100 protein-coding genes (1 of these 100 only partly in view) are annotated in these 115343 nt (G+C 65.5%); 46 read left to right on the top strand and 54 right to left on the bottom strand.

Annotated elements, in window-relative coordinates:
- Positions 1-365 precede the first annotated feature (365 nt).
- Positions 366-1796: a CCA tRNA nucleotidyltransferase gene (locus tag ACQP1T_RS38535; RefSeq protein ID WP_433757872.1), complete on the top strand. Its 1431-nt coding sequence runs from the start codon at positions 366-368 to the stop codon at positions 1794-1796.
- 21 nt (positions 1797-1817) lie between these two features.
- Here the strand turns inward: ACQP1T_RS38535 and ACQP1T_RS38530 are convergent, their stop codons facing one another.
- Positions 1818-2633, bottom strand: a complete 816-nt coding sequence (locus ACQP1T_RS38530; protein ID WP_433757871.1) for a hypothetical protein — start codon at positions 2631-2633, stop codon at positions 1818-1820.
- Positions 2634-2804: 171 nt separating this feature from the next.
- On the opposite strand from ACQP1T_RS38530, the gene ACQP1T_RS38525 reads away from it, so the two are divergent.
- The 5 genes from ACQP1T_RS38525 to ACQP1T_RS38505 all read left to right on the top strand — a co-directional run bounded on the left by ACQP1T_RS38525 (position 2805) and on the right by ACQP1T_RS38505 (position 6566).
- Complete coding sequence (locus tag ACQP1T_RS38525) at positions 2805-3203, top strand: TOBE domain-containing protein (RefSeq protein WP_433757870.1); 399 nt, start codon at positions 2805-2807, stop codon at positions 3201-3203.
- 20 nt (positions 3204-3223) lie between these two features.
- Positions 3224-3961: a molybdate ABC transporter substrate-binding protein gene (gene modA / locus ACQP1T_RS38520; protein ID WP_433757869.1), complete on the top strand. Its 738-nt coding sequence runs from the start codon at positions 3224-3226 to the stop codon at positions 3959-3961.
- Between the two features lie 13 nt (positions 3962-3974).
- Positions 3975-4820, top strand: coding sequence for an ABC transporter permease (locus ACQP1T_RS38515; protein WP_433757868.1), 846 nt, complete (start codon positions 3975-3977; stop codon positions 4818-4820).
- Between the two features lie 154 nt (positions 4821-4974).
- The gene (locus ACQP1T_RS38510; RefSeq protein WP_433757867.1) at positions 4975-6114 is read left to right on the top strand and encodes a sulfate/molybdate ABC transporter ATP-binding protein; all 1140 of its coding nucleotides are present in this window, start codon (positions 4975-4977) and stop codon (positions 6112-6114) included.
- Positions 6115-6386: 272 nt separating this feature from the next.
- The gene (locus ACQP1T_RS38505; protein WP_433757866.1) at positions 6387-6566 is read left to right on the top strand and encodes a hypothetical protein; all 180 of its coding nucleotides are present in this window, start codon (positions 6387-6389) and stop codon (positions 6564-6566) included.
- Here ACQP1T_RS38505 and ACQP1T_RS38500 read toward each other — a convergent pair.
- The 3 genes from ACQP1T_RS38500 to ACQP1T_RS38490 form a co-directional block, all read right to left on the bottom strand.
- A complete protein-coding gene (locus tag ACQP1T_RS38500; RefSeq protein ID WP_433757865.1) occupies positions 6563-7483 on the bottom strand; it encodes an NAD-dependent epimerase/dehydratase family protein in 921 nt (306 codons plus the stop codon). The genes ACQP1T_RS38505 and ACQP1T_RS38500 overlap by 4 nt on opposite strands.
- An 88-nt stretch (positions 7484-7571) precedes the next feature.
- Positions 7572-11231, bottom strand: coding sequence for a hydantoinase B/oxoprolinase family protein (locus ACQP1T_RS38495; RefSeq protein ID WP_433757864.1), 3660 nt, complete (start codon positions 11229-11231; stop codon positions 7572-7574).
- Between the two features lie 85 nt (positions 11232-11316).
- Positions 11317-12924: a DUF4185 domain-containing protein gene (locus tag ACQP1T_RS38490; protein WP_433757863.1), complete on the bottom strand. Its 1608-nt coding sequence runs from the start codon at positions 12922-12924 to the stop codon at positions 11317-11319.
- A 105-nt stretch (positions 12925-13029) separates the two neighbouring features.
- Here ACQP1T_RS38490 and ACQP1T_RS38485 point away from each other — a divergent pair, with 105 nt between their 5' ends.
- Entirely contained in the window at positions 13030-13533 is a 504-nt protein-coding gene (locus ACQP1T_RS38485) for a hypothetical protein (RefSeq protein ID WP_433757862.1), read from the top strand.
- Here the strand turns inward: ACQP1T_RS38485 and ACQP1T_RS38480 are convergent.
- A complete protein-coding gene (locus ACQP1T_RS38480; protein WP_433757861.1) occupies positions 13523-14875 on the bottom strand; it encodes an MFS transporter in 1353 nt (450 codons plus the stop codon). The genes ACQP1T_RS38485 and ACQP1T_RS38480 overlap by 11 nt on opposite strands.
- Before the next feature lie 296 nt (positions 14876-15171).
- On the bottom strand, positions 15172-15633 hold the full coding sequence (locus tag ACQP1T_RS38475) for an NUDIX domain-containing protein (RefSeq protein WP_433757860.1): 462 nt from the start codon (positions 15631-15633) through the stop codon (positions 15172-15174).
- Positions 15634-15928: 295 nt separating this feature from the next.
- Between ACQP1T_RS38475 and ACQP1T_RS38470 the strand changes: the two genes are divergently transcribed.
- The gene (locus tag ACQP1T_RS38470) at positions 15929-16711 is read left to right on the top strand and encodes a pirin family protein (RefSeq protein WP_433762540.1); all 783 of its coding nucleotides are present in this window, start codon (positions 15929-15931) and stop codon (positions 16709-16711) included.
- Between the two features lie 78 nt (positions 16712-16789).
- Positions 16790-17269 (top strand): DUF4190 domain-containing protein, encoded by a 480-nt coding sequence (locus ACQP1T_RS38465; RefSeq protein WP_433757859.1) that lies wholly within the window; start codon positions 16790-16792, stop codon positions 17267-17269.
- Here ACQP1T_RS38465 and ACQP1T_RS38460 read toward each other — a convergent pair.
- Positions 17247-17795 carry a hypothetical protein gene (locus tag ACQP1T_RS38460; RefSeq protein WP_433757858.1) on the bottom strand — a complete coding sequence of 183 codons (549 nt, stop codon included), beginning with the start codon at positions 17793-17795 and terminating at the stop codon, positions 17247-17249. The two genes, ACQP1T_RS38465 and ACQP1T_RS38460, sit on opposite strands and share 23 nt — an antisense overlap.
- A gap of 132 nt (positions 17796-17927) precedes the next feature.
- On the opposite strand from ACQP1T_RS38460, the gene ACQP1T_RS38455 reads away from it, so the two are divergent.
- The 3 genes from ACQP1T_RS38455 (at position 17928) to ACQP1T_RS38445 (ending at position 21266) form a co-directional block, all read left to right on the top strand.
- Positions 17928-18779 (top strand): Scr1 family TA system antitoxin-like transcriptional regulator, encoded by an 852-nt coding sequence (locus ACQP1T_RS38455; protein WP_433757857.1) that lies wholly within the window; start codon positions 17928-17930, stop codon positions 18777-18779.
- Between the two features lie 10 nt (positions 18780-18789).
- Positions 18790-19167 (top strand): DUF397 domain-containing protein, encoded by a 378-nt coding sequence (locus ACQP1T_RS38450; protein ID WP_433757856.1) that lies wholly within the window; start codon positions 18790-18792, stop codon positions 19165-19167.
- An 80-nt stretch (positions 19168-19247) separates the two neighbouring features.
- Complete coding sequence (locus ACQP1T_RS38445) at positions 19248-21266, top strand: M13 family metallopeptidase (RefSeq protein ID WP_433757855.1); 2019 nt, start codon at positions 19248-19250, stop codon at positions 21264-21266.
- Positions 21267-21296: 30 nt separating this feature from the next.
- Here the strand turns inward: ACQP1T_RS38445 and ACQP1T_RS38440 are convergent, their stop codons facing one another.
- The 8 genes from ACQP1T_RS38440 to ACQP1T_RS38405 all read right to left on the bottom strand — a co-directional run bounded on the left by ACQP1T_RS38440 (position 21297) and on the right by ACQP1T_RS38405 (position 30454).
- On the bottom strand, positions 21297-22376 hold the full coding sequence (locus tag ACQP1T_RS38440; RefSeq protein ID WP_433757854.1) for an ABC transporter ATP-binding protein: 1080 nt from the start codon (positions 22374-22376) through the stop codon (positions 21297-21299).
- A 26-nt stretch (positions 22377-22402) separates the two neighbouring features.
- Positions 22403-23731 (bottom strand): ABC transporter substrate-binding protein, encoded by a 1329-nt coding sequence (locus ACQP1T_RS38435; protein ID WP_433757853.1) that lies wholly within the window; start codon positions 23729-23731, stop codon positions 22403-22405.
- Positions 23732-23744: 13 nt separating this feature from the next.
- Positions 23745-24536 carry a carbohydrate ABC transporter permease gene (locus tag ACQP1T_RS38430; protein ID WP_433762539.1) on the bottom strand — a complete coding sequence of 264 codons (792 nt, stop codon included), beginning with the start codon at positions 24534-24536 and terminating at the stop codon, positions 23745-23747.
- Positions 24537-24607: 71 nt separating this feature from the next.
- Positions 24608-25537, bottom strand: coding sequence for a carbohydrate ABC transporter permease (locus ACQP1T_RS38425; RefSeq protein ID WP_433757852.1), 930 nt, complete (start codon positions 25535-25537; stop codon positions 24608-24610).
- Between the two features lie 247 nt (positions 25538-25784).
- Positions 25785-26684 carry a L,D-transpeptidase gene (locus ACQP1T_RS38420; protein ID WP_433757851.1) on the bottom strand — a complete coding sequence of 300 codons (900 nt, stop codon included), beginning with the start codon at positions 26682-26684 and terminating at the stop codon, positions 25785-25787.
- Between the two features lie 388 nt (positions 26685-27072).
- Positions 27073-28464 (bottom strand): cytochrome P450, encoded by a 1392-nt coding sequence (locus tag ACQP1T_RS38415; protein ID WP_433757850.1) that lies wholly within the window; start codon positions 28462-28464, stop codon positions 27073-27075.
- A 16-nt stretch (positions 28465-28480) separates the two neighbouring features.
- Complete coding sequence (locus ACQP1T_RS38410) at positions 28481-29704, bottom strand: serine hydrolase domain-containing protein (protein ID WP_433762538.1); 1224 nt, start codon at positions 29702-29704, stop codon at positions 28481-28483.
- Between the two features lie 195 nt (positions 29705-29899).
- On the bottom strand, positions 29900-30454 hold the full coding sequence (locus tag ACQP1T_RS38405; protein ID WP_433757849.1) for a DUF6764 family protein: 555 nt from the start codon (positions 30452-30454) through the stop codon (positions 29900-29902).
- A 259-nt stretch (positions 30455-30713) separates the two neighbouring features.
- Here ACQP1T_RS38405 and lppU point away from each other — a divergent pair, with 259 nt between their 5' ends.
- Positions 30714-31382 (top strand): LppU family putative lipoprotein, encoded by a 669-nt coding sequence (gene lppU / locus ACQP1T_RS38400; RefSeq protein ID WP_433757848.1) that lies wholly within the window; start codon positions 30714-30716, stop codon positions 31380-31382.
- Between the two features lie 39 nt (positions 31383-31421).
- A complete protein-coding gene (locus tag ACQP1T_RS38395) occupies positions 31422-32942 on the top strand; it encodes an MFS transporter (protein WP_433757846.1) in 1521 nt (506 codons plus the stop codon).
- A gap of 44 nt (positions 32943-32986) precedes the next feature.
- On the opposite strand, the gene ACQP1T_RS38390 is transcribed toward ACQP1T_RS38395, so the two are convergent.
- Positions 32987-33661, bottom strand: coding sequence for a serine protease (locus ACQP1T_RS38390; protein ID WP_433757845.1), 675 nt, complete (start codon positions 33659-33661; stop codon positions 32987-32989).
- Positions 33662-34219: 558 nt separating this feature from the next.
- Here ACQP1T_RS38390 and ACQP1T_RS38385 point away from each other — a divergent pair.
- The 9 genes from ACQP1T_RS38385 to ACQP1T_RS38345 all read left to right on the top strand — a co-directional run bounded on the left by ACQP1T_RS38385 (position 34220) and on the right by ACQP1T_RS38345 (position 43746).
- Entirely contained in the window at positions 34220-35038 is an 819-nt protein-coding gene (locus ACQP1T_RS38385; protein WP_433757844.1) for an MlaE family ABC transporter permease, read from the top strand.
- Positions 35039-35042: 4 nt separating this feature from the next.
- Positions 35043-35906, top strand: a complete 864-nt coding sequence (locus ACQP1T_RS38380) for an ABC transporter permease (RefSeq protein WP_433757843.1) — start codon at positions 35043-35045, stop codon at positions 35904-35906.
- Positions 35907-35912: 6 nt separating this feature from the next.
- Entirely contained in the window at positions 35913-37415 is a 1503-nt protein-coding gene (locus tag ACQP1T_RS38375; RefSeq protein WP_433757842.1) for an MCE family protein, read from the top strand.
- Positions 37412-38455, top strand: coding sequence for an MCE family protein (locus ACQP1T_RS38370; RefSeq protein WP_433757841.1), 1044 nt, complete (start codon positions 37412-37414; stop codon positions 38453-38455). Before ACQP1T_RS38375 ends, ACQP1T_RS38370 begins: the two co-directional genes overlap by 4 nt.
- Complete coding sequence (locus ACQP1T_RS38365) at positions 38455-39450, top strand: MCE family protein (protein WP_433762537.1); 996 nt, start codon at positions 38455-38457, stop codon at positions 39448-39450. The genes ACQP1T_RS38370 and ACQP1T_RS38365 overlap by 1 nt, the downstream gene beginning before the upstream one ends.
- A complete protein-coding gene (locus ACQP1T_RS38360; RefSeq protein ID WP_433757840.1) occupies positions 39447-40553 on the top strand; it encodes an MlaD family protein in 1107 nt (368 codons plus the stop codon). Before ACQP1T_RS38365 ends, ACQP1T_RS38360 begins: the two co-directional genes overlap by 4 nt.
- The gene (locus ACQP1T_RS38355; protein WP_433757839.1) at positions 40550-41656 is read left to right on the top strand and encodes an MCE family protein; all 1107 of its coding nucleotides are present in this window, start codon (positions 40550-40552) and stop codon (positions 41654-41656) included. Before ACQP1T_RS38360 ends, ACQP1T_RS38355 begins: the two co-directional genes overlap by 4 nt.
- The gene (locus ACQP1T_RS38350) at positions 41653-42831 is read left to right on the top strand and encodes an MlaD family protein (protein ID WP_433757838.1); all 1179 of its coding nucleotides are present in this window, start codon (positions 41653-41655) and stop codon (positions 42829-42831) included. The genes ACQP1T_RS38355 and ACQP1T_RS38350 overlap by 4 nt, the downstream gene beginning before the upstream one ends.
- Before the next feature lie 183 nt (positions 42832-43014).
- Positions 43015-43746: a hypothetical protein gene (locus ACQP1T_RS38345; RefSeq protein ID WP_433757837.1), complete on the top strand. Its 732-nt coding sequence runs from the start codon at positions 43015-43017 to the stop codon at positions 43744-43746.
- A gap of 100 nt (positions 43747-43846) precedes the next feature.
- Here ACQP1T_RS38345 and ACQP1T_RS38340 read toward each other — a convergent pair whose 3' ends face one another.
- The 6 genes from ACQP1T_RS38340 to ACQP1T_RS38315 form a co-directional block, all read right to left on the bottom strand.
- Positions 43847-44425: a ribonuclease H family protein gene (locus tag ACQP1T_RS38340; RefSeq protein ID WP_433757836.1), complete on the bottom strand. Its 579-nt coding sequence runs from the start codon at positions 44423-44425 to the stop codon at positions 43847-43849.
- Between the two features lie 10 nt (positions 44426-44435).
- Complete coding sequence (locus ACQP1T_RS38335; RefSeq protein ID WP_433757835.1) at positions 44436-44906, bottom strand: SRPBCC family protein; 471 nt, start codon at positions 44904-44906, stop codon at positions 44436-44438.
- 137 nt (positions 44907-45043) lie between these two features.
- Complete coding sequence (gene lhgO, locus ACQP1T_RS38330) at positions 45044-46237, bottom strand: L-2-hydroxyglutarate oxidase (protein ID WP_433757834.1); 1194 nt, start codon at positions 46235-46237, stop codon at positions 45044-45046.
- Positions 46238-46256: 19 nt separating this feature from the next.
- Positions 46257-46970 carry a hypothetical protein gene (locus ACQP1T_RS38325; protein WP_433757833.1) on the bottom strand — a complete coding sequence of 238 codons (714 nt, stop codon included), beginning with the start codon at positions 46968-46970 and terminating at the stop codon, positions 46257-46259.
- Between the two features lie 336 nt (positions 46971-47306).
- Positions 47307-48092, bottom strand: a complete 786-nt coding sequence (locus ACQP1T_RS38320) for a TIGR03084 family metal-binding protein (RefSeq protein WP_433757832.1) — start codon at positions 48090-48092, stop codon at positions 47307-47309.
- Between the two features lie 130 nt (positions 48093-48222).
- A complete protein-coding gene (locus tag ACQP1T_RS38315; protein ID WP_433757831.1) occupies positions 48223-49578 on the bottom strand; it encodes a hypothetical protein in 1356 nt (451 codons plus the stop codon).
- 285 nt (positions 49579-49863) lie between these two features.
- Here ACQP1T_RS38315 and lon point away from each other — a divergent pair, with 285 nt between their 5' ends.
- Entirely contained in the window at positions 49864-52266 is a 2403-nt protein-coding gene (gene lon, locus ACQP1T_RS38310) for an endopeptidase La (protein ID WP_433757830.1), read from the top strand.
- 107 nt (positions 52267-52373) lie between these two features.
- A complete protein-coding gene (locus tag ACQP1T_RS38305) occupies positions 52374-53993 on the top strand; it encodes an FAD-dependent monooxygenase (protein WP_433757829.1) in 1620 nt (539 codons plus the stop codon).
- A 45-nt stretch (positions 53994-54038) separates the two neighbouring features.
- Here the strand turns inward: ACQP1T_RS38305 and ACQP1T_RS38300 are convergent, their stop codons facing one another.
- The gene (locus ACQP1T_RS38300; RefSeq protein WP_433757828.1) at positions 54039-54482 is read right to left on the bottom strand and encodes a PaaI family thioesterase; all 444 of its coding nucleotides are present in this window, start codon (positions 54480-54482) and stop codon (positions 54039-54041) included.
- A 12-nt stretch (positions 54483-54494) separates the two neighbouring features.
- On the bottom strand, positions 54495-55055 hold the full coding sequence (locus tag ACQP1T_RS38295) for a TetR/AcrR family transcriptional regulator (RefSeq protein WP_433757827.1): 561 nt from the start codon (positions 55053-55055) through the stop codon (positions 54495-54497).
- Positions 55056-55149: 94 nt separating this feature from the next.
- Here ACQP1T_RS38295 and ACQP1T_RS38290 point away from each other — a divergent pair, with 94 nt between their 5' ends.
- Positions 55150-56220 (top strand): DNA polymerase IV, encoded by a 1071-nt coding sequence (locus tag ACQP1T_RS38290; RefSeq protein ID WP_433757826.1) that lies wholly within the window; start codon positions 55150-55152, stop codon positions 56218-56220.
- 57 nt (positions 56221-56277) lie between these two features.
- A complete protein-coding gene (locus tag ACQP1T_RS38285) occupies positions 56278-57273 on the top strand; it encodes an oxidoreductase (RefSeq protein ID WP_433757825.1) in 996 nt (331 codons plus the stop codon).
- A 49-nt stretch (positions 57274-57322) separates the two neighbouring features.
- On the opposite strand, the gene ACQP1T_RS38280 is transcribed toward ACQP1T_RS38285, so the two are convergent.
- Complete coding sequence (locus ACQP1T_RS38280; protein ID WP_433757824.1) at positions 57323-59203, bottom strand: ABC transporter ATP-binding protein; 1881 nt, start codon at positions 59201-59203, stop codon at positions 57323-57325.
- Between the two features lie 282 nt (positions 59204-59485).
- Here ACQP1T_RS38280 and ACQP1T_RS38275 point away from each other — a divergent pair, with 282 nt between their 5' ends.
- The gene (locus ACQP1T_RS38275) at positions 59486-62251 is read left to right on the top strand and encodes an FAD-binding and (Fe-S)-binding domain-containing protein (RefSeq protein ID WP_433762536.1); all 2766 of its coding nucleotides are present in this window, start codon (positions 59486-59488) and stop codon (positions 62249-62251) included.
- Positions 62252-62564: 313 nt separating this feature from the next.
- A complete protein-coding gene (locus tag ACQP1T_RS38270; protein WP_433757823.1) occupies positions 62565-63512 on the top strand; it encodes a DNA-3-methyladenine glycosylase family protein in 948 nt (315 codons plus the stop codon).
- A 152-nt stretch (positions 63513-63664) separates the two neighbouring features.
- Here the strand turns inward: ACQP1T_RS38270 and ACQP1T_RS38265 are convergent, their stop codons facing one another.
- Positions 63665-63871 carry a hypothetical protein gene (locus ACQP1T_RS38265; protein WP_433757822.1) on the bottom strand — a complete coding sequence of 69 codons (207 nt, stop codon included), beginning with the start codon at positions 63869-63871 and terminating at the stop codon, positions 63665-63667.
- The gene (locus ACQP1T_RS38260; RefSeq protein WP_433757821.1) at positions 63871-64161 is read right to left on the bottom strand and encodes a hypothetical protein; all 291 of its coding nucleotides are present in this window, start codon (positions 64159-64161) and stop codon (positions 63871-63873) included. Before ACQP1T_RS38260 ends, ACQP1T_RS38265 begins: the two co-directional genes overlap by 1 nt.
- A gap of 484 nt (positions 64162-64645) precedes the next feature.
- Here ACQP1T_RS38260 and ACQP1T_RS38255 point away from each other — a divergent pair, with 484 nt between their 5' ends.
- The 4 genes from ACQP1T_RS38255 (at position 64646) to ACQP1T_RS38240 (ending at position 66367) form a co-directional block, all read left to right on the top strand.
- On the top strand, positions 64646-65575 hold the full coding sequence (locus tag ACQP1T_RS38255; RefSeq protein WP_433757820.1) for a helix-turn-helix domain-containing protein: 930 nt from the start codon (positions 64646-64648) through the stop codon (positions 65573-65575).
- A complete protein-coding gene (locus ACQP1T_RS38250; RefSeq protein WP_433757819.1) occupies positions 65572-65769 on the top strand; it encodes a DUF397 domain-containing protein in 198 nt (65 codons plus the stop codon). Before ACQP1T_RS38255 ends, ACQP1T_RS38250 begins: the two co-directional genes overlap by 4 nt.
- Before the next feature lie 12 nt (positions 65770-65781).
- The gene (locus tag ACQP1T_RS38245; RefSeq protein WP_433757818.1) at positions 65782-66009 is read left to right on the top strand and encodes a DUF397 domain-containing protein; all 228 of its coding nucleotides are present in this window, start codon (positions 65782-65784) and stop codon (positions 66007-66009) included.
- Positions 66010-66244: 235 nt separating this feature from the next.
- Positions 66245-66367, top strand: coding sequence for a hypothetical protein (locus tag ACQP1T_RS38240; protein ID WP_433757817.1), 123 nt, complete (start codon positions 66245-66247; stop codon positions 66365-66367).
- A gap of 56 nt (positions 66368-66423) precedes the next feature.
- On the opposite strand, the gene ACQP1T_RS38235 is transcribed toward ACQP1T_RS38240, so the two are convergent.
- The 6 genes from ACQP1T_RS38235 to ACQP1T_RS38210 all read right to left on the bottom strand — a co-directional run bounded on the left by ACQP1T_RS38235 (position 66424) and on the right by ACQP1T_RS38210 (position 74183).
- Positions 66424-67170: a succinate dehydrogenase/fumarate reductase iron-sulfur subunit gene (locus ACQP1T_RS38235; protein ID WP_433757816.1), complete on the bottom strand. Its 747-nt coding sequence runs from the start codon at positions 67168-67170 to the stop codon at positions 66424-66426.
- A gap of 2 nt (positions 67171-67172) precedes the next feature.
- A complete protein-coding gene (locus ACQP1T_RS38230; RefSeq protein WP_433757815.1) occupies positions 67173-69113 on the bottom strand; it encodes a fumarate reductase/succinate dehydrogenase flavoprotein subunit in 1941 nt (646 codons plus the stop codon).
- Positions 69114-69143: 30 nt separating this feature from the next.
- Positions 69144-69974 carry a hypothetical protein gene (locus tag ACQP1T_RS38225; RefSeq protein WP_433757814.1) on the bottom strand — a complete coding sequence of 277 codons (831 nt, stop codon included), beginning with the start codon at positions 69972-69974 and terminating at the stop codon, positions 69144-69146.
- A 355-nt stretch (positions 69975-70329) separates the two neighbouring features.
- The gene (locus ACQP1T_RS38220) at positions 70330-70617 is read right to left on the bottom strand and encodes a hypothetical protein (RefSeq protein WP_433757813.1); all 288 of its coding nucleotides are present in this window, start codon (positions 70615-70617) and stop codon (positions 70330-70332) included.
- A 231-nt stretch (positions 70618-70848) separates the two neighbouring features.
- The gene (locus ACQP1T_RS38215; RefSeq protein ID WP_433757812.1) at positions 70849-71817 is read right to left on the bottom strand and encodes an alpha/beta fold hydrolase; all 969 of its coding nucleotides are present in this window, start codon (positions 71815-71817) and stop codon (positions 70849-70851) included.
- Between the two features lie 410 nt (positions 71818-72227).
- Entirely contained in the window at positions 72228-74183 is a 1956-nt protein-coding gene (locus tag ACQP1T_RS38210) for an acyl-CoA dehydrogenase family protein (RefSeq protein WP_433757811.1), read from the bottom strand.
- 308 nt (positions 74184-74491) lie between these two features.
- Between ACQP1T_RS38210 and ACQP1T_RS38205 the strand changes: the two genes are divergently transcribed.
- A complete protein-coding gene (locus ACQP1T_RS38205; RefSeq protein WP_433757810.1) occupies positions 74492-74908 on the top strand; it encodes a peptidoglycan-binding domain-containing protein in 417 nt (138 codons plus the stop codon).
- A gap of 8 nt (positions 74909-74916) precedes the next feature.
- Here the strand turns inward: ACQP1T_RS38205 and ACQP1T_RS38200 are convergent, their stop codons facing one another.
- Positions 74917-76098 carry an AAA family ATPase gene (locus ACQP1T_RS38200; RefSeq protein WP_433757809.1) on the bottom strand — a complete coding sequence of 394 codons (1182 nt, stop codon included), beginning with the start codon at positions 76096-76098 and terminating at the stop codon, positions 74917-74919.
- Positions 76099-76191: 93 nt separating this feature from the next.
- Between ACQP1T_RS38200 and ACQP1T_RS38195 the strand changes: the two genes are divergently transcribed.
- The 3 genes from ACQP1T_RS38195 to ACQP1T_RS38185 all read left to right on the top strand — a co-directional run bounded on the left by ACQP1T_RS38195 (position 76192) and on the right by ACQP1T_RS38185 (position 78082).
- Positions 76192-76458 carry a hypothetical protein gene (locus ACQP1T_RS38195; RefSeq protein ID WP_433757808.1) on the top strand — a complete coding sequence of 89 codons (267 nt, stop codon included), beginning with the start codon at positions 76192-76194 and terminating at the stop codon, positions 76456-76458.
- Positions 76459-77006: 548 nt separating this feature from the next.
- Entirely contained in the window at positions 77007-77672 is a 666-nt protein-coding gene (locus ACQP1T_RS38190; RefSeq protein ID WP_433757807.1) for a C40 family peptidase, read from the top strand.
- Between the two features lie 2 nt (positions 77673-77674).
- Positions 77675-78082, top strand: a complete 408-nt coding sequence (locus ACQP1T_RS38185; protein WP_433757806.1) for an RNA-binding S4 domain-containing protein — start codon at positions 77675-77677, stop codon at positions 78080-78082.
- 180 nt (positions 78083-78262) lie between these two features.
- On the opposite strand, the gene ACQP1T_RS38180 is transcribed toward ACQP1T_RS38185, so the two are convergent.
- Genes ACQP1T_RS38180 through ACQP1T_RS38170 form a run of 3 tightly spaced genes read right to left on the bottom strand, consistent with a single transcriptional unit; the run spans position 78263 to position 86741 of the window.
- A complete protein-coding gene (locus ACQP1T_RS38180) occupies positions 78263-79945 on the bottom strand; it encodes a fatty acyl-AMP ligase (RefSeq protein ID WP_433757805.1) in 1683 nt (560 codons plus the stop codon).
- Positions 79942-86427, bottom strand: a complete 6486-nt coding sequence (locus ACQP1T_RS38175) for an SDR family NAD(P)-dependent oxidoreductase (protein WP_433757804.1) — start codon at positions 86425-86427, stop codon at positions 79942-79944. Before ACQP1T_RS38175 ends, ACQP1T_RS38180 begins: the two co-directional genes overlap by 4 nt.
- On the bottom strand, positions 86424-86741 hold the full coding sequence (locus ACQP1T_RS38170; protein ID WP_433757803.1) for an acyl carrier protein: 318 nt from the start codon (positions 86739-86741) through the stop codon (positions 86424-86426). The genes ACQP1T_RS38175 and ACQP1T_RS38170 overlap by 4 nt, the downstream gene beginning before the upstream one ends.
- 167 nt (positions 86742-86908) lie before the next feature.
- Between ACQP1T_RS38170 and ACQP1T_RS38165 the strand changes: the two genes are divergently transcribed.
- The gene (locus ACQP1T_RS38165; RefSeq protein WP_433757802.1) at positions 86909-87862 is read left to right on the top strand and encodes an MBL fold metallo-hydrolase; all 954 of its coding nucleotides are present in this window, start codon (positions 86909-86911) and stop codon (positions 87860-87862) included.
- A 114-nt stretch (positions 87863-87976) separates the two neighbouring features.
- Here ACQP1T_RS38165 and ACQP1T_RS38160 read toward each other — a convergent pair whose 3' ends face one another.
- Positions 87977-88651 (bottom strand): Uma2 family endonuclease, encoded by a 675-nt coding sequence (locus tag ACQP1T_RS38160; RefSeq protein WP_433757801.1) that lies wholly within the window; start codon positions 88649-88651, stop codon positions 87977-87979.
- A 137-nt stretch (positions 88652-88788) separates the two neighbouring features.
- The gene (locus tag ACQP1T_RS38155) at positions 88789-89763 is read right to left on the bottom strand and encodes an NAD(P)H-dependent flavin oxidoreductase (RefSeq protein ID WP_433757800.1); all 975 of its coding nucleotides are present in this window, start codon (positions 89761-89763) and stop codon (positions 88789-88791) included.
- Between the two features lie 335 nt (positions 89764-90098).
- Between ACQP1T_RS38155 and fadD5 the strand changes: the two genes are divergently transcribed.
- Together fadD5 and ACQP1T_RS38145 are read left to right on the top strand one after the other, a co-directional pair.
- Positions 90099-91670, top strand: a complete 1572-nt coding sequence (gene fadD5, locus ACQP1T_RS38150) for a fatty-acid--CoA ligase FadD5 (protein WP_433757799.1) — start codon at positions 90099-90101, stop codon at positions 91668-91670.
- A 50-nt stretch (positions 91671-91720) separates the two neighbouring features.
- The gene (locus ACQP1T_RS38145) at positions 91721-92329 is read left to right on the top strand and encodes a cysteine hydrolase (RefSeq protein WP_433757798.1); all 609 of its coding nucleotides are present in this window, start codon (positions 91721-91723) and stop codon (positions 92327-92329) included.
- 38 nt (positions 92330-92367) lie between these two features.
- Here the strand turns inward: ACQP1T_RS38145 and ACQP1T_RS38140 are convergent, their stop codons facing one another.
- On the bottom strand, positions 92368-92976 hold the full coding sequence (locus ACQP1T_RS38140; RefSeq protein WP_433757797.1) for a TetR/AcrR family transcriptional regulator: 609 nt from the start codon (positions 92974-92976) through the stop codon (positions 92368-92370).
- Positions 92977-93096: 120 nt separating this feature from the next.
- Here ACQP1T_RS38140 and ACQP1T_RS38135 point away from each other — a divergent pair, with 120 nt between their 5' ends.
- A complete protein-coding gene (locus ACQP1T_RS38135; RefSeq protein ID WP_433757796.1) occupies positions 93097-93801 on the top strand; it encodes a methyltransferase domain-containing protein in 705 nt (234 codons plus the stop codon).
- A gap of 1 nt (position 93802) precedes the next feature.
- Here the strand turns inward: ACQP1T_RS38135 and ACQP1T_RS38130 are convergent, their stop codons facing one another.
- Positions 93803-96175: a lysylphosphatidylglycerol synthase transmembrane domain-containing protein gene (locus ACQP1T_RS38130; RefSeq protein ID WP_433757795.1), complete on the bottom strand. Its 2373-nt coding sequence runs from the start codon at positions 96173-96175 to the stop codon at positions 93803-93805.
- A gap of 151 nt (positions 96176-96326) precedes the next feature.
- Between ACQP1T_RS38130 and ACQP1T_RS38125 the strand changes: the two genes are divergently transcribed.
- Positions 96327-97271, top strand: a complete 945-nt coding sequence (locus tag ACQP1T_RS38125; protein ID WP_433757794.1) for an SDR family NAD(P)-dependent oxidoreductase — start codon at positions 96327-96329, stop codon at positions 97269-97271.
- Here the strand turns inward: ACQP1T_RS38125 and ACQP1T_RS38120 are convergent.
- Both ACQP1T_RS38120 and ACQP1T_RS38115 read right to left on the bottom strand, forming a co-directional pair.
- Complete coding sequence (locus ACQP1T_RS38120) at positions 97252-98040, bottom strand: SDR family NAD(P)-dependent oxidoreductase (RefSeq protein WP_433757793.1); 789 nt, start codon at positions 98038-98040, stop codon at positions 97252-97254. The genes ACQP1T_RS38125 and ACQP1T_RS38120 overlap by 20 nt on opposite strands.
- On the bottom strand, positions 98024-98308 hold the full coding sequence (locus ACQP1T_RS38115) for a 2OG-Fe(II) oxygenase family protein (RefSeq protein WP_433757792.1): 285 nt from the start codon (positions 98306-98308) through the stop codon (positions 98024-98026). Before ACQP1T_RS38115 ends, ACQP1T_RS38120 begins: the two co-directional genes overlap by 17 nt.
- Positions 98309-98861: 553 nt before the next feature.
- Here ACQP1T_RS38115 and ACQP1T_RS38110 point away from each other — a divergent pair.
- Positions 98862-99455: a GDSL-type esterase/lipase family protein gene (locus tag ACQP1T_RS38110; protein WP_433757791.1), complete on the top strand. Its 594-nt coding sequence runs from the start codon at positions 98862-98864 to the stop codon at positions 99453-99455.
- Between the two features lie 152 nt (positions 99456-99607).
- Here ACQP1T_RS38110 and ACQP1T_RS38105 read toward each other — a convergent pair whose 3' ends face one another.
- Positions 99608-100972: an ABC1 kinase family protein gene (locus ACQP1T_RS38105; RefSeq protein ID WP_433757790.1), complete on the bottom strand. Its 1365-nt coding sequence runs from the start codon at positions 100970-100972 to the stop codon at positions 99608-99610.
- Between the two features lie 229 nt (positions 100973-101201).
- Here ACQP1T_RS38105 and ACQP1T_RS38100 point away from each other — a divergent pair, with 229 nt between their 5' ends.
- Both ACQP1T_RS38100 and ACQP1T_RS38095 read left to right on the top strand, forming a co-directional pair.
- Positions 101202-101981, top strand: coding sequence for a GntR family transcriptional regulator (locus ACQP1T_RS38100; RefSeq protein ID WP_433757789.1), 780 nt, complete (start codon positions 101202-101204; stop codon positions 101979-101981).
- Positions 101982-102170: 189 nt separating this feature from the next.
- Positions 102171-103121, top strand: coding sequence for an oxidoreductase (locus ACQP1T_RS38095; protein WP_433757788.1), 951 nt, complete (start codon positions 102171-102173; stop codon positions 103119-103121).
- A gap of 327 nt (positions 103122-103448) precedes the next feature.
- On the opposite strand, the gene ACQP1T_RS38090 is transcribed toward ACQP1T_RS38095, so the two are convergent.
- The 5 genes from ACQP1T_RS38090 to ACQP1T_RS38070 form a co-directional block, all read right to left on the bottom strand.
- Positions 103449-104573 carry an NAD(P)H-dependent flavin oxidoreductase gene (locus ACQP1T_RS38090; protein WP_062981654.1) on the bottom strand — a complete coding sequence of 375 codons (1125 nt, stop codon included), beginning with the start codon at positions 104571-104573 and terminating at the stop codon, positions 103449-103451.
- A 217-nt stretch (positions 104574-104790) separates the two neighbouring features.
- On the bottom strand, positions 104791-105531 hold the full coding sequence (locus ACQP1T_RS38085; RefSeq protein WP_433757786.1) for a class I SAM-dependent methyltransferase: 741 nt from the start codon (positions 105529-105531) through the stop codon (positions 104791-104793).
- 49 nt (positions 105532-105580) lie between these two features.
- Positions 105581-106930, bottom strand: coding sequence for a WS/DGAT/MGAT family O-acyltransferase (locus ACQP1T_RS38080; RefSeq protein ID WP_433757785.1), 1350 nt, complete (start codon positions 106928-106930; stop codon positions 105581-105583).
- 142 nt (positions 106931-107072) lie between these two features.
- Positions 107073-107723 (bottom strand): class I SAM-dependent methyltransferase, encoded by a 651-nt coding sequence (locus tag ACQP1T_RS38075; protein WP_433757784.1) that lies wholly within the window; start codon positions 107721-107723, stop codon positions 107073-107075.
- A gap of 27 nt (positions 107724-107750) precedes the next feature.
- A complete protein-coding gene (locus ACQP1T_RS38070; RefSeq protein WP_433757783.1) occupies positions 107751-108359 on the bottom strand; it encodes a hypothetical protein in 609 nt (202 codons plus the stop codon).
- Between the two features lie 55 nt (positions 108360-108414).
- On the opposite strand from ACQP1T_RS38070, the gene ACQP1T_RS38065 reads away from it, so the two are divergent.
- Positions 108415-108888 carry a MarR family winged helix-turn-helix transcriptional regulator gene (locus tag ACQP1T_RS38065; RefSeq protein ID WP_433757782.1) on the top strand — a complete coding sequence of 158 codons (474 nt, stop codon included), beginning with the start codon at positions 108415-108417 and terminating at the stop codon, positions 108886-108888.
- Positions 108889-108894: 6 nt separating this feature from the next.
- On the opposite strand, the gene ACQP1T_RS38060 is transcribed toward ACQP1T_RS38065, so the two are convergent.
- From ACQP1T_RS38060 to ACQP1T_RS38040, 5 genes are all read right to left on the bottom strand, one after another.
- Entirely contained in the window at positions 108895-109824 is a 930-nt protein-coding gene (locus ACQP1T_RS38060) for a DMT family transporter (RefSeq protein WP_433757781.1), read from the bottom strand.
- Positions 109825-110148: 324 nt separating this feature from the next.
- A complete protein-coding gene (locus ACQP1T_RS38055; protein WP_433757780.1) occupies positions 110149-111789 on the bottom strand; it encodes a cutinase family protein in 1641 nt (546 codons plus the stop codon).
- A gap of 188 nt (positions 111790-111977) precedes the next feature.
- Complete coding sequence (locus ACQP1T_RS38050; protein WP_433757779.1) at positions 111978-113789, bottom strand: alpha/beta fold hydrolase; 1812 nt, start codon at positions 113787-113789, stop codon at positions 111978-111980.
- On the bottom strand, positions 113789-114379 hold the full coding sequence (locus ACQP1T_RS38045; RefSeq protein ID WP_433757778.1) for a TetR/AcrR family transcriptional regulator: 591 nt from the start codon (positions 114377-114379) through the stop codon (positions 113789-113791). The genes ACQP1T_RS38050 and ACQP1T_RS38045 overlap by 1 nt, the downstream gene beginning before the upstream one ends.
- 95 nt (positions 114380-114474) lie before the next feature.
- Positions 114475-115343: the 3' portion of an MFS transporter gene (locus ACQP1T_RS38040; RefSeq protein ID WP_433757777.1), read on the bottom strand. Its footprint extends 394 nt past the window's final position; only the last 869 of its 1263 coding nucleotides appear in the window; the start codon falls outside the window, past its right edge; the stop codon is at positions 114475-114477.

Here is a 115343-nt window from a genome sequence, read left to right as displayed (position 1 = left end):
GCTGAATTGCCGCGCCTCCGGCGCGGCGTGTTGGCGGCACCCGGATGTCTCGCGTCCGAGCCGTCGAGACTCGCGACTTCGTCGCATGCGCTTCGACGACTCGGACGCGAGACGGGCCGCGAACGGTCGCTCGTAAGACTCGCTCCGTCGGGGTTGCGTTGGGAGCCGAGGTCGCGACCTGAGTGTTTGTATCCGAGAGTGGTGCTGGATGTTCGAATTCGGACTGGATTGCGGCACCTCCACCCCCACCGCATGCGCTTGGCCTTATATATCTGCGTGCGCTGCGCGGGTTGCGCTGGAATATCGGTTGTGCGGGCTCGGTAAGCTGCTGCTTCGTGGTTTCGCCCAAGTCCGAGGATGCAGCGTTGGATCGACGTACCCGATTGCTGGCCGCGGCCGCGGTCACGCTGGGACGGTTGTCCGATGTGTTGACGCCGCTGGGCGAGTTGTTCGCCGCCCGGGGATATGAGCTGTACCTGGTCGGGGGCAGTGTGCGCGATGCGGTGCTCGGACGGTTGGGGACGGATCTGGATTTCACCACCGATGCCAGGCCCGAGCAGGTGCAGGAGTTGTTGCGCGGGTGGGCCGATCACCTGTGGGATACCGGCGGGCTGGCATTCGGCACGGTGAGTGCGTCGAAGGGCGATCAGCAGCTGGAGATCACCACCTTCCGCAGCGACACCTACGACCGGGTCTCGCGCAATCCCGAGGTCACCTTCGGTGATTCGCTCGAGGGTGATCTGGTGCGACGCGATTTCACGGTCAATGCGATGGCGGTGAAGATCGGTGCCGATGGGTCGCTGGAATTCGTCGATCCGCTCGGCGGGATGGACGCGCTGCTCGCCGGAATGCTGGATACGCCTGCGGCGCCGGAGGATTCGTTCAACGACGATCCGCTGCGCATGCTGCGGGCCGCGCGGTTCGTCGCGCAGCTCGGCTTCGAACTACAGCCGCGGGTGCGCGCCGCCATCGTCGCGATGGCGGGTGAGATCGAGCGGATCACCGCCGAGCGGGTGCGCACCGAACTGGATAAGCTCATCGCCGCCGCGCACCCGATCGACGGCATCAATGTCATGTGCGAGACCGGCTTGGCGCAGCTGGTGCTGCCCGAGGTGCCCGCGATGAAGCTGGAGATCGACGAGCACCACCAGCACAAGGATGTCTACTGGCATTCGCTGACCGTGTTGCAGCAGGCCATCGACCTGGAGGACGGCGATCCGGATCTGGTGCTGCGCTGGGCGGCGCTGCTGCACGACATCGGCAAGCCCGATACCAAGCGCAATGAACCGGGCGGCGGGGTCAGCTTCCATCACCATGAGGTGGTCGGCGCGAAGATGGTGCGCAAGCGGATGCGTGCGCTCAAATACCCCAAGCAGTTCACCGAGGATGTGGCGCGACTGGTGTTCCTGCACTTGCGTTTTCACGGCTACGGCAAGGGGCAGTGGACCGATTCGGCGGTGCGCCGCTACGTCACCGATGCCGCTGACCTGCTGCCTCGGCTGCACAAACTGGTCCGTGCCGACTGCACCACGCGCAATAAGCGTCGCGCCGCCGCACTGCGCGCCACCTATGACGAGCTGGAGACGCGCATCGCCAGACTGCAGGAGCAGGAGGATCTGGCTCGGGTGCGTCCGGACCTGGACGGCAACGCGATCATGGAACTGCTCGGCATTCCTGCCGGTCCCGAGGTCGGCAAGGCCTGGCGATACCTGAAGGAATTGCGCCTGGATCGCGGACCGCTCACCAGGGATGAGGCCGAGGCCGCACTGCTGGAATGGTGGAAAGCCCAGGTCTGAACGCCGAATTCGCCGCTTCGATCAGAAGATGATCAGGGTGCTGCCCGCCACGATGGCCGAGCGGATCTGTGCCAGATCGAACGATCCGGTGATTCCCGGCAGCTCCACACGGAACCGGACCAGATCGCCCTCGCGGGTGGCGTGCACGATGCGCGCGTCATTCGGTAGCTGATCCAGCAGGATCGCCGGTGCGGTCAGCAGCTTCCGCGGGATCCGGATGCCCAGCCAGTTCGCCCGGTGGATCTCGACGGTCAGCAGGTTGTCGCGCACCTGCGCCTCTACAAGCGCGCTGATCGGGCGCCTTCGATGCTTCGCCCGGATCAGTCCGCTCGCGTCGACGTCGAGTTTCCAATCGAGCTGCTGGGTATCGAGCCAGCGCACCAGCGCCGCGATGGTGACGGTCCCGTTCAGATCCAGCTGTTGCACCCGCGCCTTCGTCGGCACGCCGGGCACCAGCCGGACGCCGTGCGCGATCACGGTGACCTGTTCGATCGGGTGATCGTCCCAGCGCAGCCGGGACAGCACGGTCTTGGTCTGGAAATGCGCGCCACGCCTGCGCACCTTGAGCACCTGCAGGGTCGCGTGCATATCGTGGCCGAGCAGGGTGGCACTGACCTCTTGGCCGCCGAAACGGCTGAGAATACCCTCGCTGAGCACGGTCATCAGCACGTCCGGCATGAGTGCGGTGACGGTGCCCGCGCCGAAGTCGGCCAATGGGTCCACCCAGGCGGTGGTGTAGGCGAGCCATTGTTCGAGCAGCGATTGATCGAAGAGGCGCTTACCCATGTCGACGGCCCGCATCGGTGACCATGACGTCGGATCGAAGTACGTGGCCATGATTGATCCGAGCGTACTTGGCGTCGGCGGGCACGACCATGGACGCGGCTGTGACGAAGGCGGTAATTGTGCGTATCCACGGAATGACACGGCTCGGATGGCGGTGATTTCATCCGTATATACGGATCGATCTTCTTGGTTTGTCCGTATTTGCGGAACTATGCTGACCCGGTGGCGACTCTCCGGATACGTGATGCGGCCGAACTGCTCGGTGTCAGCGATGACACCGTGCGCCGCTGGATCGATTCCGGCGTGCTCGCGGCGGATAAAGATGCCTCCGGTCGTCTGGTGATCGAGGGCAGGGACCTCGCGGCCCTGGCCGTCGAGCAGGCCCGGACGCCGCGGACTCGCCTCGGAAGTGCCAGTTCGGCGCGCAATCGGTTTCCCGGATTGGTCACCCGTGTGGTGGCCGATACGGTCATGGCTCAGGTGGAGATGCAATGCGGACCGTTCACAGTGGTGTCGTTGATGAGCAGCGAGGCGGTGCGCGAACTCGGTTTGGAGCCGGGCAGTGTGGCGATGGCTACTGTCAAGGCGACCACGGTCGTGGTCGAAACGGCCGCCGACTGAGGCTGGTCGCATTCGCATCGATGTCGGCGGTACTGCTCGTCGCGGGTTGTGGATCCGAGGAAAGCGATAGTGCGAGTGCGGATTCTGCGACCGTTACGGTCTTCGCGGCGGCATCGTTGAAACAGGTCTTCACCGGGCTCGGCCGACAGTTCGAGGCAGCGCATCCGGGCTCGAAGGTGGAATTCGCGTTCGCGGGGTCCTCGGATCTCGCCGCGCAGATCGCGCAGGGTGCGCCCGCCGATGTCTTCGCCGCAGCTGATCCGATCACCATGGCGAAGGCGGTCGACGCGGGCCGGATCACCGAGCCGACGCAGAACTTCGCCACCAATGTGCTGACCATTGTGACCGCACCCGGAAATCCGAAACACCTTGCCGGACTGCGTGATCTGTCTCGGCCCGGACTGCAGCTCGTGGTCTGTGCGCCGCAGGTGCCGTGCGGACGAGCCACCAAGAAGGTCACCGATTCCGCCGGGGTATCGCTCGCGCCGGTGAGCGAGGAATCGTCGGTGACCGATGTGTTGGCGAAGGTCACCTCCGGTCAGGCCGATTCCGGAGTGGTGTACGTGACCGATGCGGCGGCCGCGGGTGCGAAGGTCGCCACGGTGGCGATGCCGGAGGCCACCGCGGCGGTGAACACCTATCCGATCGCGGTGCTCGCGGATTCGAAGCGTGCGCAGTTGGCGCATGATTTCGAGAGCCTGGTTACCGGGCCGAAGGGCCGGGAAGCCTTGGCGGGAGCCGGATTCGGCGCACCGTGAGTCGGGACGAGCGGTGAACACCGGACTGCCGCGCTGGCTGCTGTTGCCAGCCACGGTCGGGTTCGCACTGGTAGTCGTGCCGTTGTTCGCACTGGCCTATGGCGTCGAATGGTCGCGCTTCGTCGATTCGGTGAGTATGAAGGCATCCCAGGACGCGCTGTGGCTGAGCCTGCGCACCGCGGCCGCGAGCACGGTGCTGTGCCTAGTGCTCGGGGTGCCGATGGCGGCGGTGCTGGCCAGGGGTGTGTGGCGCGGGCTGCCGCTGCTGCGGGCAATGGTGTTGCTGCCCTTGGTGTTACCGCCGGTGGTCGGTGGCATCGCGTTGCTGTACACCTTCGGCCGGAAGGGGCTGATCGGTAAACACCTGGAAGTGGCTGGAATCCACATCGCGTTCAGCACGACCGCAGTGGTGCTTGCGCAGACCTTTGTGGCCTTGCCGTTCCTGGTGCTGACGCTGGAGGCGGCGATGCGGACCGCGGGTTCGCGCTATGAACAGATCGCCGCCACGCTCGGCGCGCGTCCGACAACGGTCTATCTGCGCGTCACCCTTCCCCTGTTGCGCCCCGCGCTGATCTCCGGCGCGGTATTGGCCTTTGCCCGTGCGCTCGGCGAATTCGGTGCGACGATCACTTTCGCGGGCAGTCTGCAGGGGCGTACTCGCACATTGCCGCTGGAGATCTATCTCGAACGTGAGGCGGATCCGGCTGCGGCAGTGGCGCTTTCGTTCGTTCTGGTCGTTGTCGCGGTGTTGATTGTGCTGATCGCTTACCGCAGGTCGGGGGTCATGCCAGGGCCTGGGACGGTGCTGCGGAGCGGTCGTGCGTCAAGGCCTGAGCCGGTTGCGGGGGCCGAGCAGTGATGCGAGCTCGCCCACCTCGACAATGCGCTGATCTTCGATGCGCTGTTCGATCTCTTGTTACCGATGATGCGCGCATGGGGCTGGTCGGGCGCGGCGGGTTACTGGGTTCGTTGATCGGCTCGACGGGGTGCGGTCGTCGCTGGACGGTCGACCGATGATGCGGCGTGCGAAGGCATTTCGGGCGCTGGCCGATGGTGTCGAGCTCGCGGTATCGGCGCGGCTGGCCGACCGCGATTTCGACGTCGATTTCGAAGTGGCCGATGGTGAGGTGCTCGCGGTACTCGGGCCCAACGGTGCGGGCAAGTCGACATTGTTGGAGGTCGTGGCCGGACTGGTGCGGCCGGACGAGGGACGGGTGCGGCTCGGTACTCGGGTGCTGACCGATACCGCGAAAGATATTGCGGTGCCGCCACATCGGCGAGGTGTGGCATTGCTCGCGCAGGAGGCAATGCTATTTCCGCATCTGACCGTCGCGCAGAATGTGGCATTCGGGCCGCGCAGTGCCAGGCTGTCGGCGCGGGCCGCGCGTGCGGTCGCGATGGAGTGGTTGGCGGCTGTGGACGCGGAGGAGTTGGCGACGCGTAGGCCGGGGGAACTGTCTGGTGGGCAGGCACAGCGGGTTGCCTTGGCGCGCGCCCTCGCGGTCGATCCGCGGCTATTGCTGCTGGACGAACCGATGGCGGCGCTGGACGTCGCGGTGGCACCGGCGATGCGCGCGCTGTTGCGTCGAGTGCTTCGTGAACCGGACGATGGTGCCCGTCGCGGCGCGGTGCTGGTCACCCACGACATCATCGACGCCCTGACGCTGGCCGATCGGCTGCTGGTGATCGAAGCGGGCCGTGTCGTCGAATCTGGTCCGGTGGCATCGGTTTTGGCGCGGCCGCGCAGCGCCTTCGCGGCGCGCATCGCCGGGGTCAATCTGATCGTCGGTAAGGCCGGTGTGGGCAGTGCCCAGCGCGAGGGCGTGGTGGTCGCCGAGGACGTGGAGGTACACGGCCGGGCGGACGACGCCTGGCCACCGAGCGGCCGCGCCGCGGCGGTCTTCTCCCCCACCGCGGTATCGGTACATCGCGAGGTACCGGAAGGCAGCGTGCGCAATACCTTCGGCGTCCAGATCGCGGAACTCACCGATCGCGGCGGGATCATCCGCGTGCAGTCGACGGATCGACCGGACGGCTCTGCCGGTCTGGTCGCCGACATAACCCCCGCGGCCGTCGCGGAACTGGACCTGGCACCCGGCCGCTCGGTGTACTTCGCGGTCAAGGCGGCGGAAGTGCAGGTGTATCCGTGCTGATCGGTTGGCCGCCCGACGTGGGCCGACCAGCTGCCGGGCTATCTGAGCACTGCTTTGGTGCGCGGCTGGCTGTCGAGCTCTGCTGATCCGGCTTCTCGCTGCCTGATCTGGGCGAACGCGCCGTGCGGTCGGCTCTCTGCTGGCCGCCCGACATGGGCCGACCAGCTGCTGGGCCGGGCTATCCGAGCACTGCTTCGGCGCGCGCCCAGCTGTCTAGTGCCATGCCCAGCTACCTTCTGCCTCGAGCCCACGGCTCTGTCGAACGTAGTCGAATGGTCGTCGCCCACGGCGAATTCGATCGCCATATCACTACGCTCGGCGAGCCGCTGGAGGCGGATGGCGCAGCAAATAATCCAGACGCGGCGCCAGCTCTGCTGATCCCGCTGCCTGATCTTGGCGAAGGCGCTATGCGGTCGGCTCTCTGCTGGCCGCTGGGTTCGGTGAATGGCTAGCTGTGCTCAGCGGCGGCCAAGGCGCGCAGGCCGTCGGCGCAGGATGGGTAGCGCGGTGTCCAACCGAGCTCCGCCTTCGCCTTGGCGTTGGATACTCGCATGTTCGCCTGCGTCATGCGGTAGGCGTACGACATGGGCCGCATCATCCAGGCGGGTACCGTGAATGGCTTCGGTGTGCCGAAGGTTTCGGCGACCAGCCGGACGTGGCCGCTGAAGCTGAGCGGGGTGTCGTCCACGATGTTGTATGCGGCGCCGGGCTTTCCGCCTTCGACGGCCAGGGCCATCGCCGCGCCCGCATCGGCCAGGTCGACCCAGGGCAGCACCCGCCCGTGATCTTTCACCACCGGCAGTTGACGCTTGCGCAGCATCTCGACAATGGCCTCCGTGCCGCCCGCACCGTAGAACAGGCCGTAGCGCAGTGAAATGCCTTCGATGCCATCGGCATTCAGCATCAGCTCTTCCTTGACCCGCATGCCTTCGAGGTGTGGTTCCAACGCCTTGTCACCGGTGGGCGCGAAGGCGTCGTCCTCGGTGACCACGTGATCGCCGAAATCGCCGTAGCCGTAACCGAAGACCATGGATTCGGCGATGACTCGCCGTGCGCCGACGGCGCGTGCCGCCTCCAACAGGTTGGCGGTGCCGGTGATCCGCAGCGCATTGGTCGCGTACATATCCTTGTGCCGCATGGGCGCCTTGCGCAGTGCCGTCGCCGCGTGCACAACGGTGTCGATAGTGCGGCCATCGACCGCACGCAACAACTGATCGCGATTCATCAGATCGGCCTGGATATCGGCCCCGGTGCCGCGGGACAGCGAAATCACGGTGTAGCCGGACTGCCGCAGCGCGGTGGTGATGTGGCCGCCCAGTACTCCGCTCGCCCCGGCCAGCAATACGTTCTTGGTGTCGTTCATGTCCATCAGACAGCTGACCTCCTTCCGACGTGACACAGTCGAATGTGAGCTACCTCACTCTGAAGAGCATGCCAGGACCCCACCCGGAACGTGATCAGTTCCCGTACCCTCCACCGCCAGGCGTCTCGATGACCAGCACGTCTCCGGGTTCGAGCTGCGCCGAATCGGACCCGCGCAGGTCATGTACCGTGCCATCGGCCCGCTCGATCCGGTTTCGGCCGAGGCCACCGGGCGCGCCTCCCGCCATGCCGTAGGGCGGCACCCGACGGTGACTCGACAGCGTCGAGACCGTCACCGCTTCGGTGAACCGCAGTCGGCGCACCGCACCGTCACCGCCGCGCCATCGCCCGGCACCGCCGCTGCCCGCCCGCACCGAGAACTCCTCCAGCAGCACCGGCAGCCGCCACTCCAGCACCTCCGGATCGGTGAGCCGGGAATTGGTCATATGGGTCTGCACCACCGGCGCGCCGTCGAAGCCGTCGCCCGCCCCGGATCCGGATCCGATCGTCTCGTAGTACTGGCTGCGATCATTGCCGAAGGTGATGTTGTTCATCGTGCCCGACCCCTCGGCCTGCACCCCGAGCGCCGCGTACAGCGCGCCGGTGATCGCCTGTGAGGTCTCGACATTGCCCGCGACGACCGCGGCGGGCGGTTCGGGCGCGAGCATCGAACCGGGCGGCACGATGATCCGCAGCGGGCGCAGGCAGCCGTCATTGAGCGGAATATCGTCGGCGACCAGCGTGCGGAAGACATAGAGGACCGCCGCGTTCGCGACGGCATATGGCGCGTTGAAATTACCATCGAGCTGCGCCGACGTGCCGCTGAAATCGATGGTGGCACTGCGGTTTTCCCGATCCACCGTGACCCGAACGCGAATGGTCGCCCCGAGGTCGGTCGGATAGGCGTACTCGCCGTCGTCGAGCGCATCGATGACGCGCCGCACCGACTCCTCCGCATTGTCCTGCACATGCCGCATATACGCCTCGACGACATCGAGTCCGAAATGCTCGATCATCTTGCGGACTTCTTCGACGCCCTTGGCATTGGCGGCGATCTGGGCGCGCAGATCGGCGAGGTTGGTGGCCGGATTGCGGGACGGGTACGGCGCTTCGGTGAGCAGTCGCAGCGTCTCGTCCTCCCGGAACCTGCCGTCCTCGACGAGCAGCCAGTTGTCGAAGATGACGCCCTCCTCCTCGATGCGGCGGCTGTCGGCAGGCATCGAACCGGGCGCGATACCGCCGATTTCGGCGTGATGACCGCGTGACGCGACATAGAAGAGAATCTCGGTGCCTTCGCTATCGAATACCGGCGTGATCACCGTGACATCGGGCAGATGGGTGCCGCCGTGGTACGGATCGTTGACCGCATAGGTGTCGCCGGGACGTATACCCCCGTCCTGCCTGCGCCGGATGACCTCCTTGACGCTGGTACCCATCGACCCGAGATGCACCGGAATATGCGGCGCATTGGCGACGAGATTGCCGTCGGGATCGAAGAGCGCGCACGAAAAGTCCAGGCGCTCTTTGATATTGACCGACTGCGCGGTGGACTCCAAGCGCGCGCCCATCTGCTCGGCAATGGACATGAACAGATTGTTGAAAACCTCCAGCAGCACCGGATCCGCCTCGGTGGCGGGAGCGACGGGCCCGGAGGAGGTAGCTTGCGTAACCATGGAGGGCCCCGCGGACGCCCCCATCGACACAGCACCCGCCTCTGGTCCGGCCACCACCGCGACCCGTTCCATGATCAGATGTCCGAGGTCGTTCAGCACGGCCTGCCAGCCGTCGTCGACGACCGTGGTGGAGTTGGCCTCGGTAATGATCGCGGGTCCGCGCACCGCCCGCCCCGGCACCAGTTCCGCCCGCCGATGCAGGAATACCTCGCGCCGAGCGCCACCGGTGTGCAGTTGCACCGGCTCCGGCTCGCCGGTGGCCGCGCGTGGCCCGGCCAGGTCGGCGAGATCGGGTGCTTCGGTGAGTCCGGTCGCCTCGACCGAAAGCGCCTCGATCACGATCGGGCGGTCCAGTACGAACGAGTAGGTGGCGCGATGGCGTTCGACGAAATCCGTTGCCATCTGGGCCGGTTCGGTGAGTTCGACGGTGAGCGTGGTGTCGGTGCCGTCGTAGCGCAGCTGGGCGCGCCGCACGATGCGCACCCGGTGCGCCGGTACGTCCTCACCGAGTAGTTCGGCGCGAGCGATGGCCTCCAGATCATCGGCGATCTCGACGACACGGTCCATCGACTCATCGCGCAGCGGCAACTCCACCGAACGCTCGCGCATGGCGGTGGTATCGGCGAGACCGATGCCGAGGGCGGAGAGCACACCGGCCATGGGCGGCACCACAACGGTGCGAATACCGAGGGAATCGGCCACCTTACAGGCGAGTTGGCCGCCCGCTCCGCCGAAGGTGGTCAGCGCGTATCGGGTCACATCGTGGCCCTTCTGTACCGAGATCCGCTTGATGGCGGCGGCGATATTGGCGACCGCGATGTCGAGATAGCCCTCGGCCACCTGCTCCGGAGTGCGATCATCACCGGTGCTCTTCGCGATCTCGGCGGCCAGTTCCGCGAATCGATCGCGCACCAGCGCATCGTCGAGCGGCGCATTGCCGTCCGGACCGAAAACCCTTGGAAAGTGCGCGGATTGGATGCGACCGAGCATCACGTTGGCATCGGTGACGGTCAGCGGTCCGCCGCCTCGATAACACGCGGGTCCGGGTGCCGCGCCCGCGGAATCGGGTCCGACGCGGTAGCGGCTGCCGTCGAAATGCAGGATCGAACCGCCACCGGCCGCGACGGTATGGATATCGAGCATCGGCGCGCGCAACCGGACACCGGCGATCTGCGTGATGAACACCCGCTCGTACTCGCCCGCGAAATGCGATACGTCCGTGGAGGTTCCACCCATATCGAAGCCGATGACCCGGTCGAATCCGGCGAGTTCGGACATCCGCACCATGCCGACGATGCCGCCCGCCGGACCGGACAGGATGGCGTCCTTGCCGCGGAACTGTCCGGCCTCGGTGAGTCCGCCATTGGACTGCATGAACATCAGGCGGACACCGGTGAGCTGGTCGGCGACCTGCTGGACATAGCGCCGCAGCACCGGTGAGAGATAGGCGTCCACCACCGTGGTATCCCCGCGCGGCACCAGCTTCATCAGCGGGCTCACCTCGCTGGACAGCGAGACCTGCGGAAATCCGATATCCCGGACGACCCGCCCGATCGCCCGTTCGTGCTCGGGATACAGATGCGAATGCATGCAGACCACGGCGACGGCACGAATACCGCTGTCGTACAACGGCTTAAGTTCGGCGGCGAGCGCATCCAGGTTCGGTGCTGTCAGCACCGTGCCGTCGGCCGTGACGCGCTCGTCCACCTCGATCACGTGCTCGTGCAACAACTCGGGCAATACGATCTCGCGCGCGAAGATCTGCGGCCGATTCTGATAGGCGATGCGCAGTGCGTCGCGGAAGCCACGCGTGATGACCAGTACGGTGCGTTCGCCCTTGCGCTCGAGCAGCGCGTTGGTCGCGACCGTCGTGCCCATCCGGACGGCATCGATATCGGCGGCGCCCCCCGCGTCGGCGAGGATTTCCCGAATGCCCGCCACCGCGGAGTCGGCATAGCGCGCCGGATTCTCCGAGAGCAGCTTGTGCGTGACGAGCTTGCCGTCGGGTCGACGGGCCACCACATCGGTGAATGTGCCGCCCCGATCGATCCAGAACTGCCAGCCCGGTGTCTCGCTGGTCACCGGAGCCGCCCGGGCGAAATGCGTATGCGCTGGTCGATCACATGCGCACCATACCGAATCACCGGGGGCGCGGATCCGTGCGCGATCAGTGCGGCGGATCGAGTTTCGCGTGCATGAGATACACGTTGTAGGTGTCCCACGCCGAAATGGTGAAATACAGATCCGCACTCGTCGACCACGGATGGATGAAGCCGCCGTAGGCCTTCGGATAGTCGTCGGTGGAGACCAGCTGGACACCATCGGTCCAGACACCCTGCGGACTCGCCGCGGTGCGCATGACGATCGCACCGCGCGCCGAATCCAGATAGACCATCTGCCACTGTTCGGTGCCCTTGTCGAAGCGCACCGACAGTTCGCTCGCCATACCGAGAACCAATGGCGTTGCCTGGTTTTCGGCCGCGGGTGCCCAGGTTCCATGTACCCAGTACTGGTAGGCCGATTTGTTCAGTACCTCGGTCTTCGGCACCCTGGCCAGGCCGATGACGCCGACCCGGCCGTTGGGCGTGCCGAACATATAGACGTAATCGCCCTGCGGCACCATGGCCGTCACCTGGAACCGGCCGAGCCCGAAGAAGTTGTCCCACCTGGCGTGCTGGTCCTTGACCCAGGTGCGGCCGTTGTCGTCGGAGTACGCGAGCCCGCCGTAATTGGTCGACCACAGGCCGGGGATGCGGCTCCAGTGGTTCACCGACATATAGCTCATGAACTGGCGCTGCCCGATCGCGAACCCGGAGGTCGGGATGGTGGTCGTCTCCCAATTCTTGATCTTGCGGCTGGGCAGCAGTTCGGTGGCGTGACAACGACTGTCCTGCACCATGGTGTCGATGCCGAGGCCGTCGGTGAGGTCGTGGTCGGTGCTGTAGCCGAGCACATTGCTGCGCCAGTCCGGACCGCCGACACCGCCACTTTCCCAGCCATCGCCGAAGGTGTCGCCGAAGGCCACGGCGACCTCGCCCGGTTTCGTCTCCCACATGATGCCGAGGTCGGTGCCGTCGACCTGCCAGCGCATATCGGTGCGATTCGCCGAACCGTGCCCGGTCACCTGACCGACCAGCTGCACCGACTCCACCGGCGGCGGGGCGATGGCGGCGGTCAGTGGTCCGGGTTCGGCCGGGTGCACGATCGGCGGCGGCGCGGGTTGCGGTTCGATTCCGTCGGGGCCGGGCACCGGGATCGGAATCGGCTCGATCTCCGGACGGAACTCTATGCGCGGCACGCGGATCGAGCCGGACCCCGAACTCGAACCGGAACCTGATCCCGAGCTCGAACCGGATCCGGAACCGGAGCTGGATCCGGTGTCGGGTGCGCCTTCCGGTGCCGGATCGTCGGCGGGGTCCTGCGGTTTCGGTGTATCCCGGATGTCCGGGCACGGATTGCGGCACGGGTCGGTGGGCAGCGGCTCGGGATCGATCCGGGTGTTGTCCGGCGCCGGATCAGGGACCGGAACCGGCGTGATCTCGGGAACCGGTACCGGGATATCGATCTGTGGGGGCAGTGGGGGCAGCGGTGGAGGCGGCGGTGCGTTCGGGTCCGGCGCCCGGTTCAACGGGTCGAATCCGATCTCGCCGCAATTGTTCACCGGCGGCGGCGCCCACGGGTGCTGCGCGGCCCGCGCGGCGGGAGTCGGTACGGTCAGCGCACCGGCGAGCAGCACACCGAGGATTACGGGCGCACAGGTCGGCCGAAATCCCATCCGTTGTTGACTCCCCTGTCGGTTCGGGTCGATGGGAGATCAACTTACCCGACCGAATCGCTCGGAGGGTGGAACCGGATGGGGCGCAGTCGCGTCCAATCAGATATGAACGAGATCGAGTACGTATTCGGGACCGGTGACGGCACGGTCCACGTCTGGACCAGTCAGACGGATCTGGATCTGTCCGGTTCGGGCCTCGACGATGCGGTGGCACTCGATTTCGACGGCGACGGCCTGATCGATGACGTGCTCTGGGATTCGCACGGCACCGGCATCGCCGATGTGGCCGGGCTGGATCTGGACGACGACGGTGTACTCGACCATTTCTTCACCGATCCGACCGGCAACGGCACCTGGAATCACCAGATCACCGGCAGCCCGGCCGATGCGGGCAGTGAACAACTGGCCTGGATCGAGCGCACCGAGTCGGAGCCGGATCACCTCGCCGCCGATGAATTCAGCGCGGCCTTGTCGAATCGCGATGAGCCGACGCAGGATTCGCGCTGGTCGGATCCGCCTGCCCCGATCGAACCGGTGGCCGCGCTACGGGATCACCGCACCTGGTCCTGCGATGAATTCGGCTACCCGACAACGCCATTCAGCCAGTGACCGGCGAGCGCCGATTGTTCACCGCAATGGCCGCCATTCCCACGCAATAGATTCCGGCGCCGACGAGGACCACCGCGATCGAGCGGCCATCCGTCGGGATCACCAATGCGGCGAGCGCGATCGCCAGTACGAAAGCGATATTGAATACGGTGTCCTGCAATGCGAATACCTGACCACGTCTGGTGTCATCGATATCGATCTGCATGGTCGCATCGCCGGTCAATTTGATGGTCTGCCCCGCGAGCCCGAACAGGAAGGCCGCGACCAGCAGCAATTGATGCGCCCGATGCGCCGCTGCCCCCGAGCTCGCGATCGCGGTCGGGGTGACCAACGCCAACTGCACCACCGTCGCGGTCAACAGCCCGAGCACCACGGTGCGCGACCGGCCGAGCCGCGGAATCAATACCGGTGCGACTACCGCCGCCACCAACATCCCCGCCGCGGTGCAGCCGATGGCGAGCCCGAACCGGGTCAGCCCGGTATTCGCACCGCCGCCGTCGACGGGCGCCTGCCGCAGCACCAACACCATGATCAGCGAATTGGCCCCGAATACGATCCGATGCGTGCCGATACCGATCATCGCGGTGGTGACCTGAACCGCTCCCCAGACCGCGGCCGCACCGTGCCGCAGACCGGTCGCGATCGCGCGCACCGCACTGTCGCGCACCGCGGTCCCCGGCTCCGGACCGAGCATCCCGGCCCCGAATCCGGCCGCGAATACCGCACCGCAGACCGACCACACGGCACTGATCGCCACCGCGACGGCCGACGCGAAATCACCCGCGCCGATCAACCCGATGATCGCGACCGCCGCGGCCGCGCCGACACCGGCACATCCGGACGCCACCGTGGCAAGCACCGAATTCGCGGGCACCAGCCAGTGCTGATCGAGCACCCTCGGCAGCGCCGCGGACACGCCAGAGAGTACGAACCTGCTGACCCCGACCACCGCCAGCGCGAGCAATAACAACGGCGTCGCACTACCGCCCGCCAATAGTCCGACACTCACCGCACCGATCAGCACTGCCCGCAGCACATTGGCGACCAGCAGCACCGCCCGCCGATCCCAGCGGTCCAGCAGCGCACCGGCATACGGCCCGATCAGCGAATACGGCAGCAGCAATACCGCGAACGCGGCCGCGATGGCGAGCGGATCGGTCTCCCGTTCCGGGTTGAACAGAATGGCGCCGGACAGCGCCGCCTGGAACATGCCGTCGCCGAACTGGCCGGTAAAGCGGATCAGCGCCAAACGCAGTACGCCGGGACTCTCGCGCAGCGCCGTCTGTAGCGAAACCGGCCGCTCATCCGCGGGAGTGGAGCCGTTGGGGCGACCAGTAGACACGCCCAGAGGCTACTGTGTTTGATTTGCCGCGCCTGCGGCGCGGCGGGTTCGCGGGCTCTGTCTGATTGCGCGCCTTCGGCGCCGCGTGTTCGCGGCCCCTGGTGTCTCGCGTCCGAGCCGTCGAGACTCGCGACTACGTCGCATGCGCTTCGACGACTCGGACGCGAGACGGGCCGCGAACGGGTCGCTCGTAAGACTCGCTCCGTGGTGGTTGGTGATGGCGGAGGCGTTCGGCTCCCACTGCACCGGTGCCAGATAGTCGAGACTCGCGCCTGCGGCGCATGCGCTTCGACGGATCACACGCAGTCGACCAGTGTGGAGATTGTTGCGCGCATATCCGGTGCCATCGGCAGGTCAGCGAGCGCGGCGGCATCGATCCAGGCGTAGGCGTCGTGTTCGCCCGGGGCCAGCGCGACCTCGCCCGGTTCCACCTCGACCATGAAGCTGTACTTGCGCACTCGGGGCTTGGTTCTGGTGGCGTAGTCGAAGTCGCCGAGGAATTCGGTGATGGCCCGCACCCGCAGCCCGGTCTCCTCGAACAGTTCCCGCACCACGCATTCGGCCAGGGTTTCCCCGGATTCGACTCCGCCACCGGGTAGTTCGTACATGCCGCCGCGGTAATCGTCCGGTACCCGGCGCACCACCAGGAGTTTGCGATCACGGAATACCGCGACACCGACGACGAAATCGCTGATCCCATCGCGCTCTGCCGCATCGCGGAGCTGCCGCTCGATGCGTGCGAGCACTTCGGTTCGCATCCGTTCGTCACCTCCGATTCCGTTGTGGCACATGAAGTTACGAATTCGCCGTGGGCGCGTACCGACCCCCGTCGTTCAGTGGCGGGTGGTGCCGACCGCTGATACGACTAACCGGTCGGTACCGCTCGCCTGCCGTTCACCCGCACCTCGAGTGACTCCCTCGCACGTCACTCGCGAAGATCAGCTCGCGTAAAATGCCGAGTGCAGGACAATTTACTAGGAATTCGGAGTACCGCGTCGTAAGTGCTCCTACCCTGAAAGGTGATCGGTGCACGGTCCCGAGAGGAGGACCATGATGTCCACACTCACGACACCACACATCGATGTCCATCGCGGCGGCGATCGCATGAAAACGCGCGTGTCCTGGCTGGATTCGAAGCACTCGTTCTCCTTCGGGGAGCACTACGATCCCGACAACACCCATCACGGGCTGCTGCTCGTCAATAACGAAGATATCGTTTCCCCTGGTCAGGGCTTCGAGACCCATCCGCACCGGGATATGGAGATCGTCACCTGGGTGCTCGGCGGCTCGCTGGTACACCAGGATTCACTCGGGCACAGCGGCGTCATCTATCCGGGTCTGGCACAGCGGATGAGCGCGGGCACCGGAATTCTGCATTCGGAGAAGAACGACTCCTGGCGCCTGGACCATGGCACCGAACACGACCAGCCGGTCCATTTCGTGCAGATGTGGGTGGTGCCGGACGAACCGGGCCGGGAGCCCGGTTATCAGCAGCTGGAGATCGACGACGAATTGGCGCGCGGCGGCCTGGTGACCGTGGCCTCCGGCCTGCCGCGGTATCGCGATCGGACCGCGATCGCCATCGGCAGCAGCCATTCGGCGATGCATGTGGCGCGGCTGGCGGGCAGCGGGGAAACCGAGCAGGCGATCGACCTACCCGACGCGCCGTACCTGCATCTTTTCGTGGCAAGGGGCGAGGTCGAGATGGAGGGCGTCGGTCCGCTGTACTCGGGTGACGCGGTGCGTCTCACCAGATCGGGCGGGCAGCGGGTGACCGCTCACGGCCCCGCGGAAATCTTGGTCTGGGAGATGCACGCACGGCTCGGCTCGACATAGCGCGCTCGGCCTCGACATCCCGGGGAGTGCGACCAGAAGGCGACCGCAACGCAGGCGTATCGGCTGAGAGGAAGTCCCATGGCGCAATATCCACCGCCCGGTCAATATCCGCCACCGGGTCAGTACCCGCCGCCACCGGGTCAGGGGCAGCAGAACTATTGGCAGGAATCCCCTAAGCGCAAGGGCTTGGCGATCACCGCACTGGTGCTGGGCATCCTCGGGTTCGTGAGTTGCTGGACGCTGATCGGCGGCTATCTGTTCGGCTTCTTCGCGCTGATCTTCGGCGTCATCGCGCTGGTCAAGATCCGTTCCGGTAGCGCGGGCGGCTCCGGCATGGCGGTCACCGGACTGATCCTGGGTGTGCTCGCGCTGGTCGCCGCGGTGGTGCTCAGCATTGTCGGCTGGAGGTTCTTCGTCGACTCCGGCGGCAAGGACTTTGTGGACTGCATGCAGAAGGCGGGCAACGATCAGACCAAGCAAAACGAGTGCCAGGACAAGTGGCAGCAGAATATCGAGCAGAGCCGCGGCGTGACGCTCACTCCACGCCCGACCCGTTGACAACACCCTTGATGCCCTCGACGACCGACCGGCCGCTGTTCGCGCAAGTCCGGGTGGCGGCGATGACATCGCCCAGTTCCGGGCGGTAGTCGCCTTCGGGTGGTGCGATCCAGATCCGGTAGCCGCTGAGCTCATCGGTCGGCGATGGCAACACGATCCGGGTGCCCGGCAGCGCCACCGAGGCGCAGACCCGGAACAACTCCGGGAACAGCGTCATATCCAGGTACGAGCTATCGGTCGGGCCGGTCAGGAAGGACCATCGGCTGGAGCGCGGATGCGCGATGATCGGTCCGGTTCGCCCGTAGGTGGCCAGGAGGTGGGCGCGCACCCGCTTGCCGAGGGCGGCGGGCATGACTACCGCGCCGACCGCGCCGACTTCCAACAGAATTCGCCCGAGCGCCGGATCGACGACCCCGTACAGACCGTTGTCCTTGCGATAGCGGCGACAGCGCGCCAATGCGTCCTGGACCGCCGCGAAGTCCTGGGCTGCCAGGTAGCTACCCGATTCCACTCGCGACGTACTCATGAGGAACCTCGCCTCGGCTCTGAGTTGATCGACGTAAAACCAAAGTTTGCCGCTGGAATCGACACTAGACCCGCACAAGTTCCTTGACAATAGTCACGCGCCGAGTAAATTTCCGGCGTACGATCTCGGGCCATGGCACCCGTTTCCCCGACTGTTGCTCGCTGGGAGCTGGTGCTGCGCCTGCGCGAATTGCGCGAACAACGTGGCTTCGATTCGGCCACCTTCGCCAAACGAGTCGGTTTCACTCCCGCCAACTGGTCGCACGTGGAGAAGGGGCGACGGGTGCTCACCACGAACACCATCGGCCCGGTGCTCGAACTGCTCGAGGTGGATGCCGAGGAACGCGAGGAGTTGCTGACGCTGCTCGAGGCGAGTAAACAGCGCGGCTGGTGGGCCAAATCGTCGGCCCTGATCGGTCCGGAACTGCAGCGGCTGTACGGCATGGAGTACGGCGCGCAGAGCATTCGCAGCTATGACAGTTTGCTTTTCCCTGGTCTGCTGCAGTCCGAGGATTACGCGCGAGCGCTCATCAGTGCCGATGTGATGATCCGGCCGGTTCAGGTCGAGCAACTGGTAGCCATTCGGATGCGGCGGCAGGAGCGGTTGCGCGGCAAGGCGCCGGTCGAGCTGACCGCGGTCATCGGCGAGGGCACGCTGCTGCAGCAGACCGGTGGGCCGGAGGTGCTGCGCGGTCAGCTGGAGTATCTGGCGAAGTCGATCGAGCAGCTCGACAATATCGAGGTGCGCGTCATCCCGTTCGCGGCGCGGGCGGGCGCGGTGCTCGGCGGGTCCAGTTTCCACCTGATCGACTTCGCCGGTGAACAGCTGCCGACCTTCGCGTGGGCCGAGAGCGCGGTCTTCGGCGGCGCGGTCGACGACCCGGAACAGGTGCGCGATCTGAGCTTCGCTTACGTTCGCGCGCTGGAGCAATCGTTGAATCGTGCAGCATCATTGGCCCTGATCAGCAGGTATGCACGAGTGTAAAATCCTGCCCATGGCCACCACCGCTACCCTCCGGTCGGTTTTTACTGACTGGTTCACGTCGAGTCGATCGAACAACGGCAATCAATGCGTCGAGGTCCGGTTCGATGGTGACGCGGTGCTCATCCGTGACAGCAAATACCGCCGCAACCCGGCCAACCGCCCCGCTGAAGAGCCCGTCATCACCGTCACCGCGAGCCTTTGGACCTCGTTCATCAACCTTCTCAACAGCGGCCGATCGCATAACGAGCTGATCGCACAGACCCGCGCCGATGGCAGCGCCACCCTGCGCCACGGTGATATCACCCTCTACTACACCCCCGAAGAGTGGGATGCGTTCATCGCCGGCGCGCGCGACGGCGAATTCGATCGCATCATCCTGCCCGCCTGACCGTGCCACCCCGGCCGCGCCGCGGCCGGGGTCAACCTCGGCGACGGCAGCCTTCGCCCCACCTCTGCATACTGGAGATCGTGACTTCCGATCTGAGCAGTCCCTCCGGTATCGACCTCTCCCACCTCGACCACGCCGTACGCGCGCAGGACGACCTGTTCGCCCATGTCAACGGCGGGTGGCTGGATACCTATGAGATACCGGCGGATCGTGCGGTCGACGGCGCCTTCCGGGCGCTGTACGACCAGGCGGAGCTGGATGTGCAGACGATCATTCGGCAGGCCGCGGATTCGGCGGCGGAGCACGGCAGCGACGCGCGCAAGATCGGCGATCTGTACTCGAGCTTCATGGACACCGAGACCGTGGCCTCGCTCGGGCTCGCGCCCATCGCGGGTGAACTCACCGAGATCTACGAGGTCGCCGATCGCAGTGCCTTGGCCGGGCTACTGGGTCGCCTGCAGCGCACCGGTGTCGGCGGCGCGCTCGCCTTCTATGTCGACACCGACGACAAGGACTCCAACCGGTATCTGGTGCACGCCACCCAGTCCGGGATCGGGCTGCCCGACGAGTCCTACTACCGTCAGGACGAATTCGCCGAGATTCGGGACCGATATGTCGAGCACATCGGCAGGATGTTCGCACTGGCCGCCGCCGAACCGCAGATCGCCGCGCTGCTGCCCGCCGACCTTGCGACGGTCGGCCAGCGGATCTTCGAATTGGAGCGCAAGCTCGCGGCCGGGCACTGGGATGTGGTGCGTCGCCGCGATGCCGAGTTGAGCTACAACCTCACCACCTATGACGCCCTGGTCGCCGAGCATCCGGAATTCGATTGGCACGCATGGACTTCCGCGCTCGCCGAGGGTATCTCGAAGTCGGGACCCGAACTGTTCGCCGAAGTGGTTGTGCGCCAGCCGGATTACCTGCGCACCTTCGCCCAGACCTGGGCGGCCGAACCGCTCGCCGATTGGCAGGCGTGGGCGATCTGGCGGCTGTTGCGTTCGCGGGCGGCCTATCTCACCGATCCGATCGTCGAGGAGAATTTCGACTTCTACGGCCGCACCCTCACCGGGGCGCAGGAGAATCGGGAGCGCTGGAAGCGCGGTGTTTCGCTGGTGCAGGATCTGCTCGGTGAGGCGGTCGGCAAATTGTATGTCGCCGAGCACTTTCCGCCGGAGGCCAAGGCGCGGATGGTCGAGCTGGTCGCCAATCTGCAGGAGGCCTACCGCCGCAATATCGCCGAGCTGGACTGGATGGGGCCGGATACCAGGGCGGCCGCGTTGGCCAAACTGGAGAAGTTCAACCCCAAGATCGGCTACCCGGACAAGTGGCGCGACTACTCCGCCATTGTCATCGTCCCGTCCGATCTGGTCGGCAACTACCGTCGCGGCTATGCCGCCGAACACGATCGCGATCTGAACAAGCTCGGTGGCCCGGTCGATCGCGGCGAATGGTTCATGACACCGCAGACGGTGAACGCCTACTACAACCCGGGCATGAACGAAATCGTCTTCCCCGCGGCCATTCTGCAACCGCCGTTCTTCGATATGCACGCCGACGACGCCGCCAACTACGGCGGCATCGGTGCGGTGATCGGCCACGAGATCGGCCACGGTTTCGACGATCAGGGCGCCAAATATGATGGCGACGGCAATATGGTCGACTGGTGGACCGATGCCGATCGCGCCGAATTCGGTAAACGCACAAAGGCTTTGATCGATCAGTACAACGTGCTCTCGCCCAAGGCGCTGTCCGACGACCACACCGTCAACGGCGAATTCACCATCGGCGAGAACATCGGTGACCTGGGCGGGCTGTCCATCGCCTTGGCCGCCTATCGGATTTCGCTCAAAGGTGAGGAGCCACCGGTCATCGACGGTCTGACCGGTCTCCAGCGCGTCTTCTACGGTTGGGCACAGGTGTGGCGGGCCAAGGCCCGCAATGAAGAGGCCATCCGCCGCCTGGCCACCGACCCGCACTCGCCGCCGGAGTTCCGCTGCAATGCGGTGGTGCGCAATATCGACAGCTTCCACGAGGCCTTCGATGTGAAGCCGGGTGATGAGCTGTATCTGGAACCCGAGCAGCGCGTCAAGATCTGGTGAGTCCGCGGCCGAACCGAGGACGCCGGGCGATCAGCGCAGGCGTTCCTCGGTTTCGCCGTCGAAGAAGAAGATCTCGTCGAGCTTCGGGCGCAGGCGCAGGCGATCGCCGAGTGCCACTTGGAAGCGGCGGTCCACCCGGGCCACCACCTTGCCGGAGCGGCTGTTCCATTCGTCGGTGACGCCGTGGCTGTAGATGAAGGATTCGGCGCCGAGTTCCTCGAGCAGTTCGGCGGCCACAGCGAGGCTGTTATCGGTCTCGGTGGTGGTTTCCCAGGACTCCGGACGGATACCGACGATGACGCGCTCACTGGTCGCGGTGCGGGGCAAGGGGATTCGCAGATCGCCGAGGACCGCGGCGCCGTCGCGGACCGGGGCGTCGAGCAGGTTCATACCGGGTGAGCCGATGAAGCCCGCGACGAAGGTATTGACCGGATCGTCGTAGAGTTCACGGGGTTTGGCGATCTGCTGAAGCTTCCCTTCGCGCAGCACCGCGACCCGATCGCCCATGGTCATGGCCTCGACCTGGTCGTGGGTGACATAGACGGTGGTGGTGCCGAGCCGCTGCTGCAGCGCGGCGATCTGGGAGCGGGTGCTCACCCGCAGTTTCGCATCCAGGTTGGACAGCGGTTCGTCCATGCAGAAGACCTGGGGTCGGCGCACGATGGCGCGACCCATTGCCACGCGCTGGCGTTGTCCGCCGGAAAGTTTCGCCGGTTTGCGGTCGAGCAGGTGCTCCAACTCGAGCATCTTGGCCGCCTCCTTGACCCGAACCGCGGTGTCCGCCTTGTTCATTCCGGCATTGCGCAGCGCGAATCCCATATTCTGCGCGACGGTCATATTCGGATAGAGCGCGTAGCTCTGGAATACCATCGCCACATCGCGGGCGCGCGGCGGTAGTCCGGTGACGTCTTTATCGCCGATCAGGATGCGCCCCGTCGCAACGGATTCCAATCCGGCCAGCATCCGCAGACTGGTCGATTTGCCGCAACCCGATGGGCCGACGAGGACGATGAATTCCCCGTCGGCGATATCGAGCTCCAGGTTGTCGACGGCGGGTGTCGGCGCACCGGGATACAGATGCGTCACCCCGTCGAAGTGCACTGTCGCCACGGCGTCGATCTCCCTCTTCGTCGGTACTACTTGGGCAGTTTCGGCGTGATCTGCCGGTCGATAATGGCCTGCAGCTGGTTTGCCACATTGGCGAAAGCCGTTGCCGGATCGGCGTTCTGCAGACCGATCTGTTCCAGACCGGTGCCGATGATCTGGTCCCCGCCGGGGACGAACACCCGTGCGTAGTCCTGCGATTTGGTCACCGCGAGCTGTTCGATGGCGACCTTCGAATTCGGATTCTTCGCCAGGAAGTCGACCTCGCTCGGATCGGTCACCGCCGACTTGCGCACCGGCATATATCCGGTGCCCTGCGAGAAGTACGCGGTATTCGCGGCATTGGTGATGAACTCGATGAATTTCAGCGCGTTCACCTTCCGCTGATCGGAGATCCGGGACGGAATCGCCAGCCCGGCGCCGCCGGTGGTGACGCCGGGACCATTGGGGTGCGGTAGGAATGCGGTGCCGAATTCCAGTTTGCCGTCGGCATTCTTCTGGATCCCCTTCAGATCGCCGGTGGAGGCGATGGTGGAGGCGATGACACCGGTGCCGAAGTCGACCGCGATCTGCGGTTTGATGCCCGCGTACTTCTTGGTGTGGATCATATCGCGCAGGAATTGGCCCGCCGCAATGGTTTTGGGGTCGGTGAACTTCAGCGTCCACTGATCGGAGTAGGCGCCGCCGAAGGTCCAGTTCGGGCCCTGGAAGGTCCAGGCCAGGTAGTTCTTGGCGTCACCCCAGCCGTGCGCGAGCTTGCCGTCGCCGACAACGGATTGGATCTTCGGACCCCATTCGTCGAACTCCTGCCAGCTCTGCGGCCCGCGGTCGGGCAGACCGGCCTTCGACCACACGTCCTTGTTGTAGTAGAACAGCGGAGTCGAGCGCGAGTACGGCAGTGCGTAGTGCTTACCGTTGAAGATGTAGTCGGCGGCCAGCGAATCGACGTAGTCGTCGAGCTGCACTCCGGCGTCGGCGAAGTGCGAATCGAGCGGTTCGATGGTGCCGTTGAGCGCGTAGTTGAACCACCAGACATCCGACAGCACAACGACGTCGGGCAGCTCACCGCCGGATAGCGCCGCATTGAACTTCTGCGACACCTCCTCGTAGTTCTTACCCGCGTCGACCAGATTGACCTTCAGCTCCGGATGCTTCGCCTGGAACCGGTTGATCAGCTCGGCCTCGAGTTCCTTCGAGGTGCCAGGGTGATTCGACCAGAAGGTGATGGTGTTCGCGTCACCGGACTGCTTGCCGCCGCCGCCGCTGCCCGCACATGCGGTCAGTGCGGTACCCGCCGCAAGCGCACCGGCCAGGCCGATGAATCCGCGTCGCGACAGTGCCGGGAATTGTGCAGTGGACACTGATTTCTCCTTCTCAACCCTTGACCGCACCGGAGGTGAGGCCCTTGATCATGTGGCGCTGTAGCAGCAGGAAGACGATGAGGATCGGCAGCATGGTCAGCAGCGTCCCCGCCATCACCGGTCCCCAGTTGGTTACGCTCGGATTCTCGGTGTTCTGCAGCAGCGTCAGACCGACCGGCAGCGTGGCGACCCTGGTGTCGTCGGCCATCAGGAACGGCCAGAGGTATTCGTTCCACTCGTTGACCAGCGTCACCACCGCGAAGGCCACCATCGTCGGTCCGGACATCGGCAGCACCACCCTGGTGAGCAGTCGCCACCAGTTGGCGCCGTCCATCCGGGCCGCCTCGATCACCTCCGATGGCAGCGAGAGGAAGTGATTGCGCATCAGGAAGGTGCCGAAGGCCACCCCGCAGAGCGGAACGATGATGCCCTGGAAGGTATTTCGCCAGCCCAACTGGGCGATCAGCGCGTAGTTGGAGATCACCGTGATCTGGTTCGGCACCATCAGCGCCGCGATGATCACCAGGAAGACCAGGGTCTTGCCCGGAAACCGCAGAAACACCAGGCCGTACGCGCTGAACACCCCGAGCACGAATTTCACCAGCGCGACGATCCCGGTGATGATCAGCGAATTGCGCAGGAAGGTCCAGAACGGCAGCGTGGTGGTGGCGTCGGCGTAGTTCGCCGGATGCCAGCTGTGCGGCCAGTACACCGCGGGCTGGGTGTAGATATCCGGGCGTGCCTTGAACGAGGTGATGAAGATCCAGAACAGCGGAACACCGACGATGATCAGCACGCACACCATCGCGCCGTAGCCGAGCACCGTCACCGCGCGCTGTCTGCGGCGATATGAAAGATTCTCTACACCGGCATGTTTCACTGCTCGCCCCGATCCATGACGCGCACCTGGACCAGCGTGACGACCAGCAGCACCAGGAACATGATGGTGGCGACCGTCGCGCCGTAACCGGCCCGGAAGTTGCGGAAGGACTCCTGGTAGACCTGGTAGACCATGGTCGTGGTGCCGGTGCCGAGCGGTCCGCCGCGGGTCATCACATTGATGATGTCGAAGACCTGCAGCGAGTTCAGCAGCACCGTGATGGACAGGAAGAACGTGGTCGGGCGCAATTGCGGCAGTAGCACTTTGGTGAAGGTGGTCCAGCGGCCGGCGCCATCCATCTCGGCCGCCTCCATGAGATCGGCCCGGGTGCCCTGCAGTGCCGCCAGGTAGATGACGAAGGTGTAGCCGAGGTTCTTCCAGATATAGGTGACCGTCACCATGAACAGCGCCCAGTGCGGGTCCTGATAGAAATCCGGGACCTTGTCGACCCCGATGCGGTGCAGCACATCCTGGATCAGCCCGAAGCTGGGATCGAAGATGAACTGGAAGGCCACGCCGATGGCCGCGCCGGAGATCACGAACGGCGCGAAGATGGCCGATCGAACCACATTGCGGCCGAACAGCTTACGGTCCAGCAGCAGGGCCAGCGCCAAGCCGAGCACCATGCTCCCGACCACCGCGGCCACGGTGAAAACCACCGTATTGCCGACGATCTGCCAGGAGTCGTCGCGGCCCCACCACTCCCGGTAGTTCGCGAACCCGATGTAGGTCACGAAGTTGTCGGAGATGTTGAAGTCGGTGAACGAGAGCCGGATATTGTCGGCCAGCGGGCGGTAGACGAACAGCGTCAGCAGCGCCAGATTCGGCCCGAGCAACACCAGGAACAGCGCATAGTCCTGCCACGGCCGATTGCGCACGCCCCGCCCGCGCGGTTGGGGTAGCACTCGTTCCGGCCTGGTTCGCACGGCCGAAACTTTACGGCGCGCAGCAAACAATCGGTTAAGGCCGAACGCCGATACGCTGAACTTCTTGCTGGGCGTACCCGATGAGTTACCCATGTGCTCCCGCAATCAGTTGTAGCGTTGCGCCACTCGGGAGATTAACCGGCAACTGGTCTGTCGTCCGGGAAATTCCGGAACACCATCAGCTGAACAAAAAGAACTCGGCCCAGGCGATCGCGCCTGGGCCGAGCTCGGATGTCGGGTTGCTACCTCATTCGTTCCAGTCGCCGTAGCCGTCGCGGGCGTTGAGGGTGCCGCCCTTGGTGTTCTGGACGATGACCGGGTCGCCCTTCTTGGCGTTCTCGAAGAACCACCTGGCGTTCTCGGTGCTGACGTTCAGGCAGCCGTGGCTGGCATTCGAAACGCCTTGCTGCGCAACCGACCACGGGGCCGCGTGCACGAAGATGCCGCTGTTGGAAATCCGGGTGGCGTACTCGACCTCGAGCTTGTAGCCCTCGGGATCGGTGGTCGGCACACCGTAGGTGGACGAATCCATGGTCATCTTGCGCAGCTGCTCGCCGACGAAATAGGTGCCGTTCGGGGTCTCGTGCTTGGTCTTACCCATCGAGGTCGGCATCGTCATGATCTCCTCGCCGTTGCGAGTGATCGTGATGGTGTGGGTGTCGTCGTCGGCGGTGGCGATGAAGGCGTCGCCGATCCGGTATGCGGTGCGGGTGCCGCCCGCCTCCACGGTCACATCGGTATCAGCCGGCCAGAACTCGTTCGGCCGCCAGCGCACCTGCTTGTCGCCGAACCAGTAGAAGTGGCCAGGCGCCGGATTCGAGGAGGTGATCTTGATGGCCTTCTCGGCGGTGGCGTGATCGGTCACCGGATCCTTGAAGTTGATGATGATCGGCTGCGCGACGCCGACGGTCTCGCCGTCACCGGGGTTGATGCTCGGCGGCGCGAAGTTCGCCGTCACGCCCTGCTCGGTGGCGGGGGAGGAAGATGAGCCGGTGCCGGGCAGTATCGGGTCGGCCTGAGCCGGTGCGACGGCGGTGATGCCGACCGCGGCGATCGCCGCCGACAATAGGACGCCCTGCCGGAGTCGGCGGGCTAGCGCTCCCCGACGAGGAGCAGTCGACGTCCTGGTGTGCAAAGCGGCATGCATAGGTTTCTCGTCCAATCCATCTCTCGCCTACGCCGGTGGCGCCGCGAGATCTCTCATCGGTGTGGAGCTGCAGGGCGGTTCCACGAAGACCCTTCGTGGATTCCGTGCGAACGCCCACGGAAAAACGGCGCGGGGAAACATGAGGCAACCCCACGGGTATTTATGACGCACCCGACCCTGGCGTCCTTCCTACCGTCCGGTGCCATCCGAAGCCAGTGGCGTTTCGGATTGATGCGCGCTGACCACGCAGTGTGGCGAGCACCACATATGCCGTTGGGGGTCATGATCTTTCGTGAAATCGGCCGGTCAGGTCGGTGTGACTCGGCGACTTCGGACCGTCGTCAAGTCGGTCGACCCCGCTACCGGCCAAACTCCTTCGTGAGATAAATCACGACACGACATCGAATGGGATCGACCGACGCGGCCCCGTCGCGATGTTGTGTGGCACCGACAGCGGGGCCCGCCCGCGCGCATATCGCGGCGGCAATCGCAGCCGCAGGCGGGTGAGGATGGTCGCGAGCACGATCCGCAGTTCGAAATCGGCCAGCGACGCCCCGATACACCGTCGATGTCCGCCGCCGAACGGTGCGAATTCGTGCGGTCGGTATTTGCGCTCGATGAACCGCTCCGGCCGGAACAGCTCGGGATCGGTCCACACCGCGGGGTCGGAATGCAGCAGCGGCAGCGCGATGCCCACGGTGTCGCCCGCCGCGAGCTCGACACCGCGCAGTGTGAACGGCGCGGTCATCCTGCGCAGCACGATCGGCACCGTGGGATGCAGTCGCAGTGTTTCCTGGCAGACCGCGTCCAGGTACGGCAGCCCCGCCAGCTCGAGCGGGGCGGCGTCGGGCCCGGTCGCCCGCAGTTCGGCGCGCAGGCGCCGCAGCGTCTCGGGTTCCCGATGCAGATGGAACAGCGCCCACACCAGACTGGTCGCGGTCGTCTCGTGCCCGGCGACGAGCAGGGTGCGCAATTGATCGCACAGCTCGTCATCGGTGATCGAGGTGCCGTCGTCATAGCCCGTCGTGAGCAGTAGACCGAGAATGTCCGCGCCGACCGAGCCGACGGCCCGACGCCGCGCGATATCGGTCAGGATCAGCTCGTCGAGCCGCTCGCGCGCGGCCACGAACCGGTCCCAGGGCGCCCGGCCGAACAGCCCGTGGCGCAATGCCGGCACCAGCATCAGCGGTCCGGAGTATGCGGTGAGGAATTCCGCGATCGCGGCGGTGTATTCGGCGCGGCGCTCGTGGCTGTCCACTCCGAATACCGCCTCCAGAATCACCCGCAGCGTGATCGCCCTGGCCGCCGCGCGCGAGTCGATGCGCGTGCCCGGTGTCCAGGCGGGTCGGGATTCGCCTGTGCTGCCGGATATTTCGGCGATGGTGGACTCGCGGATGAGCTCGCCGTAGGCGCGAATCCGCGCACCGTGGAAGGCGGGCGCGAGCAATGCCCGATCGCGCCGGTGACGTTCGCCCGCGGTCAGGATGAGCGAGGCGGAACCGACCAGCGGTTCGATCGGATTCGGTCGCGGCGGTTCGAGCAGATCCATCGGTGCGCGCAAGAGCTCGCGAGCGCCGTCGGCCGTGCCGGTGAACAGCACCGCGCCGAAACCGGGAAACCGCACGTAGAACGGATCGCCCTCGCGTTCGCGACGCCAACGGAAGTACCGCTCGAAATCGATGCCCGCCGCCAACGCGTGCGCCAGCACCATTCTCGGCGCGCGCGGCATCGCGCGCGCGGTGTCCAGCGCCGTTTCGTCGGGTGCGCCCGCCTGCTCCATATCTATAGCTACGAACTCACGATGGTCCGGGTTCGACCGACCGCGCCGGACGGACCCTGCGCACCGTATTGCTGGTGAGGGCGGCCAAGCGAGCGAGCCGGGCGTCCCCGAGCGCGGTCACCGCATTGCCGAGTCGGTTGGTGACGAATGCGATCGACATGCCGAGCTCGGGATCGGCATACGCGCCCGAGCCGCCGAGTCCGTAGTGGCCGAAGGCATTTCGCGGCTGTTGCTTGGACATCACCACCGGTCGGTGATAGCCGAGGGTGAATTTCAGCGGCACACCGAGCACATAGTCGCGGCTGTCGGCCCGCTGCGTCTCATTGATGATCGCGATCGTCTCCGGCCGCAGGAACTGCGCCGCCTCGATGCGGTGCCCACCGCGTTCGGCATCCAGCGCCTCGACCCGACCCGAATTCGCAAGGGCCCCATACATTCTGGCCAATGCGCGCGCCGAGAAGACACCATTCCAGCCCGGCATCACCGCATCGTGCACGCGCGGATCGCGGACCAGTTCGTCGAAACTCTCCGGCATACCCGCCTCGGCGAGTCCGCGGATCGGGCGCACCCAGGACAGCACCGATGACGCGGTATTCCACCGGATTCCGGGCGGATTCAGATGCGGAAAGATCTTGGCGATCCGGTAGCGCTCGGATTCCGGTACCCGGAACCAGAATTCGTCATAGCCGAGTGGTTCGGCGATCTCGCGCCGCACCACATCGGTGAACGGATCACCGGTGGCGCGCTGCACGATCTCGGCCACCAGCCAGCCGAAGGTGATCGCGTGATAACCCGAGGTACGGATGCGCCGCGGGTCGGCTGGACTCTCGGCCAGCGCCGCCACCACCGCGTCATAGTCGAGGATGCCCTCGCGGCCGGGGACCAGTCCGCGCACCCGATGCAGTCCGGCGCGGTGCGAGAGCACATCGCGCACCGTTATGTCGTCCTTGCCGTGTGCGCCGAATTCGGGCCAGTAGGTCGCGACGGGGGCTTCGTATTCGATAAGCCCACGCTCGGCCAGCCGGTGCACCACGGTCGCGGCGACACCCTTGCCGGTGGAGAAGGTGAGCGCCACGTTGTCGCCGTTCCAGCGCCGATCCTTGGCCGCCCAGCCCGCCCAGATATCGACGACGGGTCGGCCGTCGAGATAGATCGCGAGCGCACCGCCGCCGCGCGTCGGCTGGGCGAACATGCCGAAGAAATGGTCGGCCAGGCGGACGAACCTCGGATCGACGAGCATCTCCCGTGGCGCCGTTGGCCACCGGTCGGGTGCGGGGAAGGCTGAAACCACGGGCACACCTCCTGCTGGCTGGCTGGGGCCGAATTCCCAGCCTAACTCGGATCGTGAAGTTTGCCAGCGATAGAAAGGCCTGGTCGGACGTTCACCGAGACATTCGAATGGGCACCGATCGACGGTCGAGCACCGCCCCGCGCCTCAGAGCAGATCGGCTCGTTGCGTGTGCCAGCGACCGAAAGGCGTGGTCAGACAGGCTGCGCCGGTTGCCGAATTCCACGCGAAGGCCGCGGTGCCGAGGCACACCACCGCGCTGTCGGCGGTCGCGACCTGTGCGCGCGAGCCGTCCAAGGCGATCGATACCGCGAAAAGCGGGGTGGGCGGGCTCGGTTGGTCGGTTTCGGAATCCGTTGTCGGAGCGGTGATCGAGGTCAGCGCGATGGCATCGGCGCCGTAGCCGAGCGCGATCGGAATTCCACCGACCCCGTCGCTGGCGCCGACACCGCCCGCCGCGCCGATGCCGAGTGCGGCGGCGCCGAGGCTCGCATGGGCGTAGCCGACGCCGTCGTATCCGGCCGCCCGTGCCCGGCCGTGGGATTCGGCCGCGGCCCGGCATGCGGTGCCTCCTTCGATCACGGTGACATCCGTCCCGCCGTCGGAGGCGCAGTGCACATCGGTTGCCGAGGCCGCAACGGGCAGGATCAGCGCGGCGCCGAACGCGGCGGCAGTGCAGGTGATCGCGCTGATCAGCTTCACGGACGAGCTCCTTTCACACCGGAATCCCCACCATACCCAGATCGGTTGCTGGAAAGCCGATTCCGCTGGCGGTCCGCGGGGCGGCAGTGATCGAACCAACACTTCGGCCGGTGCTGTGCTGCCGCGATGCGGGTGCTGTCGACTCGACGCGCCCGCGCTCGGTGGTGTATGCATGGCGTGGTATTTCACGCATTGCTAGATCACTTCGGATTCCGACCGGGGGTATGAGTTCGGAGCGTTACAGCCGGGAGGACTGTAAGTGTCTCGTCAACTGATCTCGGGTCGTCTCGCGACGGCGGCCGTCGCCGCGGTCGCGGTGGTCGCCGCGCTCACGCTAGCGGGCTGCGGCAATAAAATCAGCGGCACCGCCCAACCCGCTATCGGTAACGGGACCATCGATGCGGTCTCGTCCACCAACACCCCGAAAACCTCGGGGGCCAGGCCTACTTCGGGACGACCGACGACCGGCGCCCATCCGACCTCGGGTAAGCCGACGGCGACCACCTCGGCGACCAAGGGCGGCAGCACCGACTTCCAGGCCAATGTCGGCGACTGCGTGACGCTCGGCGGGACCACCGACAACGCCACCATCGCCAAGGCCTCCTGCGGCAGCCGGGCCTCGAACTACAAGGTCATCGGCAAGGCCGCGACCAGTTCGCAGTGCGTCGCCGACCGCGACTCCGCTTACTTCGAAACCCTCAACGGCACGCAGCAGGGCGCGATCTGCCTTGATATCGACTGGGTCGTCGGTGGCTGCATGGATATCGGCGGCGAGGATCCCAAGCGCATCGATTGCACCGAACGCGTCAGCCAGGGCGTGAAGGTGACCAATATCCAGCAGGGCGCCGACGATGCGAGCGTCTGCGGCAGCAGCAGTGGGTTCGAGTACCCGACACGGCACTTCGTGGTCTGCGTCCAGAATCTCTGACCGCCACGAAAACCCCGCCATGGCGGTTACGTTGGGGCCGTGAGTTCTGAATTACCCCGGTTGGGTTCGGCCACCGGCCGCTGGATCCTGCTTGCCACCATCCTCGGTTCGTCGGTCGCATCGCTGGATGCCACCGTCGTCAATATCGCGCTGCCGCGCATCGGCGAATCCCTCGACACCGATGTCGCGGGCCTGCAGTGGACGCTCAACGGCTACACGCTGACGCTGGCCTCGTTTATCCTGCTCGGCGGCTCGCTCGGTGATCATCTCGGCCGCCGCAAGGTGTTCGTCTGGGGCGTCATCGGTTTCGCGCTGGCCTCGGTGCTCTGCGGCGCGGCGGTGAATATCGAGATGCTCGTCGTCGCCCGGATCCTGCAGGGGGTGGCGGGCGCGATGCTCACTCCCGGCAGCCTGGCCCTGATCTCCTCATCCATCGATCAACGCGATCAGGGTGCGGCGATCGGTTTGTGGTCCGGTTTCGGCGGGGTCGCGGGCGCACTCGGTCCGTTCCTCGGCGGCTGGCTGATCGAACTGGCCGGGTGGCAGTCCATCTTCTTCATCAATGTGCCGCTGGCGGTTGTCGTCGTGCTGGTCACGCTGCGACATGTGCCGGAGAGCCACGACCCGAATGCCTCGGCGCGACTGGATGTTCCGGGTGCGGTTGTGGTCGCGCTCGCGCTCGGCGCGCTGACCTTCGGTCTGATCGATGCGATGCCGCTGCTGGTGGTCGTCGGTCTGCTGCTGCTCACGGTCTTCGTGGTGATCGAAATGCGCAGCGATCACCCGTTGGTGCCGCCGTCGCTGTTCGCTGGGACATTTTCGCCGGGCGCGGGGCGCTCCGTGGTTACGCGGGCTGCCTCCTCCGGACCCGTCGCTTCTGGCGGCCGGGTCTTCACCGCCGCGAATCTGGTCACCCTCGCGGTTTACGCCGCGCTCGGCGGTGTCTTCTTCCTACTGGTGATGCAGCTGCAACTGGTGGCGAAGTACACCCCGCTGATGTCGGGGGTGGCCACCGTGCCGGTCACATTGATCATGCTGGTGCTTTCCGCGCCCGCGGGCCGTTGGGCGCAGGTGCACGGTGCCCGCATTCCGATGACGCTCGGTCCGCTGCTCGCCGCGCTGGGCCTGGTGTTGCTGCTGCGCATCGGACCCGACACCACCTATCTGACCGATGTACTGCCGGGTGTGCTGGTCTTCGGTCTCGGTCTTTCGGTATTGGTCGCCCCGCTCACCGGTGCGGTGCTCGGTGCGGTGCCCGCCAGTGAGGCCGGTATCGCCTCCGGAGTGAACAATGCCGTCGCCCGTACCGCCCAGCTGCTGGCCGTGGCCGCGCTCCCTGGCCTGGCCGGAATCTCCGGATCGCTGGGCGACCCAGTGGAATTCGACCGCGGCTTCGGCGTCGCGATGTGGATCTGCGTCGGCCTGCTGGTGGCCGGCGCACTGATCGCCGCGGTCCTGCTGCGCGCACCGCGACGCGCGGCGACGCTGGACAATGTCGACTGCATGCCGCAGTGCGGGGTGGCGGGTCCGGCACTGGCCCCGCTCCATAAAACAGAATGAGCGGGTCGTTCGACCCGCTCATTCGGTATTCGACTCGCGCTCGGCTAGATCGGGTGGAAGCCCGCCCCGACGCTGCCGCGGGCATTGATATCGCCCATGATCGCGCTCATATTGGTGCCGACCTCGGGTCCGAAGCAGGCGATGGCGAGATAGGCGTTCACCATCCCGACCAGCGTGGTTCCGACGACGACCGGTGCCCCGGAATCGCCCTCGACCACACACATCTGCGACCAGGTCTCCATATTGGTGCCGAAGATATCGCCGTAGGCGAGGCCGCAGGTGTTGCCGGTGGTGCGGCCTTCCTTGCAGACGATCATCGGGAACTGGGCCGGGCCACCGAGCCCGGTGATGGTGACATTGCCGATCCGGTTCACCGGGATGACCTTGGCCGGATCGAACTGGATGATGGCGTAGTCCAGATCATGGTTGGAGTAGACGAACCGGCCGACCACGCCTGCGCCGCGGTCGATTTCGGCGTACACCTGAGCGCCCGGGTCGCCGCAGTGTCCCGCGGTCAGGCCGACCAACCGACCCTCGCCGTCGTAACCGACCGTGGTGACAGTGCATTCGAACTGATTATCGATAATGATTCCCGACCCACCGCCGATGACGGGTGGCCCCGGCGCGGCGTCCGCGGTCCCGGCCCCAGTCGCGACCAGTGCCGCACCAAGAGCTACGGCGAAGGCAGCGTTGGCCACCTTGGCGAGTTTGCTGAACATGTCCCTCCAGACGTCGGAAGTCCGCACGATATCAATCTGTCGCACCCATCGTGTCAGTAATCGGCTCCGGGCGCGTCCTCAACTGGCCTTCCGTGTCGAACGCGCGGCCCGCACTTTTCGACATTTCCGGTGCAGCGTCTCATTTTCTCGCGATAGCGAAGATCTATTACTCTAATCATCGCAATGCGATCGATTGCGTTTCAGTTGTTATGTTGAACGTGTCGCGAAAGCTATTCGAATCGCGCCCCGATTTTGCATGAATATTATCCGCGCAAATATTCGAACAGGCCATATGCGTGGCTGATCGGGTCGGTGGAACTGTAACTGGTTCTAGAAGTATCACGGTTAACTTTGGGACCGATCCCAAGCGTCGGGCCACTGCTCATAGCGTTTTCCCTACGGTGACTCCAATCTATGACCGCAATCACACGGTGATGGTGTGTTCTGCACTACTCCGTAGTAAGGTGCCTCAAGCAAACAAGTCGTCGGGGTTTGGTTACCGGCGTCGAGAGGGGTTAGCCAGTGCAGTCGACCAAGAGTCCACCAGCGCAGTCACGGATGAGTGACGCGGTCGATTGGACGAAGGCCTACTGGGAAGACCATCCGAAGCGCTCCTTGGAAACCTTCGGTAGGCAGATCACGATGGGGTTCGCGGCGGTCGCGGAGTTGTTCATCGCGATATTCCGACGCCGCTTTCCCTATCGTGAGTTCATCCGTCAGTGCGCGTTCATGTCCAGTGTCGCCGCGGCACCGACGCTGCTGGTCGCCGTCCCGATCGGCGTGATCGTTTCCATCCAGGTCGGCGCGGTCGCCAGCCAGGTCGGTGCGACCTCGTTCATCGGCGCGGCGAACGGTCTCGGCATCATTCAGCAGGGTGCGCCGCTGGTCACCTCGCTGATGATCGCGGGCGCGGTCGGTTCGGCGATCACCGCCGATCTCGGTTCGCGCACCATCCGCGAAGAGATCGATGCGATGCGGGTGATGGGTGTGGATCCGCTGCGTCGTCTGGTTGCGCCCCGGCTCGGTGCGGCCATGCTGGTCAGCGTATTGCTCTGTGGCTTCGTCGTATTCGTCGGATTTTTGACTGGCTACATTTTCAATATTTTCGCGCAGAACGGTACCCCCGGTTCCTATATCGGCACCTTCTCCTCGTTCGCCGTCACCATCGATCTTCTTGTCGCACTGGTGAAATCGTTGATCTTCGGGTTGCTCGCGGCGATCATCGCCTGTGATACCGGGCTCAATACCCGCGGTGGTCCGGGTGGAGTAGCCAACTCGGTGAACTCCGCGGTTGTCAGTTCCGCCATCATGTTGTTCGGCGTGAACTTGATCATCACCCAGATCTACAACGTTCTCCTCCCCCCACAGGTGGTCTGAGCCGGTGTCAACAACCTATGTACCGCCGCTGCTGCGGCCACTTCGGCACATAAAGAAGTCCGCGCAGGCCCCGGTGGATATGGTGGCGCGCCTGGGCCACCAGGTGTTCTTCTTCCTGCGGTCGGTGGGCTCGATCCCGTTGGCGCTGCGGCACTATCCGAAGGAAGTCTGGCGGCTGCTCTCGGATGTCACCTGGGGCAACGGCAGTCTCGTCGTCGGTGGCGGCACCATCGGCGTCATCCTGATCCTCAGCGCGTTCGGCGGCATGACGGTCGGCATCCAGGGCTATACCTCGCTGAATCTGCTCGGCCTCAGCCCGATCACCGGCGCAATCTCGGCGTTCGCGACCACCAGGGAGTTGGGGCCGCTGCTCGCGGCACTCGCCTTCGCCGCGCAGGCAGGCTGTCGATTCACCGCGCAGCTCGGCGCGATGCGGATCTCCGAGGAGATCGACGCACTGGAGTCGATCGCGATCCGGCCGCTGCCGTATCTGGTGAGCACCAGGATGTTCGCGGCGATGATCGCCATCGTCCCGCTCTACTGCCTCGGCCTGGCCATGGCCTACATCTCCTGCTCGCTCACCGTGCAGCTGATCGGCAACACCTCCAGTGGTACCTACGCGCACTACTTCTATCAGTTCCTGATACCGGGAGATGTGCTCTACTCACTGCTCAAGGCGATGGTGTTCGTCGCGATCACCACGTTCATCCAGTGCTACTACGGCTTTTTCGCATCGGGCGGTCCGGAAGGCGTTGGTGTCGCGGCCGGTCGAGCCATCAAGATGTGCATCATCATCGTGGTTTTCGCGGACCTGTTCATGACATTGGCGATCTGGGGCGTCAATCCCGGCATCCGGATCTCGGGGTAGGACGAGATGATCATCGATCCCAGTGGGCGTGGGCCCACCATGCGACAACTGTTGGTCGCCGGCGTATGCGGACTCATCGTCTTCGCGCTGATCCTCGGCTTCCTGATGGCAAGATACCGAGGCTATTTCGTGCCGAAGGTGCATGTGGTCGCCGATGTGACGAGCACCGGTGACGGGCTGCCGAGCGAGGCCGACGTGAAGTTCCGCGGCGTGCTGGTCGGCGCGGTCAAGGATGTCAACGTGGTCGCGAAGGGCGAGCGGCAGAAGGTACAGATCGACCTGAAGCCGGAGTTCGCGAGCGGCATTCCGTCGAACGTCACCGCGCGGGTGGTGCCGAGCAACCTGTTCGCCGTCACCTCGGTGGAATTGGTCCCCCCCAAGGATCCCGCGGACAAGGGCCTGCACGAGGGCTCCATCATCGAAGAGGACCTCAGCCAGGGCACCATCGCGCTGCAGGACACCCTCACCAAGGTCCGGACCGTGCTCACCAAGCTCGACCCGGTGCAATTCGGCCGGGTACTCGGCACGCTCTCCCAGGCGTTGGACGGCAGCGGCCGGATGCCGGGCTCCACCATCGAACGGCTGGACAAGTGGCTCACCTCGGTGGACGAGTCCATCCCGAATCTCGGTGTGCTGCTCGATGATTTCTCGGCCTCGGCTCATGCGCTCAATGAGTCCGCACCCGAATTGCTCGATGTGCTCGGCAGTTCGGTGAAGACCGCGCAGACCATCGCCGATCACCGGGCCCAGCTGGTGGCCCTGATCAGCGGTACGGCGGGCACGGTCGATTCGGTCAACTCGCTGTTCGCCCGCAACGGCGATGTCGGCAAGCAGGTGACCGCGGGTACCAGCGATATGTTCGGCGCGCTCGCCGCGGATGCGAATTCGATCCCGGACACCATTGCCTCGCTGAACAATTCGCTGCGCAAGTTGACCACGACCTTCCACTGGGGCCCGCAGCGGCAAATGGTCTGGAATGCCGGTGCGACGCTCACCCCGTACCGGCCCTACGAACAGGCGGACTGCCCGCGCTACGGCAATCTGGCCGGTCCCAGCTGTGCCACCGCACCCGTGGTTTCCGATCCCGGCTACCTGCCGGACTCGATGAAGCCGCGTTCGCTGGAAACCGCCCAGGGTTTGGCGAAACTGCCGCTGCCCGCGGGCTTCCCGGAGATTCCTGGCCTCACCTCGCCGGGTGATCCGCTCGCGGCGGCCTCGGCCGAGCCGAAGCCGACCAGCCCGTTCGCGGGCACGCCGCTGGAAGGGTTGTTCCCGAATCTGGCGCCGCCCGCGCCGAATGCGCAGCCCTCCGCCGACCAGCCCGCGGCTCCGGCCGTACCCGTCCAGCCGGCGAGTGCGCCCGTAACCGCCGGTCCGATTTCGTACGAAGGAGATGCCGCCATCGTGGCCCTGCTCGGTCGTCGGCCGACGGCGGCCGAATATCTGCTGCTCAGTTCGGCAATGCGCGGGGGCACCCTGCAGGTCGGCGAAAGCGGTACCGCTAAATGAGCATTCGTAAACCACTCATCGGCTTCGGCCTGTTCGCGATCGTCTCGATCCTGGTCACCGTCGTCGTCTGGAATACGCTGGCGCGGGTCGTGGAGGGTGCTACCAACACCTACACCGCGACCTTCAGCGATGTGCTCGGTCTGCGCGAGGGCGATGACGTTCGAATGGCGGGCGTGCGGGTCGGCAAGGTCGAGAAGATCGAACTCACCCGCGATCCCAAGACCAAGAAGTCGCTCGCCGATGTGACGTTCATCGTGCAGCGCAACCAGACGGTGTACGACGACACCAAGGCATTGGTGCGCTACCAGAACCTGATCGGCCAGCGCTATATCGCGCTGGCGCCCGGCAAGGCGGCGAGCCCGGCGGCGTTGAAGAACAAGGCCACCATTCCGCTCGAGCGCACCGAACCGTCCTTCGACGTCTCGGGTCTGCTCAACGGATTCCAGCCGCTGTTCCAGGTGTTGCAGCCCGAACAGGTGAACCGGCTCTCGGAGACCTTCATCCAGGCATTGCAGGGTGACGGTGTTTCGTTGAGCTCGTTCATCACCCAGGCCGCGACCCTGGCCACGGATTTCCAGCGCAGGGACGCGATTCTCAGCGATGTGATCACCAACCTCAGCGGCGTGATGTCCGGGTTGGCCAAGCGAGGTGATGAATTGGAGACCCTGGTTACCCAGACTCGGGCACTGATCGGCGGCCTGTACGACCAGGGACAGTCGCTGCAAGCGTCCACGGTGCAGATCGCGGATGCGACCAGCGGTCTGGTCGACATGATGGACAGGATCCAGCCGAAGCTGGTGACCGCACAGGATTCGACGAGTGCGGCGCTGACTCTGCTGATCGCCAACGGAGCGAAGCTGGATCAGGCCGCGATCGACCTGCCCGCGGCGCTGTCGGCCATCGGCAAGTTCACCCAGGACGGCGCCTACGCCAACGCGTACTTCTGCAAGCTGGACGTCTCGCTGTACGGCATCCTGCTCCCCCGCGGTCTGCTCCCACAGATCGGTGGCAACGGACAGTCGGCGGTGTGCCGCCCATGATGACCAAGATCAAGGACAGGTTCAACAGCAACCGCTACTTCTGGCTGGGTGTCATCGGCGGTGTCCTCATCATCGTGCTGCTGATCGGCTCGAGCGCTTACAAGCTGATCGGCGTCGGTGAGAAGACGGTCAAGGCCGAGTTCGTGCAGACCGCCGGGGTCAAGGTCGGTGACAAGGTCAATGTGGCCGGTGTGCCGAGCGGCCATGTGTCCGGTGCGAAGCTGGAGAACGGGCACATCCTGCTCAGCCTCAGCGTGAACGACGATGTGAAGCTCGGGCCGGATGCCAGGGCATCGATCAAGATGGCGACACTGCTCGGTGCGCGCTATGTCGATCTCGATCCGGGCGACGGGTCGGGGTTGAAGGGCGGCCGAATTCCGTTGTCCAACACCTCGGTTCCGTACAACCTGGCCGATGTGGTCGAGTACGGCACGCCGAAGTTCGAGGCGCTCGACACCAAGCAGCTGGCCAACTCGCTCGATCTGATCAATAAGCAGATGGGCGATTCGCCCGCGCTGACCGCGCAGGCGCTGGACAGCATCGGCGCGCTGGCGAAGGTGATGGATTCGCGCAAGGCGGAGGTCGACAGCCTGCTCAAGGATCTCGACCGGGTCACCAGGATTCTCGGCGACAACCGCAACAGTGTGCTGCTGGTGATCACCCAGGGCGAGGCCATCGCCAACCGGGTGATGGAACGGCAGAGCCTGCTGCGCCAGCTGCTCGACAACGTGTCGACGCTGAGCCGTCAGCTGCAGGAGATCGGCGCGGCCAATAACAACCAGCTCGGCCCGACCATCGAGCAGCTGAACATCATGGCGGAGGGCCTGCAGAAGAATAAGGACAACCTCGACCGGATGTTGCAGATCATGCCGGTGTCGGTGCGCACCTTCAACAACGCGTTCGGCAACGGCCCGTACGGTGAGGTCGGCCTCCCCTGGCTCTTCCCCGACAACTGGCTGTGCTTCGCCCACCTGATCGAGGGGTGCCAGGGATGAGACTGATGCGAATCGACCTGCGGCGTTTGGCCAAACCACTGATGATCAGCGCGGCCGCCCTGGCCGTCGGCAGTTGCTCGCTGGTGCCGAGTTCGGTGGACAGCGCACTGGGCAACACGATGACCATCACCGCGGACTTCGAGAACATCGCGGGTGTCTTCGAGGGCAATCCGGTCACGGTACTCGGGCTGCAAGTGGGCAAGATCGACAAGATCATTCCCAAGGGCACCATGGTCGAGGTGCACATGACGATCGACAAGGACGTCAAGATCCCGAAAGACGCGATGGCAGCGATCGTTTCACCGTCCATCGTGACCGACCGGCACGTCGAACTGACCCCGGCTTACACCCAGGGCGAGACGATGTCCAATGGCGCGCATCTGCCGAAGGCGAAGACCAAGACACCGGTCGAGCTGGACACCATGCTCAAGACCATCGATCAGTTCGCCGCGGCGCTCAAGCCGGAACCGGGCACCGAGGGCATCGGTCCGCTGTCGGGTCGGGTGCTCTATCCGATGTTGAACGGCAACGGCGAGAAGATGCGCGACACCCTCAACGCGCTCTCCGGTGCGTTGAAGGTCGGCGTCGACAACAAGGACGCGGTCTCCAGCATCATCGTCAAGTTGAACGAGCTGACCACCATGCTGGCCGAAAACGACCAGTCGGTGCGCGATTTCAGTAATCGGATGACACAGATGACCGGTCTGCTCAGCGATCAGGCCCCCGGTCTGGAGGCCACGCTGCGACAGCTCAACGACTTCCTGGCCAATACCAGTTCGGCCTTGGTGCAGTACCAGGATCAGCTGGGCGGTTCGCTCGAGGGGCTGACCAAGGTGACCGATCAGCTGCGGGCCAACGCCCGCGGCCTCACCGAGGTCGTCGACCTCGCGCCGCTGCTCATGCAGAACCTGGACCGGTCGATGAACCGGCAGCTCGGATATGTCCGACTGCACGGCAACCTGCCGACCTTCCTCAACGGCGAACTGCTGAGTGTGTTCTGTGAACGGATTCAGATGCGCTCGGATGGCTGCCGCACCGGCAAGCTCGAGGATCTCGGTCCGGATCTCGGTATTACGGCGGCACTGCTGGGGATGACCAAATGAGCGACCGGTTCACATTGAAAGCTCGCCGTGCGGTGATCGCGCTGGCCGCGATATCCGGGGTGGCCATCACCTCCGGCTGTGGTCTCACGGTGGAGAGCCTGCCGCTGCCCAAACCGGGCGCGGCCGGTGAAACCTACACCCTGCACGCGAAATTCGAGAACGCGTTGAACCTGCCGGATCAGGCCAAGGTGAAGATCGGTGGCTCCGATGTCGGCGTGGTCTCGAATATCCAGACCAAGAACTTCGAGGCCGTTGTCGATCTGAAGATCAGCAAGGACGTCGAGCTTCCGGTCGGCAGTACGGCCGAACTACGGCAAGCCACCCCGCTCGGCGATGTGTTCATCGCGGTGTCGAAGGTCAAGGCGGATCCGGGCACACCGATGCTGCACGATGGCGACACCCTGGGCCGGGATAAGACCTCGGCGGGTGCCACCGTCGAGGAGCTGCTGATCTCGGTATCCATGTTGTTCAACGGCGGTGGCGTCGCGGCGCTCACCAAACTGACCTCGGAGCTGGACTCCATCGTCGGCGGCCGCGGTGACCAGATAGCGCATCTGATCACCGAAATGACCGGCGTGGTCGGCAGTTTGAACGACAACAGTGCTCGCATCGACAGTGTGCTCGCCGAGTTCGGCTCGCTGGCCACCACCATCGAGACGAGGCATTCGGAGTTGGGACAGGTCGCGGACACCCTTCCGCAGATGATCGGCGCTGTCGCGGAGAACAACAGGGCCATCGGTGATCTGCTGCAGAAGATTTCGGTGACCAGCGCGGCGCTCGGCGACTATGCGAATACCTCCAGCGGCCAGCTGAGCGATCTACTCGACAATGTGCACAAGCTGATGAACGCTCTGTCGCAGACCGAGCAGAACTTCGGTCCCGCATTGGATGCGCTGCACGAGATCCGCGGTCCGCTCGACGCGTCCTTCCGAGGTAACAGTCTCGCGGTCTACGCCACCGTCACCAATATCCACAACTTCAGCTTGTTGTCGGATCCGGCGCAGGGCAAGTTCTTCGACGGACGTGATCTCAGCGACTTCGCGGGCAGCCTGATCACCGTCCTGCAGGCCATTCAGGGACGACTGCAGGGGGGACACCGATGAGTTGGCTCGGCAAACTGATGCAGCGCAAGATGCTGCTTTCCACCATCGGACTGGTGCTGGTGTTCATCGTCGGTGCCAGCTACCTGCTGGTGAGCGTCATGCGGGTGAATCCGCTGAAGTCGACCTATGCCGTCACGGTGGACCTGGACCGCTCCGGCGGTCTGCAGCCGGGCAACGATGTGACCCTGCGGGGCTATCGCATCGGCAAGGTGACCTCGATCGAGTTGGTCGATCGCGGACAGTCCATCGCCGCGAAGGCCGAAATCGACTCGAAGTACAAAATTCCGGTCGACACCAAGGTCTCGGTGGGCGCGCTCTCCGGCGCCGGTGAGCAGTACATCGACTTCCGGCCGAATACCGAGCAGGCGCCGTTCCTGAAGGACGGGTCGGTTATCGAATTCGATGTGGAGAAGATCAAGACTCCGACCCCGATCTGGTCGGTGCTCGACAACGCCAGCGCGCTGATCGCCCAGGTCGATCCGGATAAGTTCAGTGTCATCCTGGCCAACCTGGATACCGCGCTCAGTGGTGGCCCGGATCAGTTGCGCGGCATGGTCAATGGCATCAGCCTGGCCATGGCCGGATTCGACAGTCTGCTGCCGCAGACCCAGAACCTGATTACCAACCTGCGCACCATCGCGAACACCACCTCGAATGCGCAGCCCGATCTGGGGAAGCTGACCCGCAATTCGGGTCAGTTGTTCGATCAGTTCAACAATGCCAACGCCGAATTGCAGGCGATTCTGGAGAAGGCTCCTGGCCAGCTGACCAGCCTCGGCGCGGTCCTGGACAAGACGGCCGATCCGATCACCAGCCTCGCGGCCAACTTCGCGGCGGTGACCAGGGCCGCGCAGCTGCGGATACCAGCGCTGCAGGCGCTGTTCCCGTCGCTGAACATCGGGTTGTCCGCCGCTGGTGTGCCCGCGCACGACAATGAGTTCCACGCTGTCGCCGATATCTGGGTCAGGCCGATCTGCCAGTACAAGCATGTGCCGATCCGCAATGAGGTCATCCAGGACGGCTCGCTGCCCAAGTGGAACTACTGCGAGAATCCGCCGCCCGGACTGCAGGTTCGCGGTTCGGCGAATGCGCCGCGACCGAATGTTCCGGACAATGGCGCGCAAATGCCGCCGGGCGCGGATCCGAATGAAATGACTCCGCCGCCGCTGCGGTGATCCGGACACTGCGGTGAGTTGACAGAGCGAGCGGTACGTATTCGATGGTGAGTTACCCCGGCCGGGGCCTGCGATCCCGGGCCGGGAATACTGCCCCGCAGAGTGCGAACGGTTCGTCCGACGCGGACCGACAAGGCAATATCGGTGCGCTCGGGTGCGCCGGGAAAGTGCAGGATTGTATCGATGGCCACTGATGATGTCGGCGCCGAGAACGAGAACTCGGATGCCCCGAAAAAGGACGCCGAGCCTGATGCGCCCGCCGAGGGCAAGACGGTCGAGATCGGGAAAGCGGGCGATGTGGTAGCCGCGGAGCCGACCCCGGCTCCCCCGCAGCCTGCACAGGAAAAGCTGGCCAAGGGTGCGGCACAGCCCTCGGCCGGGACTGGTGCCAAGGATCGGGGCGCACTGGTTCCGATCATCGCGGCGTTCGTCGCCGGTGTGCTGCTCGTCGCGGCGGTCACCGCGGTCGTGGTGTTCTACCGGCAGGCCAGCAATCGCGGTGACGAGTTGGACGCACACGATGCCGCCACCGCGGCCGCGTGCAATTACGGCAAGCTGATCTCCACCTACGATCCGCAGACCATCGACGAGTACCTGAAGAAGGTGGATGCCGCGTCGACCGGTGACTGGAAGGATCAGTTCGCCAAGCTCGGCCAGGACCTCAAGGGTGTCGTCATCGACGCCAAGGCCACCTCGTCCACTTACGACATGCAGTGCGGTTTCCAGTCGGGCGATACCGAGAGCGCGAATGTGCTGGTGGTGATCGGTCAGACCACCACCAACGTGAATATCGCCGCCGCGAACAAGCCGCCGAGCAAGGTTGAGCTCGTGGTCGTTGCCGGTCTGAAGAAGGTCGGCGACAAGTGGCTGGTCGACAAGTTCGACCTGCCCATTCTCAAGCAGATGGGTAACTGATCGGATCGGCTATGCGAAAAGCGCCTCCGGGCGGGTGGGAATGACACCACCCGCCCGGAGGTCTTTCCGGCGGTCTTGCGTCCGGTCGCGCCCGGCGGGCTCAGAACAGCGTCAATGCCTGAGGTGCTGGCGCGACCGGCTTCCCCGCTGACCGCGGCCTGGCGGATTTTTTGGTCTTATCGGAGGTGTCCTCGAGCACCGGCTGCAGCTCCGGGAGTTCCGCGGTCGGGACCTCACCGGCGGCCGCGGAGGCAGCGGCCTGTCTGGCCGCCTCACCCGCGAGGGTGTCGGCCATTTCGTTGTAGTAATTGCCGACATGTCCACGGACCCAACGGAACCGGACCGGTCCCGGCCGGGAGGCGATGGCCCGGTCGATCTGTTTGATGAGTTCGACGTTCTTCACCGCGCCGCCGCTGGCGGTGCGCCAGCCATTGGTCCGCCAGCCGAAGATCCACTCCGAGGCGCATTTGATCGCGTACAGCGAGTCGCTCTCGATGAAAAGCGGTTCCTCGCCGGGGTGGGCGAGTACCGCCTCCAATAGCGCGCGCAACTCCGCGACCTGATTGGTTCCGGTGGCGGCTCCCCCACTGCGTGAACCGCCCTGATGATTGACCCAAGCCCAGCCGATGGCGCCGCCGGGATTGCGGAGGCAGGATCCGTCGGTGCTCACGATGATCATGGATGGCACCCTACGCAATCCGACCGACAAGATCGGTACCGTGGAATTCCTCTATCTCCCTTCGCAACTGGGATTCGGTGCGGCGCAGCGCCGAGCGCACGGCGGAATCCACCAGGCGCAGGGACAGCCGACCGAAGAGCCCACTCGGTGGAGCGTACTCCGCTTCCGAGGTCAGCACCGAGCGTCCGTAGCCGAGCGGGTCGAAGCGCAGCGTCAAAGTCCCTGATAACCGGCCGCGCAATGTGTAGCCGAGCACCACATTGCGGCGGTAATCGGTGATCTCACATTCGACGGTCGCCCGCCACGGTCCCAGCCTGATCCGTGTCGTGAAGACCGCACCGAGACCCTGGTCGAGCTCGCCGTTCGGCTCGAACGCGGCGACGGCGAACATCCAATCCGGTACGAACAGATGGTTGTCGGTATAGGTGAAGGCCACCTCGACCGGCGCTCCGACGTCGCTCGCGTACTTGATGTGGCCCATAGGGCCCCTCCCTGTTGGCTGCCGCTAAAAGTACTACAGCTCTCCTCTTTATTCGAGGGTTTGCCGGGAATTTGGTTGGCGGGCTTACCACATTGATGACCGGGCGGTCGCTTGGTTTGCTGGAACGCGCGACCCAGCTAACTCGGCGGCGTCAGCAGTTGGTCGACGATGTGATCGGCGATCGGCATGGCCGAGGTCGCCGCCGGTGACGGTGCGTTGAGCACGTGAATCGAGCGTGGTGTCCGTTCGATCAGGAAGTCGTGCACCAGGGTGCCGTCGCGCAGTACCGCCTGCGCACGGATGCCCGCTTCGCGTGGTCGCAGATCCGCGATCGTGAGCTCCGGGCAGTACCTTCGGCATTCGGCCAGGTAACCGCGTTTGAACAGGGAGTTGCGCAATTCGCGCAGTCCGGTGCGCACATGGGCGCGGGCCACCCGGTGGAAGCCGGGAAAACCCAGCACCGCACGGGCGTCGTGGGCGTCGAAGCTGCCCTTGCGGTAGCCCTCCCTGGCCAGGCCGAGCACCGCATTGGGGCCGACCGTCAGGGTGCCGTCGATCATCGGGCTCAGATGTACCCCGAGAAAGGGCAGATTCGGATCGGGAATCGGGTAGATCAGCGTGCGCACCAGTCCGGATCGGCTGGGCGGCAGCTGGTAGTACTCGCCGCGGAACGGCACGATGCGGAAATCGGTTCGCAGACCGGCGATGGCGGCCATCCGGTCGGCCTGCAGACCCGCGCAGACCACCAGCGTGCGCGCGGTCCAGGAGCCTGCGGGACCCGTCACGGTGACCGCGTCGGCGGTTTCGGTAAGCGCGGTGATCTCGGTATTCAGCACGATTTCACCGCCCGCGGCCCGGACCTCCTCGGCGAGAGCGGAGGTGACGCGGGTGAAGTCGATAATGCCGGTGGCGGGTACGAACAATGCGCCGACACCGGTCACATGCGGTTCGCGGCGAGTCAATTCGGCGGCGTCGACGAGTTCGACATCGACACCGTTGGCGACCGAGCGTTCATGCAGCGCGATCATCCGCCGATGTTCGGCGGCATCGGTGGCTACCAGCAGTTTTCCGCAGACCTCGAACGGAATGCCGTGTGCCGCGGCGAATTCTTTCGTCCAGGCGGCGCCCTTTCGGCACAGTCGGGCCTTCAGACTATCCGGCGGGTAGTAGATGCCGGAATGGATGACCCCGCTGTTGTGCCCGGTCTGATGGGTCGCGAGTGCACCGGCCTTGTCGACGAGTACCAGGCTCGCACCCGGATGACGTCGCAGAATCCGATGTGCCGTCGCGACTCCGACGATCCCGCCCCCGATGACACAGAAGTCGTACATGGGACGCAGCGTAGGCGGCCTAGACCGCGATGGTGTGGTTCGCCGTCGTCACGATCGGATTCGGGGTCGCGTCGACCGTCGTCGCATCGGGCGGATCCGCAACGCTCGCAGGGTATTCGGTGTGGGGCACGGGATTGCGGTCCAGTCGCAGGCCGTGTTCGCCGAGGGTCGGATCCGAGAACGTGAAGGTCACTTCACCGTTGTGCGTATCGACCTCGGTGCGCAACTGGGTGACACCGCCCGGATCGGCGTGGATGCCGAGCCGGTCCCGAATCGGTTCGGTGAGCAGGAAATCCGTCAGTACCGTCAGCGCATTGGTATCCACGGTCAAGGTGACGGAATTCGCGCGGCCGGGTGCCACCTGTGCGCCGACGTAGGCGGTGCCGAGGCGCAGTTTGCCGCTGATTCCGGCGGAAGCAGGCGAATCGGTATGGGCCTGAGAGGTTTTCGCGGCAGCACTGTCGCCGGGCTGCGCGGGGAAGCGGCCGAATAGTGCGGGCAGATCGCGAATTGCGCCGGTCAGCATGGCATCGGAGAGCACGGGACCGTAGCTGCTATCGACATCGGGAAGCCGAACCGGAGGTGGTGCGGCGACTTCGTTGGTGGCGCGCTGGGTATCGGCCATCTGATGGACGATGTAGGCCCCCGAGGCGACGGTGAGACTGAGGCTGGCGGCGCCGGCGAGCACGATGGCGGCATATCGAGCGATCTGGGCAGGCTTGTGTGATGCCACGATGCGTTCCTTTCCGTCCGCCCCTGAACCCCTCATCGCGCGGCCCGCATCGTCGAAAGCCGTACGCTTGTCCAGGTTACAGGGGCAGCACCAGGTGGCACCGCCTGGGGGAGATCAGCATCACAAAAGCCGGGTGACGAACTCGAGCCGAATGGCGTCGTCAATGTTTCTACGAGCTGACGAGCGGGTAAATAGACTTAGCTGGCGAGCGTCATTCTCGACTGCCACATCGAGACACCCGGCCAACGGCGTCCGGCCGACACGAACGGCGCACCCAAGTGTGGCGCTCGCCCGCACCTTCATTCCGGTCGGACCCGATGGTTCGGATTCGGCGGGTCAGGCGAACTGGCCCGCCGACCGCCCGTCCCCCGTCGGTCCCGCGAAAGCCTGTGCGATGGTGAGCCATTCGGCGGCGTCCGCACCCACTGTTTCCAATGCCAGATCGTCACGGTGTCGACGCTGGGTCACCAGCAGGCAGAAGTCGAGTGCCGGACCGGTCACATTCTGCGCGGCGTCCTCGGGACCCCAGGACCACAGGTCGCCGTCCGGTGCCGTGAGTTCGACCCGGAATTCCTGGGCGGGCACGGCCTTGCCGCGCACGGTGTAGGCGAAATTCCTGGTCCGCACGCCGATGTGGGCGACCGTGCGCAGCCTGGCGGTCGGTGTCCTGGTCAGGCCCAGTGCGTCGGCGATGTCCTGGCCGTGTGCGAAGGTCTCCATCATGCGCGCGCTGACCATGGATGCCGGGCTCATCGGCGGTCCGAACCACGGCAGTTTTGTGCCGGCCGGCACCGTGCGCAGGGCATCGATCAGCGCGACACGGCCGCAGCGCCATCGGTCGAGCAGTTCGGCGGCCGGTGCGGTGGCCGCCTCCTCGGCGGCCTCGTCTACGAAGGTGAACGCCTTCGGGCCCGCGTCCTCGACCAGCTTCGCGAAACCGTCCGGATCGGTGGCGGCCAGTGCGGCGACCTCGTCGGTCCAGGCCAGATGGCCGATCTGATGCGCGATACTCCAGCCCGGCGCCGGTGTCGGCGTGGACCAGTCCGTCAGCGGCGTGACGATTTGTTCCAGTTCCGTGCAGTCGTCGGCGAAGTCGCGCAGGAGCGCGTCGAGGTCGGCCATCAGATCCCTGTCCCGTCCAGGCGCACTGCTTCGTACACCGTCGCGGTTCAGCATCGCAGCGGGCTCAAAAAAATGCAAGCACGCGTGCTTGTATTTGGCGTTGACTGGCCATCGACCGGATTCGGGCCGGTTACCAGCCGAAAATCGTCAGGTGCGCGGCGCCGACCAGCAAGCCGAGCAGCGCGCCGTGCAGGTACAACAGCCAGGCATCCTGCTCTACTGAGGCGTAGAACATCTCCATGAACTCCCCCGGCGTGAGGTCCTGGAGCTTGCGAGCGGCGAACTCATCGATCTTCTTGGCCTGTTCGAGGGTGAACTCCTCGTCCTCGACCAAGCTCGGAGCGAGCCCGACCGCCGCGCCCGCGGCGCCGACCTTGAGGTTGTCGAATTGGCGGCGGCCGAAGGCGACGCGCACGATCGAGGTGGTCGGGCCGAGTTGGCGATGGATCTCATCGGAGACCAGTCGCTCGATCAGCTGCCTGGTCTTATCGCCGTTCGGGCCGTCGAGCAGTTCCTTGGACAGGTTGGGCAGGGTCAGCACCTGGTAGGCGAGGATATGCGCGAGATCGGTCGCCGCCTGCGGCTGCCGCTTGGCCAGCAGCGCCTGCTTCCACAAATACTTGTAACGCGGCTGCGGGTCACCCGGTTCGAAGACCATTTTGACCGCGATGACATTCACGATCACGCCGATCGCCGCCGAGGCCAGCAGCACGATCACCCAACCCGGCACCCAGCCGAACACCGGAATGGTGTGGTGCACATGCATATACAGTGCGAGCAGCAGACCGAACGGCGCACCGAGCAGGCCGATGCGCACCATGAAACGCAATTCGGGGGCGGCGATGGTGGTCGTCAGATCCTTGAGGATGTACGGGTTTTCCCGCAGATACCGAATGACGAAGGATTTGATATCGATGAGCTTGTCGACATTGTCGCCGAGCGATTCGAAGGCCCGCTTGGTCAATGCCGGCAATTCGCGGTCCACCCGCTGATAGATGACCTGCTTCATCGCCCTCGGGACGCCCCGCCACAGGTCCGGATTCTCCCGATACATCACCTCGTCGACGATCGGTCTGACCTGCTTGCTCGCGAGTATCGCGAGGTAATCGGCAATACTCTCCAGATCGAGCTCGTGGATGAAATCCCGCGGACTGCCGATGCGCATCAACGCCTTGTCGACACAAATGCTGGCCATCTTCTCCGCACGCGCCGGAATGAATCCCTGGAATCCGAGCCGGCGGCCGTCACCGGAGAATGTCGGCAGCACCTGGACCCGCCGCGGAAAATACGGATACAGCACCTGCAGGCCAGGAATCCAGATTCCGCGAAAGATCACCGGCCAGAACAACATCAGCACACCGGTCCAGTTGGTGAGCCACCCGGCGAGCGCACTGAAAATCGGAAAGGTGATCAGGTCGACGGCGAACTTGGACAGACCGGTCAGCTCTTCCCAATCGATGAACACTCCGGATGTGAGCGTCGTCATCGTGGGATCCCCCTAAAGCCGCCCAAGTGCTGAGATATCTAGCTGCCAACATTCTCATTGGCTCCGACGGGGTGTCAATGCGGGACCGAGCCCGAGATCTTGCACCGCATCCATCGGCACGCGTTGCCTGCGTACGGTGTGCTTCCCTCAGCGCGATGCGTCCGGGCTCCGCCAGTGTCGCATCGAGCGCTGATCGCTCTGAGCGAACGTGGGCAGCGGTGTGGAACAAACGTGGAAGGCCCGGGGTTGACTGGACATCGCTCAACCTTTGGAAGGGTCGAACACGTGACTACACCACAGAACCTGCCGGTGCTGTTCCTGACCGATCCGATCGTGCTGCCGGGCATGGTCGTGCCCATCGAACTGGACGAATCGGCGCAGGCCGCCATCGACGCCGCGCGCGCCGCGAATACCGACGCGGTGCTGCTCGCGCCCCGATTGACCGAGGGCTACGCCTCCTATGGCGTCGTCGCCACCATCGAACAGGTGGGCCGGATGCGCGGTGGCGCGCCCGCCGCGGTGCTCAAGGCCGAACGGCGCGCCAAGATCGGCCACGGGGTCACCGGGCCGGGCGCCGCGCTGTGGGTCGAGGCCGAACCGGTGGAAACCCCCGCCGCCGACGGTCGCACCAAAGAGCTTGCCGCCGAATACAAGAAGCTGGTCGTTTCGGTGCTGCAGCGCCGCGAGGCCTGGCAGATCATCGATGCGGTCAACCAGCTGACCGATCCGTCGGCGATCGCCGATACCGCGGGCTACGCGCCGTACCTGACCGCTGACGAGAAGCGTGAACTGCTCGAAACCCCGGATACCGCACAGCGTTTGACCAAGCTGATCGAGTGGACCAAGGCGCATATCGCCGAGGCGGAGATCACCGAGAAGATCAGCGAGGATGTCCGCGAGGGCATGGAGAAGAGCCAGCGCGAATTCCTGCTGCGCCAGCAGCTCAATGCCATTCGCAAGGAACTCGGCGAGGACGAGCCGGACGGCGCCGACGACTACCGCACCCGGGTCGAGCAGGCCGATCTGCCCGATGACGTGCGCGCGGAGGCGTTGCGCGAGGTCGGTCGCCTGGAGCGGGCCAGCGATCAGAGCCCGGAATCCGGTTGGATCCGGACCTGGCTGGACACCGTCCTCGACCTGCCGTGGACCGTGAAAACCACCGATAGCACCGATGTTTCGGCCGCCCGCGCGGTGCTGGACGCCGATCACCACGGCCTGGACGAGGTCAAGGATCGTATGGTCGAGTACCTGGCCGTGCGCTCCCGCCGGGCCGCGCGCGGACTCGAGGTCGTCGGCGGACGTGGTTCCGGCGCCGTGCTCGCGCTGGTCGGTCCACCCGGCGTCGGCAAGACCTCGCTCGGTGAGTCGGTCGCGCGGGCCATGGGCCGCAAGTTCGTTCGGGTCGCCCTCGGCGGTGTGCGCGACGAGGCGGAGATCCGTGGTCACCGCCGCACCTACGTCGGTGCCCTGCCGGGCCGGATCGTGCGCGCCATCAAGGAGGCGGGATCGATGAATCCCGTTGTGCTGCTGGACGAGATAGATAAGGTCGGCTCGGACTTCCGCGGTGATCCGGCCGCGGCGCTGCTCGAGGTGCTGGATCCGGCGCAGAACCACACATTCCGCGATCACTACCTGGATCTGGATCTCGACCTGTCCGACGTGCTGTTCATCGCGACCGCGAATGTCATGGAGACCATTCCGGGCCCGCTGCTGGACCGCATGGAAATGATCACCGTCGACGGTTACACCGAGGACGACAAGGTGGCCATCGCCCGTGACTTCCTGGTGCCGCGGCAGCTGGAGCGCAATGCGCTTACCGCCGAGGAGGTTTCGATCACCGAAGCGGCATTGCGCGAGGTCGCGGCCAACTACACCCGGGAAGCCGGTGTGCGGCAGATGGAGCGGTTGATCGCGAAGGCATTGCGCAAGGCCGCGACTCGGCTGTCCGAGGACGGCAACGGTTCGGCCGACAATGTGGTGTCGCTGGGTTACGACGCCGAGCTGGGCTACGACTCGCCGGAGTCGTTGACCATCGACCTGGACAACCTGAAGGACTACCTGGGTCGCCCCCGGTTCACCCCGGATTCGGTGGAACGCACCGCGGTTCCCGGTGTGGCAACGGGCTTGGCGGTCACCGGTCTCGGCGGCGATGTCCTCTACATCGAGGCCAACGGCGCCGAGGGCGAGCGTGCGCTCACCCTGACCGGTCAGCTCGGTGATGTCATGAAGGAGTCGGCGCAGATCGCCCTCACCTACGTGCGCTCGCACCTGGCCGAGATCGGGATCGAGCCGTCGGTGCTGGATCGCAATATCCACATCCACTTCCCGGCGGGTGCGGTGCCGAAGGATGGACCGTCGGCGGGTGTCACCATGGTCACCGCCTTGGTGTCGCTGGCGCTCGGTCGGCAGGTGCGCGCGGATGTCGGCATGACCGGTGAGGTCACGCTGAACGGCCGGGTGCTGCCGATCGGCGGGGTGAAGCAGAAGCTGATGGCCGCGCAGCGCGCGGGGCTGAAGACGGTGTTCATCCCGGCCCGCAATGAGCCGGATCTGGACGACGTGCCCGCCGAGGTGCTGGCCGCCCTGGATGTGCGTCCGGTCGCCGATGTGGCCGACATCCTGGCCTACGCCATCGAGCCGGTCGCCGAACGGGCGCTTGCGGCTCCAGCCTTCGCGGCGAGCGCCTGACATCCGACGCGAACGGGCCGTACCCGCGGGTACGGCCCGTTTCGTACGCATGGTCGCCGTGACCGCCACGCAAGGGTGATGCAAGCCGATCAGCACACGATCGTGGCATGACTTCCATGCAGCGAATTCCCGTTCTCGTTGTCGGCGGCGGACTGGTCGGACTATCGGCCGCGCTGTTCCTCGAATATCACGATGTCCCTTACGTTCTCGTCGAAAAGCGGACCGAGGTATCGGCGTTGCCCAAGTCTCGCGGCGTGCACACCAGGACCGTCGAGCTGTTCCGCCAGGTCGGTGTCGAGGGACGGGTCGAGCAGGCCGCCACGACCGCATTGCGGGCGGGCAGCTTCGGCGGCTCGCGGCGGGGCACCAGCCTGATCGCGGCCGAGCCACTGGACCTGAGCCACTTGCGGGCGGCAATGGCGGCGGCCGATCCCAGCCCATCGCAGTTCTGCTTCCTGCCCCAGGACCTGCTCGAGCCGATACTCGCGGAGCAGGCCCGCGAACGCGGTGGCGATCTCCGATTCGGCGTCGAGGTCATCGATTTCGAAACCGACGACACGGGTGTCACCGCGACCGTGCGAGCCGAATCGGGCCGCAGTTCGGTTATCCGGGCCGACTACCTCATCGCGGCCGATGGTGCGGCCAGCCCGATCCGGAAGGCCTTGGATATCGCGGGCTGGGAGGTTCCGCCGACGCGCCACTACATCAATGTCTTCGCGCGGACGGATCTCACGGGTGTGCTCGGCGGTCGCACCTTCAGCCAGTGCGAGATCAGCAATGACTCCGTGCGCGCACTCGTCTTGTCCAAGAACAACACCGACGAATGGTCCTTCCAGCTCGAATACGACCCGAGCCGGGAGACGGCCGCGGACTATCCGGACGAGCGCTGTGTCGAGCTGATCCGCGCCGCGATCGGCGTATCCGATATCGAGGTCGAGGTGCTGGCGCGAAGCGCTTGGGACACCGGTAGTTTCGTGGCCGACGAGTATCGGCGCGGCCGTATCTTCCTCACCGGCGACGCCGCCCACCGGCACGCGCCATGGGGTGGGTTCGGCGGCAATACCGGTATCGCCGACGCACATAACCTGGTCTGGAAACTGGCCGCCGTGCTGTCGGGTACCGGCGGACCCGCACTGCTCGATTCCTATCAGGCCGAACGGTGGTCACGTGCGATCATCGCCGCCGAACAGGCCAATCTGGGTGATGACATCGAAACCCGCTACGGCATCGAAACCCCTGACAACGCGGACATTTTGGCGCGGCGGCTGGATTTCGCGGCGGTCATGTCGCGCTACCGGTACTCGTCGAGTGCGGTATTGCGCAAACCCGCACATTGCGTCGAATGGGTCGAGCCGCATGTCGATCGGTTGGCCGGACAGGTCGGCACGCGAGTCCCGCACCTGTGGCTCGACGCCGCGCACACCACCTCGACCTTGGATCTCTGTGGGCCCGGTTACGCGATACTGATCGCCGGAAAGTCGGCTGCCTGGCGCGACGCCGCGGCGGATGCGCAGCGCGCGACCGGTATCGAGATCGCCGTACACGGCTTGACCGCCGAATGGGGCGCCTGCACAGGTTTGCCGGAGGGGGGTGCGCTGCTGGTGCGCCCGGACGGGCATGTGGCCGCGCGCTCCGACGAGGGGCTCCATCCGAGGTCGCTGACCGAAACTCTGCGGTCGCTCACCGGCTGGTCGGTGTCGGTGCTGGACACCAAGGCCACTGTTTGATTTCGGCGCACCCCCTAGGCAAAGTCAGCTGTGCCGCAACGGACCTCAGTCGCCGTCGGAACCCAGTTCCCGCTCGACGGAACGTGCATTGCCCTGGGCGACCGCGCACAGTACCGGCTCCGAATCCGCGCTCTCGGCATAGATCTCACAGGAGACGACGGCCTGGCGGCGCGTCGACCCGGTGACGGTGGCCTCGGCGCGCAGTCGGGTACCGGCGGCGGGCCGCAGATAGGTGATGGTGAAGCCGCCGGTCAACACATTGGCGCCGAGCACCGTTCCGGCGGCGAAGGTGAGGGCGTTATCGGCCGCATAGGAGACCACCCCGCCGTGCACGAAGCCGAATTGTTGGCCCAGTTCAGGACGGATGGGAATGACGAGGGTCGCCGCGCCGTCGCCGAATGCGGTGATTTCGGTACCGACCAACTGCGCGAACGGCTGTGCGGCGAGCACCTGCTTCGCGAGGTCCAGGTCGAGGGCGATCGTTGGCATGGATGGCTCCGTTCAGTCGTCGGTTGTGCCAAGCGCCTGCCAGGCGGCGTCGGCGAGTTCGCGCGCGACATCGATAGGGGCGGTGCGGATTTCACCGCCGAGCCAGTGTCGCGAGTACTCCTGTGCCGGGCCTAGCCACAATGCGTAGACGAGGTCGAAATCGAGATCCCGCACCGCGCCGTAGCGAGCGTGGGTGCGCCACCAGCGCAGCACATTGCGCAGGAATTCCCGATTGCTGTCGCTATCGCGGACGCCGTGCGGCCGAGCCGAGGTGAGAACCTTTGCGCGGTATTGATTTTCGGTAACCCATCGCAGATGTTCGATGACACCGGCGGTGACGCCCGCGCGCGCATCGGTGCTTTCGCCGACGACCACCCAGAAGTGCTCCTGATAATCGGCGAGCGCGTGCGTCCACACCTCGCGATACAACTCCGCCTTATCCGGAAAGTGGTGGTAGAGCGCGCCGACACTGGCTCCGGCCGCGTCGCGGATCTGGGTCAGCGTGGTCTCCAGCGTCCCCCGTTCCGCGAACTGCCGCTCGGCCGCCAGCAGCAACCGATCTCGAATCTTCATGACCAGAATTTAGTTCTGTTTTGTGGACGGCGCAATCCCCGACCGGTATGGCCAATTTCCGCTGTTTGTCATGGTCATGCGGTAAGACCTATATATGCCCAGGTGGCTGCTGCACGTCGATCTCGACCAGTTCCAGGCGGCGGTGGAATTCCGCCGCCATCCGGAGCTGCGCGGCCTGCCGGTCATCGTCGGCGGCAACGGCGATCCAGACGAACCGCGCAAGGTGGTGACCTGCGCCTCGTATCCGGCCAGGGCATTCGGGGTGCGCGCCGGGATGGCATTGCGCTCGGCCAAGCGCAAATGTCCCGACGGGATCTTCCTGCCATTGGATATGGCCACCTATGAGGAGGCGTCCGACGAGGTCATGGCGCTGCTGCGGACCTTTCCCGGCCGCGTCGAGGTGTGGGGCTGGGACGAGGCCTTCCTCGCCGCGGATACCGACGATCCGGAGCAGCTCGCACGCGAAATACGCAGCGCCATCGCACAATTGGAGCTGACATGCGCCATCGGCATCGGTGACAACAAGCTCACGGCCAAGCTGGCGACCGGCTTCGCCAAATCCGCTGGCAAGTCCTCGGCCGCACCCGCCGATACCGATGGCGCGGCGGCGGGCGTCTTCCGGCTCACCGCCGCGAACTGGGTCGAGGTGATGGCGCACCGTCCGACAAATGCGCTGTGGGGCATCGGAAATCGGATCGCCGCACGGATGGCCGAACTCGGCATCGAAACCGTCGCCGACCTGATGGCCGCCGATCGTCAGCGCCTCGCCGCCGAATTCGGTCCGAATACCGGCCCGTATCTCTGGGTACTCGGCCACGGCAAGGGCGATACCGATGTCAGCACCGACCCGCGGATTCCGGTGGGCCGCAGTAAATCCGAGACCTTCCCACACGACCTGACCGATCCCGGGGAGATCCGCGCACAGGTGGCCCGACTGGCCACCGAGGTGGGCGAGGAGATGGCGGCCGCGGGTCGCATTCCACTGCGCGTCTCGGTGACCGTCCGCAGCAATACCTTCTACACCCGCAGCAAACAGGAGAAACTTCCCGAGCCGACCACCGATATCGCGGCCATCGTGGAAACCGCCCTGCGCATCATCGACCGATTCGAACTCGATCGCCCGGTTCGGCTGCTCGGCGTCCGCCTCGAACTCGTCCCGCAATAACCGGGGCCGATGCGAAGATCCACCCCGGCACCGGTCGACGCTCGTATGCTCGTCGGCATGAAGTTCTGGGCGATGGTGGCACAAGAATCGGACAGCGGGATCGTGCTCACGCGGCAGCAGGTCGACGAGGACTTCCTCGGGCCGGGTGAGGTCACGATCAAGGTGCACTACTCGAGCGCGAACTACAAGGACGGGCTGGCGATCACCGCGGGCGGTGGCGTGGTCCGGAATTATCCGATCATCCCCGGTATCGATATCACCGGTGAGGTCGTCACCTCCGAGGTCGACGATTTCGCACCCGGTGACCAGGTGGTGGCGCACGGCTACGACATCGGCGTTTCGCATCACGGCGGCTTCGCCGAGTACGCGCGGGTGCCCGCCGACTGGGTGGTCGAGCTCGACGGCCTCAGCACCCGTGACGCGGCCGCGCTCGGCACCGCCGGTTTCACCGCCGCACTCAGTGTGCAGGGGCTGCTCGATCACGAACTCACCCCGGAGACCGGCGCGGTGCTGGTCACCGGCGCGACCGGCGGTGTCGGCAGCGTGGCCATCGATATCCTGTCGGGTCTCGGCTTCGAGGTGATCGCCTCCACCGGAAAGACCGATGCGGGTGATCGGCTGGCCGAACTCGGCGCGAACGAGGTGATCGGCCGGTTGCCGGAGGATCCGGATGCGAAACTGCGTGCACTGTCCAAGGCCACCTGGGCCGGTGCGGTGGACAGCGTCGGCGGCAAATCCCTCGCCTATATCCTCAGCGCGATCGGCTACGGCGGTGCGGTGGCGGTGAGTGGCCTCACCGGTGGCTCGGAGCTGCCGACCACCGTCATGCCCTTCATCCTGCGCGGCGTATCGCTGCTCGGCATAGATTCCGCGTACGTCCCGATCGACAAGCGGCGCGCGCTGTGGGCTCGACTCGCCGATGATCTACGGCCCCAACATCTTTCGACCATCGAGAATTTCGCTCCGATCACCGAGGCCGAGCAGGTGCTGCACGCCATTCAGCACGGCAGCCACTCCGGTCGCACCGTATTCGGCGTCGCCGGGGAATTCTGACGGTATCCATCGAAGCCCGGATCGAGCCGGGCTTCGATGGGTTTCGGGCTCAGGCCGCGACTTCGACCGGCTCGTCCGCGAACTGTGTGCGGTAGAGCTCCGCATAGCGGCCGTCGGCGGCGAGCAGTTGGGGGTGCGTGCCGCGCTCCACGATTCGGCCGTCCTCGAGCACCAGGATCTGGTCGGCGGCCCGAATGGTGGAGAGTCGATGCGCGATGACCAGTGCGGTTCGGCCGTCCAGCGCCTCGGAAAGTGCCTCTTGGACGGCGGCTTCCGAGGTCGAGTCCAGCGAGGCGGTCGCCTCGTCCAGGATCACCACGCGCGGTTGCTTGAGCAGCAGCCGGGCAATGGTCAGTCGCTGGCGTTCACCGCCGGAGAGGCGGTAGCCGCGTTCGCCGACGACGGTATCCAGGCCGTCCTGCAGTGACGTGACCAGCTCACCCAACCGGGCCCGCTGCAGCGCATCCCACAGCTCGGCCTCGGTCGCCTCCGGTCGGGCCAGCAGGAGGTTGGCGCGGATGGTGTCGTGGAACAGGTGTCCGTCCTGGGTGACCAGGCCGACGGTGTCCCGGATGGAGGTCGTGGTCAGGTCGCGCACATCGGTACCGTTGAGCCGCACCGCACCGCCGTCCACATCGTAGAGCCGGGAAACAAGTTGGGCCACAGTGGATTTCCCGGCGCCCGAGGAACCCACCAGCGCGACGAGCTGACCGGGTTCGGCCCGCAGCGACACATTGTGCAGCACCTCCACCCCGCCGCGGGTATCCAGCGTCGCGACATCCTCTAGCGAGGCGAGCGACACCTTATCGGCCGACGGGTAGCCGAAGGTGACGTTATCCAGTTCCACCGCGACCGGCCCCGCGGGCAGCGTGACGGCATCCGGTGCGTCCTCGATCAGCGGTTTCAGATCCAGCACCTCGAAGACCCGCTCGAAGCTCACCAGCGCGGACATGATTTCCATCCGAGCGCTGGCCAGTGCGGTGAGCGGCGTGTAGAGGCGGGTCAGCAGCAGCGAAAGCGATACCACCGCACCGGCATCCAGCTGGCCGCGCAGCGCGTACCACCCGCCGAGCCCATAGACCAGGGCAAGTGCCAACGCCGAAACCAGGGTCAGCGACGTGACGAAAACCGTCTGCAGCATCGCCGTGCGCACCCCGATATCGCGCACCCGACGCGCCCGCACCGCGAATTCGTCCGACTCCTGCTGCGGCCGTCCGAACAGCTTCACCAACGTCGCGCCGGGTGCGGAGAAACGTTCGGTCATCTGGGTGCTCATCGCCGCATTGAGGCCAGCGGCTTCCCTCTGCAATCCGGCCAGCCGGTTGCCCATCCGCCGCGCCGGAACCACGAAAACCGGCAGCAGCACCAGCGCGAGCAGCGTGATCTGCCAGGAGATGCGGACCATGACGGCGAGCGTCAGGGCGAGGGTGACCAGATTCGTGACGACACCGGAGAGTGTGTCGCTGAACGCGCGCTGTGCCCCGATCACATCGCTGTTCAGGCGGCTGACCAGCGCTCCGGTGCGAGTGCGGGTGAAGAACGCGACCGGCATCTTCTGCACATGATCGAACACGGCCGTGCGCAGATCCAGGATCAGCCCCTCACCGATCCGCGAGGACAGCCAGCGAATGATCACCCCGAGTGCGGCATCGACCACCGCGAGGGCGCCGATCAGGACGGCGAGAGTGACCACGACGCGCGGCGCCGCGCCACCGACGGTGTCGTTGACCACCCGACCCGCCAGCACCGGCGTCGCCACCGCGAGCAGTGCGGACACCACGCTGAACAGCAAGAACGCACCGATCCGGCGGCGATGCGGCCGCGCGAACCGCAGAATGCGCCGCGCCGTCGCGAGCCGGAACGGCCGCTGCTCCTGCGGTGCGTTCGCCCGCCGATACATCTGGCTCCAGGCCACCGATTCGATACTCACTGTGCTGCTCCCTCTCGCTCCCCACCCATCGAACACCTGGCCACCGACACTAAGACCTCAACAAAGGTTGAGCGCAAGTCCATTCCGCCCGAATTCCGCGCACAGCGAAACCGCGGCACCGCGTCCTCAGCACCCGCCACAGGGTGCGGATCCGGCATGGGTGTGCGAATCCGAACACGAGTGCGGATTCGGAGCAGGGTGCGGATCCAGACATAGGGTCCGGATGCGGCGCGGGTGGTCGGGGATGTGCGTGCATAGGCTGGTGGGGTGAGCGAGGACCAGATGTCCGATGCGTTGCGTCGCAGGATCGCGGGTGAGGTCGACGCGTCCTTGCGTCGGCGCGCCGAATACTCCTCGGATGCGTCGAATTATCGGGTGCTCCCGGCCGCGGTTGTTTTTCCGCGCGGGACCGAGGATGTGGCGTGCACGCTCGAATTCGCGAGGGGCAATGGGCTGTCGGTTACCGCGCGGGGTGCGGGGACGTCGGTGGCGGGCAATGCCGTCGGTCCCGGGATCGTGCTGGACTTCAGCCGGTATATGAACGGCATCGGTGAGCTGGATCCGGAACGGCGCATCGCACGCGTTCAGCCCGGTGTCGTCCTCGCGGAATTACAGCGCAAGGCCGCAGTGCACGGATTGCGGTTCGGGCCCGATCCGTCGACGCAGAATCGGTGCACGCTGGGCGGGATGATCGGCAACAATGCGTGCGGACCACATGCGGTGGCCTGGGGGCGCACCTCGGATAATGTGCGTGAGCTGCGCATACTGGACGGGACGGTCGCCGAACGGACGCTGGCGGCCGACCCGTCCGCGATTCCCGGCCTGCCCGAATTCACCAGGGCGAGTCTCGCGGTGATCCGCACCGAACTCGGCCGATTCGACCGGCAGGCCTCCGGCTACGGGCTGGAACATTTACTGCCGGAACGGGGTTCGGCGGTTGCGAAGTCGTTCGTCGGCACCGAGGGGACTTGCGGGTTGCTGCTCGAAGCGACGGTGGATCTGGTCCCGTTGCCGAAGGCCACCGTCCTCACGGTGCTCGGCTATCCCGATATCGCCACGGCCGCAGACGATGTCGCGGCGGTGATGGCCTGCGATCCCCTTGCGGTAGAGGGCATAGACGCGCGACTTGTCGACATCGTGCGCGTGCACCGCGGCGCCACCAGCGGTGTGCCGGAACTGCCGCGCGGTAGCGGCTGGCTGTTCGTCGAGTCCGCCGGTGATACTCCCGCCGAGGCATATGCCACGGCCGAGAAGCTCTGCCGAACCGTCGACGCGCTGGACTCCCGGATTGTCACCGATCCCGGTGTCGCCGCGGCACTGTGGCGAATCAGGGCGGAGGGCGCCGGACTGGCCGGCCGCACTCCGGCGGGTCATCCGGCCTGGCCGGGCTGGGAGGATGCGGCCGTCCCGCCGCAGCATCTCGGTGCGTACCTGCGCGATTTCGCAACGTTGACACAGGACCACGGCGTGGACGGACTGCTCTACGGTCACGTCGGCGACGGGTGTATCCACGTCCGTCTCGATTTGCCGATCGCCGATGCGCCGCAACGCTTTCGGCGCTTCATCCAGGACGCGACCGAGCTGGTGGTCCGCTACGGCGGCTCACTCTCGGGCGAGCACGGCGACGGCCGGGCCCGTTCGGAATTGCTCTCGATCATGTACTCCCAGGACGCACTCGACGTATTCGCCGGATACAAGGCGCTTTTCGATCCGGACGATGTGTTGAACCCGGGCGTGCTGGTCGATGCGCGCCCCATCGATTCCGATCTGCGACTGGTCGGGGTGCGACCTGCCACAGGTCAGGCTGGTTTCGCATTTCCGCACGACAACGGCGATATCGCCACCGCCGTGCATCGCTGCGTCGGTATCGGCAAATGCCGCGCCGACACCCGCGCGGCCGGTGGTTTCATGTGCCCGTCGTATCTGGCCACCGCCGACGAGAAAGACAGCACTCGCGGTCGTGCGCGGGTGCTGCAGGAGGTGGTGCGCGGCGCGCTCCCCTGGTCCTCCGAGGCGGTCGCCGAATCACTCGATCTGTGCCTGTCCTGCCGGGCATGTCGCTCCGACTGCCCGGCCGGGGTCGATATGGCGACCTATAAATCCGAGGCGCTCTATCGTCGCTATCGGCATCGCCCGCGTCCGATCGATCACTACGCTCTGGGTTGGCTGCCGCGCTGGCTCGGTGTCGCCGGTCGCATGCCGCGAGCGGTGAATACGTTGGCCGAAATCGGGTGGTTGCGCCGAATCGCCCTGCGTGTGGGCGGAATTGATCCGCGCCGTGCGGTACCGCGACTGGCCGAGCGCAGTTTCCGCAGGAACTGGCACGACCGGCAGGATGCGGGCGCGGCACCCGAGGTGCTGCTGTGGATCGACACCTTCACCGACGCCTTCGACCCCGAAATAGCCCAGGCCGCAGTGCAACTGATGGAATCGCTCGGCTATCGAGTCCGCATTCCGCGACGGCGCGTGTGCTGCGGTCTCACCTGGATCAGCACCGGACAACTCGACGGTGCTCGGGCCCGGCTGCGCGCAACACTGACCGAACTGGATGAGCATGTGCGAGGGGGTGGCGTCATCGTCGGCCTCGAGCCGTCCTGCACCGTGGTGCTGCGCGCGGACCTGCCGGAACTGCTACCGGATGACCCGCGCGCGGCCGCGACCGCCGCCGCCGTGCGGACCCTCGCCGAATTCCTTGCCGAACAGCCGAACTGGCGGCCGCCAGCGCGACCGGGAAAGTCGGTGGTCGTCCAACCGCATTGCCATCACCATGCCGTGCTCGGCTTCGAAGAAGATCGCCAACTATTAGCTAGCATGCAGATAAATGTGACAGAGGTCACCGGCTGCTGCGGTCTTGCCGGGAACTTCGGAATGCAATCCGACCACTACGACATTTCGGTCGCCGTCGCCGAGAATGGCCTGCTGCCCGCACTGCGAAGTGCCGACGATGATTCGATCTTGATAGCCGACGGGTTCTCATGTCGAACCCAAGCCATGCAGCTGAGCGGCCGCCGAGGGCTACACCTCGCGCAATTCCTGCTCGGCGAGTGAGCCTCAGCTGCCGAACGGCAGCGTGCCGGGCGGGATCTGGTAACCCGAGCTACCCGCGGAAACCGCACCCCAGGCATTGAGCAACCAGTTGAGCGCGTTGGTGATCATTTCCTACCTCCGATATGGCGACTGCCAGCTGTTTGCCGAACGCATCAATATCGCCACCGTTATTCGTCGCGTTACAAAATAGCCGGGATCTGCGATTATGCCGAATCGGTATGGCAAATCGCACATTCGGACCGAAATAATTGTCAGCCGGGCGACATTCGAGGCCCGCGCGCCAGCCACCCGGCCAGCGGGGCACAATGAGTCGGTGCGCAATCAGACGGCCGCGCCGGACCTGAGCCGGGCAGGCCTGACCAGGACGGTCACGGCTGAACGGCCGATCGATCTCGCGCCCACCCTCGCGCCCCTGTCCCGCGGCCGTGGCGACCCGTGTCACCAGCTCACCCACGACGGCGCGCACTGGCATGCCTCCCGGATGCCGACCGGCCCGGTCACCTACCGCCTGACCCAGTCCGATCGCCACACCGTCGACGCCCGCGCCTGGGGTCCGGGCGCGACCGAATTCCTCGACGGACTCGACCACATGCTGTGCCTGGACGAGGACGTCTCCGACTTCGCGCCCGAACATCCGAAGATCGTCGACGCGCACCGCCGCTTTCCCGGACTGCGCATGCTGCGCACCCGCCTGGTCTTCGAGGCATTGGTGCCCGCCGTGCTGGAACAGAAGGTGCACACCGTCTCGGCCCGCGCGTCGTGGCGAAAGCTGGTGCGGCAGTTCGGATCTCCCGCACCCGGCCCGGCGCCCGCCGGGCTGCTGCTGCCGCCCGACGCCGACACCTGGCGCACGATCCCGTCCTGGACCTGGCACCGCGCCAATGTCGGCCCACAGCGCGCGCAGACAATCGTGCGCGCCGCCCGGGTGGCGGACGCGCTGGAACGGGCGGCGGCCGAAAGTCCGGCCGAAGCCGCCCGTCGCCTGCGCACAGTGCCCGGCATCGGGGTGTGGACCGCCGCCGAGATCGGGCAGCGCGCCTTCGGTGACGCGGATGCCCTCTCGGTCGGCGACTACCACTTGGCGGCCATCGTCGGCTGGACCCTGCTCGGCGAACCCATCGACGATGACGCGATGGTCGAATATCTGGAACCGCTACGGCCACATCGCTATCGGGCCGTCCGCCTGCTGGAGATCAGCGGTTACGCGCACAAGCCGAAGTTCGGCCCGCGCACCCCGCTCACCGATCACACCTGGCACTGAGCGGATCCGCTGGACCGCTCGTTTCGGTAGGCCGTATTTCGTCCGCGCGACAGCGTGACGTCGATGTGCCAGGGACTCCGCGGTCACCCAGCGCAGCACCCGAATGCAGTCGGCAAGCACCTCCGGTATGCCCGCCGGCTCGGCGTGCGACCTCATAACGGCAGCGCGCGCTCATCCAGCACGCATTTGCCGGCCTCGACCAGCGTGGTCCGCGCCGCACGGCGGACCAGGCACCGGTCGACGGTGCAGTCGATATGCAATTGCATTGCGGCGTGGGCTTGTTCGGTGGTCAGCACACCAGGGTCGTTTCCGCAGGCCAATAGGGATGCGACGGGCATGTGCAGGTTGGTGAGTTGCATCAGGCGACCTCCGCCCGGCGGCGCACCGAGCGGACATGTCGGGTGTATCGGGAGATCGGTCCCTGATCCCATGGGGCCTGTCGAACCGCCATACCCACCGCCTCGAGTACGGTCAGGCCGACCTCGTCCGCGAGATCGCCGACCGCGGCGAACAGCGATGGCACAACTTCAGCAACCTTCAGTGCGGCGACCGCTTGGTCGCAGGTCAGCGTGCGTCCGGGCAAATAGGAAACCACCCAGCTCTGCTCCCCGACGCTGCGGGCGCGATGCGGGGTCAAATCGCTGGTCATCAAGGACGACGCTATGACACTTACAGCCATGACTCCTCGTTCCTACGTGCGATTCCTGCGACGCTCGCGACGCGCCCGGAGGCGTTAGCTTGCGTGACCACGGAGGGCGCCGCGAGCGTCGCCATCGAATACTGTGTGTGCCCGGAGGTTTCACAGGAGGAGGGAAGGGCGCCTGATCCGCTCCGGGCACACTCCCAGCACACCATCGCGGTAGGTCGCGAACAGCGTCCTTGGTGGATATCCAAAGATTTGAGGCGAATTCCCAGCACAAAACCCAGCAGGAAAGGGAGGATTCTCCATAGTGGACGAAAAAGCCCTCTGCCCAAGCGAAGTGACGGGGAACCGAGCTTGTGGGTCGCCCCCGGAGCAAACCCTTGGGTGAGCATCCGAGCCCGCGGCGTGAGTGACGGGCCCGGAGGCGGGAGCCTGCGTGACCACGTAGGGGCCCGGGAGTGTCGCAGTTGAATACAGAACGGAGCGTGCTGTGTCAGCGAATTCGGCAAGAGCGTCGGAAACTCCGGACCGGCTATCCCCTGAGAACGCCGCCTCCACTCTACCCAGACGCCAGCTCGGCAGATACCTCAGGGACTGGCGCACCCAGTCGGGCCTCACCATCGCGGAGGCGTCCAGGCTGATGGAGTGGGGCGCAAGCACGTTGCAGCGCTTGGAAAAAGGCCAGGCCGACCGCATTCGAACCATCGATATCCAAGAACTGTGTCGCATCTACGGCATACCGGACGAACTGTCCGACGGTCTGAAGGGCCTCGCTCAGCAAGCCGCCGTCAAGAGCTGGTGGCATGCCTACGGCGATCTCATCCCCGAAAACTTCGACATCTATGTCGGTTTGGAGGCATCGGCGCACAAACTCACCTCCTACCAGTCCGAAATCGTACTCGGCCTACTACAGATCGCCGACTACGCCAGAGCCCTCAATCGTCTCGGCTACCCGAACGAATCGGACGCCGAGATCGAACGCCGGGTCCAATTGCGTATGCAGCGTCAGGCTTTGATCACCCGCAAGGTCGCACCGGCGACGGTGAACGTGATTTTGCACGAGTCGGTTTTGCGCCGGGTGGTCGGTGGCGCCAAGGTGATGGCGGCGCAGCTACGTCATCTCGCCGATATCAGTACCCAACCCAATATCTCGCTGCGTATTCTGCCGTTCACGGCCGGTGTTCCGCTCGGAGTGTCCACCGGACCGTTCACGGTTCTCGAATTCGGTATCGATAGCAAGGGCCAGCCGATCGAGCCGCCGGTGGTGTACGCGGAGGGCTTCACGGGGGATCTTTACCTCGAAAGACATGCGGATGTCCGGCGGTACGATCGTGCGCACGAGTGCCTCCAGCGCTGCGCGCTGGATATTCAACCCAGTAGACATCTGCTCCGGCAGATAGCGAAGGAGTATGTGGCATGAGTATGGATTTGGTTGGCGCGCAATGGTTCAAGAGCACCCGCAGCGGTGCGGGCAAGGACTGCGTCGAGGTCGCCTTTCTCGCGGGTGGCCGGGTCGGCGTACGCGACAGCAAAAATCCCGGCGGACCTGCCCTCGTCTTCGGCACGGGCGCATGGGACGCTTTCACCGCAGGTGTTGCGGACGGCGAGTTCTGAGGAGTTGCGGGCGTGAGCATCAACGAGGGCGCGAAAGTAGATCTGACCGGTGCGGTCTGGCGTAAGGCCGGGGAGGGCGCGGGTAAGGACAGCGTCGAGGTGGCGCTATTGGATGCCGGGCACGTAGCGCTGCGCGACGGTAAGGATCCCGAGGGCCCGGTCCTGGTCTTCACGCCTGGTGAGTGGGCCGCCTTCACGGCGGGTGTGCACGATGGTGAGTTCGACCGGCCGCAGTCGTAGGGCGATGGACCCGGCGGTGTCGTGCCCGCCGGGTCCGGTCACCTGAGCGCGGACCGGACGCCGCAGTAATGATCGGATGTGCGCGGAAAGATCACGAAATAGCGCAGATTCGACAACGAAATCGCGTTTGCCGAGGGTCATTACGGGTAGCCCACTTCTTGTGGACCGTGGGCTCAAGAGTTCCCATCCCCGGTACAAGAAATTGCGGCCGGGCGATTGGGTTGAATGGCTGATCGTGGCACTGCTTTTCGCGGTGTCCGCGGTCGGCGTATTCGTCCTGACCGGCTCGTTCCTCTCGGCGCTTTTCGTCGGGGTGCTCGTGTGGGTCGTCGCCGTGGGCGTTGTGACGTTGTTATAAGGGTGCGCCGACCGGCCGGGTATTTCTACCCCGGCCGGTGGTCCACTATTGGTTGATCAGCGCCGGAAGAGCTTGTTGCCCAACCAGACCAGCGGATCGTATTTCTTGTCCGCCACCCGTTCCTTCATCGGAATCAGGGCATTATCGGTGATCTTGATGTGCTCCGGGCAGACCTCGGTGCAGCATTTGGTGATATTGCAGAGTCCGAGCCCCTGCTCTTCCTGAGCCAGATCGCGACGGTCGGCCACATCGAGCGGATGCATCTCCAATTCGGCGATCCGCATGAGGAAGCGCGGACCGGCGAACGCCTCCTTGTTCTCCTCGTGGTCGCGGACCACGTGACAGGTGTTCTGGCACAGGAAACATTCGATGCACTTGCGGAACTCCTGGGAGCGCTCCACATCGACCTGCTGCATCCGGTAGTCGCCCGGCTTCAGATCCACCGGCGGCGTGAAAGACGGTATCTCCCTTGCCTTCTGGTAGTTGAACGACACATCGGTCACCAGATCCCGGATCACCGGGAAGGTGCGCATCGGCGTGACGGTGATCAGCTCGTCCGGCTGGAAGGTCGACATCCGGGTCATGCACAGCAGCCGCGGTCGACCGTTCACCTCGGCCGAACACGAACCGCATTTACCGGCTTTACAATTCCACCGCACCGCGAGATCCGGGGCCTGGGTGGCCTGCAGCCGGTGGATGATGTCGAGTACCACCTCGCCCTCGTTCACTTGGACGGTGAAGTCCTGCAATTCCCCGCCGTCGATATCACCGCGCCACACGCGGAATTTGGCGTCGTAACCCATTCTTACGCCTCGCCTTCCGTGGCCGAAACCGAACCCGCCGGATGGGAGGCGAGTTCGGCTGGGTTGTAATACTTTTCGAGCTCACCCAGATCGAAGAGCGCGAGCAGGTCGTCCCGCATCGGGATCTGGTCTTCCGGGGTGACCCGCACGCCGGGCACCGGTCCGTCCGCATCGGCGGGATCGATCGCGCACACCAGCAACTTGTTGCGCCACTCCGGATCCATCGCGGGGAAATCGTCGCGGGTATGTCCGCCGCGACTCTCGGTGCGCAGCAGTGCCGCCTGCGCCACACATTCGCTGATCAGCAGCATATTGCGCAGATCGAGGGCCAGGTGCCAGCCCGGGTTGAACTGCCGGTGGCCCTCCACCGTGACGCTGTTGAAGCGGGTCCGCAGTTCGGCGAGGCGATCGATGGCCTCCTGCAATTCGTGTTCCTTGCGGATGATGCCGACCAGGTCGTTCATCGCCTGCTGCAGATCGGTGTGCAGGGTGTAGGGGTTCTCTCCGGTCCCTTCGGCGGGCGGATCGAACGGCGCCACAGCGGCTTTCGCTGCCGCATCGATATCGGCATCGGCCACCGCGGGCCGCGCGGACAGTTGTTCGACGTAGGTCGCGGCGCCGAGTCCGGCCCGCCGCCCGAATACCAGCAGATCGGACAGCGAATTGCCGCCGAGCCGATTCGAGCCGTGCATACCGCCGGAACACTCACCCGCGGCGAACAAGCCGGGCACGGTCGCCGCACCGGTATCCGGATCGACCTCGATGCCGCCCATCACGTAGTGGCACGTCGGACCGACCTCCATCGGCTCCTTCGTAATGTCCACGTCCGCAAGCTCTTTGAACTGATGATGCATCGAGGGAAGCCGTCGCCGGATCTCCTCGGCGGGCAGGCGCGAGGCGATATCCAGGTACACGCCACCGTGTTCGGTGCCGCGTCCCGCCTTCACCTCCGAGTTGATGGCGCGGGCCACTTCGTCGCGCGGCAGCAGATCCGGTGTGCGGCGGGCGGAGTCGTTATCGCGCAACCATTGATCGGCTTCTTCCTCGGTCTCGGCGTACTGGCCCTTGAAGACCGGCGGAATGTACTCGAACATGAACCGCTTGCCTTCGGTGTTCTTGAGCACCCCACCGTCGCCGCGCACGCCCTCGGTGACCAGGATGCCCTTCACACTGGGCGGCCAGACCATGCCGGTCGGATGGAACTGCAGGAATTCCATATTGATCAGCGTCGCGCCGGCCCGCAGTGCCAGCGCGTGGCCGTCACCGGTGTACTCCCACGAGTTCGAGGTGACCTTGTAGGACTTGCCGATGCCGCCGGTCGCGACCACCACGGCGGGCGCCTCGAACAGCACGAACCGGCCGGATTCTCGCCAGTATCCGAACGCACCGGCGATCCGGTCGCCGTCCTTGAGCAATTCGGTGATGGTGCATTCGGCGAAAACCTTGATGCGCGACTCGTAGTCGCCGGTCTCCGCGAAATCCTCCTGCTGCAGCGAAACGATCTTCTGCTGCATGGTCCGGATGATCTCGAGTCCGGTCCGGTCGCCGACGTGCGCCAGTCGCGGGTAGGTGTGGCCACCGAAGTTGCGCTGGCTGATCCGGCCGTCGGCGGTCCGATCGAACAGCGCCCCATAGGTTTCCAGTTCCCACACCCGGTCGGGCGCCTCCTGGGCGTGCAATTCGGCCATGCGCCAGTTGTTGAGGAACTTGCCCCCACGCATAGTGTCCTTGAAATGGGTTTGCCAGCTGTCCTTTTCATTGGCATTACCCATCGATGCGGCGCATCCGCCCTCGGCCATCACGGTGTGCGCCTTGCCGAACAACGACTTGCACACCACCGCGACGGAGAGACCGTGTTCGCGTGCTTCGATCACCGCGCGCAGTCCGGCGCCCCCGGCACCGATGACGACGACGTCGTACTTGTGCCGTTCCACTTCTGGCATGGCCGCGAAACTCCTGGTTTGTGAGGGCGGTTAGTTGATGAACCGCAGATCCGAAATCGTGTCGCTGGCAACCAACATCACGTAGAAGTCGGTCAGCACGAGCGTGCCGAGGGTGGTCCAGGCCAGCGCCATATGCCGGGTGTTGAGCTTGGAGACCTGGGTCCAGAACCAGTACCGCACCGGGTGGGCGGAGAAGTGCTTGAGCTTGCCGCCCATGATGTGCCGACAGGAATGGCACGACAGCGTGTAGGCCCACAGCAGCAGCACATTGCCCGTCAGGACGATATTGCCGAGACCGAAGCCGAAGCCGCCGGTCTCGCCGTGGAACGCGGTGATCGCGTCATAGGTGTTGATCAGCGAAACCAGCACGGCCACATAGAAGAAGTAGCGGTGCACGTTCTGGATGATCAGTGGCAGTTTGGTCTCGCCGGTGTACTTGGCGTGCGGTTCGGCGACCGCGCACGCGGGCGGGGAGAACCACACCGCGCGGTAGTAGGCCTTGCGGTAGTAGTAGCAGGTGAGCCGGAACCCGAGCAGGAACGGCAGCACAAGGAAGCCGAGCGGCAGGATCGCCGGGATGTGGCCGAACCACGCGCCGAAATGGCTGGAGCCCTCGACGCAGTCGCTGCTCACGCATGGCGAGTAGAACGGCGTCAGGTAGTGGTACTCCGGAACCCAATATGCCGTTCGCACATACGATCTGATCGTCGCGTAGATGACGAACGCGGCTAGTCCGACGGCGGTCACCAGCGGTGGGACCCACCACCGGTCGGTGCGCAGTGTGCGCGCGGAAATGGCGGCCCTGGTCTTGCTGAAGACGCCGGTGCCCGTTTCCGGGGCGGCGGTCGGTGCGGCACTCACAGGTGGATGCCTCGCTGATCTGCTGTGCGGATGGTCGCCGTGACCTCCGCAATCGAATGTGATGCTGAGCACCATACGACACCCCAGCTATCGCTCAACGGGGTCCCGGCAAAGCCGAGCCGCCCATGGGGCCGTGATTTGCACCACATTCGATCCAGGTTCGGTCGCCACACAGCGGGGTCGATCCGGACCTTTGCGCAGGTCAGGTCAGAACTGCGCGCAACGCACCAACTGATTTCGCAAGGACATGGGTAACTTGTCGGGCACGCCCAGGGTCACCACGTGCTCGACCGCCGCCGGGTCGCGCACATATGACCGGCAAAAGGCACGGGGAGAGCCGGGGCGGCGAACCGGATTACTTTGTGCGCGGGCGGGAGTGGAAGCCGAGGCCCTCGTCCTGTGCGCCCATCCACGCGGCTTCGTCGGATTTGCTGTCCGGTACGTAGATGACTTCCTGCGGACGGCGCTCGATCTCCTGCGGCGGCGACTGTTCGAGTTCGTCGGCATCGATGACGAGCCGCTCGAGGTCGTTCTCCAGTCGTCGCACCGAGTTGGCGTCGCCGTAGTGCGAGCGCAGTGCGCCGATGGATTGCCGGAGCTGGCCGACCGCGTAGCGCAGGTCCGCTATGTCGCTGCGTGTCATCGATACCTCCTGTATTCCTTGGCGGGCAGACGAGCTCGATGGCGGCGGTCGGTCCCATGTTCTGCCTGGGAACGCGCTCTACCGAGTCGTGTGACTCACCACACAACGTGATCTTTAACACAGTACGTGAGGAATTCGGTTTTGGCTCGTGGTGGCCACAATTTCAGTGGTTCGCCCGAAGGTTGTCGCCGGTTGGCTACCTGACGGTTGTGAGTTCGTAGGAGCGTCCGGTCAGCTGGCGGTGGCGTATCCGGGGCCGTGACCTTCCATGGCGGCGATGACCCGGTCGACCAGCGCGACGATCGACAACGCAACCTCCTCGGCCCGCTCCAGGTGCACGCTGTGCCCCGCGCCGTCGAGCCGGACCAACTCCGAGCCGGCCAGTTGCGAGGCGAGTACCACCGAATGCGCGAACGGCACCACGATGTCTGCCGAACCGGCCAACACCAGCGCCGGAATGCCGCCGAGTCGGTGCAGCGACGCGGACTCGTCGAAGGCCATCAGCGAGGCAAGGAAACTCGACATGGTGAGCAGCGGCGTGTCGTTCATCATCGCGGCGGCCACCGCGACCATGCGCGGATTGGTCCGCTTGGTGCCCATATTCGCCTCGCGCGTGATCGGCTCGAAGATCCGGCGCGAGAGCCGCTTGGAGGCCTGCATGATCCGGGGTGCCCGCAGCACCGCGAGCTGCAACGAGCTCACCGCGCGCCGGTTCAGGAAACGGCCGAGTCCGACCTCGGTGATGCCATTGGCCGCACCGGCGATCAGGCAGAGTCCGACCACCCGGGTGCCGATGGTCGCCGGGAACAGTCGGGAGTAGGCGAGGGTGACCATCGCGCCCATCGAATGTCCGATGAGGACGATCGGGCCGGTCGGCGCGACCGAGCGAAGTACGGCGTCGAGATCGTGGCCGAGTTGATCGATGGTGTAGGTCGATGGGTGGGCGACGCCCGATTCACCGTGCCCGCGGTGGTCGTAGAAGACCATCCGCACGTCGTCCGTCCCCCAGTGCCGCTGCAGTTGATCGCGCAAGAAAGACCAGGACTCGGTGCGCAGGCAGTGACCGTGCGCGAAGACGACGGTCAGTTGCGCATCGTCGTCGCCGAAAATGCGGACCGCGATCGGGGTGCCGTCGTCGGCCGATACCGTGATCCGGTGGCCGTCGTAGTCGGCGGCTCGCCGGGCAGTCGTCGTGGACATGACGATTCTCCTGTGTCTGGTAGGACACCCGGTTCGGAGCGTTCTTGCCCGGTTGTCGGGCGGGATTCCCGCACCGTTAGCGCGCCATACCGTCCGTTATGTACGCGTTGTCCAACTGACGCCGCTGATCGACCTGACCCCGGGCCCTCGGGTCCGTGGATCGGTAAATCTATGAATGGATAGGTCAGGCGCTAGATTCCGGTAGACGTCCATGATCAACCCGCGGCATTGCCGTCTATCGGGTAATCGATCGGATCTCCTAGAGTCCGCTAGAAATGTTATAGGACCGTAACCATACGCGGAATCTCGAAAATATGTCGATATCTAGAAATTTTCCGAGATATTCGAATACTCATCACGCAACGAGCCGCCACCCATACATGAGTGGCGGCTCGTAGCGTCCCGCGCGCCTACGTACCGGCGTGGCTACGGGTCGAGGGCAGGAACGGTCGCAGCAGGTTGGTCTCGGTCGACGGACCTATCTGCCATTCCGCGATCCACGGTCCGGTGCCCTCGCTCGGATCGAAGATGCCCTCCTCCAGCCACTCGTAGCGGCCGTCGAGGACGTTGCGGGTGAGGGTGCGATCGTCGTCGTCGGTGTTGTCCCACAGCGCGTCGAACAACTTCTTCACCCGAATCCGCGACTGCCTGCTGAAGGTATCGGCCAACTCCTCGGCGGCCTTGGCCTCCGGCGCGCCCGCGGCCCGCAGCGCCTGCGCGCGCACGCAGGCTGCCGAGATCGCGAACAGTTCGGCGCCGATATCGACGATGCGACCGAGGAAGTTCTGCCGGTACTCCAGGCCCGCCTGCCAGCGCGCCATCGCGTACATCAGCGATCTGGCCTGCTTGCGGGCGTTGCGTTCGACGAAGCGCAAATGCCTTGCCAGTGGCCCGAATTCGGCATAGGTCGCGGGTACCGTACCCGCGCCGACCGCCAGCTGCGGGAACCATTTGGCGTAGAAACCACCCGCGCCGACCGCGGCCTTGGCCTTGTCCTTGAGCTCGGCATTCCGATCGACCAGGGCACCGGCGGCGGCCATATGGGCATCGGCCATCTCCCTGGCGACCAGCAGCCGCATGATTTCGCTGGAGCCCTCGAAGATGCGGTTGATCCGCAGATCGCGGACCAGCTGTTCGGCACCGACCGCGCGTTCACCGCGGGCCCGTAGCGAGGCCGCCGTCTCGTAGCCGCGACCGCCGCGGATCTGCACGAGTTCGTCGGCGATCTGGCAGCTCATTTCGCTGGCCCAGAGCTTGGCCAGGGCCGCCTCGATGCGGATATCGTTGCGGGCCTCGTCGCACATGGTGGCCGAAAGGTCGAGTGCGGCCTCGAGTGCGTAGGTGGTGGCCGCGATGAAGGAGATCTTCTCCCCGACTGCCGCGTGCTCGCCGACCGGGCGACCCCACTGCACTCGCTGCGTGCACCACTGCCTGGCGATTTTCAGCGACCATTTCGAGGCGGCCGTGCACAGCGCCGGTATGGCGAGGCGGCCCGCATTCAGGGTGGTCAGCGCGATTTTCAGGCCGTCGCCCTCGCGACCGACGAGATTGCGCTTGGGAACACGGACGTTGTACAGGCGCGTGACACCGTTCTCGATGCCGCGCAGACCCATGAACGAATTGCGCCGCTCCACGGTGATGCCGGGCGAATCGGCCTCGACGATGAAGGCCGAGATGCCGCCGCGGTGCCCCTCGCTCTTGGGAATCCGGGCCATCACCACCAGCAGTTCGGCGACCACGCCATTGGTGGTCCACAGCTTCACGCCGTTGATCTCGTAGGCCTCGCCGTCCGCGGTGGGGGTCGCGGTGCTGGCCATCCGGGCCGGATCCGAGCCGACATCGGGTTCGGTGAGCAGGAACGCGCTGACCGCGCCCGCCGCGCAACGAGGCAGGAATTCGGCCTTCTGCTCCGGGGTGCCCGCCAGCTTCAGCGGTTCGGGCACGCCGATCGACTGGTGCGCCGAAAGCAGCACCCCGAGGCTGGGGTGCGCGGACCCGACCAGCATCAGGGCCCGGTTGTAGCCGACCTGGGACAGGCCCTGGCCGCCGTACTCTTCCGGGATCTTCAGGCCGAAGCAGCCGAGTTCGGCCAGACCCTTGACGTACTCGTCCGGAATCTTGGACTCCGCCTCGATGACGCTGCCGTCGAGCGTTTCGCAGAACGGCCGCAGCCTGGCCAGATAGGCCTCGGTGCGCGCGGCGTCCTCGTCGCTGGGCTGGGGATAGGGGTGGATCAGATCGAGCCGGAATCGTCCCAGAAACATCTCCTTGGCGAACGATGGTTTGGCCCAACTGGTTTCGCGGGATTCCTCGACCAGTGCGCGGGCCTGTTCTTCGGTGGCGTCGACTTTTGCGGTAGTCGCCATGATGTCCTCCTCGGACGTGATCAGGATCACATAAGAGTGTAGGAGGGTTTGTTACCGGCCGGTAGATGTCGAGGTAGAGCGTTATCTTTCAATCGCTGATCGGTGCGGGCAAAAGCCGTGCTGTGGCCGGGATACCGGGTCGCCGACGGCGGCTACGACGGCCGGTCCGCTCCGGCACCGTGACTCCCCGGCCACCGGGCTGAGCTGTGCCGTGAGTTCTTCGTTGGTCTGTTATTGGTCGCGGTTCCTAACTTGGCGCTACCAGCTTCACCAGCAGGGGAGAAGCTTCGCGCACCACGAGGAACATCATGTACGCAGCACAGCTTTCCGGCGCTCAGCGGATTCGCCGGGTGATTGCCGCCGCGGCCATCGGGGTCGCCGCGGTGGCCGCGACCGCCGCCATCGCGGCACCGGCGCATGCCGAGGTTCAGTATCCGGCGTCGATCGAGCAGTGTCTGGCGGCCAAGCCGACGCTGCAGGAGGGCGTGCGCAACCAGGGGCCGTGTGTCGCGGCGGTTCAGGCCTTCTTGACCTTCGGCTACGGCAACGGCCAGGTCGATGTCGACGGTAAGTTCGGCCCGAAGACCAAGGCCGCGGTGCGGAATTTCCAACGGGCCGTTGGTATTTACGACGACGGCGTGGTCGGCCCGGCCACCTGGCGGTCGCTGCGGAATGCCTGCACGTCGCAGGGCAATTGCGACTACCGCTATCCCCTGCCGTTCTGAGCTTTCGGCTACACGCTGCGCAGATAGCGACCGAAGTGCGGCACCGTGAATCCGATGGTGCCGCGTTCGGCCGAATAGATCAGGCCCTTCTTGATCAAACCGTCGCGGGCGGGTGAGAGCGATGCGGGTTTGCGGCCGAGCTCATTGGCCACCGCCGCGGTCGGCACCGGACCGTCGTCGCCCGCCAAATCGGCCATGGCGCGCATATATTCGCGTTCGGCGGGGGTGGCGCGCTCGTATCGGGAACCGAAGAATCCGACGGCCAGTTCCTCTTCGGCGCTCGGGGCCGCCACCTCGACATCCTCGGCGGTGATCGGGCTCTCCGGTGCCTGATCCCAGGCGGCCTTGCCATAGGCCTGGACGAAGTACGGATAGCCATCTGCCCGCTGGTACAGGGCATCCAGCGCTTCCTCGGTGAACTTCACCTCTTCGCGCTCGGCCGGTGCGATGAGGGCTTGATCCGCCGATTCGCGGTCCAGCCGGTCGATGCGGTGGTAGCTGAACAGTCGCTCGGAGTAGCTCTTCGAGGCCGACAGCACCGCGGGTAGGTGCGGCAGTCCAGCGCCGACCACGATCAAAGGCGCGGTGTCCTGGCTCAATTCGTGACAGGCCCCGCAGATCGCGGAGATATCGGCCGGACCGAGGTCCTGCATCTCGTCGATGAATACCGCGATGCCGACGCCGATATCGCTGGCCAGTGCGGCCGCCTCCTTGAGCAGTTCGATCAGATCGATCTCGATATCGCCGGAATCGGCGCGACCGGTGACCGCCGGCACGTCGATCCCGGGCTGCCAGCGCTCCCGCATGCCCTTATCCGCGGTGGACCGCAGCGCGAAAGCCTTGAGTATGCCCAGGAAGTCGTCGACGCGCTCCTGGTTGCGGTGCGCCATGGCGATCGCGCGGACTGCCATATGCAGCGCGGACGACAGCGGGCGGCGCAGTTCCTGATCCGGACGGGCCTCGATTTTGCCTGTGCCCCAACCGCGTGAGCCCGCGGCGGAGCGAAGTTGGTTGAGCAGCACGGTCTTTCCGACACCGCGCAATCCGGTGAGCATGACGCTGCGTTCCGGCCGACCACGCGCGATCCGCTCCAGCACAACGTCGAAAGCCTTGAGTTGCTTATCGCGCCCGGCCAATTCGGGTGGGCGCTGTCCGGCTCCGGGAGCATACGGATTCCGCACGGGGTCCATACCCACACACCGTAGCCCGTTTCGTCAGCCGAATCTGGCCATATATAAGGCGTGTCCTAGATATTGCTAGCAAACTGTCGCATGCTGAGGGGCATGCCCACGGAACCACTCCCCACCCTCGCCGAGTTGGTCGAGTCCTGGAAAGTTCCCGCCGAAGCCCCGGTGGCCGGTCACATCCGCGCCAACATCCTGGAGGCGATCGAAGGCGGACTCGACGATCCGCAACTCGTCGCCGATATCGCGGTGGGGCCGCTGGTGGTGGCGCTCGGTCGGCTGGAGGTAGGCCTGGCCGATGCGCGGCGGCGCATCGATGAGTTGGAGCGCGCGCTCGAGCAGCGCAGTGCCGGATCCGACGGCTAGTGCCGCAGTCAGGATTGCTTGCTTCGCGGCAGCTCGCCGAGCGTAGTGATATGGCGGTCGAATTCGTGTGGGTGACCACCATTCGACTACGTTCGACGGAACCCTTTGGCCGAGCAGCAATGCGGCGGAAGCTAGCTGGACCCGGCACTCGCAGTCGGTGGGCCGCGAATCTGGTGGGGCAGTATCAGTTCCGGTCGGGACCTCGATTCGATAACAGGCGGCGCGGCGCCGATACCGTGTCGTGACCATCGTGGCGTGTCGCAATTGCGACGCCCGTCCTGGGTTTTCGCGATTATCCGCGAAGAGGCTGGTCTGTGGGCTGGACAACACCGCGTCCTGGCCGTAATCTCTTCGTGACCCAGTGGAGTCTGTCGGTTCGGAAGAGAAGCGGCGCCACTGAGTTGCCGCCAAAACGGCTGTCGGGGCCACCAATTCCGGCTGCCGTACCGGGACCCAGAGATTCAACTGGGAGTTGGGGCCGTTCTGCCGGTCCGAACCGACAGCTGACCCGGTCGGCGGGAGAGCAGAAAGATCGGAGACTCGGCTCGGTGGGTAAACACAGTTTGCAGCGGGAATCGCGGCTACCGAATTCCGTCAAGGGTGCGATCGTCATGGGCGCGGTCGCCGCAACGACTGGTGCGATGCCCGCGATCCCCGCGATGGCAGCCACCATCAACGTCCCGGGCATCGGCGATTTCGACGTCCCGGTTCCGCCGGAATTCGATCAGCAGGCCCAGGATCTGGGCAAGCAGCTCACCCAGGCACTCGCCTCGATGCCCGCAGCGCCCGCTCCGGAGGCTGTTGCCCCGCAGGCCGCGCCGTCGCTCCCCGGTCTGTTCGCCCCCGCCATGCCGCAGATGTTCCACAACACCGCCAGTGACATCGCGCTGGACGCCGCCAAGAGCAAGGTCGGCGCGCAGTACTCCTGGGGTGCCTCCGGACCGTTCAGCTTCGACTGCTCGGGTCTGGTCCAGTGGGCCTACAAGCAGGCCGGAATCGAACTGCCGCGCACCAGCTTCGAGCAGTCGCACGTCGGCGCTCCGGTCGCCTTCGAGGACCTGCAGCCCGGCGATATCGTGGTGACCAACGGCGGCGGCCACGTCGGCCTGTACGCGGGCGACGGCAAGCTGCTCAATGCGGTCCAGTCTGGTCAGCCGGTGTCCTACACTCCGCTGCGCCCCGACATGGTTGTTACGGCACGCCGTATGGTCTAAGGGTGGCACCCGCCCAACCGACCACCAAGAACACCGCCCCGAACCAGGCCCGCGTGGACTCCTGGACGTGGGCGGTGCGTCTTTTCAAGACCAGGTCCGCGGCCGCGGAAGCATGCCGCGGCGGCCACGTTCGCGTGAACGGCGCTACCGCCAAACCGGCCCAACCGGTTCACCCCGGTGACGAGGTCCGCATCCGAGCCGGTGGCGTCGAACGCATCGTCATCGTGGAGCGGGTCATCACCAAGCGCGTCGGCCCTCCGATCGCCGCACAGTGCTTGATCGATCGCAGCCCCGCACCGCCGCCGCGCGAGATTGTCGCATCCATGCCACGCCGCGATCGGGGTTCCGGTCGACCCACCAAGCGGGAACGTCGCGAGACGGATCGTCTGCTCGGCCGCACCGACAACTGAGGCGCTGGATTTCGCGCTGCGGTTTGCGATTCGAGTGGCCGCGAGTGCGATGGTGCACCGAGCATTATCGCGGATGCTTCGCCGGGCACCCGCGGTGGTCATCGCGGCATGGCGGCTATCTTGGCCGGAATGGCGATCATCGCGCCGGGGTGGACGAGCAGTGCGAGGTCGGTGTTCCCGCTACAGCTGGGTCAGGTGACCCGCGCGGTAGAGCGCTCGACATTCGCCGCGGCGGAGTTTGCCGCTGGAGGTTTTCGGGATCCGGCCCGGCTCGACCAGGATGACCGCTCCCGGTGTCACCTCATGGGCGGCCGCGATGGCATTGCGGATGCGACGGGCCAGTTCCGTTGATCCGGTGACCGCGGTGTCGGCGAGTTCGGCGACGACGACCAGATCCTCGCGGTGGCCGTCATCGTGGCCGAATGCGGTTACGTGGCCGAGGCGCACCTCGGGCGCGCAATCCGAAACCGTGAATTCGATATCGGCCGGATAGTGGTTGCGGCCGTCGATGACGATGAGATCCTTCAGTCGGTCCGCGATATAGAGCTGACCTTCGTGCCAGAAGCCGAGATCGCCTGTGCGCAGCCAGAATTCGTCACTTCCGGACAGGGTGGCTCGAAATGTCGCCGCGGTGGCGTCCGGATCGTTGTAGTAACCGGCGCAGACATTGGGGCCGCGGACCCAGATCTCGCCGATGGTGCCCGCCGCGACCTCGATGTGCTCATCGGGTTCCACCACCGCAACCCGCTGGCCCGCACGGCCGCCGCAGCCTACGAGTGGAACACCCTGCTGTGCGGTCTGTACGCGGCCCTGTGCCAAGGCCGCACGGTCGAATCGATGTGTGACGGGTTCGTCTCGCTCACCACAGACGGTGACCGAGAGTGTGGCCTCGGCCAAACCGTAGCCCGGTGTGTGGGCGTAGTGCCGGAATCCGTAGGGGGCGAAGGTTTCGGTGAAGTCGGCCAGGGCCTCGGCGCGGATCGGTTCGGCGCCGTTGAGCAGTGCGCGGAGGTGAGATAGGTCCAGGCCCGCGCGTTCTTCGGGGGTCGTTGCCGAGACCGCCAGGGTCAGGCCGAAATTGGGACTGCCGGTGGTCCCGGCACGGTAATCGCTGAGGGCGCGTAGCCAGCGGATCGGACGCTTCACGAATTCCGCTGGTGCCATGGTGATTCCGTGCACGCCCGAGTAGAGCGGTAGTGAAAGTGCCATGACCAGACCCATATCGTGGAAGAACGGCAGCCAGGAGACGATGGGCTCGGTGCGCACCGCCGGTACCGCGGTCCACAACTGATCCAGTGCCGCAGCGAGATTCGCGTGCATTACTTCGACGCCTGCCGGGGTCTTGGTCGATCCGGAGGTGTACTGGAGGTAGGCAGTCTCTGTTCGATCGATGGTCGGGTCAGCTGCACGGTTGGTGGTGTGCGGTGCGAGCTTCAGCGCTTGGCCTAGTGCCGGACCGAAGATCTCGCTGGTAGCGGTGTCCGTCGGCGAGATCAGGCTCAATGCGGGTCGGGCATCGGCGAGTACACCTTCGAGGCGGTCCCGGTTGCTATTGCCGGCCGGCGGAAACAACGGCACTGCAATGCGATTGCTGTAGAGGCAGGCGAGAAACGCTATGACGTAGTCGATTCCGTGCGCACACAGTATCGCCACGCGGTCACCAGGATCGGTTGTCGTCCTGAGCCTTTCGGCCTGCGCCGCGGTTACGTGGTGTAGTTGTTCGTAGGTCAGTGTGACCGGAGTGCAATCCCGGCCGCGATAACGCAATTCGGTGTATGCATTGTCGTTGGGCCTGGTTCGCGCCCACTCGGCAACCCGGGCGGCCAGGACATTGGTCTGCCGCGTGGTATTCGGCGACCTCACCGCACCCCGTCGGGTCTTGCGGTGGCGACTCGGTCGGCCAAGGCGGCACCGAGTGCGGTGATGGTCGGGTGTTGGAACAGTTCGGCGGTCGAGATGCGGATATTGAGGCGGGTTTCGAGGTGGCGGCGCATTTCTATACCGAGCAGTGAGCTCAAGCCCAATTCGTTGAAATCGGCTTCTGGATCGAGGTGGTCGGAAGTCAGATCGAGGGTTGCGGCGAGCGCGGTGCGGATGGTCGTGGTGAGTGGTTCGGTTGGATGGTGCTGCTGGGATACCGGATTCGGTGGTGCTTCCGGTGTCGACGGTTGGTCGGTGAGCAGGTTTCGCAGGCGGGTGGCGACCGGGTCGGAACCGGTGGTCGGCGTGTACTCCAAGGCGAGCAGGTAGGGCTCGTTGTAATACATGGTCTGGGCGAGTAATTCGGTACCGCGCGGGAAATCGAATGCGGAGATTCCGGCGCGGCGCAGATGTGCCGCTCCGCCCGCGCTCTCGGTGAGGCCCGAATCCCATATGCCCCAGCCGATACTCAGTACGCGCCGACCGGGGTGGGCGCGGGCGAGTGCGTCCATTGCGGCATTCGCGCTGGCGTAGGCGGCCTGTCCAGGTGCGCCGAGCGCGCCCGTGGCGGAGGAGAACAGCAGCACGAAGTCGGTGGGATCGACCGCGGTGAGTTCGATGAGATTTCGCGCGGCAATGGGTTTTGGTGCGAACATGCGGGCGAGCTGGCGGGTGGTTACCGCGTCGAAGGCGGCGTCTTCGAGTGTGCCCGCGGCGTGCACGACACCGCGAATGGTGGAACCGCATTCGCGAACGTCGTTGAGCGCATTGGCGAGATCGCTGCGGTCGGCGGCGTCGCAGCGCACTACCACGATGCGGTCCTCCAGTCCGTCCAGTAGTGCGGGCACCGGTCTGGGTGCGCGGGTGAGTACCACGACATCGTGCGCGCCGGCATCGAGCAGCCAGCGCACCGCGACCGAGCCGAGCGTACCCAGACCGCCGGTGACGACGTAGGTGCCGTTGGGGTCGATCGGCGTCGGAGTGGCTGATCGGGGTCGGAAGTGCACGAAACGGCGGGTGGTGATGGCATCAGCGCAGATACGCAGCTCATCGGGCAGTGTGGTGGCGATGAGTTCGCGCAGTCGGGACACCGCGGTCGGTGACGTATCGGTCCACACGAGTCGCACTTCGCGGCCCGATTCGAGCTGCATCGATCGCGCCAGACCGGCGATCGCCATCGGCATGATCGAATTGTCCTGTCGGCTACGGGCGGTCAGTTGGCGGTCGGTCGCGCTGGTGGTCGGGAGCACCATCGTCAAAGATGCTGTGGCGTGCTCGGATTGGACGCGTTGCAGCAGATCGAGCACTCGCCCGGTGGTGGCGATGACACTGTTCGCCGACTCGGACTCGTGGCGGGGCGCGCCGGATTCGGCGGGCCAGATCACGACGACCGCCGTATCCGCGGTCCCGGTGCGTCCGGCGAGTACGGCGGAGACGATCGGACCGGCGGCATCCGGTTCGCGGGCGACGCGTTCGGTGGGCAGGGTGCGGTCGAGTTCTCTGGCGAGCCGTACGGCGAGTCGGGATTCGCCGATGACCAAGGCGCGCTGCGGTTTCGTTGCGCTGTTCGCCCTGTGCTGGAAGGGGACCCACGTTTCATGGCGGAAAGGGCCGACCCGCGTTGTGGATTCCACCGTTGCGAAACGTATGCGGACTCCCGACAGCGCGAGCACCGGGACGCCGTGCTGATCGGTGCCGATGATGTCACCGGTCAGGCCGGTGGTGGATCGATCACGCACCAGCGCATGGGCTTCCAGCAGCACCAGGTCCGGTTCGGCGGACAGCCAGGCGGATTCGATGCCGATCGGCAGTGCAATGGCATCGGCGGGCAGGTGGTCCCAGCTCGCGGCGGCGAGCAGCTGCAGACAGCTGTCGAGGGTCGCCGAGCGCTGTAGCGGGGCGGAATCGAACGATCCCACCGCACAATCGGGCCCGGCCTCGATATCACGCAGCGCGCGGAAGGCGGGACCGTAGTCGAGTTGTCGCGCGCGCAACGAGTCGTAGAAAACACCTGGCGTGAGCACCCGCATCCGCCGACGCGCGGCCCGATTTGCATCGACCACCCGCATCCATGCGACGATATCCCCGGGTGTGGGGTCACCGGCCAACCGTGCCGAAGCCAGCGTCCCGGCGCCTGTGACCTCCGCCTGCAATCTTCCAGCACCACCGACCCGATAGGTGACAGCGGACAGCGCGGCGAGCCCGGTCCGCTCATGCACCACGAAATCGACGATCGCCCGCCCGTTCCCAGCCAGCCCCAGCAGCCTGAGCAGCCAGAAGACCGCGGGGACGGTCGGCACGCCCTGCACCACGTGATCGTGGAGATCGTCGGCGGGGAACCCGGATTCAGCGATGCAGACGCCGGATGCGCTCGAATCGACGGCATCTCGGCCGATGCTGATACTGAGACCGGCGGTTGTACTCGGGTCGTACGTGTCTCGTCCGCCAGCGGTTTCGAATTGGGCGGCTGTGTTCCCGCCGTGGACGTCGCGGCCGCCGTTCGGGGCCTGGACACCTCGGCCGCGAGCGGCACAGTTTTCGGTGGTTGTGTGTGCGCCGTGCGTGTCTCGTCCGCGAATGGCGTCGTGTCCGGCGGTTGTATTCGGGTCGTGGGCATTTCGACCGCGTACGACGTCCACTCCGATGCCCGCGCCGAAGTCGGAGACCGAGGAGTCGTCGACAGCGTGGCCGTTGACAGCGGGATCGGCGGCACTGCGATCCGTGGCACCGGGCTGAGTCGCGGCGATGTGGATTGTGCTGGGCGCGGCCGTGGTGTCGCGGGTGGTGCTGGGTTCGGTAGCGGCGTCGCGGGTCGTGCCAGGTTTGGTGGCGGTGTGTGGCTCTGTGTGAGCGACGGACGGGGTACCGGGCTTGGTGGTGGTGTCGCCGTCGGTGTGTCGCTTGGTGGTGTCGGATTCGGTGACAGTGCCGCGGGTGGTGCTGGTTTCGGTGGCTGTGTCGTGGATGCTCGGCGCGGTGACGGGTTCGGTGGTGCAGGTGTTGTCGACGGTGTCGGATTCGGTGACGGCGTCGCCGGTGGTACCGGGCTTGGTGGTGGTGTCGCTGTAGGTGTGTCGCTTGGTGGTGTCGGATTCGGTGACAGTGCCGCGGGTGGTGCTGGTTTCGGTGGCTGTGTCGTGGATGCTCGGCGCGGTGACGGGTTCGGTGGTGCAGGTGTCGTCGGCGGTGTCGGAATCGGTGACGGCGTCGCGGGCGGTGCCGGATTTGGTGGCGGTGTAGCGGGTGGTGGGTCGCTCTGGGGGAGCGGCGTGCGAGGTGCGTGGTTCGGGGGGAGTGTTGTGGATGCTGGGCTTGATGGTGACGCGGGTGGCGTCGGGGTCGAGGGTGGTGATCAGGGGGAACCGGCGGTGGGCCCATTGGCGGGGTGGGGGAGGGGTGGTGAAGGGGCCGTTGGCGGCCCAATTCAGTGGGCGGCCTTCGAGATAGAGGTTGCCGAGGCAGGTCAGGAAGGATTTGGCCTCGTCGTTGCGGGTGGTTACCGGGTGGGTGGCGTCGGCGAACTCGGGGAACTCGCGGATCGCGGGCGTCAGTACCGGATGGGGTGCGAGTTCCAGTACCGTTGCGAATCCATCGTCGGCGGCTTGTTGCAGCGCGGCAGCCAACTCCACAGTGCTCGAGGCGTTTTCGGCCCAATAGTCGGCATCCATTGCCGCCGTGGTGATCGTTTCGCGTGGACGCGCGGTGGAGTACACCGGGACGCGCGGCACCTGCGGCGTGAGACCGTCGAGCGTGTCGACGAATTCGGGCAGCAGCGCGCCGACCTGCGGGCTGTGTGCGGCGAAGTCGACGGCGATTCGTTGCGCGAATATCTGCCTGCGCTTGGCCCGGCGGACCAACGCGTCGACGTAGCGCGGTGCACCCGAGATCACCACCGAACGCGGTCCATTGATCGCCGCGATCGCTACCGTCGCGCGCAGCGGCTCGACCAGCCGCGCCGCCTCATCCGCTGTCGCCTCCAGCACGGCCATCGCACCGTGCCCGTCGAGCCGCGCCAGAATCCGGCTGCGCTGCACCACGACTCGGGCCGCGTCCGAAAGCGATAACGCACCGCTCACCGCGGCACCCGCCACTTCACCGAGGCTGTGCCCCACCACCGCATCCGGTTCGATGCCCCACGACGCGAGCAGTTCGGCAAGGGCCACCTGGAACGCGAAGATCGCCGGTTGCACGAGTTCAGTCGCGCTGCTGCTGGCCGCCCTGCTGAGCACGAACCCGTTGCGCGGCGTCCACACCCGCCCGCCACCCACCGCCGCAATCGCATCCGCGGCAGTGGTCACCGCCTCCGCGAATACCGGATAGCGAGCCGCCAGACCCCGCCCCATCTTCGAATACTGCCCACCCTGCCCAGAGAACAGGAACAGCACCCCACCCCGCCGCCGCACCGACGCAGCGCCGATCCCCCCACCGGCCAACGCCCGCAACTGATCCACCGCATCATCCAGATCCCGCACAACCACTGCGGCCCGCGCGCTTTCGGGTATCAACCGCGCCGCAGCAGCCGCGAAATTCCGAAGAATTTCGCGACTCCCTGCGCTCGAGTAACTCGACGCAATCGCATCGATCGCAGCGCTCACGCCCTCGCGCGAACCGCCGCTAGCGGCTTCGCTCGAGTCACTCGTGCGTTCGTGTGAAGTTCGGCTGGTGTCCTGCTGCCCAGGGTTGCTGCCGTCGTCTCGTGCCGCGCTGCTTGCGCCGGTACCCGACGCGGAGCTGATGCGATCGTGCGCGACGCTGCTGGGCATGCCACGGGAATCCCGGCTCGTGCTCTCGCGCGCTTCGCTCGTGCCCTCGTGTGCAATGCGACTGGGCTGCGGGGTAGTGGTGTCGTCTTGTGAGCTGCTACTTGCGCCGTTGTTGGAAGGGGCGCTGATGTTGTCGCGCGATGCGCTGCTGGTGCGGTTGCCCGAAGCGGTGCTTGTGCCGTCGCGCGATGAGGTGCTGGTGCCGTCGCCTGAAGCGGCGCTTGTGCCCTCGCGTGACGGGCTGGTGGCGCTGCTGGCCCCACCGCGTGCGGCGTCGCTCGTGCCGTCTGACAACATGCCAACCCCCTCGAGCAGTTCGGCCCATCGCAGCGCGTTCGACCGCAGCTGGGCGATGTCGCGACCGGTGACCGGAAGCAGTACGGGCGGTTCGTGATTCCGATGACGCGTAGCCTCGATCCCGCGCAGCGCCACATGCGCGTTTGTCCCGCCGAATCCGAACGAGCTGACTCCGGCGTGCCGCGCACGCACTGGTGTTTCGGTCCAGTCGACAGGTTCGGTCGGGACTCGCAGTCCGTGCTCGGCGAGCTTCAGCAGCGGATTCTCGGTGTGGAAATTGATGGTCGGCGGGATTACGCCGTGCCGAATGGACAGCGCCGCCTTGACCATTCCGGTGATTCCGGCGGCCGCCTCCAGATGTCCGATATTGGATTTGAGTGAACCGATCCAGGTCGGTGCGGCATCGCTCCCGACTACCGCGGCGAGCGCGCCCACCTCCACGGCATCGCCCAATGGTGTTCCGGTGCCATGGCATTCGACGTACCCGACATCACGTGGATCGAGTTCCGTCCAGGCGGTCCGAATAACCTCCTGCTGGGCTCGGCCGTTCGGCGCGTACAGCCCGTTGGACCGCCCGTCCGAACCGACTGCCGTGCCGAGGATTTCCGCGTACACGCGATGCCCGTCCCGCAGCGCATCGGTGGTGCGCCGAAGCACCACTACGGTGCACCCGTCACCGCGGGTATATCCGTCGGCCGTGGCATCGAACGGTTTGCACCGTCCATCGGGCGCGAGGAAACCGCCCTCGGCCAGGTAGTCCGAGGTATGCGGCAGCAGTGCGAGATTCACCCCGCCGACGATCGCGAACGGCACCGCGTCATCGGCCAGCAGTCGCACCGCGAGATCCACCGCGGCCAGCGAGGACGAGCAGGCGCTGTCCACCACCAGGCTCGGCCCGTGCAGGTCGAGGACATAGGAGAGCCGGTTGGCGATGATGCTGAGCGCCGATCCGGTGACCGCGTACGGCGCATCGTGCCCGTCGCGGCCGAGCACCGCGATGCCGTGATCGTAGGCGCACGCACCGAATACCACCGCTGCCCCGGAACCCCTGGTGCGATAGCCGATTCCGGCATCGTCGAGCGCCTCCACCGCGACCTCGAGCGCCAGCCGCTGCTGCGGATCCATCAGCGCGGCCTCGCGACCGGAGATGGCGAACCAGTCGTTGTCGAACGCGTCGACATCGGCGAGATATCCGGCGTGGCGCGTGCCAGGTCGACCGGCCGGCGGTGCTCCGGTGGCATCCCGGCCATCGCACAACATTCGCCAGAACTCGGACACATTCGGCGCGCCGGGCACCCGGCAGCCGATGCCGACGATCGATACCGGCGGATACAGCCGGACGGAGGCGCTCTCGGCGGTGTTCATCGCATCGCGAGATACTCGACAAGCTGCTCGATGTCCGGATGGTCGTAGAGGGCGGTGAGCGAAACCTCGACTCCCACGGCATCTTCCAGATGCGCCGTCAGTCGTGCCAATTGCAGTGAGCTGAGGCCGAGATCGCTGAACGGAGCATTGGTCGAGACCGTCGCGGCATCGACATTCAGCAGGTCGGCGATGGCGGCGGTGGCAGCGCTCAGTAGCGCGGCCCGCCGTAGACCGAATTTGTTCGAAACACTGTCGGCGACTGTTCGCAGGTCGCTCGAGACAACACCCTGCCCGTCCGGAAGATCAGGCCCCATCCGTCCTCCTCCCGTCGCCGGAGGGCTGCTGCCCCCACGCCGGTACCCCTGCGATTATGCCGTAGATATCGGCGCGATCAAGGTGTCCCTCAGGCGGGTGAATTGTCCGGAATTGTCCTGCATACCCGGCTCTTTCGTCGTTTACTGTGATCGCCTACGGTGACACCGTGCCCGAATCAGGAACCGAGCGGACGCCCACCCTGCCGACCGTGCTGCGCTGCTGCACGGCACTGGCGGCCACGCCTGGTCGACTGCTGCGCCCACGTCGCCCCGATACCGCATTGCTGGCCGGTTTGGAGCCGGTCGCATTGCCGCAGACCGAGGCGACCGTCGGGCTCACCGTCCTGATGCAGGCCCGCATGGCCACCCCCACCACGATCGTCGCGGAGGGCGTGCGCAGCCTGCGCGAGCTGCCGATGACGATGTCGGCCTATCTGATCGAGCATCCGAAGGCGCGATTCCTGGTCGATCCGGCGCTGTGCGCGGGTGTGCACGATCGGGTGCTGCCCGAGCTGCCGTTCCCGATTCCACTCCTGGTCGCACCCGATAAGCCGGTGCTCGGCCTCTCGGACGCGCTGGCCGCCCGCGATATCGCCGTCGACGCGATCGACTTCGTCCTGCCGACCCACCTGCACTGGGATCACGTCTCCGGCCTGCTGGAACTGCCCGATTCGGTGACCATCCGACTCCCCGCCGTCGAACGCGCTTGGGCACTCGACGGCCCCCACGCCCCCGTCGGCGTTGCCCGGGGCCCTCTGCGTGGGCGTACCTTCGACACCTTCGAACTCGACGGCCCGCCGGTGCTCACCTTCCCGCGCAGTCTGGACCTGTTCGGCGACGGTTCGGTGCTGCTCGTCGATCTCGCCGGACATACCCCGGGCAGCATCGGCGTCCTGCTCGCGGTCGACGACGGCACCCGGGTGCTGCTCGCGGGTGACGCGGTGTGGAACAAACTCCAGATCGAGCTGATCCGTGAGAAGGCCCCCATGCCCGGCCAACTCTTCGATGCCGACCGTGACGCCACCTTCGCCACCATCCACCGCCTGCACGCCCTACCCGGCGGCATCGAAATAGTCGCGGCCCACGACTACGCGGCCGTCGAGGCGCTGGCAGCCAGGTAGTGCTGGTGAAATGTTGGATCGCCTGGGCGACAACTGATTTTGTGAGTACATGGGTAACTTGTCGGGCACGCCCAAAGCCCAGCCAGAATCCCAACTGTCAGCCCGCGACGGTAGTTACGGTGCACTGACGACCGGCAAAAGATCCGGGGAGGCGGGGGAGCCCTCGTCGAGCTGCTGCCAAGTGGCGTGCACCTCGAACGGAACAAGCGAATCGATCGCACTGGCAGAACGGTCCGATCGGGTGTGGTGCCCCGCCGAGACGTACTCCCCGGCCGAGTTGAGCGTCAGCATCTCGATCGAAACCGCGGGACCGTCCTCATTTGCCATCCGGACGATCCAGTAGTGCTGGATCCCGAACCGGGCATACTCCGCACGCTTATCGACCAGGTCGGCCGTGATCGTGGTCGGCGAGACAACCTCGACCACCAGCACGGCGTCGGCGGCTGTCGGCTTCATCCGCCACTTCGGCCGAGGCTCATCGATGCAGCGGTAGACAATGACGTCCGGCCGCTTGTAGTGGAACGGGACCTCTGAGACCAACATGTCCACGTTCCGGTTGACCCGTAGGTACGGCTCGGCCGAACCGCGTTTGGCGTGGCCGTCGAGCAACGCCCGTTCGATATTTCGGGCTATCGCATTGTGATTCGGCGAGGCGGATTCGCAGTGGGTGATCATCCCGTCTTTGATCTCGACATTGCGCGCCATGTCCTCGGGCATGGACAGGTAACCGTCGATGTCCACCGGCAGGATGTAGGTCTTCGGCAGAGACCAGTCGAACGCTTCCGACACGGATGACCGTCCTTTGGCTGGTAGTCGACGTCATCGTAGGTCAGCGTTTGGCCTGACATCGGTCGCGGTCACCCCTCGATGGACTGCGACGGTTCGGGCGAGCCCTGGGTGCTCGGCCCAGGGCTCGCAACGAGTCGCTAGGCGACCACCTTTTCCGCGAGTCGCGCGGTGATCAGTTCTTCCGCCTCGGCGACCATCCGGTCGATCAGTTCGGCGCAGGACGGGATGTCGTGGATGAGTCCCTGGGCCAGGCCAGCCGACCAGATGCCCGCATCGAGATCGCCCTCGTCGAAGACGCGGCGTCCGCGCGCACCGGCGACCAGATCGCGGACATCGTCGAAAGTGCCTCCGGCCTTTTCGATTTCGACCACTTTGCGGCTGATCTCGTTATCCGCGACGCGCGCGGTATTGCGCATGGTCCGGAAGATCAGCTGGGTGTCGAGTTCGGAGTTGGCGACGATCTGTTCCTTGACCTTCTGGTCGATCGCCGACTCCTGTGTGCACAGGAAGCGGGTGCCCATATTCACACCGTCGGCACCGAGCGCGAGCGCGGCGACCAGACCGCGGGCATCGGCGATGCCGCCGGAGGCGACCATCGGAATGTCGAGCACCCGTGCGGCGGCGGGGATCAGGATCAGGCCGGGAATATCGTCCTCACCCGGATGTCCGGCACATTCGAAACCATCGATGCTCACGCCGTCGACGCCGATCTTCTGCGCCTTCAACGCATGCCGCACGCTGGTGCACTTGTGCAGCACCTTGATACCGGCTTCCCGGTAGTACGGCAGGAAGGGCTCCGGATTGCTGCCCGCGGTCTCGACGATCTTGATACCGCTCTCGATGATCGCCTGCACGTATTCGGCGTACGGCGGCGGATTGATCGACGGCAGGATCGTGACGTTCACGCCGAACGGCTTATCGGTCAACTCCCTGGTCCGCGCGATCTCCTTGCGCAGATCGTCGGGAGTGGGCTGGGTCAGGGCGGTGATGAAGCCGAGCCCCCCCGCGTTGGCGACCGCCGCGACGAGGCCCGCGCGGCCGACATGCATCATGCCGCCCTGCACGATCGGGTGTTCGACGCCGAATGTCTCGGTGAACCTGGTACGCAGCATTGCGCTTCTCCTATGCGTTGCGGGGCGTGCCAGTGGCGCCCTTACGCAGTGATGGTGACACGAGAATCGTCCGCGGTTCAACTCACAAGTGAGCCAGGATTCGCACTGTATTCCCCTCTGACCGTGCGTGTAGGCAGGAAGCAACTATCGGGATAGCCACTGAAAATGCAGCTAGGGGCGATTTTCGCATCGCAAACCCGAGCTGGAGACGATTAACAGCGATTCGTAACTCGGCGCCTTGCCGCCCGAATAAGTTAGTTGTTATTCTGCTCTCAGTTCAGCCCGTCGACGCCGTCGGAACCCCGGCGGCCGTCCGGCGGTCCGAGAGGAGTGGCATGACCACCGGTGCACAGGCGCTCGACGAGCCGATCAGATCGCGACGCAACCACTGGAACAACCAGATCGCATCGCATGCGCAGATGCGCCCGGACGCGGTCGCCGTGCGGTTCCGTGGTGTGGACACCACCTGGCGGCAGCTGCACGAGCGGTCGCTGAAGTTCGCCGACGCGCTTTCCCGCCGCGGCATCGGCTTCGGTGACCGGGTGCTGATCCTGGCGCTGAACTATCCCGAATACCTCGAGGCCGTCTTCGGCATAAACGCACTCGGCGCCATCGCCGTCCCGGTGAACTTCCGGCTCACTCCGCCCGAGGTCGCTTATATCGTCAGCGATTCCGGCGCCAAGGCGATCGTCACCGACACCATGCTGCAGCCGTTGGCCACCGCCGTGCAGGGCCAGGCGCCCGAACTCGCGACCTGCATCGTGATCGGCGGCCGCAGCGCCGACGGCGTGCTCGGCTACGACGATGTGCTGGCCGAGGGCGGCCGACCGCATACGCCACTCGACATTCCCGAGGACACCCCCGCGCTGATCATGTACACCTCGGGCACCACCGGCAGCCCGAAGGGCGCGGTGCTGTCCTACGCGAATATGAATGCCCAAGCGCTGACCTGCATTCGGGCCACCGATATCAGTCCCGATTCGGTCGGCTTCTGCACATCGCCGCTGTTCCACATCGCCGGACTCGGCAGTCTCGCACCGCATTTCCTGCTCGGCGCGAAGACCGTGCTGCATCCGCTCGGTGCGTTCGATCCCACCGAATTCCTCGACGCCGTCGAGCGCGAGCAGGCAACCACCGCCTTCTGCGTGCCCGCGCAGTGGCAGATGATCTGCGACGAGCCCACGGTCAAGCAGCGCAAGCTCGCGCTGAAGGTGCTCAGCTGGGGTGCGGCCCCGGCCTCCGATACCGTATTGCGGGCCATGGCCGACTGCTTCCCGGACGCGGTCAATGTCGCGGTCTTCGGCCAGACCGAGATGTCGCCCATCACCTGTGTGCTGGAGGGCAAGGACGCGATACGCAAGCTGGGGTCGGTCGGTAGGCCCATTCCGACCATTCAGGCCCGCGTCGTCGACGACGAGATGAACGATGTCGCGCCCGGTGAGATCGGCGAAATCGTCTATCGCGGACCGACTCTCATGCAGGGTTACTGGAATAAGCCGGAGGCGACCGCCGATGCCTTCGCCGGTGGCTGGTTCCACTCCGGTGACCTGGTCCGCGCGGACGAGGAGGGCTTCGTCTGGGTGGTCGACCGCAAGAAGGACATGATCATCTCCGGCGGCGAGAACATCTACTGCGCCGAGGTGGAGAACGTGCTCTTCGCGCATCCGAAGATCCGCGAGGCCGCCGTGGTCGGGCGGGCGCACGAGAAATGGGGTGAGGTGCCGGTTGCCGTTGTCGCCCTTGTCGATCCGGATGCCGAGCTCACCCTCGACGAACTGGCGCCGTTCCTCAACGAGAACCTGGCCCGCTACAAGCACCCGAAGGATCTGGTGATCGTGCCCGAGCTGCCGCGCAATGCCAGCGGCAAGGTCGTGAAAGTGCAGCTGCGCAAGGACTATTCGTCCTGAGCTTCGCCGAATCGAGGACATCGGTGGCGCCGATGCGTCACGATCACCACATGGCGATCAGACGCATTCGCGCCGCCGTACTCGCGGTGCACTGGCAGGTGAATGTCATTCGGCCCGAAGGGTTCTTCGGTCCGATGCTGGCCGGTCCGGTGGCGGAGAGCGGGGTGGTGTCGCGGGCCGTGCGTTTCCACGACGCGGTGGCACGATCCGGATTACCGGTGGTCTTCGTGCGGTTCGTCATTCCGGTCGGCGAGGGCGGGTTGGTCCGCAATACCGGATTCATGCGCTCGGTGGCCGCCGCGCAGACCGAATTCCGGCCCGAAGCGCCCGGTTCCCAGTTGATTCCAGAGATGATCGAACAGCCGACCGTGGTGTTCGACAATCAGAAGCTCTCCGCGCTTGCGGGCTGTGCCTTGCCCGAATGGTTCGACGAACAGGGCGTCGACACCTTGTTCATCACCGGTGTCGCGACCAATCTCGCCGTCGAACAAACCGCAAGGACCGGAACGGATCTCGGCTTCACCGTGCATCCGATCGCGGACTGCGTCACCGCGGCCGATCCGCAAGCCGACGCCGCATCGCTGGCGAACCTCGAATTGACCACCGCCGGTTGCCGCACCGCCGACCAAGCGTTGGAGCTGATCGGCACCTCGGTGTGAAAGCTATGCCCTCGGGCCGACCCGATCTGCGTGAATGATCACCGGCCCGCGCGGCGGACCCGTCCGGTGGGTGATACCCGGCTCGTCAGGCCGGGGCCGACCAGAACTTCGAGGCGACGGTAGGTTTCGGCCGCGGGCAGCGGCGGGTCCGCATCCGCGATCGAGCCGAGCAGGCCGACGACGCCCCAGGACAGGAATGTCATCGTCACCGCGAATTCGTCGTCGTCCATCTCGAGCAGACCCGAAAGCTGTTCGGTGAGAATCTCTTCCACCATGCGCCGCGTCGAGCGCAGCAGCACCCCGGTCGCTCTGCGACCCAGCAGCGCTCGGTAGACCTCCGGATTCGCCGACGCCAGCCGGAACAGCGTGTAGAGCGGTGCGAGTGGTTCCGAATGTTGCGGTGCGTCAGGATCATTCGCGGCCGATTCGACATCGGCGACCGCCGCTCGCAGGTACTCGGTACTGCTGACCAGCAGTAGATCGTCCTTGTCGCGGAAGTGCGCGTAGAAGGTGGAGCGTCCCACGTCGGCGCGATTCAGAATGTCCTGCAATGTGATCCGGTCATAGCCGCATTCGATCATCAGCTCGATCAGCGCCCGGTGCAGCAGGCTCTTGGTGCGTCGCACTCGGCGATCGGTGCTGGTCATCGGCATCCTCCGAACGCGAAGACCGCGTTTCCGTACAGATAGTGCGAATCCGTTCGGAACGGCACGATATCCGCACTTTTGCTTCTGGTCGATCCGGTCATCTGGTCCGATTATGAACTCATGACCGGAAACGCACAACAGTCCACTAACACACATGCTGACCGGAACTCCGAGATCGGCATTCTCATCACCAAACCGCGCGGCTACCTCGCTGTGAAATCGGCCTTCCTGCTCGGCCGGGTCGGCAGCCTCAACGCTCGACTCGTCGAGCTGACCGGTGCCGCCGCGGGCGATCATGCCGTCGATATCGGTTGCGGCCCTGGCCAACTCGTCCGGGCACTCGCCGATCGCGTCGGACCGGCCGGTCGAGTGACCGGTATCGACCCGTCCCGGGAGATGATCGACTACGCGAGCGGCCGCGCCGCCCCCAACTGCCGCTTCGAAGTCGGCGCCGCCCAGTCGCTGCCCCTGCCCGACGCCTCGGTCGATGTGGTCACCTCGACCTTCGTCATGCATCACATTCCGGAGGCACACCGCACAGCGGCGCTGGGACAGATGTTCCGCGTGCTGCGTCCCGGCGGCCGACTGCTGCTCGCCGATACCCACCCGACCGGGAGAGTCCTGCCCGCGGCGGTTCGCATCATGTCGCGCTTCGCCGCGCGCCGCACCGACGACCCGCACGCACCCGGACACCACTCGGATCCACTGGCGGCCATCGATATTCGTCGCTATCGAGAAGCGTTGCGGGAAGCCGGATTCGGCACCGTGGACTTCACCGCGATCGCACCGACTACCGGCGTGCTGGTGGCGACCAAGGACGCCTGATTCAGATCATGTCCTTCGCTGTCATCCAGCGCATGGTGAACCAGCCGCAGAACACCGGCAGCCAGCAGGTGAGCACGCGGTAGAGCAGCACCGACGGCACGGCGATGGTCGCGGGCAGGCCGAAGGCGGCGAGACCACCGATCAGCGCGGCCTCGACGGCGCCGACGCCACCGGGTGTCGGCGCGGCCGAGGCCAGGGTGCCGCCGATCATGGTCACGATGGTGAGGGTGATGAACGACGCACCACCGCCGAACGCCTCGACGCTGGCCCACAGCGCGAGCGCCTGGCCGATCGTGATGGCACCACAGCCGAGCACGATCACCGAGAAGCGTTTCGGATCTCGGGCCAGATCGCCGAGTTCGCCGAGCACCTCTTGCAACTGTGGGCGTACCGAATTGTTGAGCCAGCGACGCAGTTTCGGCACGAACATGAAGGTGCCGATTATGCCGACGCCCACACCGGCGGCCAGGTAGAGCACGGTGGCGTCGGGCACGAAATGCGACAGATTCGCGGAGGTGCCCGCCGCCACGCTGAACAGGATCAACAGGCTGATGTGGGTGATCACCTGCACGGCTTGCTGCAGTGCGACGGCGGCGGTGGCCCGCACCGCGCCGAGTCCGCCCTTCTGCAGGAAGCGCACGCTCAAGGCCAGTCCACCGACCCGGGCCGGGGTCGTGGTGGCGGCGAAGGTATTGGCGATCTGCATGATCACGAGATTGCGCAAACTGACCAGGCGCGTGGCACAGGCCCACAACGCCGAGGCCGCACCGAGGTAGGTGAGTCCCGAGACCGCGAGTCCGAGCAGCGCCCACCACCAGTTGGCGGTCCGCAGCTGCGAGAAGAAGGTCGGCACCGCGCTGATGAACGGATAGGCGACATAGACCAACCCGATCAGCAGCACCAACTGGATGAGCTGATTGCGGCTGAACCGGGTGATCTGTTCAGCCTCGATTTTGTCCTGGCCGGTCTGCTTGCGCACCTCGTCGCGGGCGGCGGCGACCACCTCACCCCAGTCCGGAATCGACTTCTTGATCCCGGCCGGCATGGCGGACTTGGTGAGTCGGCTCGCCGCGGTCAGCACCGCCTGCTCGCCGAGCGTTTCGATGGCGGTGCGCACCGCGGCTTCCTTGCCGAAGACCGCCGTGGTCGAGACCAGCAACTGCGCGACATCGGACTGCCGCTGCTTATCGGACGCGCCGAATTCCGCATTGACGAATCCGCTGAACAGCGTGGCGCCGTTGTCGATTCGGATCTCGGCGGGCCGCAGATCGCCGTGTGAGATCTGGCCGCAGTGCAGTGCGGTCAGCGATCTCCATACTCCGGTCAGCTGGTCATCGGAGGTTTCGTCGAGCGGCTTACCCCGAGGCGTGGTGTGCGCGTACAGCATCCAGCCGCGCTCGAGCGCCGCGACGGCGACCTGCTGCACGGCTGCCAGACCCATTTCGCCGACCGCGATGGCCACCAGCGCACGGTGCTCGACAGCGCGGTGCATGGAGCCGTGCATCGCCGCGGTTTCGCTGCTGCGGAAGGTGAGCCAGCGCCACAGCTGACGCAGCGCACCGAAGCTGCGCTGATTCTTGCCGAACAGCTCGACGATCAACTCGCGTTCCGGACCGTCGATGGCGGCGGCGAGCACCAGCGGTCCGCGTCCCGCGGGATGTAGCACGGTGAACGCGGTGACGGTATGCCCCCGCCTGGCCAGCACCCGCACCGCCGCATCCAGCGGCACCTCCAGCGCCGGTGTGCCGACCACCAGCACGATCACCGCGCCGACCAGCCAGCCGACCGCGAGTCCGAACATGGCGCGCGCGGGCACCACCGTGCTGACCACCAGGTGGATCGGCGCGAATGCCAGCAGTAGGAACCACAGCCAGCGCCGCGGCCGGGTCGGCAGCCATGGACTGGATACGGTCAGTACGGCCGCGAGCATGGCGATCCAGCGCGGATCGTCCAGGAACTGCGATAGGAAGGTATCGAGCCGGTCCGGTACCTGCAGATGCCATTGCGGCGCGGACAATCCCGTCCCGGTGATCGATAGCAACAGGCCAGCGACCAGTCCCGCGGCGGCGTAGCCCGCGAGCAGCTTCCACTGCCTGCCGATGATCAATTCGATGAGGATCGCGAACGGCAGCGCCAGAATCGCCATGCCGTAGACCAGGTACACCAGATTGGACTGGTCCGGATTGAGGAATCCGACGATATTCGAGACCGAACGCTCCAGCGCCAGCCACTCCGGCCGGGTGATCAGCGAGGCGGCGACGACCACGCCGACCCACAGTGCCGCCAGTACGACACGGATGATGTCACTGGTCCGCCGGATCAGCGGTTGCAGCAGGCTCCCCGTGACCGGGATTTCCCGCCCGTCAACTCGCATCTCGTGGCCCTCCGCTCCTCCGCCTCCCCGGGCCCTTTTGCCGGTCGTGGGTGGGTCCTAACCTACCGTTGCGGGCCAGCGGTCCCCGAGATGGCTGAGTTCTGGGCGTTCCCGGCGAGTTACCCATGTTCGTACTAGATCAACTGTCGCGTTGGAGCACGATACACAGCAGCCGACCTACCGGTCAGTAGACGGTCTTGCCGAATCCGCCCCGGCCGATGAGGATCAGGGCGAATCAGCCGACGGAAGGCAGGACATGGCAGCACAGGATCTATCCGGGAAGACGGTGGTGGTCACCGGCGCCAGCTCCGGCATCGGCGCCGAGGCGGCGGCGAAGCTGGTGGCGCGCGGCGCGACCGTCGCGGTGGTCGGGCGTTCGCCGGAGCGCACCGCCGAGGTGGCGGCGCGGATCGGTGCGGAGTCGTTCATCGCCGATTTCGCCCGCTTCGACGAGGTGCGCAAACTCGCCGATCAGCTGCTCGATCGCTATCCGCGCATCGATGTGCTCGCCAATAACGCGGGTGGCGCGTGGGCGAAACGAACCGTCACCGATGACGGCAATGAGCTGACCTTCCAGGTCAATCACCTGTCGCCGTTCCTGCTGACCGCACTGCTGCTGGATCGGTTGGTGCAGTCGCAGGCCAGGGTGGTCAACACCGCGAGCATGACCTACCGGATGGCGAAGCTGGACCTCGATACCGTCAACGCGTCGACCGGCTCGTTCAACCAGTTGGGCGTCTACGGCACCTCCAAGCTCGCCAACATCATCTTCACCAGGGAGCTGGCCCGCCGCACCGAGGGCACCGGTCTGGTCACCGCCGCATTCCATCCGGGCGCGGTCGCCACCCATGTCTACGACAATGCCCCGCTGGGGCTGGGCGCGTTCATCCGCTCGCCGCTGTCACGGCCGTTCTTCATTCGGGCGGATAAGGGCGCGGATCCGTTGGTGCACTTGGCGACGACGTCGGACGAGATCAACGGCAAGTACTTCCACCGGTTCAAGGAGGAGCAGCCGCGGAACAGGCAGGCGGTGGATGCCGAACTCGCGCAACGGCTCTGGACGATGTCCGAAGAGCTCACCGGAACGGCGAAGTAGGTCGGTGGGCGTCCGCGCCGACCGCGTGACGCCCACCCTCGGCTTCCGCCCCGACGGTGAAAACTTCGCCGCTCATTTCGCCTCGATCGAGCTCGATAATGGCTCGCACCACCTGTTCAGTGGACACCGAAGCGGGAAAACCATAGGGCGCGATGGCATTCGCCCGGATCCCGAACTCCTCGAATTCGGCCGCGATATGCCGGGTCAGGTGGTTGAGCGCCGCCTTGGATGCCGCGTAGAGCGCCTGTCCGCCGGGGTACACCCGCGAGCCCGAAATGCTGGAGACGTTCACGATATTGCGATTGCGCACCCGGTTCGCGTCCGCGGCATGCACCCAGCTTCGCTGCGCCACTCGCGCCGACAATCGCAGCGGCACACCGACATTGACCGCGAAATGCGGATCGAATTCGTCGAGTGCCGCGTCGCCGTCGACGATGCCGTGCGGCTGGAATCCGCGGTGCGCGGCATTGTTGACCAGCAGATCGATCTGCCCGAACCGGGCAAGAGCGATATCGACGACGCGCTCGACTGCACCCGCTTCGGCCAGATCGGCCTTGATCACGAAGATCCGCGAATCATTCTCCGGCACCGGCATTTCCGGTTCGAAGGGATCGACGAACCATTCCAACTGTGACGGTGCGGCCGGGGTGCGATGGCGGCAGACCGCGATGATGTCGTAGTCGGTGTACAGACCGCGGCAGAAGGTGTCACCCAGCACACCACCCGCGCCGGTCAGCAGGCATACCCGGCGTTCACCGCCCCTGCGCAATGCTGTCTCCTCCCCAGCGCCGCAGCACGTCTTCCTTCGGCCGGTGCAGCCACATCATCACGCTATTGCGCGCGGCGACGTTGTCGCCGACGAAGCTATGCCAGGAGCGCGGTGTGCACTCGAACAACAGCAGCGAGTTGTTCAATGGCGGAACCGTCAGTGCGGGAACCGGATTCGCGCCGATATGCGCGAACAGCCCGGTCTCGCCGCCATCGCCCGGCCGCCAATCCGGATTGCCGAAATAGAACAGGACCGCGACGGCGCGCACCGTCTCCCGCGCGAAGATATCCGGCGTCCGCGGGCCGAACCCTTGAACCAGGCCGGATTCAGATCATTGTGTGGTGACTCCGAAGGACTCCCCGGCGGATGATGGTGCACCGAGCCCTCGACATCACCGGTCGTAGCCACCCCCGCCACCCGCGCGATCAGATCATGCCATTCCCGCGAGAGGAACAGTGCCAGTGGTCCGTCTCGCACTCCGGCGAGCGAGGCCCCGACCGCACCGCAATCCGCCGCGAACGCCTCCGGCCGCTCGCGGCGCACCTGCGCCAACTCATCGGTCAGCCGCCCATAGAACTCGGGCACGAAAACGTCCCTGGCATATACATGCGGAAACGGCTCGACCCGGCGAATCCAGCGACGATGCGCGAATAAGTCGGTGAACCACGGCGGCGCCGCGTGGACTGTGGATTCGGCTACCCCTGTCAACTTCGATCCCTCCCGAATGGCCACAGCGATCCTAACGGGCACGACCGGAATCCGTGCCCCGGCGTACGGCAGCCGGGAGCTGGTCCGCGGCGAGAACTCGAGAAGATCGGCGGGTGTGCAACGACCTACGTGTGTGCTTCATCGGTGATTCGTTCGTCGCCGGTGTCGGTGACCCGCATTGCCTCGGGTGGGTCGGCCGCTTGGCCGCCCAGACCTACGCGGCCGGGCAGCCGCTCACCACATACAACCTGGGCGTGCGGATGCAGACCTCGACTGAGATCCTCGGCCGCTGGCAGGCCGAATGCTCGCCGCGATTTCCGGACGGCTGCGATGCGCGCCTGGTCGTCTCGTTCGGTGTCAACGACACCACACGGATCGACGGGCGGCCCCGTGTGGCGCCGGAGCAATCGGCGGCAAATCTGTCCGAACTGCTCACCCAGGCCGCCGAGCTCCCGGTCCTGGTCGTCGCGCCGCCGCCCATCGATGACACCGAGCAGAACACCAGGTCCGCCGCGCTCGACGAATATTTCGCCGAGATCTGTGCTGCCGCAGCGGTTCCCTACGCGCGCATCCATCAACCGCTACGCGACAGTGCGGTCTGGATGCGCGAGGTGCGCGCGGGTGACGGCGCGCATCCGGGCGCGGCCGGTTACGACGAATTGGCCGCGCTCATCCGGCCGTACTGGCGAGAGTGGTTGGCGCGCTGAGCAATCCAGGGAAATGCCGGTCGGCCCGGTAGCGATACGCAAGTTCATCGACGCCAGAATCGCCCGGCCCGCAAGCTACCGGTGACACTGTCTGAGACGTGATCTAGTGCAATTCCATCTGCGGTGTCCGAGCTGGTCAGCGCGGGTTGTACTCAGCCGACGGACATCCGGCGCGCATCCGCTTCGGCCCGCTTGCGCCGAGCCACCGCCAGGTCGACCGGCACCGCGCCATCCTCGACGGGCCGAGTGACCAACTCGTGCAACGTCGGATGCCAGCGCCCGACCTCGTCGCGGAACGAACCCTCGGTCTCCAACTGACCGATCGCACCGATCAGCGTCAGCATCGATCGCGCGAACGGCGTGAAGCGCGCGGGCATCGTGCCCTGCCGCAAGGCATTCGACAGTCGCGGATTCGTCACGCGCAGTACCTGTTTGCGCAGCCAGCGCATGGTGAACCGGTAATTCGCGTGCCGGAAGGGTTCGATGCACGGCGCGACCACATGGAACAGATCCTCGGCATCGAGGACCCGGTTCGGTTCGCAGAAGCCGTGCCGCCGTGCCGCCGCCTCCAATTCCGCGGGCCCGCCGTTGAACAGCGCGTCGCAGTAGTCGAAGGCGAACTCCTCGAAACCCTCGGTCGGCCATGGCGTGCATGCCCCGAAGTCGACGATGCCGAGTCGCCCATCCGGCAGCACCTGGAAATTGCCCGGATGCGGATCGCCGTACAGCAGACCACTGCGGATCCAACTCGATGCCATGAACCGCACCAGCTGCATACCGGCCCGATCCCGCTCCGCGCGTGTTCCGGCGGCGATCACGCGCGGCAGCGGCGTGCCGTCCAGCCATTCGGTGACGAGCACATCGCCGCGCTGTTCGATCACCCGCGGAATGTAGAAATCCGGATCGTCGGCGTAGGCCGCCGCGAAGATCCGTTGCGATTCCGCCTCGGCCGCATAGTCGAGTTCGTCGAGCACACAGGCGCAGATCGCCTCGGTCACCCCCTTGACATCCGCGCCGGGCACGAAAACCGTTGCCAGCATGGAGATCCGGCGCAGCTGATCCAGCTCGTTCGCGACCGCCTGCTTGCCGCCCGGATACATCACCTTCACCGCGACCGGCGTACCATCGCGCCATACCGCGCGGTGCACCTGCCCGAGCGAGGCCGCGGCCGCGCGCCGATCGTCGAATTCCCGGAAATGCCAACGCCAATCCTCGCCCATGCTGGCGGCCATCGCCGCGTGCACCGAGCGCGGCAGCATCGCGGGCGCGGAATCCTGCAGCCGACTCAGCGCGATCTTGTAGGGCTCGGCGAGATCCGGGGGCAGTGCGAGCTCGTAAATGGCAAGCAGCTGACCGAGTTTGGCGGCACAGCCCTTCAGCTCGCCGAGCACTTCGAAGATGTGCTGTGCGGTGCGCAGCTGGATTTCGCGATTGACCTCACCGGCCGATCGGCCAAGCGCGCGCTTGCCGACACCCGCGGCCTGACGACCGGCGAAGGCGACCGGCAGCGCCGCCAATTTCGCATTGCGAACTGCCGTGCGAACTGGAGGTTTACCGTTCGATCTCATCGCGAACAGCCGTGCACGTCCAGTTGTCGAATTCTCGGCTGATCGACCGTCGCCACGCTGAATTGTCATGACTCACCTCACACTGCACGCTGACCGGTGTTACACAGGTGCAGTCTCGCACAGGACGACATAGACTGTCTGGGACGTGTTCGGAACCGAGTCGAAAGGTGGCATCTCGATGGGATCCCAAACGGTAGTCGCCGACGTTGCCGATGAGCTGGCACGCCGGGTTGCCGCAGGGGAATATCAGCCGGGGGATTTGATGCCGTCGGTCCGTCAGGTCGCGGAGGAGTTCGATATGAACCGCGCGACCGCGCAGTTGACCCTCGGTCGGCTGGAATCGTACGGATTCGTCGAGGCGCGACGCGGCAAGGGTTTCACGATCCGCGATGTCCGTGAGGCGGGTGGCATCGATGTGTATCGGCACCTGTTTCGGTTCTCGGTTCCGATGCCGGATGTGGCCATCGAGATGTTCCACGACATCGTCGAGGTGGAGCGCGGCATCGTGATGGCGGCGCTGCTCGCCTACACCAGCAGCGAACAGGAGATCGATCCGGCCGAACTCAAGGCCGAGATCGATGAACTGGAATCGCTTGTCCGACAGGATGTTCCCGACTTCCGCCAGATCCTCGCCATCGAGATCGGCTTGGTCCGCCGCCTGCTCACCGCACTCGGGCTGAGCATGCAGCGCGCGATCATGAACTCCATCGGTGAGATGGTGCTCGAGGTGCCCGAGGCCGTCGAGGCCTTCTTCGCGGGCGCGGCCGATCTGCATGTATTGGTATGGCGTGCGCTGGTCGCGGTGTGGGATTCCGGTTCCGGCCCGTCCGATGCGCAGCTGGCGCTGTTCGAGGATCTGTTCGGGCTGTATCACGACAAGGTGATCGCCCGGTTCGAGGAATTGCTCGATGTCGGCGCCGAGGGCGATGAGGATGCGGAGCACGCGGCGACCGCCTGATCGTCTCTCGAATCTCCGGATCGACTGTCTGTGTCACGCTTGCTCAGTACTGCTCGAAGCCGCCCGGCGGCCGTGCGATTGCTGCCATCTGGCAACATCGCAAGGCTCGATCAGCTGTCTGAGACATTCTGTGCCCTGGTCGGCTCCGCGTGCGCCGACGAAGCGGTCTAGATCAACCAGGAGTTCTCTGTGAAATCGGCACCAATTCTGCCGCGCCGCTGGACCATTGCGGATATCGCGGACCAATCCGGCAAGACCGTCGTGGTCACCGGCGCCAATAGTGGCCTCGGCCTACGCACTGCCGAAGCGCTGGCGAGCAAAGGCGCGCACGTGCTGCTGGCCTGCCGTAATCCGCAGAAGGCGGCGACCGCGCTGGATGCGGTCACCGCAGTGGCCACCGGGCCGAAACCCGAAGTGCTGCAGTTGGATCTGGCCGATCTGGCCTCGGTCAGGCGGGCGGCCGAGCAGATCAACGACACAGTAGGGCGGATCGATCTGCTGATCAATAACGCCGGTGTGATGGCGGTGCCGCGCTCGCGCACGGCCGACGGGTTCGACGCCCAATTCGGCACGAATCACCTGGGCCACTTCGCATTCACCGGCGGCGTACTGCCCGCACTGCTGCGCGCCGAACAACCGCGCGTGGTCACCGTATCGTCGGTGGCCGCGTGGGTCGGCGTGATCAACTGGCTCGACCCGAATTGGCAGCGACTCTATCTGCGCTGGCCCGCCTACAGTCAGTCCAAACTGGCGAATCTGCTGTTCACCGCCGAACTCGAGCGCCGGGCCCGCGCGGCCGGGTCCGACCTGCGCGCTGTTGGCGCACATCCCGGAGTGTCGGCGACCCATCTCTACGACCGCAACGGTGAGAAGGGTGTGAACGGCGTCTTGGCGGCCATCCCACAGGCGATCCTGTTCGCGCTGGCCCAGTCCGATCGGATGGGCGCATTGCCGCAGCTGTATGCCGCCACGGTGCCCGAGGTGCGCGGAAACTCTTATGTGGGACCGGGTTTCGAGTTCGCCGGATATCCGCGGCGGACACTGCGCAATCCGCTTGCCTACCGTCGCTCGACCGCGCGCAAACTATGGGAACTCAGCGAGCAGCTGACCGGAGTGCGCTACGACTTCTCGGTGACCTAGATCGATATCAATGCGGTGCCGCGGCGAAGGCGGCGAGCACGAGCGAGCTGACGATCGTGACGGCGAGTACGGCCAGCACCACCAGATTTCGCCGTTGCGGCAGATCGGCATGCATCAGATTCGGACACTCCGGCTCATTATGTCCGCGACTTCCGCACCGAGGGTTGGTGCAGGGATACATGCCGACCTCCCAAGACTGACGCGAGCGCTCGCACTGTAGCAATGCGAATCATCTGTATACCGCGTGCGTCGATGAACGGCTACCCAGCCACGGGAGGACGAAGACGCCGCCCCGACCGGTTGGCAGGGGCGGCGTCGAAGTGCCTGCTACAGCGCGCTATTGAGCTTGTTCAGGCGGTCGCACGCCTCCACGTACTCATTGATCAGCCGGGCGATCACATCGGCGGAGCGCTCCACCTTGTTCATCATCCCGACGACCTGACCGACCGGATTGAAGTTCACGTCCTTGGCCGCCTCCGGATAGCGGTGCCCGCGCTTGACGCCGTCCAGAGCCACCATCATCTGCAGCGGCATGGGCAGCGGGTCCGGATTCTCCGGCGCCTCCCAGGCCTCCGTCCAGTCGTTCTTCAGCATGCGGCACGGCTTACCGGTCCAGGACCGCGAGCGCACGGTGTCGTGGCTGGAGGCCTCGATATAGGTCTGCATCTGCGCGGGCGGAACATTCGCCTCTTCGACGGTCAGCCACAGCGAGCCGGTCCACGCACCCGCCGCGCCCATCGCCATCGCGGCGGCGACCTGGCGACCATTGCCGATACCACCGGCGGCCAGCAGCGGCATATCGCCGATGGCGTCGACCACCTGCGGCCACAGCACCATCGAGGAGATCTCACCGCAGTGCCCGCCGCCCTCGGTGCCCTGGCAGACAACGAAGTCCAGGCCGGCGCGCTTGTGGTTGAGCGCATGCTTCACCGAACCGCACAGCGCGCCGATGAGCCGTCCCGAGCTCTGGATCTGCTCGACCACATCCGGCGGCGGGGTGCCGAGGGCGTTGGCGACCAGCTTGGCCTTGGGGTGGCGCAGGATCACCTCGATCTGCGGCGCGACGGTGGTCGCGGTCCAGCCGAGCAACTGGTTATGGCGCTCGCCGTCGGGCAGATGCGGGACATTGTGTTCGTTGAGCAGCTTCTCCGCGAAGTCCCGGTGCCCCTGCGGAACCAATTCCGCCAGTTTGGCTTCCAGCTGTTCGGGGGTCAGATCATCGATCCCCTTGCCCTCGTACTTGGACGGGATGACGAGGTCGACGCCGTACACACCGTGCACATGGTCGTCGAGCCAGGCCAGCTCGACCTCCAATTCCTCGGCGGTGAAGCCCACCGCACCGAGCACGCCGAGTCCACCGGCATTGCTGACCGCGGCCGCGACATCGCGGCAATGGGTGAAGGCGAAGATGGGGAATTCGATCCCCAGCCGATCGCAGATTTCGGTACGCATGGCGTGCTGGTCTCCCTACTTGCTCAGCAGCCGGATCACAACGGCTGACGAGTGCTGGAACGGGTTACATATTTGGTCACCGGCCCGCGCTGTCGATTCGGCCGACTGTCGCAGATATCGCCATGACGCGACGGTAGCTTCGTCGACATGCGCGGGCGCCTGACCTCGAATGTAACACGTTCTAGTTTTCTGCGGGTAGCCGTTCCGCTCGACCGGATCAGAGTTCCGCGGTGACGAGGCGGTAGCCCAGGTCGAGGTGGGATTTGCCGAGCAGATCGGCATGCCGCGCGGCCCACCTATCGGTGGTGAGATCGGCGCGGAGTCGGTTCAGTCCGTCCCGGAGTAGCGCCGCAGGGGTCATCGCCAGCATCGACATGCCAGCGCGCACGGTGTCGTCCAAGTACGCCTCGGGCCGCCGCCAGTACGCGCCGCCGAACCCGTCGACGCAGTCGTGCGGGACCGGGATCGGGGTGATCGATGCGTCGCCGAGTAGTCCGGTGAGGCGGGGGAGTGCGACGGCCAGGCGCGCATCGGTTTCGGCAGCGGCGGGCAGATAGTCGCGGAGCAGCCAGAATTCGCGGCAGACGGTGTGGTCCCAGGTGAGAATGACGATGCGGCGGCGGGCGATCCGTTTCAGTTCGGCGATGCCGCGGGCGAGGTCGGTCCAGTGGTGCACGGTCAGGATGGCCAAGGCGGCATCGACGGCGTCTGTGCGGATCGGCAGCTGCTCGGCGACCGCCTTGATCGCTGGTGCGGCAGTCGGTGGGCGTTGGGCGATCATCACCTCGCTCGGCTCGACCGCGATCACGGTGCCCGCCGGTTCGTAGGATCCGCTGCCCGCGCCGACATTGGCGATCGATTCCATGCCGCGCACCGCGTCGTCGACAACCGCGGCGAAACGCGGATCCGGTTGTCTGGTCCGGGTATATGTCCGTCCGGTGTGGTCGTAAAGAGTCATAGTCGCCAGCCTCAGCGCTATCGGCTGGCGACGCAGGGGATTCGACGGTTCAGCAGGCCGACTGCTCCAGTTCGGCCAGCGAATTCTCCAGGTGGTCGAGCAGGCTGTGCAGTCGCGGCACGCTGCGGCGGCAGCCGACGAGTCCGAAGTCCAGACTGTCGACATTGGTGGTGAGGGTGATGTTGACGGCCTGACCGTCGAACGGAATCGACATCGGATACGAGGCGTCCAGGCGAGCGCCGTTCCAGTACTGCGGTTCCTTGGGGCCAGGGACATTCGAGATGACGATATTGAACGGCGGGTTCGTGAACGACAGCATGCCGGGCAGCAGGGTCAGGGCCAGCGGACTGAGCATCAGCCCGGATAGCGCCATGGTCTGGATGGGGGACAGCGAGTTGTAGACCTCTTTGCTGCGGCGCATCGAATCGCTCACCACGCGCAGCCGTTCGATCGGATCGGCGATATCGGTGCCGAGATTGCACAGGATCGCGCCGACCTTGACGCCACTGACCTCGTCCTCATCGCTGCGCAGCGACACCGGAACCATGGCGATCAACGGCTTATCGGGCAGGGCATTCTGTTCGATCAGATACGCGCGCAACGCACCGGCGGACATCGCAAGCACCACATCGTTGACGGTCGTGCCGGTCGCCTTCTTGACCTGCTTGACCCGCTCCAGCGGCCAGGACCGGACCGCGCACCGCCGTGCGCCGCCGATCGGCACATTGAACATCGAGCGCGGCGCCTCGAACGGCATGGTCAACTGCTGCTGCACCAGCGCGGCCCTGGCCACCCGCAGCGCGGCGGGCCCGGAATTGGCCGCCGACAACAGATTTCGCGCCAGCCCGCCCAGCATCGAGCCCGCCGGTTCGCTCTTGCGCTTCGAACCGGGCAGATTCCACGGCACACGCGTTTCGCTCGCCGTGGGATCGTTGGTGAGCGTTCGCTGTAGCAGTCGCTGTGCGGTGACGCCATCGATCAGCGCGTGATGCATTTTCGAGTACAGCGCGAAGCGGCCGTCGCTCAGCCCCTCCACCACGTGGATCTCCCATAGCGGGCGATGCCGGTCCAGTAGCGAGCTGTGCAGGTCGGAGGCCAGTTCGAGCAGTTGATCGAAGCTGCCTGGACTCGGCAGCGCCGACCGGCGCAGGTGATAGGCGAGTTCGACGTCCTCGGCCTGGGTCCAAGCCAGCTGCGGGGCGCCGAGCCAGGTCGCCGGGCGCTTGCGGAAGGTGGGATGGAATTCGTTGTCCGCCAGCAACTTCTCATGGGTCAGCCGAGCGAAATCGGGCCCGGCATCCTCCGGTGCCTCGAACAGCTGTAGCGAACCGACATGCATCGGGTGCTCGCGGGATTCGGCGAGCAGAAATATGGCATCGATCGGAGAAATGAGCTCCATGGTCTGTCGCCCCCTGACGACGGTGTGGTGCTGAGGTCTTTGCTGAAAAGGAAACGACCACGATGTCGATAAGGGTCCGCACAGCCATGTCCCCTGTGCTGCCCCCAACCTTACGGAAAGGCGCGGATTCGCGTTGGCCGAATCAGCGATCCTTGACCAGGAACAGGTAGGCCTGGCGGCCGCGCTCGCCGGGATCCGGTTCTCGGATCAACCGGGCGGTCGGCGTGAAACCGGCCTGTTCGGCCAGCCCGGCGAGCCGATCCGGTGACCATCGGTAGGCGGTTATCACCTTGTGGTCGAACGGTTCCACATCCTGGACATCGGGCGCGTGGAAGAACGCGAGCAGTGCGTGCCCTCCTGACTCGAGTACCCGATGAAACTCCGCCAACACAGCGGGCATCCGTTCGGGTGGCAGATGGATGATCGAATACCACACCAGAATTCCCGCGAGAGTGGCGTCGCCGATATCGAGATGTTCGAGCGAGCCTTCGTCGAAATCGAGTGTCGGATACTGTGCGCGCGCCAATGCCAGCAGTTCGGGTGACAGGTCGATCCCGAAGGTATTGAGGCTGAGCCCGGACAGGTGCGCGGTCAGCCGACCCTCACCACATCCGAGGTCGGCCACTCGTCCGTCGGCCCGCACCAGTTCCGCGAAGGTGCCGAGCATGGCGCGGTCGAATGGCTGCGTCGCGAGATGATCCTTGACGAATTCGGCGTAGCGGATGGCGATATCGTCGTAGGCGGCCCGGGTGTGCGCCACATCCGCGGGATCGGTTCGACTGTTCGCTGTCATCCGAACATCATGCCCTCCCGACACCCTTCATCGAGTCGCGCCGCGACGCTGGATTTCATTGCCAAGCCCCGCGACAGGCATCCGGCGCAACAGTTTGTCGAGATGCAGGGCGGTATCGCGGCTGCCGAGAATCGCCGCACCGCCCGCCACGACAAGGACGCCGTACGAACACATTTCATCGAATCCCACCGATGTCCACATGGCCGCCGCGAAGACGATCAACACCGCGGTGGCGGCGCGTGCGATGAGTTTCGCGGCTATGCCGAGGATCAGGCCGATGGCCAGCAGGGTCTCCGATGCGGTCGCGATGGCGGCGAGCGCAGGTACCGACCAATCCAAGAACTGCGGTGTGAGCGTGCGGGTGTAGTCGGTGAAGGCGGCGTAGTCGCCCCAGGAAACACCGTCCGCGCCCGGCGCGCCGAGCAGGCCGAACCGGTCGGCGACCGAACCGGCGAACAACGCGCCCAACAGGATTCGCACCGTCGTATCGACGACCACGAAGCGGCCAGCGGTCACGGTGAGCACCGCGATGCTCGCGAGCACCACCGCGGTGATCGATCCGATCGATCCGTCCGAGAAGGCCAGCCAGCCGAGTTCGATCATCAGGGCGAGCGCTGCGAATCCGATGACAGTCATGTGCACCATCCAAAAGTAGTAAGGTTCCTGACTAAAGATACGAAGGAGCCCCGCAATGGTCAAGAGCCTGACTAATTCATTGGCCGATCGGCCGCCGCCGCTCGGGAATCTGCTCGGTGCGGCGGCGCGAACGCTTGCGGCCGAACTGGATGCGGGTCTTGCGGCGGCCGGATTCGCCGATCTACGGGCCGCGCATGCGCCGGTATTCCAGGTCATCGATCCCGATGGCACGCGCCTGATCGATCTCGCCGGGCGCGCGGGCATGACCAAACAGGCGATGGGTGAGCTCGTGCGGCATCTGGATGCGCGCGGCTATGTCGAGGTGACGCCCGATCCGAGCGATCGGCGGGCGCGCCTGGTTCGCCTCACCCCGCTTGGCTGGTCCGTGGTCGAGGCGGGGCTGGATGTGGTCGAGCGATTCGACGCGCATCTGGACGCGATCATCGGTGCGGCCGAGGTGGATCGGCTGCGCGCGGTGCTGCTGAAGATCATCGGCGGCGCCGGGTCGACCTTCAGTGCGGCCGACTGAGGGCGCTCAGGACTGGGTGGCGGGCGTCGCCGCCGGTTCCTCGGCGGCGCGGGCGCGGACGGTGCCGAGGATCGAGCCGAGGATGACCAGCGGGAAGCCGATGCCCATGCCGATGGTCAGCGGCTCGTCCAGCAGGGTCACGCCGAGCAGGATGGCCACCGCCGGATTGATATAGGTGATGACCGTGGCACGGGCAGGGCCGACCTCGCCGATGAGCGCGAAGAAGACCAGAAATGCTGCGGCCGTGCAGATTACGGCCAGTCCGAGCACCGACCACGACGCGTCGGCGGTGAAATGTGTCGGCCGGCGGAGTGCGGCGAACGGTGTGTAGATCACCGCCGCGAGAATCAGTGATCCGGTGACCACACCCAGCGGCGGCAGATCGGCCAGTGCGCGATTGATGATGATCGGGCCGACGGCGTAACCGATGGAGGTCAGCCCGATGGCGCCGATCGCGGCGGGCTGGGTCAGGTCGATATCGAAGCCGACCAGGGCCGCGACACCCGCGAATCCGATGATCAGGCCGATGGTGCGGCGGGCGTCGAAGCGATCGTGTGTGAAGTAGTAGTTGGGCCACACCTTCGCGCCGAGGCCCTGGATGGACTTGGACAGGATCACCACGCCGACCAGGGGAACCGCGGCGATCAGCAGCCCTACGGTCGAGCTGTTCAAGGTGGTCTCCGCGTACCCGATCAGAAACCACGGTCCGGTGATCTCGACCAAGGTGTACAGCAGCAGCGGACGCCAACGCCGGAACACCGGCGCGAGGGCTTTGGTATAGAGCGCGATCGGCAGCAGGATCAGCGCGCCGAGCAAGGTCCGGCCGAATGCCACCACGATCGGGTCGAAATCCTCGACCGCTATCCGGATCATCGCGTAGGGCACACCCCAGATGACGCCCATCGCCAAGAACAGCACCCACCCGCGCTGCGTCATCGCTTCACCATCTCGCCGTGCTCACTTCCGATCGAATCGGAGCCTATACGAATACATCCCATCACGGGATGGGTGCGCGATGAATCGGCGAGCGGGTCTCGTCTGGACCGGTGCAAGGTCCGCCAGACGTCCTCGGACGGACTCGCACCACGAATCTTCGGTCGAGGGGTCTAGACGCCACCGTCGTCTACCGCGACAGTCATCGGCCCGGTGAGTTGCCGAGACCGATGCTATGGCGACCTTCTATGGCGCTGTGCTGCAAGGGATATCGGCGCAGGCCCGCGACGGCGTCGACCGTGCGGACCTGCGTGCGACAGCGTCGGGTCAGGGCTGAGTCGACTTGGTGGTCGTTGGTGCCACGGATTGCGTTGTCGTGGTGGTGGATTCGGTGGTTGTCGGCTTCGGCGGCTGAGTGGTCGTGGTGGTCGAAGCCGGTGGTGTCGTCACCGCCGGTGTGCTCGTCGGCGGTGCCGTGGTGGTCGGCTGGCCGCTGACTTCCGCCTTCGCGGGGGCGGTTGTGGTGGTCGTCGGTGCCGCGGTCGTGGTCTTGCTCGGTTCGGGCGCCTTGGTCGTCGAGGTCGCTGCCTGGTAGGCGGCGGCGAGATCGGCCGATTCCGGCTTGGCGGTCGTGTCGACCTGCTGACCCGCCTGTGCCTGCTTCGCCAGATGGGTGAGCCAGGCGGCCGCGTATTCGGCGGAGGTCAGCGGCTTACCGTTGTTCGGGTCGGCGTCGCGCCAGTAGTCGAAGTGGTGACCGCTCGCATTGGGGCCGAGCGTCTGCTGGTAGGGGTCGCTCATGATCACCGGAATGGTGTTCTGGTTCGTCACGATGAGACCGATGATCTCGTTGAACACCTTCTGCGGCAGGTATGCCAGCGGCGACATCTGATCGGTCGAGATCGACTCGGCCTTGGCCGGAGTCTTCGGCGCCTGACCCGGCTTGTATTCCGGATCCGAAACCCTCAGCAGCACTTGCAGGAAGGTCTCATCGCTCTGCATCCAGTTCGGCTGCGACTGGATATCCGCGAAGGCCGCCAATGCGATTCGGCCGAGGACAACGGCGACGTCCTGTCCGGTCGCCGGGGTGAGTCCGTCGCGTTCGAGCGCGTCGACATTCAACTGCCGACCCACATTCACCGCCAGCTGCAGCAGTGAGATGTTCTGCGGCGCCGAGCAGGTGAGATCGCCATCGGAGCAGAACGAGGCGATCTTGCCGTTGAGCGCACCGAAGTCGCCGCTGGTGCCGGGCAGTGCGCCCTGGCCGGAAGCGGTTTTCGTGCCGTTCTGATACTTCTGGTCGAAGCCGTCGGGATTGCCGTATGGATCCTTCGCACCCGGGAACGGACCGTCGCCCGCCGAACGTCCGGCATCGGCCAGGATGACGACACCGACCACATCGGCCGGATCGACGATGCCGTAGCCGCCGTCCTTATCGGCGCTCTGATGTCCGATCGTCATGGCGACGCGGCGCACCACATCGGCGCCCTCGCTGTAGCCCACGATCGAGAACTTGGTGTCCGGGCACGCCAGCGCGATTTCCCGCATGACCTGTTCGGTATTCGCGACACCCGCGTTGACCGCATCCTCGTAGCTGTCCATATTCGCCGGATAGGCGATGTAGACAGCGGCATACGAGCCGGGATCGACGTCGTCGGCAGGTGCGTTGACAACCGGATCGACCCATTCGCTGTTGTAGTCACCGGACAGCGCGGCGGGCAACTCTTCACCATTGGCCCCGACCAGCAACTTCGTGGTGGCGGCATCCGGTGTGTCCCGACGCCCGGCGACCGAGATGGTCACCATGTCATGGCACTCGGTCACCGATGCCCGCAGGCGGGTATCGACGGTTTCGTGCGTCGACGTCAGCGCCACCGAAGCGGCGACGATCGCCACCACCCCCAATGACGCGGGCGCCGCGATGGCCGAAGCCATTCGATGGCGCGCGAAGAACTCCCGAAGAGCCATGTCCCGTTCCCCAATCCAAAACCGACAAGTGGACGGACAGGCCCCCCGACAGGCCATGTGTCTTGAAGAACGTCGGGCGCGACGGCCGAATCGTTACCGCGGCCGGATCGCCGCGCGCAGCGCGCCCGGCATCTGGTCGCTCGCCGTGAGCAATCCCACACTGGTGTGCGGCGCCAATTCTGCGCTCGCTACGACCCGACCGTCCCGAGCTGACTCCCGCCACGGGTTCGCGCAATAGCCTTCGCCAACGCATCGGGGTGGGTCAGTTGTGGATGGTGGGCGGCTCCACCGATCGTGCTGAATTCCGTTCGGGGCGAGAGTGATTCGAGAGCCGGAGCGAGCGGGTCCTGGCTTCCGGTGATCACGTGGATCGGTCCGGGATATTGCGCGAGCTCGGCAGCGAGGTCGCTGCGCCAGCGTGCGTTCGTCGTCGCGGCGAATAGTGTGGCGACGTTGGCCGAAACGCTCGCGCGACGCAGATCCTGCACGCTCGATTGCAGCATCGCCGTGTGGTCGGGCGAGCCGGTGAGTTTCTCGGACAAGGCGTTCGGGCCGAGTCGACGCAGATACCACCTGGTCAGCGGCGTGGCACGTGCCGAAATCCCGGCGCTCGGCTGGAGAAAGAACGGCGCGACCAGTGTGATCGATCCCACTTTGTCCGGATGTGCGGCCGCGGCCTCGACCACTGCGGCGGCGCCGATGGAGTGACCGACCAGGTGCGCGCCGGGGGTTCGTTCGAGCAGTGCCGTGAGCCATGCGTGCCAGTCACCTCGACCGCCCGTGGACATCCCGAGTCCGGGCAGGTCCAGAACCCTGGCATGGCCGACGGCCGCGGCGACCGGAGCCCAGGTGTCGGCATTGACCGGCAGACCGGGCAGTAACACGGTCGGTGCGTCGGGCTCGCCGATCCGGAAGGTTCGGACACCGGCGTAGTCATCGAAAGTCCTTGCGGCACTGTCCATTGACGCCGCACCGAACCGGTGCGCGGCGAGATGGTCCGCCCATCGCAGGATCGTGCGCGTGGTGTCGGGCATGTCGAGGCCATGCCTGCGGGCGAGTTCCCGTGCGGAGTCGGTGGGATAGCGGTCGCTGGAGAGGAAGGTCAGCGTCTCGGGGTCGGCCTTCGTCAACCATTGCGGTAGGCGCTTTACCAGGGCGACCGGGATACGCGTGCGCGGTACCGGCACCCGATAGTGCCTACCGACTCGCGACATCAGGGTCGGCAGTGCGGGCGTGTCGTCGTCGAGTACCCAGTACGCGGTACCGGCAGTGCTGGGATCGGTTGGGAGCAGGGTCATGAAGCGGGTCAGATAGTCGACCGGTACTACCGGCACGAAGGTGCGAGAGTCGCCCGGCAGTGCCGCGACTGTGCCTTGCCAGAGCTCTTTCAAGCTCGCCGCGAGGCCGAGGTACTGATCGGATTCGCCGGTGCTGCTCGGCCCGATGACCGTGGGCGGGTTGACGATCGACCACGGCACGCCGAGTTCGTCGGCGACGGCCTGGAATACCGCATCGCCCTCCACCTTCGACGCCTCATAAGCGCCAAGACGGCGATGGGTTCGTTCCACTCGCTGCGGGCTCCACGGAACGGTGCTCGGGTCCTGACCGCCGACGCGGTAGCCGGAGACGTAGACAAGCCGGGACAGCTGAGGCAACCGCGCGGCGAAGGACACCACCGAGCGGACGCTGTCGACATTGCCGTGCCTCGCCTCGTCCTTCGTCATGCCGAATCGGTAAGCGCCAGCACAGTTGTAGACCTCGGTGACATCCGACCACACCGAATCCTCGCCCCGGACAATGGGATCGGCGTCGAAGTCGACGATCAACTCCGCCGGAGCCGTCCGGCACCCACGATCAGCCAGCCATGCGGCCAGCCGTCCGAACGATTCGCGGTTGCGGACCGCGGCGGTGACACGGACTCCGGCCTGGTCCAAGGTGAGGATCAGATTGCGGCCGATAAAGCCGGTGGCTCCGAATACGAGCGCATGCCGCGCCGTCATCAGGCCACCGTCCCTGGCTGATCGAGCAGGGCGGCCAGCATCTGTGCCGTGCTGTGCAAGGGTTCCACGTCGCGTTTGGCGCGCGCCACGATCACCGCACCCTCCACCGCACTGACCGTCGCCGTTGCCAGCGTGCGCGCCGCCGCCTCCGAATGCCCTGCCGCGACCAGGTATTCACGCACCGGCGCGATCCACGATTCGAATGCCGCCGCACACACGCCACGCAGCCGTTCGCTGTGCGCACCCATCTCCAGCGTGACCACCGAAACCGGGCACCCGAGCTGAAAATCGCTGTCCGCGACCAATCCGGCCAGTACTTCCACAACCCGCCGAATCACCTCCCCCGGTGACGCCCCGGCCCCCGCCGTCTCGTCGAGCAAGGTCCGAAATCGCTCGGCCGCCAATTCGATCGCCTTCTCCCCGAGCTGCTCCTTGCCCTCCGGAAAGTGAAAGTACAGCGACCCTTTCGGTGCCCCCGCGTGCTCCACAACCGTGTTCAACCCCGTACCGGCGTACCCCCGCGCCTGGATCAACTCCAGCATCGACTCCACCAACTGCCCACTCGTTCGAGTGCCCTTGGATGTAACCATGGCTTCAGAATAGACCGGTCTATAGATTTTGCAACCGTGGCTAGACGTGCTCGCCAACCCGTCGAGCAGCTACCTCGCGCGGAGATGACTTCGGATCACGCTCGCGCGCTGTCGCTGGAGAGAACCGGCTCTTCATTCGACGGGATCGGTTCGGGCGTGACTTGCCGCGGCAGCAGGAACGGCGTGGCCAGGAGGAGAACCCCGGCAAATGCGATGGCCGCGCGAGGGCTGGTGAGTTGTGCCAGCAGACCCCACGTCACGGTGATCGTCGCGATGCTGATGCTGCTGGTGATCGACCACGCCGCGAGGACCCGCGCGTGGCGATCGGCTTCGGTGTTGTTCAATCGATAAGCGGCGAAGACGGCGTTGAAGATGCTGATGCAGATGATCAGCCCGAACTCGGTGATCATCACGATCGCAAGTCCGGCCGGGCCCGGCCGAATGAATGCCAGTCCGAGGGGCCAGCACGCGCGCAGCGTGCCGAAGACCCGCAGCACCGTCTGTTCGCCGAACCGGGCAGCCACGCGCCGGGCCAGTCGCGACCCGACCAGGCCACCGATACACGGAACAGCGAATGCCAGCCCGTACTCCCAAACCGGAAACCGCAAATCGGCGAGCATCAGCACCGACAACAACGGTTCCCCAGCCATGATCAGCCCGTTGACCAGCATGGTGTTGATAAAGAACCAGCGCAGCGTGTGGTGGGTGAGGATGTAGCTCCACCCCTCGACGACGTCGCTCCACCGCCGCGTTCGGGTCTTGCGCGGCGGTGGAGACTGCTCGGGTTCCCGGATCGCGGTGATGCCGAGCGCAGAGAGGAGGTAGCTCACCGCATCGACGACCACGGTGGTCACCGGCCCCAACAGCCCGATTGCGGCACCACCAACGGGCGGTCCGATGACCGTGGCCGACCAGGTGGTGGACTCGAAACGACTGGTGGCTACCAACAGTCCCTCGGCGGGGA

The sequence above is a fragment of the Nocardia sp. CA-135398 genome (genome assembly GCF_050955845.1).
GTDB lineage: Bacteria > Actinomycetota > Actinomycetes > Mycobacteriales > Mycobacteriaceae > Nocardia.
This window is presented reverse-complemented; position numbering and strand designations above follow the sequence as displayed.

Bases quoted from the DNA above. Each gene is read 5' to 3' on its own strand.
- ACQP1T_RS38080 (WP_433757785.1), bottom strand. From the start codon at position 106,930: ATGGAGCTCATTTCTCCGATCGATGCCATATTTCTGCTCGCCGAATCC.
- ACQP1T_RS38235 (WP_433757816.1), bottom strand. From the start codon at position 67,170: ATGGGTTACGACGCCAAATTCCGCGTGTGGCGCGGTGATATCGACGGC.
- ACQP1T_RS38170 (WP_433757803.1), bottom strand. From the start codon at position 86,741: ATGGGGCCTGATCTTCCGGACGGGCAGGGTGTTGTCTCGAGCGACCTG.
- ACQP1T_RS38385 (WP_433757844.1), top strand. From the start codon at position 34,220: ATGAGTGACGCGGTCGATTGGACGAAGGCCTACTGGGAAGACCATCCG.
- ACQP1T_RS38475 (WP_433757860.1), bottom strand. From the start codon at position 15,633: ATGCGAACCGAAGTGCTCGCACGCATCGAGCGGCAGCTCCGCGATGCG.
- ACQP1T_RS38375 (WP_433757842.1), top strand. From the start codon at position 35,913: ATGATCATCGATCCCAGTGGGCGTGGGCCCACCATGCGACAACTGTTG.
- ACQP1T_RS38285 (WP_433757825.1), top strand. From the start codon at position 56,278: ATGAAGTTCTGGGCGATGGTGGCACAAGAATCGGACAGCGGGATCGTG.
- ACQP1T_RS38365 (WP_433762537.1), top strand. From the start codon at position 38,455: ATGACCAAGATCAAGGACAGGTTCAACAGCAACCGCTACTTCTGGCTG.
- ACQP1T_RS38335 (WP_433757835.1), bottom strand. From the start codon at position 44,906: ATGGGCCACATCAAGTACGCGAGCGACGTCGGAGCGCCGGTCGAGGTG.
- ACQP1T_RS38055 (WP_433757780.1), bottom strand. From the start codon at position 111,789: ATGGCTCTTCGGGAGTTCTTCGCGCGCCATCGAATGGCTTCGGCCATC.
- ACQP1T_RS38140 (WP_433757797.1), bottom strand. From the start codon at position 92,976: ATGACCAGCACCGATCGCCGAGTGCGACGCACCAAGAGCCTGCTGCAC.
- ACQP1T_RS38350 (WP_433757838.1), top strand. From the start codon at position 41,653: ATGAGTTGGCTCGGCAAACTGATGCAGCGCAAGATGCTGCTTTCCACC.
- ACQP1T_RS38305 (WP_433757829.1), top strand. From the start codon at position 52,374: ATGACTTCCATGCAGCGAATTCCCGTTCTCGTTGTCGGCGGCGGACTG.
- ACQP1T_RS38215 (WP_433757812.1), bottom strand. From the start codon at position 71,817: ATGTCCACGACGACTGCCCGGCGAGCCGCCGACTACGACGGCCACCGG.
- ACQP1T_RS38260 (WP_433757821.1), bottom strand. From the start codon at position 64,161: ATGACCAGCGATTTGACCCCGCATCGCGCCCGCAGCGTCGGGGAGCAG.
- ACQP1T_RS38505 (WP_433757866.1), top strand. From the start codon at position 6,387: ATGGTCGTCGCCCACGGCGAATTCGATCGCCATATCACTACGCTCGGC.
- ACQP1T_RS38530 (WP_433757871.1), bottom strand. From the start codon at position 2,633: ATGGCCACGTACTTCGATCCGACGTCATGGTCACCGATGCGGGCCGTC.
- ACQP1T_RS38415 (WP_433757850.1), bottom strand. From the start codon at position 28,464: ATGGAGCAGGCGGGCGCACCCGACGAAACGGCGCTGGACACCGCGCGC.
- ACQP1T_RS38485 (WP_433757862.1), top strand. From the start codon at position 13,030: ATGAACGAGATCGAGTACGTATTCGGGACCGGTGACGGCACGGTCCAC.
- ACQP1T_RS38155 (WP_433757800.1), bottom strand. From the start codon at position 89,763: ATGCTGCGTACCAGGTTCACCGAGACATTCGGCGTCGAACACCCGATC.
- ACQP1T_RS38460 (WP_433757858.1), bottom strand. From the start codon at position 17,795: ATGAGTACGTCGCGAGTGGAATCGGGTAGCTACCTGGCAGCCCAGGAC.
- ACQP1T_RS38345 (WP_433757837.1), top strand. From the start codon at position 43,015: ATGGCCACTGATGATGTCGGCGCCGAGAACGAGAACTCGGATGCCCCG.
- ACQP1T_RS38050 (WP_433757779.1), bottom strand. From the start codon at position 113,789: ATGACGGCGCGGCATGCGCTCGTATTCGGAGCCACCGGCTTTATCGGC.
- ACQP1T_RS38045 (WP_433757778.1), bottom strand. From the start codon at position 114,379: ATGGTTACATCCAAGGGCACTCGAACGAGTGGGCAGTTGGTGGAGTCG.
- ACQP1T_RS38320 (WP_433757832.1), bottom strand. From the start codon at position 48,092: ATGGCCGACCTCGACGCGCTCCTGCGCGACTTCGCCGACGACTGCACG.
- ACQP1T_RS38370 (WP_433757841.1), top strand. From the start codon at position 37,412: ATGAGCATTCGTAAACCACTCATCGGCTTCGGCCTGTTCGCGATCGTC.
- ACQP1T_RS38065 (WP_433757782.1), top strand. From the start codon at position 108,415: ATGGTCAAGAGCCTGACTAATTCATTGGCCGATCGGCCGCCGCCGCTC.
- ACQP1T_RS38250 (WP_433757819.1), top strand. From the start codon at position 65,572: ATGAGTATGGATTTGGTTGGCGCGCAATGGTTCAAGAGCACCCGCAGC.
- ACQP1T_RS38510 (WP_433757867.1), top strand. From the start codon at position 4,975: ATGATGCGGCGTGCGAAGGCATTTCGGGCGCTGGCCGATGGTGTCGAG.
- lhgO (WP_433757834.1), bottom strand. From the start codon at position 46,237: ATGTACGACTTCTGTGTCATCGGGGGCGGGATCGTCGGAGTCGCGACG.
- ACQP1T_RS38075 (WP_433757784.1), bottom strand. From the start codon at position 107,723: ATGACAGCGAACAGTCGAACCGATCCCGCGGATGTGGCGCACACCCGG.
- ACQP1T_RS38230 (WP_433757815.1), bottom strand. From the start codon at position 69,113: ATGCCAGAAGTGGAACGGCACAAGTACGACGTCGTCGTCATCGGTGCC.
- ACQP1T_RS38500 (WP_433757865.1), bottom strand. From the start codon at position 7,483: ATGGACATGAACGACACCAAGAACGTATTGCTGGCCGGGGCGAGCGGA.
- ACQP1T_RS38470 (WP_433762540.1), top strand. From the start codon at position 15,929: ATGTCCACACTCACGACACCACACATCGATGTCCATCGCGGCGGCGAT.
- ACQP1T_RS38130 (WP_433757795.1), bottom strand. From the start codon at position 96,175: ATGCGAGTTGACGGGCGGGAAATCCCGGTCACGGGGAGCCTGCTGCAA.
- ACQP1T_RS38060 (WP_433757781.1), bottom strand. From the start codon at position 109,824: ATGACGCAGCGCGGGTGGGTGCTGTTCTTGGCGATGGGCGTCATCTGG.
- ACQP1T_RS38135 (WP_433757796.1), top strand. From the start codon at position 93,097: ATGACCGGAAACGCACAACAGTCCACTAACACACATGCTGACCGGAAC.
- ACQP1T_RS38145 (WP_433757798.1), top strand. From the start codon at position 91,721: ATGGCGATCAGACGCATTCGCGCCGCCGTACTCGCGGTGCACTGGCAG.
- ACQP1T_RS38420 (WP_433757851.1), bottom strand. From the start codon at position 26,684: ATGCATGCCGCTTTGCACACCAGGACGTCGACTGCTCCTCGTCGGGGA.
- ACQP1T_RS38315 (WP_433757831.1), bottom strand. From the start codon at position 49,578: ATGACGACGCTCACATCCGGAGTGTTCATCGATTGGGAAGAGCTGACC.
- ACQP1T_RS38210 (WP_433757811.1), bottom strand. From the start codon at position 74,183: ATGGCGACTACCGCAAAAGTCGACGCCACCGAAGAACAGGCCCGCGCA.
- ACQP1T_RS38195 (WP_433757808.1), top strand. From the start codon at position 76,192: ATGCCCACGGAACCACTCCCCACCCTCGCCGAGTTGGTCGAGTCCTGG.
- ACQP1T_RS38290 (WP_433757826.1), top strand. From the start codon at position 55,150: ATGCCCAGGTGGCTGCTGCACGTCGATCTCGACCAGTTCCAGGCGGCG.
- ACQP1T_RS38100 (WP_433757789.1), top strand. From the start codon at position 101,202: ATGGGATCCCAAACGGTAGTCGCCGACGTTGCCGATGAGCTGGCACGC.
- ACQP1T_RS38410 (WP_433762538.1), bottom strand. From the start codon at position 29,704: ATGCTCGTCGATCCGAGGTTCGTCCGCCTGGCCGACCATTTCTTCGGC.
- ACQP1T_RS38390 (WP_433757845.1), bottom strand. From the start codon at position 33,661: ATGTTCAGCAAACTCGCCAAGGTGGCCAACGCTGCCTTCGCCGTAGCT.
- ACQP1T_RS38430 (WP_433762539.1), bottom strand. From the start codon at position 24,536: ATGGTGTGCGTGCTGATCATCGTCGGTGTTCCGCTGTTCTGGATCTTC.
- ACQP1T_RS38355 (WP_433757839.1), top strand. From the start codon at position 40,550: ATGAGCGACCGGTTCACATTGAAAGCTCGCCGTGCGGTGATCGCGCTG.
- ACQP1T_RS38340 (WP_433757836.1), bottom strand. From the start codon at position 44,425: ATGATCATCGTGAGCACCGACGGATCCTGCCTCCGCAATCCCGGCGGC.
- ACQP1T_RS38175 (WP_433757804.1), bottom strand. From the start codon at position 86,427: ATGAACACCGCCGAGAGCGCCTCCGTCCGGCTGTATCCGCCGGTATCG.
- ACQP1T_RS38085 (WP_433757786.1), bottom strand. From the start codon at position 105,531: ATGACTCTTTACGACCACACCGGACGGACATATACCCGGACCAGACAA.
- ACQP1T_RS38200 (WP_433757809.1), bottom strand. From the start codon at position 76,098: ATGGACCCCGTGCGGAATCCGTATGCTCCCGGAGCCGGACAGCGCCCA.
- ACQP1T_RS38220 (WP_433757813.1), bottom strand. From the start codon at position 70,617: ATGACACGCAGCGACATAGCGGACCTGCGCTACGCGGTCGGCCAGCTC.
- ACQP1T_RS38455 (WP_433757857.1), top strand. From the start codon at position 17,928: ATGGCACCCGTTTCCCCGACTGTTGCTCGCTGGGAGCTGGTGCTGCGC.
- ACQP1T_RS38300 (WP_433757828.1), bottom strand. From the start codon at position 54,482: ATGCCAACGATCGCCCTCGACCTGGACCTCGCGAAGCAGGTGCTCGCC.
- ACQP1T_RS38275 (WP_433762536.1), top strand. From the start codon at position 59,486: ATGTCCGATGCGTTGCGTCGCAGGATCGCGGGTGAGGTCGACGCGTCC.
- ACQP1T_RS38295 (WP_433757827.1), bottom strand. From the start codon at position 55,055: ATGAAGATTCGAGATCGGTTGCTGCTGGCGGCCGAGCGGCAGTTCGCG.
- ACQP1T_RS38450 (WP_433757856.1), top strand. From the start codon at position 18,790: ATGGCCACCACCGCTACCCTCCGGTCGGTTTTTACTGACTGGTTCACG.
- ACQP1T_RS38205 (WP_433757810.1), top strand. From the start codon at position 74,492: ATGTACGCAGCACAGCTTTCCGGCGCTCAGCGGATTCGCCGGGTGATT.
- ACQP1T_RS38465 (WP_433757859.1), top strand. From the start codon at position 16,790: ATGGCGCAATATCCACCGCCCGGTCAATATCCGCCACCGGGTCAGTAC.
- modA (WP_433757869.1), top strand. From the start codon at position 3,224: ATGTCGGCGGTACTGCTCGTCGCGGGTTGTGGATCCGAGGAAAGCGAT.
- ACQP1T_RS38490 (WP_433757863.1), bottom strand. From the start codon at position 12,924: ATGGGATTTCGGCCGACCTGTGCGCCCGTAATCCTCGGTGTGCTGCTC.
- ACQP1T_RS38090 (WP_062981654.1), bottom strand. From the start codon at position 104,573: ATGCGTACCGAAATCTGCGATCGGCTGGGGATCGAATTCCCCATCTTC.
- ACQP1T_RS38265 (WP_433757822.1), bottom strand. From the start codon at position 63,871: ATGCAACTCACCAACCTGCACATGCCCGTCGCATCCCTATTGGCCTGC.
- ACQP1T_RS38070 (WP_433757783.1), bottom strand. From the start codon at position 108,359: ATGACTGTCATCGGATTCGCAGCGCTCGCCCTGATGATCGAACTCGGC.
- fadD5 (WP_433757799.1), top strand. From the start codon at position 90,099: ATGACCACCGGTGCACAGGCGCTCGACGAGCCGATCAGATCGCGACGC.
- ACQP1T_RS38360 (WP_433757840.1), top strand. From the start codon at position 39,447: ATGAGACTGATGCGAATCGACCTGCGGCGTTTGGCCAAACCACTGATG.